At 58.9% G+C, this 115343-nt stretch carries 104 protein-coding genes and 2 pseudogenes (2 of these 106 cut by a window edge); 31 read left to right on the forward strand and 75 right to left on the reverse strand.

The window, feature by feature from the left end:
- On the reverse strand, positions 1-301 hold the 5' portion of the coding sequence (locus P5689_RS00335) for a TonB-dependent receptor (RefSeq protein WP_285531630.1). It extends 2309 nt beyond the left edge of the window; 301 of the gene's 2610 nt are visible here — the first part of the coding sequence; the start codon lies at positions 299-301; its stop codon lies beyond the left edge, outside the window.
- A gap of 306 nt (positions 302-607) precedes the next feature.
- Positions 608-3031: a TonB-dependent receptor domain-containing protein gene (locus tag P5689_RS00340; protein ID WP_285531631.1), complete on the reverse strand. Its 2424-nt coding sequence runs from the start codon at positions 3029-3031 to the stop codon at positions 608-610.
- Positions 3032-3459: 428 nt separating this feature from the next.
- Between P5689_RS00340 and P5689_RS00345 the strand changes: the two genes are divergently transcribed.
- The 6 genes from P5689_RS00345 (at position 3460) to P5689_RS00370 (ending at position 11675) form a co-directional block, all read left to right on the forward strand.
- On the forward strand, positions 3460-4896 hold the full coding sequence (locus P5689_RS00345) for a carbohydrate porin (RefSeq protein WP_285531632.1): 1437 nt from the start codon (positions 3460-3462) through the stop codon (positions 4894-4896).
- Between the two features lie 8 nt (positions 4897-4904).
- Entirely contained in the window at positions 4905-6059 is a 1155-nt protein-coding gene (locus tag P5689_RS00350; RefSeq protein WP_285531633.1) for a hypothetical protein, read from the forward strand.
- On the forward strand, positions 6056-7300 hold the full coding sequence (locus tag P5689_RS00355) for a Dyp-type peroxidase (RefSeq protein WP_285531634.1): 1245 nt from the start codon (positions 6056-6058) through the stop codon (positions 7298-7300). Before P5689_RS00350 ends, P5689_RS00355 begins: the two co-directional genes overlap by 4 nt.
- Positions 7301-7547: 247 nt before the next feature.
- Complete coding sequence (locus tag P5689_RS00360) at positions 7548-7958, forward strand: DUF2946 family protein (protein WP_285531635.1); 411 nt, start codon at positions 7548-7550, stop codon at positions 7956-7958.
- A gap of 87 nt (positions 7959-8045) precedes the next feature.
- Complete coding sequence (locus P5689_RS00365; protein WP_285531636.1) at positions 8046-10292, forward strand: TonB-dependent receptor domain-containing protein; 2247 nt, start codon at positions 8046-8048, stop codon at positions 10290-10292.
- A gap of 198 nt (positions 10293-10490) precedes the next feature.
- The gene (locus tag P5689_RS00370) at positions 10491-11675 is read left to right on the forward strand and encodes an MFS transporter (RefSeq protein WP_285531638.1); all 1185 of its coding nucleotides are present in this window, start codon (positions 10491-10493) and stop codon (positions 11673-11675) included.
- Between the two features lie 21 nt (positions 11676-11696).
- On the opposite strand, the gene P5689_RS00375 is transcribed toward P5689_RS00370, so the two are convergent.
- The 6 genes from P5689_RS00375 to P5689_RS00400 all read right to left on the reverse strand — a co-directional run bounded on the left by P5689_RS00375 (position 11697) and on the right by P5689_RS00400 (position 19039).
- Complete coding sequence (locus P5689_RS00375) at positions 11697-11867, reverse strand: hypothetical protein (RefSeq protein ID WP_285531640.1); 171 nt, start codon at positions 11865-11867, stop codon at positions 11697-11699.
- Between the two features lie 590 nt (positions 11868-12457).
- A complete protein-coding gene (gene pstS, locus P5689_RS00380) occupies positions 12458-13465 on the reverse strand; it encodes a phosphate ABC transporter substrate-binding protein PstS (protein ID WP_285531642.1) in 1008 nt (335 codons plus the stop codon).
- A gap of 519 nt (positions 13466-13984) precedes the next feature.
- Positions 13985-15562: a carbohydrate porin gene (locus tag P5689_RS00385; RefSeq protein WP_240149292.1), complete on the reverse strand. Its 1578-nt coding sequence runs from the start codon at positions 15560-15562 to the stop codon at positions 13985-13987.
- A 338-nt stretch (positions 15563-15900) separates the two neighbouring features.
- Complete coding sequence (locus P5689_RS00390; protein WP_285531645.1) at positions 15901-16680, reverse strand: copper resistance protein B; 780 nt, start codon at positions 16678-16680, stop codon at positions 15901-15903.
- On the reverse strand, positions 16677-18575 hold the full coding sequence (locus P5689_RS00395) for a copper resistance system multicopper oxidase (protein WP_285531646.1): 1899 nt from the start codon (positions 18573-18575) through the stop codon (positions 16677-16679). The genes P5689_RS00390 and P5689_RS00395 overlap by 4 nt, the downstream gene beginning before the upstream one ends.
- A gap of 71 nt (positions 18576-18646) precedes the next feature.
- Positions 18647-19039, reverse strand: a complete 393-nt coding sequence (locus P5689_RS00400; RefSeq protein ID WP_285531647.1) for a hypothetical protein — start codon at positions 19037-19039, stop codon at positions 18647-18649.
- A gap of 158 nt (positions 19040-19197) precedes the next feature.
- Between P5689_RS00400 and P5689_RS00405 the strand changes: the two genes are divergently transcribed.
- On the forward strand, positions 19198-19413 hold the full coding sequence (locus tag P5689_RS00405; RefSeq protein ID WP_023978077.1) for a heavy-metal-associated domain-containing protein: 216 nt from the start codon (positions 19198-19200) through the stop codon (positions 19411-19413).
- Between the two features lie 318 nt (positions 19414-19731).
- The gene (locus P5689_RS00410; protein ID WP_285531648.1) at positions 19732-22092 is read left to right on the forward strand and encodes a heavy metal translocating P-type ATPase; all 2361 of its coding nucleotides are present in this window, start codon (positions 19732-19734) and stop codon (positions 22090-22092) included.
- A 26-nt stretch (positions 22093-22118) separates the two neighbouring features.
- Here the strand turns inward: P5689_RS00410 and P5689_RS00415 are convergent, their stop codons facing one another.
- From P5689_RS00415 to P5689_RS00470, 12 genes are all read right to left on the reverse strand, one after another.
- Positions 22119-22547 carry a DUF2141 domain-containing protein gene (locus tag P5689_RS00415; RefSeq protein ID WP_023978075.1) on the reverse strand — a complete coding sequence of 143 codons (429 nt, stop codon included), beginning with the start codon at positions 22545-22547 and terminating at the stop codon, positions 22119-22121.
- On the reverse strand, positions 22537-23658 hold the full coding sequence (locus P5689_RS00420; RefSeq protein ID WP_081866858.1) for a glycosyltransferase family 2 protein: 1122 nt from the start codon (positions 23656-23658) through the stop codon (positions 22537-22539). The genes P5689_RS00415 and P5689_RS00420 overlap by 11 nt, the downstream gene beginning before the upstream one ends.
- Positions 23633-24265, reverse strand: coding sequence for a lysophospholipid acyltransferase family protein (locus tag P5689_RS00425; protein ID WP_023978072.1), 633 nt, complete (start codon positions 24263-24265; stop codon positions 23633-23635). The genes P5689_RS00420 and P5689_RS00425 overlap by 26 nt, the downstream gene beginning before the upstream one ends.
- A 175-nt stretch (positions 24266-24440) precedes the next feature.
- Positions 24441-26015: a phytoene desaturase family protein gene (locus P5689_RS00430; RefSeq protein WP_285531650.1), complete on the reverse strand. Its 1575-nt coding sequence runs from the start codon at positions 26013-26015 to the stop codon at positions 24441-24443.
- Between the two features lie 15 nt (positions 26016-26030).
- Positions 26031-27638, reverse strand: a complete 1608-nt coding sequence (locus P5689_RS00435; RefSeq protein WP_081866859.1) for an NAD(P)/FAD-dependent oxidoreductase — start codon at positions 27636-27638, stop codon at positions 26031-26033.
- Positions 27639-27828: 190 nt separating this feature from the next.
- Positions 27829-29226: an aldehyde dehydrogenase family protein gene (locus P5689_RS00440; RefSeq protein WP_285531652.1), complete on the reverse strand. Its 1398-nt coding sequence runs from the start codon at positions 29224-29226 to the stop codon at positions 27829-27831.
- A gap of 531 nt (positions 29227-29757) precedes the next feature.
- Positions 29758-30930 (reverse strand): iron-containing alcohol dehydrogenase, encoded by a 1173-nt coding sequence (locus tag P5689_RS00445; RefSeq protein WP_285531654.1) that lies wholly within the window; start codon positions 30928-30930, stop codon positions 29758-29760.
- Positions 30931-31404: 474 nt separating this feature from the next.
- Positions 31405-32427, reverse strand: a complete 1023-nt coding sequence (locus tag P5689_RS00450; protein ID WP_122039639.1) for an isocitrate/isopropylmalate dehydrogenase family protein — start codon at positions 32425-32427, stop codon at positions 31405-31407.
- Positions 32428-32443: 16 nt separating this feature from the next.
- Positions 32444-34213: an aminopeptidase P family protein gene (locus P5689_RS00455; RefSeq protein WP_285531655.1), complete on the reverse strand. Its 1770-nt coding sequence runs from the start codon at positions 34211-34213 to the stop codon at positions 32444-32446.
- 70 nt (positions 34214-34283) lie between these two features.
- The gene (locus P5689_RS00460; protein ID WP_285531657.1) at positions 34284-34850 is read right to left on the reverse strand and encodes an N-acetyltransferase family protein; all 567 of its coding nucleotides are present in this window, start codon (positions 34848-34850) and stop codon (positions 34284-34286) included.
- Entirely contained in the window at positions 34843-35739 is an 897-nt protein-coding gene (locus tag P5689_RS00465) for a 50S ribosomal protein L11 methyltransferase (protein WP_285531659.1), read from the reverse strand. The genes P5689_RS00460 and P5689_RS00465 overlap by 8 nt, the downstream gene beginning before the upstream one ends.
- On the reverse strand, positions 35736-37964 hold the full coding sequence (locus P5689_RS00470) for a UvrD-helicase domain-containing protein (RefSeq protein ID WP_285531660.1): 2229 nt from the start codon (positions 37962-37964) through the stop codon (positions 35736-35738). Before P5689_RS00470 ends, P5689_RS00465 begins: the two co-directional genes overlap by 4 nt.
- A gap of 27 nt (positions 37965-37991) precedes the next feature.
- On the opposite strand from P5689_RS00470, the gene P5689_RS00475 reads away from it, so the two are divergent.
- Positions 37992-38690: a JAB domain-containing protein gene (locus P5689_RS00475; protein ID WP_285531661.1), complete on the forward strand. Its 699-nt coding sequence runs from the start codon at positions 37992-37994 to the stop codon at positions 38688-38690.
- Between the two features lie 26 nt (positions 38691-38716).
- On the opposite strand, the gene P5689_RS00480 is transcribed toward P5689_RS00475, so the two are convergent.
- The gene (locus P5689_RS00480) at positions 38717-39412 is read right to left on the reverse strand and encodes an HAD hydrolase-like protein (protein WP_285531662.1); all 696 of its coding nucleotides are present in this window, start codon (positions 39410-39412) and stop codon (positions 38717-38719) included.
- Between the two features lie 140 nt (positions 39413-39552).
- Between P5689_RS00480 and radC the strand changes: the two genes are divergently transcribed.
- Complete coding sequence (gene radC, locus P5689_RS00485) at positions 39553-40194, forward strand: DNA repair protein RadC (RefSeq protein ID WP_285531810.1); 642 nt, start codon at positions 39553-39555, stop codon at positions 40192-40194.
- Here radC and P5689_RS00490 read toward each other — a convergent pair whose 3' ends face one another.
- The 6 genes from P5689_RS00490 to rpmE all read right to left on the reverse strand — a co-directional run bounded on the left by P5689_RS00490 (position 40195) and on the right by rpmE (position 43865).
- A complete protein-coding gene (locus P5689_RS00490) occupies positions 40195-41352 on the reverse strand; it encodes a 5-(carboxyamino)imidazole ribonucleotide synthase (protein WP_285531663.1) in 1158 nt (385 codons plus the stop codon).
- On the reverse strand, positions 41349-41876 hold the full coding sequence (gene purE, locus P5689_RS00495) for a 5-(carboxyamino)imidazole ribonucleotide mutase (RefSeq protein ID WP_023978057.1): 528 nt from the start codon (positions 41874-41876) through the stop codon (positions 41349-41351). The genes P5689_RS00490 and purE overlap by 4 nt, the downstream gene beginning before the upstream one ends.
- On the reverse strand, positions 41877-42077 hold the full coding sequence (locus P5689_RS00500; protein ID WP_023978056.1) for a DUF465 domain-containing protein: 201 nt from the start codon (positions 42075-42077) through the stop codon (positions 41877-41879).
- Between the two features lie 76 nt (positions 42078-42153).
- Positions 42154-42738, reverse strand: coding sequence for a DUF1013 domain-containing protein (locus P5689_RS00505; protein ID WP_122039647.1), 585 nt, complete (start codon positions 42736-42738; stop codon positions 42154-42156).
- 237 nt (positions 42739-42975) lie between these two features.
- Positions 42976-43473, reverse strand: a complete 498-nt coding sequence (locus P5689_RS00510; protein ID WP_023978054.1) for an Hsp20 family protein — start codon at positions 43471-43473, stop codon at positions 42976-42978.
- A 158-nt stretch (positions 43474-43631) separates the two neighbouring features.
- Positions 43632-43865 (reverse strand): 50S ribosomal protein L31, encoded by a 234-nt coding sequence (rpmE, locus tag P5689_RS00515; RefSeq protein ID WP_023978053.1) that lies wholly within the window; start codon positions 43863-43865, stop codon positions 43632-43634.
- A 250-nt stretch (positions 43866-44115) separates the two neighbouring features.
- Here rpmE and mscL point away from each other — a divergent pair, with 250 nt between their 5' ends.
- Positions 44116-44574, forward strand: coding sequence for a large-conductance mechanosensitive channel protein MscL (gene mscL, locus P5689_RS00520; RefSeq protein WP_023978052.1), 459 nt, complete (start codon positions 44116-44118; stop codon positions 44572-44574).
- Between the two features lie 69 nt (positions 44575-44643).
- Positions 44644-45015: a hypothetical protein gene (locus P5689_RS00525; protein WP_152530160.1), complete on the forward strand. Its 372-nt coding sequence runs from the start codon at positions 44644-44646 to the stop codon at positions 45013-45015.
- A 62-nt stretch (positions 45016-45077) separates the two neighbouring features.
- Here the strand turns inward: P5689_RS00525 and secF are convergent, their stop codons facing one another.
- A complete protein-coding gene (secF, locus tag P5689_RS00530) occupies positions 45078-46016 on the reverse strand; it encodes a protein translocase subunit SecF (protein WP_285531665.1) in 939 nt (312 codons plus the stop codon).
- Between the two features lie 4 nt (positions 46017-46020).
- Positions 46021-47571 carry a protein translocase subunit SecD gene (secD, locus tag P5689_RS00535; RefSeq protein ID WP_408868522.1) on the reverse strand — a complete coding sequence of 517 codons (1551 nt, stop codon included), beginning with the start codon at positions 47569-47571 and terminating at the stop codon, positions 46021-46023.
- 161 nt (positions 47572-47732) lie between these two features.
- On the opposite strand from secD, the gene P5689_RS00540 reads away from it, so the two are divergent.
- Positions 47733-48728 (forward strand): Gfo/Idh/MocA family oxidoreductase, encoded by a 996-nt coding sequence (locus P5689_RS00540; protein ID WP_336718441.1) that lies wholly within the window; start codon positions 47733-47735, stop codon positions 48726-48728.
- A 56-nt stretch (positions 48729-48784) separates the two neighbouring features.
- On the opposite strand, the gene P5689_RS00545 is transcribed toward P5689_RS00540, so the two are convergent.
- Together P5689_RS00545 and P5689_RS00550 are read right to left on the reverse strand one after the other, a co-directional pair.
- Positions 48785-50602 carry an ABC-F family ATP-binding cassette domain-containing protein gene (locus tag P5689_RS00545; RefSeq protein WP_285531666.1) on the reverse strand — a complete coding sequence of 606 codons (1818 nt, stop codon included), beginning with the start codon at positions 50600-50602 and terminating at the stop codon, positions 48785-48787.
- 36 nt (positions 50603-50638) lie between these two features.
- Entirely contained in the window at positions 50639-51382 is a 744-nt protein-coding gene (locus tag P5689_RS00550; protein ID WP_285531668.1) for a PhyR family response regulator anti-anti-sigma factor, read from the reverse strand.
- A 184-nt stretch (positions 51383-51566) separates the two neighbouring features.
- Between P5689_RS00550 and P5689_RS00555 the strand changes: the two genes are divergently transcribed.
- From P5689_RS00555 to arfB, 10 genes are all read left to right on the forward strand, one after another.
- Positions 51567-52040 carry a sigma-70 family RNA polymerase sigma factor gene (locus tag P5689_RS00555; protein ID WP_031240265.1) on the forward strand — a complete coding sequence of 158 codons (474 nt, stop codon included), beginning with the start codon at positions 51567-51569 and terminating at the stop codon, positions 52038-52040.
- Positions 52041-52209: 169 nt separating this feature from the next.
- Positions 52210-52788, forward strand: coding sequence for a sigma-70 family RNA polymerase sigma factor (locus P5689_RS00560; protein ID WP_023978043.1), 579 nt, complete (start codon positions 52210-52212; stop codon positions 52786-52788).
- A 202-nt stretch (positions 52789-52990) separates the two neighbouring features.
- Positions 52991-53179, forward strand: coding sequence for a NepR family anti-sigma factor (locus P5689_RS00565; protein WP_023978042.1), 189 nt, complete (start codon positions 52991-52993; stop codon positions 53177-53179).
- 51 nt (positions 53180-53230) lie between these two features.
- Positions 53231-55021, forward strand: a complete 1791-nt coding sequence (locus P5689_RS00570) for a sensor histidine kinase (RefSeq protein WP_244442071.1) — start codon at positions 53231-53233, stop codon at positions 55019-55021.
- Between the two features lie 494 nt (positions 55022-55515).
- Positions 55516-56553 (forward strand): glycosyl hydrolase family 8, encoded by a 1038-nt coding sequence (locus P5689_RS00575; protein WP_285531673.1) that lies wholly within the window; start codon positions 55516-55518, stop codon positions 56551-56553.
- A gap of 512 nt (positions 56554-57065) precedes the next feature.
- Positions 57066-57836: a cellulose synthase operon protein YhjQ/BcsQ gene (locus P5689_RS00580; protein ID WP_023978039.1), complete on the forward strand. Its 771-nt coding sequence runs from the start codon at positions 57066-57068 to the stop codon at positions 57834-57836.
- A 13-nt stretch (positions 57837-57849) separates the two neighbouring features.
- A complete protein-coding gene (bcsA, locus tag P5689_RS00585; RefSeq protein ID WP_285531674.1) occupies positions 57850-62541 on the forward strand; it encodes a UDP-forming cellulose synthase catalytic subunit in 4692 nt (1563 codons plus the stop codon).
- On the forward strand, positions 62531-66238 hold the full coding sequence (locus P5689_RS00590; protein WP_285531675.1) for a cellulose synthase subunit BcsC-related outer membrane protein: 3708 nt from the start codon (positions 62531-62533) through the stop codon (positions 66236-66238). The genes bcsA and P5689_RS00590 overlap by 11 nt, the downstream gene beginning before the upstream one ends.
- Positions 66235-66657 (forward strand): cellulose biosynthesis protein BcsD, encoded by a 423-nt coding sequence (bcsD, locus tag P5689_RS00595; RefSeq protein WP_285531676.1) that lies wholly within the window; start codon positions 66235-66237, stop codon positions 66655-66657. Before P5689_RS00590 ends, bcsD begins: the two co-directional genes overlap by 4 nt.
- 625 nt (positions 66658-67282) lie before the next feature.
- Complete coding sequence (gene arfB, locus P5689_RS00600; protein ID WP_285531678.1) at positions 67283-67705, forward strand: alternative ribosome rescue aminoacyl-tRNA hydrolase ArfB; 423 nt, start codon at positions 67283-67285, stop codon at positions 67703-67705.
- 636 nt (positions 67706-68341) lie between these two features.
- Here arfB and P5689_RS00605 read toward each other — a convergent pair.
- Positions 68342-69187 (reverse strand): NmrA/HSCARG family protein, encoded by an 846-nt coding sequence (locus P5689_RS00605; protein WP_285531679.1) that lies wholly within the window; start codon positions 69185-69187, stop codon positions 68342-68344.
- A gap of 98 nt (positions 69188-69285) precedes the next feature.
- On the opposite strand from P5689_RS00605, the gene P5689_RS00610 reads away from it, so the two are divergent.
- Entirely contained in the window at positions 69286-70164 is an 879-nt protein-coding gene (locus tag P5689_RS00610) for a LysR family transcriptional regulator (RefSeq protein ID WP_285531680.1), read from the forward strand.
- Between the two features lie 168 nt (positions 70165-70332).
- On the opposite strand, the gene P5689_RS00615 is transcribed toward P5689_RS00610, so the two are convergent.
- From P5689_RS00615 to P5689_RS00625, 3 genes are all read right to left on the reverse strand, one after another.
- Positions 70333-70686, reverse strand: coding sequence for a pentapeptide MXKDX repeat protein (locus P5689_RS00615; protein WP_285531681.1), 354 nt, complete (start codon positions 70684-70686; stop codon positions 70333-70335).
- Positions 70687-70793: 107 nt separating this feature from the next.
- On the reverse strand, positions 70794-71543 hold the full coding sequence (locus tag P5689_RS00620) for a molybdopterin-dependent oxidoreductase (RefSeq protein WP_285531682.1): 750 nt from the start codon (positions 71541-71543) through the stop codon (positions 70794-70796).
- Complete coding sequence (locus P5689_RS00625) at positions 71540-72163, reverse strand: cytochrome b/b6 domain-containing protein (RefSeq protein ID WP_285531683.1); 624 nt, start codon at positions 72161-72163, stop codon at positions 71540-71542. Before P5689_RS00625 ends, P5689_RS00620 begins: the two co-directional genes overlap by 4 nt.
- 162 nt (positions 72164-72325) lie before the next feature.
- Here P5689_RS00625 and msrB point away from each other — a divergent pair, with 162 nt between their 5' ends.
- The 4 genes from msrB to P5689_RS00645 are packed head-to-tail and all read left to right on the forward strand — an operon-like array spanning position 72326 to position 74779.
- Positions 72326-72787 carry a peptide-methionine (R)-S-oxide reductase MsrB gene (msrB, locus tag P5689_RS00630; protein WP_031240255.1) on the forward strand — a complete coding sequence of 154 codons (462 nt, stop codon included), beginning with the start codon at positions 72326-72328 and terminating at the stop codon, positions 72785-72787.
- A gap of 8 nt (positions 72788-72795) precedes the next feature.
- Positions 72796-73587 (forward strand): peptide-methionine (S)-S-oxide reductase MsrA, encoded by a 792-nt coding sequence (msrA, locus tag P5689_RS00635; RefSeq protein ID WP_285531686.1) that lies wholly within the window; start codon positions 72796-72798, stop codon positions 73585-73587.
- Between the two features lie 30 nt (positions 73588-73617).
- The gene (locus tag P5689_RS00640) at positions 73618-74148 is read left to right on the forward strand and encodes a sigma-70 family RNA polymerase sigma factor (RefSeq protein ID WP_025841758.1); all 531 of its coding nucleotides are present in this window, start codon (positions 73618-73620) and stop codon (positions 74146-74148) included.
- Complete coding sequence (locus P5689_RS00645) at positions 74138-74779, forward strand: NrsF family protein (protein ID WP_031240251.1); 642 nt, start codon at positions 74138-74140, stop codon at positions 74777-74779. The genes P5689_RS00640 and P5689_RS00645 overlap by 11 nt, the downstream gene beginning before the upstream one ends.
- Positions 74780-74827: 48 nt before the next feature.
- Here P5689_RS00645 and yghU read toward each other — a convergent pair whose 3' ends face one another.
- From yghU to P5689_RS00685, 8 genes are all read right to left on the reverse strand, one after another.
- Positions 74828-75712 (reverse strand): glutathione-dependent disulfide-bond oxidoreductase, encoded by an 885-nt coding sequence (gene yghU / locus P5689_RS00650; RefSeq protein ID WP_285531687.1) that lies wholly within the window; start codon positions 75710-75712, stop codon positions 74828-74830.
- The gene (locus P5689_RS00655; protein WP_023978022.1) at positions 75709-76425 is read right to left on the reverse strand and encodes a glutathione S-transferase family protein; all 717 of its coding nucleotides are present in this window, start codon (positions 76423-76425) and stop codon (positions 75709-75711) included. Before P5689_RS00655 ends, yghU begins: the two co-directional genes overlap by 4 nt.
- 106 nt (positions 76426-76531) lie before the next feature.
- Positions 76532-77281, reverse strand: a complete 750-nt coding sequence (locus P5689_RS00660; protein ID WP_285531689.1) for a glucose 1-dehydrogenase — start codon at positions 77279-77281, stop codon at positions 76532-76534.
- Between the two features lie 150 nt (positions 77282-77431).
- Positions 77432-77848, reverse strand: a complete 417-nt coding sequence (locus P5689_RS00665) for a carboxymuconolactone decarboxylase family protein (protein ID WP_285531690.1) — start codon at positions 77846-77848, stop codon at positions 77432-77434.
- Positions 77849-77915: 67 nt separating this feature from the next.
- Positions 77916-78590: a peroxiredoxin-like family protein gene (locus tag P5689_RS00670; RefSeq protein ID WP_062164577.1), complete on the reverse strand. Its 675-nt coding sequence runs from the start codon at positions 78588-78590 to the stop codon at positions 77916-77918.
- Positions 78591-78702: 112 nt separating this feature from the next.
- Positions 78703-79806 carry an alkene reductase gene (locus P5689_RS00675; RefSeq protein WP_285531691.1) on the reverse strand — a complete coding sequence of 368 codons (1104 nt, stop codon included), beginning with the start codon at positions 79804-79806 and terminating at the stop codon, positions 78703-78705.
- Between the two features lie 30 nt (positions 79807-79836).
- The gene (locus P5689_RS00680; RefSeq protein WP_285531692.1) at positions 79837-80472 is read right to left on the reverse strand and encodes a glutathione binding-like protein; all 636 of its coding nucleotides are present in this window, start codon (positions 80470-80472) and stop codon (positions 79837-79839) included.
- A complete protein-coding gene (locus P5689_RS00685; RefSeq protein WP_285531693.1) occupies positions 80465-80626 on the reverse strand; it encodes a hypothetical protein in 162 nt (53 codons plus the stop codon). Before P5689_RS00685 ends, P5689_RS00680 begins: the two co-directional genes overlap by 8 nt.
- Before the next feature lie 118 nt (positions 80627-80744).
- Here P5689_RS00685 and P5689_RS00690 point away from each other — a divergent pair, with 118 nt between their 5' ends.
- Complete coding sequence (locus P5689_RS00690) at positions 80745-81620, forward strand: LysR family transcriptional regulator (RefSeq protein ID WP_285531694.1); 876 nt, start codon at positions 80745-80747, stop codon at positions 81618-81620.
- A 104-nt stretch (positions 81621-81724) separates the two neighbouring features.
- Here the strand turns inward: P5689_RS00690 and P5689_RS00695 are convergent.
- The 27 genes and pseudogenes from P5689_RS00695 to P5689_RS00825 form a co-directional block, all read right to left on the reverse strand.
- Positions 81725-82478 (reverse strand): annotated as a pseudogene (locus tag P5689_RS00695) (IS5 family transposase).
- Positions 82479-82589: 111 nt separating this feature from the next.
- Positions 82590-85937, reverse strand: coding sequence for a hypothetical protein (locus P5689_RS00700; protein WP_285531695.1), 3348 nt, complete (start codon positions 85935-85937; stop codon positions 82590-82592).
- Positions 85938-86681: 744 nt separating this feature from the next.
- Positions 86682-87440 (reverse strand): annotated as a pseudogene (locus tag P5689_RS00705) (IS5 family transposase).
- A 213-nt stretch (positions 87441-87653) separates the two neighbouring features.
- Positions 87654-87920 carry a hypothetical protein gene (locus tag P5689_RS00710; RefSeq protein ID WP_285531696.1) on the reverse strand — a complete coding sequence of 89 codons (267 nt, stop codon included), beginning with the start codon at positions 87918-87920 and terminating at the stop codon, positions 87654-87656.
- Between the two features lie 53 nt (positions 87921-87973).
- A complete protein-coding gene (locus P5689_RS00715) occupies positions 87974-89593 on the reverse strand; it encodes a hypothetical protein (RefSeq protein ID WP_285531697.1) in 1620 nt (539 codons plus the stop codon).
- The gene (locus P5689_RS00720) at positions 89590-90108 is read right to left on the reverse strand and encodes a hypothetical protein (RefSeq protein ID WP_285531698.1); all 519 of its coding nucleotides are present in this window, start codon (positions 90106-90108) and stop codon (positions 89590-89592) included. The genes P5689_RS00715 and P5689_RS00720 overlap by 4 nt, the downstream gene beginning before the upstream one ends.
- 59 nt (positions 90109-90167) lie before the next feature.
- Positions 90168-90512: a hypothetical protein gene (locus P5689_RS00725; RefSeq protein ID WP_285531699.1), complete on the reverse strand. Its 345-nt coding sequence runs from the start codon at positions 90510-90512 to the stop codon at positions 90168-90170.
- 33 nt (positions 90513-90545) lie between these two features.
- Positions 90546-90890, reverse strand: coding sequence for a hypothetical protein (locus P5689_RS00730; protein WP_285531700.1), 345 nt, complete (start codon positions 90888-90890; stop codon positions 90546-90548).
- Positions 90890-91699 (reverse strand): hypothetical protein, encoded by an 810-nt coding sequence (locus P5689_RS00735; protein ID WP_285531701.1) that lies wholly within the window; start codon positions 91697-91699, stop codon positions 90890-90892. Before P5689_RS00735 ends, P5689_RS00730 begins: the two co-directional genes overlap by 1 nt.
- 3 nt (positions 91700-91702) lie before the next feature.
- Positions 91703-92653, reverse strand: a complete 951-nt coding sequence (locus P5689_RS00740; protein ID WP_285531703.1) for a hypothetical protein — start codon at positions 92651-92653, stop codon at positions 91703-91705.
- 85 nt (positions 92654-92738) lie between these two features.
- Complete coding sequence (locus P5689_RS00745) at positions 92739-93260, reverse strand: hypothetical protein (RefSeq protein WP_285531704.1); 522 nt, start codon at positions 93258-93260, stop codon at positions 92739-92741.
- A gap of 177 nt (positions 93261-93437) precedes the next feature.
- Positions 93438-93917, reverse strand: a complete 480-nt coding sequence (locus P5689_RS00750; protein WP_285531707.1) for a CreA family protein — start codon at positions 93915-93917, stop codon at positions 93438-93440.
- Positions 93918-94041: 124 nt separating this feature from the next.
- Complete coding sequence (locus P5689_RS00755; RefSeq protein WP_285531709.1) at positions 94042-95679, reverse strand: hypothetical protein; 1638 nt, start codon at positions 95677-95679, stop codon at positions 94042-94044.
- A gap of 62 nt (positions 95680-95741) precedes the next feature.
- The gene (locus P5689_RS00760) at positions 95742-96044 is read right to left on the reverse strand and encodes a hypothetical protein (RefSeq protein WP_285531710.1); all 303 of its coding nucleotides are present in this window, start codon (positions 96042-96044) and stop codon (positions 95742-95744) included.
- 1081 nt (positions 96045-97125) lie between these two features.
- Positions 97126-100482 carry a phage tail length tape measure family protein gene (locus tag P5689_RS00765; protein ID WP_285531711.1) on the reverse strand — a complete coding sequence of 1119 codons (3357 nt, stop codon included), beginning with the start codon at positions 100480-100482 and terminating at the stop codon, positions 97126-97128.
- 535 nt (positions 100483-101017) lie between these two features.
- The gene (locus P5689_RS00770; RefSeq protein ID WP_285531712.1) at positions 101018-101374 is read right to left on the reverse strand and encodes a hypothetical protein; all 357 of its coding nucleotides are present in this window, start codon (positions 101372-101374) and stop codon (positions 101018-101020) included.
- Positions 101328-101654: a hypothetical protein gene (locus tag P5689_RS00775; RefSeq protein WP_285531714.1), complete on the reverse strand. Its 327-nt coding sequence runs from the start codon at positions 101652-101654 to the stop codon at positions 101328-101330. Before P5689_RS00775 ends, P5689_RS00770 begins: the two co-directional genes overlap by 47 nt.
- Positions 101655-101657: 3 nt before the next feature.
- Complete coding sequence (locus tag P5689_RS00780) at positions 101658-101981, reverse strand: hypothetical protein (RefSeq protein WP_285531715.1); 324 nt, start codon at positions 101979-101981, stop codon at positions 101658-101660.
- Between the two features lie 53 nt (positions 101982-102034).
- Positions 102035-102472, reverse strand: coding sequence for a hypothetical protein (locus P5689_RS00785; RefSeq protein ID WP_285531716.1), 438 nt, complete (start codon positions 102470-102472; stop codon positions 102035-102037).
- 82 nt (positions 102473-102554) lie between these two features.
- Positions 102555-103754 (reverse strand): phage tail tube protein, encoded by a 1200-nt coding sequence (locus P5689_RS00790; protein WP_285531717.1) that lies wholly within the window; start codon positions 103752-103754, stop codon positions 102555-102557.
- A 1-nt stretch (position 103755) separates the two neighbouring features.
- Entirely contained in the window at positions 103756-104301 is a 546-nt protein-coding gene (locus tag P5689_RS00795) for a hypothetical protein (RefSeq protein ID WP_285531718.1), read from the reverse strand.
- Positions 104302-104452: 151 nt separating this feature from the next.
- On the reverse strand, positions 104453-104737 hold the full coding sequence (locus tag P5689_RS00800; protein WP_152530251.1) for a hypothetical protein: 285 nt from the start codon (positions 104735-104737) through the stop codon (positions 104453-104455).
- 120 nt (positions 104738-104857) lie between these two features.
- Entirely contained in the window at positions 104858-105283 is a 426-nt protein-coding gene (locus tag P5689_RS00805; protein WP_285531719.1) for a hypothetical protein, read from the reverse strand.
- An 11-nt stretch (positions 105284-105294) separates the two neighbouring features.
- The gene (locus P5689_RS00810) at positions 105295-105606 is read right to left on the reverse strand and encodes a hypothetical protein (protein ID WP_285531720.1); all 312 of its coding nucleotides are present in this window, start codon (positions 105604-105606) and stop codon (positions 105295-105297) included.
- Positions 105603-106262, reverse strand: a complete 660-nt coding sequence (locus P5689_RS00815) for a hypothetical protein (protein ID WP_285531721.1) — start codon at positions 106260-106262, stop codon at positions 105603-105605. Before P5689_RS00815 ends, P5689_RS00810 begins: the two co-directional genes overlap by 4 nt.
- A 13-nt stretch (positions 106263-106275) precedes the next feature.
- On the reverse strand, positions 106276-107235 hold the full coding sequence (locus P5689_RS00820; RefSeq protein WP_081866814.1) for a phage major capsid protein: 960 nt from the start codon (positions 107233-107235) through the stop codon (positions 106276-106278).
- A 57-nt stretch (positions 107236-107292) separates the two neighbouring features.
- Positions 107293-107481, reverse strand: coding sequence for a hypothetical protein (locus P5689_RS00825; protein WP_023979459.1), 189 nt, complete (start codon positions 107479-107481; stop codon positions 107293-107295).
- A gap of 268 nt (positions 107482-107749) precedes the next feature.
- Here P5689_RS00825 and P5689_RS00830 point away from each other — a divergent pair, with 268 nt between their 5' ends.
- The gene (locus P5689_RS00830; RefSeq protein ID WP_023979458.1) at positions 107750-108409 is read left to right on the forward strand and encodes an outer membrane protein; all 660 of its coding nucleotides are present in this window, start codon (positions 107750-107752) and stop codon (positions 108407-108409) included.
- A 38-nt stretch (positions 108410-108447) separates the two neighbouring features.
- Here P5689_RS00830 and P5689_RS00835 read toward each other — a convergent pair whose 3' ends face one another.
- From P5689_RS00835 to P5689_RS00850, 4 genes are read right to left on the reverse strand one after another with little or no spacing between them, the layout of a single operon-like run.
- The gene (locus tag P5689_RS00835; protein WP_285531723.1) at positions 108448-109056 is read right to left on the reverse strand and encodes an HK97 family phage prohead protease; all 609 of its coding nucleotides are present in this window, start codon (positions 109054-109056) and stop codon (positions 108448-108450) included.
- Positions 109049-110374 carry a phage portal protein gene (locus tag P5689_RS00840; protein WP_285531724.1) on the reverse strand — a complete coding sequence of 442 codons (1326 nt, stop codon included), beginning with the start codon at positions 110372-110374 and terminating at the stop codon, positions 109049-109051. The genes P5689_RS00835 and P5689_RS00840 overlap by 8 nt, the downstream gene beginning before the upstream one ends.
- Positions 110371-112047 carry a terminase TerL endonuclease subunit gene (locus tag P5689_RS00845; RefSeq protein ID WP_285531725.1) on the reverse strand — a complete coding sequence of 559 codons (1677 nt, stop codon included), beginning with the start codon at positions 112045-112047 and terminating at the stop codon, positions 110371-110373. The genes P5689_RS00840 and P5689_RS00845 overlap by 4 nt, the downstream gene beginning before the upstream one ends.
- Position 112048: 1 nt before the next feature.
- Positions 112049-112399 carry a hypothetical protein gene (locus tag P5689_RS00850; protein ID WP_285531727.1) on the reverse strand — a complete coding sequence of 117 codons (351 nt, stop codon included), beginning with the start codon at positions 112397-112399 and terminating at the stop codon, positions 112049-112051.
- A gap of 331 nt (positions 112400-112730) precedes the next feature.
- On the opposite strand from P5689_RS00850, the gene proP reads away from it, so the two are divergent.
- Complete coding sequence (proP, locus tag P5689_RS00855) at positions 112731-114098, forward strand: glycine betaine/L-proline transporter ProP (RefSeq protein WP_285531729.1); 1368 nt, start codon at positions 112731-112733, stop codon at positions 114096-114098.
- A 1077-nt stretch (positions 114099-115175) separates the two neighbouring features.
- Here proP and P5689_RS00860 read toward each other — a convergent pair.
- Positions 115176-115343, reverse strand: partial view of a transposase gene (locus tag P5689_RS00860; RefSeq protein ID WP_285531730.1) — the 3' portion only. Its footprint extends 153 nt past the window's final position; 168 of the gene's 321 nt are visible here — the last part of the coding sequence; its start codon lies off the right edge, out of view — the gene reads right to left on this strand; the stop codon is at positions 115176-115178.

The following is a 115343-nucleotide window of genomic DNA, read 5'->3' on the forward strand; positions in this document are numbered from 1 at the left end:
GGTTCAGCTGCCCTGAACGCGCGAGTTCGGCCCCGCTGATGACGGTGATGGGGCTCGTGCTGTCGCGAGCCTTGCGGTTGACCGCATGGGTCCCGGTCACGATGACGGATTCTTCTCCCGAGACAGGCCGGGCACGGCGTGCAGGCGCTGTGTGGGGTTTGGTATCGGTCTTGTGGGCTGCCTTTACAGCCTTGGCCCGGCTTTGCGTCGGGTGAGTGGCTTGTGAATGAGCCTGCTGGGCTGACGTGACAGCCGTAATGGCTCCCAGAGAGACGGTCAGCAGGGCGAGTCTTTTTTTCATCGAAGTCCTTCCGATCCGTAAAAGCGCTTTTTTTTGTTCCGATATCGAAATGATATGGGCGTGAGAAGTCGAGCAGGCGCGCCTGTATATCCCCGGCTTTGTCAGGTGATGTGATGGGCAAGTGGATAGGGCAGGGAATGAGCCTGGCGGGCATCCTGCCGCATATGTCGCAGCATAGAGCTTCCCGGTTCGACCCATTTCCGTTGATCCATCGAAACGATAAATGTTTTTTTAAAAGAGCGGAAGGGGTGTTTTGATGCGTTTATGCAATAAAATTCATCGGGGATACGTGGCCTGATCGCAGCTCTAGAAGCCCGATGAGAGCGCCACCACGCCAGCAAAGCCGCCGCCCACGAAATAGGTTGGCGCCTTGCCAGCTATCATGGTGCCATACACGCCGCGTGTGGCACGCCTGTTGAGCGAGACGCCATTAACCCCTGAGAGATAACCTGACCGGCCGAGATTGATGAGATTAAGCTGGATCTGGGGCGTGCGGAGGGCATTGAACTGCTTGAACCTGTAACCGAGAGACAGATTGGCAGTCGCGAAAGCCGGTATCTTCTCGTCGTTCATGAAGGTCGAATAGGTGGACCCGACATAGCTGCCGTTAAACAGGCCAAAAATCTGCCCGTCATCATAGGATAGTCCAAGCCCGCCGGAGAAAGTGGGGGTTCGCACAGGTGTCTTGCCTTTGGTGGGCAGGTAGTCATTGCCCGAGCGCAGATTATTATCGACGGTCGCGTGGATATATTGCCCCGACAGATAAGGGCTGAAATGGTGATAGGGCTTCATACCGAGTTCAAACTGCGCGCCGCGCGCGGTTTGGCCACCGGCATTGATCGATTCAGTGGTCATGACACCGTTGAGAACGGTCGTGGTTGTGACTTGCCGGTTGGTGAAGTTGTAATTGAAGAGTGCAACCGAAACATTGACCAGCCCGGTATGTCGATAGCCGATCTCCTCACCAATCGAATATTCCGGCCGGATATCCGAGGCAGCCACTCGTGTCTGCTGTCCTGAGGAGAGGCTGAAGCGATCCTGATAGCTCGAAATGCCTGAGGGTGCCCGGAACCCCGTAGTTCCATTGACATAAAGCTGGTCATGATCGCTCAGGCGCCATGAGGCTGTGATCTGGGGCAGGGGGGAAACATAGCTCGCCCCGCTACGATAGCGCGCCCCGGGCAGAAGATTGGTCACGTTGCGCGTCACCATGATCACGCGAAGGCCAGCAGAGAGCGTCAGTCTGTGATCGAGCAGCGAGAGCCTGTCAGTCAGCGAGAGCGCGTTGACCTGCTGCATCAGTCGAGCGTCGTAGGACGAGAGGGGCGAACCATCGGCGGCAAGAATAGGGTAACGGCCTGTCTGGCTCGGCACGCCACCCTGCGCATCAGGCAGGACGTAACGCGAGAGACTGGAAAAATCGTAATAGGAATACCAGTAGCCAAGGCTCACGCGGTTGGCCCCTGTGTCGATATGCAGGGCTGTATTCATTCCCGGATGGGACTGCCGGTAAGTGTCTGTCGCCACCGCGGGGATGACGGCCCCCAGTGACGGTGAGACCTGAAGCGGCCCGGCAGGCCGATTGCCCTGATAGCTGCCAAGACGGTTCAGACTAGTTCCGTAACTGTCATACCCCGAGACATAGATAAAATAAGGCGTGATATCGAGCGTGACATGGCGATCGGGGTGGAGTGACAGGGGGGCAGAAACAAAGCTCTGGGCCCGGGCATTCTCCTGAAAGCGATAATAGTTGCTGTCTCCTGCCTTGTAGCTGCCGGTGTAGTTGAAATCGGTGCCGTATTGATCCCACTGGGCGAGGGTAGGCGGCCGCAGGTAGAAACCCCTGTCGCGATTGAAGGAAAAAATCAGTGAGGCGCTGTTTCGTGCCCCCCATTCTTTCAGCAGGCGCATATCGGTGTGATAGCGGCGGCCAGCTCCCGCGCCCCGCCACTGATCGGCGCCTCTGTATGAAAACGAGGCAAAACCCTTGATGCCTGTATGGCCGATCCGGCCGCTATCCAGGCGCAGGAATTCACGGTTGAGGTTGAAAGAGCCCCAGGAGCCGCTTGCAAAGCCGCCCGCCTCCTCTGAAGGCTTGCGCATCTTCACAGCGATCTCACCCCCCACCGCGTTGTAAAGCGGCGCGTCTGTGCCAGCCGCCCCCTGGGTGAGCGTGATGGATGAGATGTTTTCGTTATCAGCAGTGGCCGAGGTGTAAGGGACCAGGAATAACGGCGGTGCGGCCGGCACATTTTCGAAAAGATAACCGATCTCGGTCTGATCGAGACCGCGCACCGATAGTCCCTGCTGCTCGTCATTCATGCCAAGAGGGTCATTGCCTGAATAAACCACACCCGGAAGGCTGGCTATCATGGCGACAGGAGACAGCGTCGCCGACTGGCGGGCGATGAAATCGCGCGTCAATCCGCTGCGTGAGTGGGGGGCTGTCTGGTTGGGCATCATGCCGCCCCCCGGTGTCGTTCCCGAGGTTCCGTCGGCGTTACTGCGCTGATGACGCACGGTAACCGTTTCATGGCGCTGACCTGCGGCGCGCGTATGGGGGCCGCTATGGCCCGTTCCCGGTTTCCCGACCGTCTCACGTTCTGCGTTCGGTCTTTCGTCCTGGCCCCGGACCGACTCATCTCTTGTCGCGTCAGCCAAAGCAGGATCGGCCAGCGAAACAATGGACCAGAGCAAGGAAGAGGCGAGGAGGCGGGATCGTTTGGACAAGCGATTGTTCCGGGTAGAGCCCTGCCAACGCAGAGGTCAGCATGGGATATCGTGAGAGGCAGATGCGATCGCTTGGTTAGGAAGTCTGACGTTTTGTGTAAAATGATATATTATAACAAATCATGGATCCGGCGTCGCACGCCCACAGTGAAGCCCGCGCAAAATCTTGCCTCGGCACTTCTGAAGGAGTGACGAAAACTGATCGATCTTTACTTGAATTCATGCCTGATAATTTGAACAGATCCATGAAATCTTTCTCGTTATAAATAGTCAATCTTCACAATTCGGTCATACATCCTTATTAACGATCCATGTCAAAACATTGCTGCTATCCATGTGCGAACGATTCTCACTATCATGAGAAGAAGGGTAGTATGCTGAAATTCAAAGCCGCTCGGGTTCGTCTGCCGAAAACGAGGCGGGGCCAGATGTTGGGGGCAAGTCTTGGCCTCGTATCCGCTTTCGCCCCGACGGCCGCCCGTGCCGTCCCGCCGCCTGTGAACCTTGGTAATGCTGCTGAGGCGGGTGATGAGGCTTCGGCTGGGGTGTTCGGTTTCCTTTCCAACTGGCGGCGAAGTTCCAATCTGCTTGGCAATATGTGGGGTCTGCGCCCTGAACTCGGCAAATACGGTGCTGTTCTCGCCATCCAGGAGACATCGGAAGTTTTCGGAAACCCTACGGGCGGCAGTCATCGTGGGGCGGGTTATAACGGGCTCACAGTGGCAGTGCTGCAGGTCGATACGCAGCGCGCCATGGGCTGGTATGGCGGCACGTTCAATGTGAGCATGGAGCAGATCCATGGCCGCAATTACAGCGCCGATAACCTTATGGCCCTGCAAACGGTTAGCGGGATCGAGGCCGACCGGGCCACGCGTCTGTGGGAGCTCTGGTATGACCAGAAGTTTCTCGACCAGCAGAAGCTCGACATCAAGATAGGCCAGCAGAGCCTCGACCAGGAATATATGGTGAGTGCCAATGCGCTTGTGTTTGCCAACACGATGTTCGGCTGGCCCATGCTCCCTTCGGCCGATCTGCCTGGTGGTGGCCCCGCCTATCCGCTTTCGGCGTTGGGTGTGCGAGGCAAATACTGGCTTGCGACACCACTTTACCTCCTTGGCGGTGTGTATAGCGGCAGCCCGACCCGCAGCCGCGATGGCGACCCTCAGATGACCAATCCTTCCGGCACAAGCTTCCCGCTGAACCGCGGTGTGATGGCAATTGCCGAACTGCAATATGTGTATCCCGCTTTGGGGGCCATGGTGTCACCCGACGAGGTTCAGCCCCTCTCTCACGTCTATCGCATAGGCGGGTGGTATGATTCCGAGCCCTTCGCCGACCAGTACTGGGACAACACCGGGATACCGCTGGCCTCACCGAACAGCAACGGTACGACGCTCACCCATCGCGGGGCATTCAGCTTCTACGCCGTGATGGATCAGATGATCTGGCGTAGCCATACCGATCCCAACAGAACCATCAGCCTTTTCGGACGTGCGATGGGGGCCCCGCAATCGGACCGTGTGCCGATCGATTTCAGCCTGAATTTCGGCCTGACATTCAATGACCCGTTTCCGTACCGTACAGACGATACCTTCGGTATCGGCATGGGCTACACCCATGTAAGCGGTGCGCTGGCCAATTATGACCGGGCGGTGAGGCGCTATTCAGGTGCCTATTCCCCCACCCAGGGCGGGGAAACCTATGTCGAGGTGACCTACCAGTACCAGTTTACCGGCTGGATGCAGTGGCAGCCCGATTTTCAATACATCTTCAATCCTGGTGGCGGCATTCCCAATCCGTCCCATCCGGATCGACGGCTTAAAGACGAACTCGTGTTCGGCTTTCGCACCAATGTTGCGCTTTGAGGAACACCATGTCGCCCCGCCTGTCCTGCACTGCTCTTGCTCTTCTGGCTCTTGCCTCGGCGCCCCACCATGCCCGCGCCGAGCAGAAGGGCTTTCTGGAAACCCTGCACCGCCATACGACGCTGGCTTCGACAAGCCCCGGGAATGGCGACCTCAACCCCTATGCCGTTGTGGTTGTGCCACAGGATATGGGCGTGTTGAAAAAGGACGAGGTGCTCGTCACCAATTTCAACAACATCAGCAATCTGCAGGGAACAGGCACCACGATCGTCGCCTACTCTCCCATCACCGGCAATGCGCGACTATTTGCCAATCTGCCCAGCAATCTCGCTGCCTGCCCCGGCGGTGTGGGCCTTACAACGGCACTGACCATTCTTAAATCGGGCTGGATTATCGTCGGCAGTGCCCCCAGCAAGGATGGCACGACCACCACCAAGGGTGATGGATGTCTGATTGTGCTCAATGCGAATGGCAAGTTCGTCACGACATGGAAAGGACCGCTGATCAACGCACCCTGGGGGGATATTGCCAGTGTCGATCATGGCGACAAGGCGACACTCTTTATTTCCATGACCGGGTTCGATCTGCCTGGCCCGAATGTCGTGGACCCTAAAACCAATTATCCACCGATCCTGCAGAAAGCGACGGTGCTGCGCCTGGAACTCAGTATCCCGGCAGGCGGGCCACCGGTACTCGACAGACAGACCGCTGTGGCCAGCGGATTTTCTGCCCGTGCCGATCGCGACAACTTCCTGTTTGGCCCGACCGGGCTCGCACTGGATGACGATGGCACACTCTACGTCACTGATGGCTACGACAACGAGGTAACGGCCATCGATAATGCCCTGACACGGGAGGAACCGGTGACACGGGTCAATGACGCAGTGGGGCGTGTCATTACCAAGGGCGGATTGCTGAACTGGCCTTTGGCCATGATCTGGGTGCCGGGCCATCATCTGCTGGTTGCCAACGGTCGAAACGGGCAGGTGGTCGAGATCGACCCCGCAGCGAAAAAGCAGATCTACGCCCAGTGGGTGGATGCTGATCAGGCCCAGCAGCCTCCAGGCAATGGTGATCTGTTCGGTCTGGCCATGACCCCCGATGGAAAGAGCTTCTATTACGTTGAGGACGACATGAACACGTTGAATGTAAGCCAGCCATGACCGACGCTAAGTTCTGGCCCGCATTGCGCCGCCGTCGTTTCCTCGCCGGGTCAGTGGCCCTGGGCGGCCTGTCTCCCGCCGTCGCAGGGGCAGAGGCAGCTCATGCAGATCAGGAGCGGGATCGATCGCCTGGTGCGATCGGCCTGTCTCACCAACCCGGCATCGTCACCCCCCAGCAGCCTCATGCCTATTTCATCACGTTCGATGTGACGACAGACAAGCGCGAAGCCCTCGTGAAGATGCTACGCGCTTGGAGTGAGGCCGCCGACAGACTGATGGCAGGCAAGGATATGCCGGGTCTTGTCGATTCAGACGAGACAGATGGCCTCGGTCAACGCGACCTGACGATCACCATCGGCTTTGGCCCAACCCTGTTTATCAAGGAGGGGAAGGATCGTTTCGGTCTGGCCTCGCATCGCCCTACGGCGCTGGCCGATCTGCCGCGCTTTACAGGCGATCAGCTGGTACCAGCCCGCACCGGTGGCGATCTGTGCGTGCAGTGCTGCGCAGATGACCCCCAGACGACGCTCCACGCCTCGCGCATCCTGACCCGTCTGGCCTATGATATTGCCACACCGCGCTGGGCGCAGGCAGGATTCCTGCCCAATTTTGGCAAGGGCAAGACACCGCGCAATCTAATGGGCTTCAAGGACGGGACCATCAATCCCGACACTCAAAACCCGAAGACTGCGGACCGGTATATATGGGCTGCTGCCAGCGATCTCCCCTGGATGCAGGGGGGGAGCTATCTCGTTGCGCGTATCATTCGTATTGCCTTGGAGCACTGGGACCGGACACCTGTCGCATTCCAGGAAGAAACGATGGGACGTCAGAAGCTCAGCGGGGCACCCATTGGCGGACACGACGAATTCGAGCCTTTGACCCTTACGCAGAAGGATCATGACGGCAACCCTGTTACTGTCCAGAACTCCCATGCCCGTCTTGCAGCGCCAGAGGAGAATGGCGGCGCGCAAATTCTTCGTCGGGCCTATTCCTATGACAACGGCTTGAGCTACACCGCCGAGCGCTGGCCGCCGTGGCGTCAGGGTATGGAGATGGATGCCGGCCTGTTGTTTCTGAGCTGGCAGCAGGATCCCCGGACAGGTTTCGTCAGGATTTTCGAGAAAATGTCCAAATTCGATATGATGAACCAGTACACGACCCATATCGGGGGCGGATTATTTGCCTGCCCCGGCATAAAGGTTGGGGAGTTTGTTGGGCAGACCTTGTTCGAGAGTTAATCAAATATAGCGTCTGGTGTTCCGGTGCATTATTTGAGCGTAACGATTGCAAGGAGCTGCTGTCTTTCGATACTCTCTATATTTTGGAGTATTCGAGTCCTGTTTTATAATGCTGGACGTTGGAAGGGCGTCGCTGTATTTCGACCGACAGGCAGCCGCTCCGGGTTACGGGGCGGGCACATACAGGGGCGGGGCCATTTCACCGGCTGGGCGACATTCACGAGGGATCAGAACAGGCGCATCGTTCATGCGCCTGTCTCTCTGCCTTGTCGTCCTCCTCGGGTTCCTTGCCTCGCTTGGCCTGCAGGGTCTGGCCGAGCCGGATGAGACCCCCAGAGCTGAAATAGAGCGACTGATCGGGGTCGATATCGCGTCCGCCATGGTTATGGCCGACCCCATGGGCATGTGTGATTCCGCGTCGATGGCGATGCCCGCATCGCATCACATGCCAAAGGCAGGGCATCATCATCACGATACAGCCTGTGCGCTTTGCCCGCTTCTTCAGTTGGCTGTGTTCATTCTTGGGGTCGCTCTGCTGGCGGCGTTCTCCCGCTCGATCCGGCTCACCCACATCGTTTCTCTGCCGCCTTGCCGCGCGCCGCCCGGATTACGGTGGGTCCTGCCGCCATCCCAGGCACCGCCAGTCGTCCTGATCTGACATCGCGTTCCGTACTCCGGTGCACGTTTCCTTTGGGAGCGAGCCGGGAGGCGGGATTTCGTATCAAGACCGATCAGGATTAATTCCATGACACTGCCCTCTTATGGCAGATCGCACCGTCGCGCCTATCTTGCGTTCGGGTGTACCTCATTGCTTGCCCTTATTGTTGCGACCAACGCCCACGCGGCGACCACGCCTCCAGCCACCACCTCGCTCCGCGGCGGGACCGAAGTCGCTGCGAGCGCACTCGAAACATCGCAACGTCAGACAAGGCCATCCTCCATCAAGCGCAAAGCGCCGGATAGGCCCGCGAACCAGTCAGATGGTGATGACACCCCGGTCGAATATCTCCGTGTGCAGGGGATACGGCGTACCGCCATTCATTCACCCGATACAGCATCACTACTCAAAGGCTCGCTGGGCTACACGCAATACGCTGCGGGCGGGGTCTCATCCTTGCCCGTCCTCAACGGTATGGCCGATGACCGCGTCGCGACCATTGTGGATGGCATGCGCATTGCCTCGGCCTGTCCCAATCACATGAACCCGGCGATGTCCTATATTGACCCCGACAGTGTTTCCTCTGCCGAGGCTATTGCCGGTGTCACCCCGGTCAGCCTCGGGGGCGACAGCACCGGCGGCACGGTAAAAATTGAGCGCAAGGACCCGCTTTTTGCTGCTCCCGGCAAGATCCTTGTGACGGGCCATGTGCGGGGTGATTATCGCAGCAATGGCGGCGGCTCGGGGGCTTCGGGCACGGTCACAGTCGCCAACGATCTTCTCAGCCTGCGTTATACCGGCTCCTATAGCCACGCGAGCAATTACCATACTGGGGGTGATGGCAAGCAGGTTCGCTCCACCAGCTATCTCTCCTTCAATCATGCCGTAACGGCTGGCCTCAAGAAGGATAATCACCTGCTCGCCCTGACTTTCGGTCAGCAGGATATCCCGTATGAAGGTTTTCCCAACCAGTATATGGACATGACCAATAACCGCTCGACATTTGTGAATGGCAAATATCGTGGCGAGTATCGATGGGCGACCCTCGACGTGCGCGGCTTCTGGCAGCGCGTCGATCACGTCATGAACATGATGAATGACAAGGGTGGTCATAGCGCCACCAGGGGTATGCCGATGAACACGGATGCCCGGACGGCGGGCTACGCAATTGATCTCACTGTGCCGCTCAGCACGCATCACAACATCAAGCTTGGCAGCAGCTATGACCATAACGGACTGAATGACTGGTGGCCGCCGCTCGTGGGCAGCATGATGATGGGCCCCGGTACGTTTCATAACATCAATAACGGCCATCGTGACCGCCTGGGCCACTACATCGAGTGGAATGCTCAATGGACACGACGCTTCTCGACCCAGCTTGGGCTGCGCAGCGACCTGATCATGATGAATACGGGCAAGGTGGCACCGTATTCCTGGACCGGCATGATGCAGATGGCCGATATCATGGCGGCGCGTAAGTTCAACGCGGCCTCGCGGGGACGGACAGACACCAATTTCGACGTGACCTCCACAGGTCGCTGGCATATTCGTGACGACCTGATGCTTGAGGGCGGTTACGCGCGCAAGACGCGGTCGCCCAACCTGTACGAGCGCTATGCCTGGGGTATGGGCACCATGGCCACACGCATGATCGGCTGGTTTGGCGATGGCAATGGCTATGTTGGCAACCTCGACCTGCGCCCCGAAATTGCGAACACGGCCAGCATGACGCTGACATGGCACGACCCGAAAGGCGATGGCTGGGAAGTTCGGCTCCAGCCATTCTATACCTACACAGAGGGCTATATTAACGTCGCCCGTCTGGCATTATTCAGCAATGGGCTGTCGAAGCTGCAATTCGTCAATCATAACGCGCAGAGTTACGGCCTCAATGGCTCAGCGCGTTATCGCCTGTGGAATGACGAGCGCTTCGGACAAGGCAGGATCGTGACAAGCTTCAACTGGGTCCGTGGGCAGGATATGGTCACCCATTCCGGCCTGTATCATCAGATGCCTGCCAACGGCACGATTGGCCTCCGCGAGACCTATCAGAACTGGACCGGACGTGTGGATGTCACACTGGTAAAGAAGAAATCGACGGTGGACTGGCTGCGTAACGAACCGCGCACACCGGGTTATGCGCTGTTGGGCCTGGGCGGCAGCTATCGCTGGCGCAAGCTTACGCTGGATGCGAGCATCGAGAATGTGCTGAACCAGAAATACTATCTTCCGCTCGGGGGGCTCTCGCTGGGTGACTATCGTCAGACGAATATCCTGTCTCCCCTCGCCGGACTTGGCCGGTCGTTCAATCTCAGCCTGACAGCCGCGTTCTGACGACGACAAGGCGACGCGTTCATTCAGGCGGCGTCGCCTCGCCCGTGCCGGGGCAGCAGGATGTTTCGACCCAATGGGCAATGACAAATAACCCACATGCTGTCTTGCCTAATCTGCCGCCCGCGCCTATCGCCTAGCCCACTGGTCAATGTTGAGGGGACCGCCCGGAGCGGATGGCGGAAAGGGGAGCGCTTTGAGATGGTTGGGGTGACGGATCAGGCCGCGGCAAAATGTGCAGCTCCGGGCAGGGTCCCCCGTCATGCCATGATCATTCTGGCTCTGGCTGCCTTTGTGACCTTGCTGACCGAGATCATGCCTGCCGGATTGCTATCGCTGCTCGCAGATGGCCTCCAGATTACCCAGGCGGCAAGCGGGCAGTTCATCACGGCTTTTGCTCTGGGTGCCCTATGCGCTGCTCTTCCTTCAACGGCGCTGACCTACAAGATGCCACGTAAGCGCCTGCTCTTGCTGGGGCTGGTCGGCTTCACCCTGATCAATGCAGCAAACGGCATCATCACCAATCTGGCGCTTGCCCTTACCATTCGTTTTTTCGCCGGATGCTGTGGCGGGCTGATCTGGGCCATGTTCGCGGGTTACGCAACGCGGCTTTCACCACCGGCACAACGGGGCAGGGCAATTGCGCTGGCGGGTTCGGGCGTCACGCTGGCACTCGTGCTTGGTGCGCCGTTGAGCGCGGCAATTGGCCAATGGCTGGGCTGGCGCGGCGCCTTTTTGTGTCTTGGCGGGTTTTCGGGCCTGCTCGTGATCTGGTCGCTCTTCTTTCTGCCAGATGCACCGGGCAGTCAGGCCGGGAGCCATTTCAGCCTCTCAGGCAGCCTGCGTCAGCCTGGTGTGCTCGCCAATCTGACACTGATTTTCAGCTTCGTCGCGGCCCATAGCCTGCTCTACGTTTTCATCGAGCCCCTGTTGGTCCCCTCCGGACTTGGAGCGCGCGTGGATCTCCTCCTGCTGGTCTTTGGCGGAGGCTCGGTTGCCGGTCTCTTTGTCACCGGCATTCTGATCGATCATCATCTCTCGCGGCTGACGATGGCCAGCATTCTCGTATTTATGGCGGCCTGTCTGCTCATGTCACTCGGTCTGACGCACAAGCTTCCGGTCTGCCTTGGTGTTGTCATGTGGGGTATTACCACTGGCGGGTTTGCAGCCCTCACGCAAAGCGCAATGACGAGCATCGCGGGACGCTTCATGGATACCGCTCAAGCCATGGCGACAACGGCCTGGAACCTCGCCGTGTCAGCCGGTGGGTTATTGGGGGGCGTGTTGCTGACCCATAGCAGCATCGTCGCGCTGCCTGTCGCCGCGATCCTGCTTTTGGTACTGGGGCTGGGGGCCTATCAACGCGGACTGCGCCCGCTCATTTGAAGGATAGGCCCTGTCAGGCCGTCAGAGCGTTTTGACGTGCGTCGTGGCAACGCGCAGACGATGTTTTCTGACCGCGCGCACGGTGAACACAGCCAATCCGACGACCACGACAGTTGCTGCGAAGCTCAGCGTGAGCGACTGCAGATCGGTCATCGCATAATGTAAATGCGTAGGGCCCCACCATCTTGTCATTTTGACTCTCCTTTATTCTGGGCCGGCGAACCAGCATTTAGCTGGCCCTTTGTGCTCTTGTCAGAAAGCTGATCCGCTCGACACGGGAAGAGTGGGCGTCTTGGAAATCATCGTCAATATTCAACTACAGTCACAATAATCACGATATTGTCTTGTTGACATAGATCAAAACCAAGAAATACAAAGACATCGAATACTAACCACAACATGTGCGTTTGCAACACAAGGATGATCCGAAGCCACCAGGGCGAGAACGGCACCGGAGAGGGCTTTCTCCTTGGGGGAATTGTCATGCGCCGGGTAGCGGTGGCCGCTTTGTGAGTCCTTTCCGAGCCCGAGCGGCCGCTTCACAGGTGAGTTGCTAACAGAAAGCTGTGACTTGCTTACATTGCGCGTGCTCAAGCAGTCAGAGACGCTCAAGATGCGGAAACTGCGGAGGGATGAGGCGTTCGGGCGCCTCAACGTCATATACGAGCGAGTCGTAAAATGGCCCCTGGAACAAAAAAGCCCGCCACGGTCACGTCAGGCGTGCCGGGCGGGCCTCGGTATAGGTCCGGCTGCAGTCAGGCGCAGCCGGAAGCAGGGCGACTTCAGTTCTTAGGCCAGCCCTGCAGGACCGCGTCCTTCACGGATTGCGGCAGCGGAACATAGTCCAGCTTCACAGCGTCAGGATTGCCGTTCTTGAGCGCATAGCTGAAAAAGTCCTTCACGGCCTTGCCCTGCGCAGCATCCTTCGGGTCAGTCGGAACCAGCACGAAGGTGGCACTCATGATGGGCCAGGCGTTTACACCAGCGGTGTCGAGCAGATCCACGGCATAACGGTCTGCATGAGCCCAGTCGGCATGAGCCGCAGCGGCAGCGAAAGCAGTGGAATCCGGCTTGATGAAAGCGCCATCATGATCACGAAGCTGCGCCATGTTCAGATGGTTGCGGCTTGCATAGGCGTATTCCACGTAGCCGATACCGCCTTCTGATTCCTTTACGCCAGCGGCAACACCGTCATTGCCGCGCGCACCTGCACCGCCTGCCCAGGCAATTGACGTACCAGCGCCGAATTTCTGCTTCCAGGCGCCGGAAACCTTGGCGAGGTAAGAGGTGAACACGAAGCTGGTGCCCGACGCATCGGCACGATGGATCGGGGCCACATCCGTGTCCGGCAGCTTGAGACCCGGGTTGAGTGCCGCAATGCGCGGGTCATTCCAGGTCGAGATCGTGCCGTCATAGAGCCCTGCAATGGCAGGGCCATCCAGCTTCAGCGCGCCGGGGGCAATACCCGGAACGTTAACGATAACAACGATCCCGCCCATGGCCGTCGGAAACTGATAGAGCTTGTTGCTATCCAGCTTCGCCGCGTCCATTGGCTTGTCAGAAGCGCCGAAATCGACCGTACGCGCAATCGCCTGGTTCTGACCGGCACCCGAACCAACGCTCTGGTAGTTTACAGAGGTGCCGATCGCCTTTTGTGCAGTCTCACCCCAAGCGCCATAGATCGGAGCCGCGAAGCTCGATCCGGCGCCGGTGATGGTGGCAGCGTGCGACACGCCGCATGACAGGGCCAGAGAGAGCGACAGGGCGCCGAAAATTCGGGAAAGCTGCATTGTTTGACCTCGATAGATCGTGATGACGGCTCGTTCTATCGGCGCCAGAAACAGGAAGATACATTTATAAAATGATAGTTTTATGAAAGCCTCCGGCGCTCCGGCATGGTGCACGGCGTGTCTTGAAACCTGTTACGCGCTGTGTCTGATGGGAGCCGTGATACTGCTCTCCGCTGGCGAAATTTGTTCGATCGAAGCGGGATCAGCCAGCTCCGACCTCTGCGGATGATCGGCCCGGCGCTCTGCTCAGTGCAAGGGAAACAGGTCGACCAATGAAGATCGTAGCAGATCGGTCGGGCAGAAGATTACGCCGCGCCCGGTACCTCGTCTCTGATCAGCGCATCGGCGGTCAAGGAGGCGGCTACAGCGTCCAGAGCGGGATGAGCGCCATCCCCTTAATGGGGAGCGGAGGATGGGCTGACCGGCCATTGTCAGGTTCAGCGTCCATCAGGCCAGCGCGCGTGCTCTGAATCCTTCGATGGCCCCATCCGTGAGAGAACGGGGCCACGGGACGCAGCGTCAGAAGCTCACGCCTGTTTCAAGGTCGATCAGCAGGGCGTTTTTATACCGGTTGGTGCCGCCTGGGTGCCAGATATACTGCAGGCCGGGGCGGATGGTGAGCCACGGAGCCGGACGCCAGCCATAGTTGATTTCGCCGGAATGTTCACCGCTCGGCTTGAGCAACCCGGTATCCTGCGTCTGTACCGCCTGAAGGGCTCCCACATAGGCGCCCAGCTTGGGGTTCACGAAGTTAAACTTGCCACCGATGCTGATCGTATCGTTTGGCCGGTTCCAGAACGTCCCCTTGCGCACGACACCCCAGGTGATGAAATACGGGGCGATTGCCGTGCGTGGGTCACCCCAGGTGAAGGACAGGAAGGCCACGGTCGAGCGCGATGAATCGCTCCTGTCGCGCTGCAGCATCTGGTCGGCCATGAACCATCCGCCGTAACGGCCGCGCACCTTGTCGATGGGCAGATTGCCGAGCACGCTTGTCGGCAGCTCAAAGCCTGCCAGCTGGGCGTAGACGTTCTTGACCTCTGACGTATCCCAGTAACCGCCAATCTTGACGTTGGTCGGCAGGCGACCCTTGGTGTCCGTGCCGCCGAAATGCCACCCAAGCTGGAAGGGCAGGTAGGCGCCGGTCGATCCGTGCAGCCACATCTTCCAGGCATAACCCGTGTTCGAAATGGTCGGATCGACGTTATAGATGCCAGCCGAAACGAGCATGCGCTGATCACCGAAGGGGAAAAGCTTCACGAACGCGCCGGGATGGGCTGTCGGATAGTAACCATAGCCAGAGTTGCTGGCGAGTGCCTGCGGCATACCGCAGATCGCGTTCGATTCGAACTGGCAATAAAGATTCATGCCCCAGTGCATAGTGGACTGACCGAAATCATTTTCGGTATTGATCCAGCCGATTTCGGTATCGGCGTAGCGGTTCCACTGCATTTCCCATGAGAGCCGCGTAAAACGAATGGTCTCGCCCGAACCGAAGATTTCCTGCGGGCTGTTCAGCGCGGGAAGCTGCTGGCCAATGCCGAGGCCGGCGCGCTCGGTGAGCAGCACATGGAACATACCGTAATTATGCCCGGTAAGCTGGGCAAAATTGACATCGGCTCCGATCGCGACTTCATGAGCATAGCGCACGGTCTGGGCGCGTCCGCCGGTGGGATTACCCGCGCTGTCCTGCAGGTAGTGGCCCTGCGGCGTGATGCCCATGTTCTGCAAGCGGGTACGCAGGCCGCCCCAGTCACCCGTCATTGTGGGCTGCTTCAGCCAGTCTGAAAAACTCGCCGGAAAAAGGGCCTCGTTACCCGGTACCGGCACGAAGGGGTGGCGCACGGTGCCCAGAGAAGGCTGTGTGCGATCATAGGGGCTGCCATAGAGATTGGGCGGGTTATCGGCGCCCTTGCCTGCATGATTCTGGGTTGCCGTCTCCTTGAGCATAGGATCGAGCGTGGCTGCGGTCTGATCACTCGGGCTTGCTTGCTGGCTCTGACTCTGGGCCGAGGCCGGTGCAACGAGAAGGCAGCTTCCAAGTATCGTCCCGGCAGCCCAAAGTGCCAGACGCCCCGCGGCATTCTTTACAGGCATGATCGCGTGATCTCTCCATTTCGACAGGTAACAACCTCACGCGACGCAAAGCTGAGATATGGCCAAGTCTGTGCGTCGTTGCGCCCTCCCTATCAATATTTCATATCATGACAAGGAGATTGACGGCCGCAATCTGTTTCCCACGTTGTGGGCTCCTGGCCTGTGTTTTTAAGGCAACACCTATATATCGGGTGCGGATTAACAAAATACTGTCACGCTCGGCATGGCGCGGCCTGCATCGACTGTAAACTCGCGTTGCGTGGTACCCCGGCGGCTCAAAGGCGACCCGCCGGGAAGATCGTTTTCCCTTGCCCCGTCGGCAGTCGGTCATCGCATGATCAAAACCAGCTGCGAATACCGACCGTCAGGCGCAGGTTGCCGCCGCTATCGTCTCGCTCCCGTGCAAAACGCCGCGCCTGCTGGAAATAACCATCATACGTCATGGCGATATAGGGCGCGAATTCCCGCCATATCTCATATCGCAGCCTCAACCCGGTATCGATATCGGAAATTCCCGCACCGTTACCCCGGGCTGGATCGGCCTTCGAATAAAGGTTCAGTTCGATCTGAGGCTGCAGGATCAGCCGGTTTGTCAGCAGAATGTCGTACGAGCCCTCGAAACGGGCGGCAAAACGACCCTGATCGCTGACATAGCCGGTGGCCTGTAACTCGAACTGATAAAGCGACAGCCCCTGTATACCGAGCGCCGCCCAGGTGCGTGTAGGACCGCTATCCAGATCGACACGAACACCGCCCTGCACGTCGAAATAGGAGGATACGGCGCGGCTATAGAGAACCTCCTGATCGCCATCTCCCATGCGGCCTTTCGACACGGTGCCCTCGGAACGCAGCCAGAGGCGATTATAGTCGCCGCCGACCCAGGCTTCGCCATCCCACCGGAAGCTCGAATTTCGTCCGGCAAGGCGCCCCTCGAACTCGTCGAGCAGGCCATGGACCCATATTCCCTGATCCATGACAGGCATGACACCGTCGATATAGCTGGGCATCGTTGCACTCGACTTTGCCTGCGCCGTAGGCGCCGCATGGCTGCCCGATGAGAGCAAAAGGGTGCCGGCAAGGCCAGCCAGAAAGTTGATGGTGTGTCTGCGCATGTTCATGACACCACCACCGTGCGGAACATGCCGAGATGCATGTGATAGATCAGGTGACAATGCAGCGCCCACATGCCCGGCGTGTCTGCCGTCACAAGATAGCTGAGCTTCGAGCCAGGCTGGGAGAGAATGGTATGCTTGTTGGGCCTGAGCGCCCCCTGACCGTTTTCCAGCTCGCTCCAGAACCCATGCAGGTGAATCGGGTGCTCCATCATCGTGTCGTTGATGAGCGTGATCCGCACACGTTCCCCCAGACCCAGCATGATTGGTGGCGCTTCAGAGAATTTCTTCGCGTCAAAACCCCAGATATAGCGCGTCATATTCCCTGTCAGGTGCAGCACGATTTCCCGGCTTGGGGGGCGTTGGTCCGGGGCAGGGCGCAGGGCACGGAGCATTGCGTAGGTGAGGACTACACGCCCGTTATCCTCCAGTCCGTCCCCCGGTTCGGATAGGCGATTGACCGGGTCCATGGCGACATTCTGGTTTTCCACATTGCGTGGCGGCGGGCCGGGGTCATCAATCTGGATGGGCTGCGCCGGGGTGAGATGCGTGCTTGACGCGGGTTTATCTTGCGGTTTCATGCCGCTCATGCCGCTCATGCCGCTCATGCCGCTCATGCCGCTCATGCCGCTCATGCCGCTCATGCCGCTCATGCCGCTCATGCCGCTCATGCCGCTCATGCCGCTCATGCCGCTCATGCCGCTCATGCCGCTCATGCCGCTCATGCCGCTCATGCCAGCCGGGCCGTTCTCCACGCGCCCCATTCCCATATCGATCATGCTGCGTACGGGCCGCGGGTCCATGGGGGGGACGGGCCCCATCATCCCCATGGCGGGAGCGAGTGTGCCGCGTGCGAAGCCGGTGCGGTCTTCCGGCTGGATGAAGATTGTCCATGCTCGGTTGTCGGTCGGGGTGACGATCAGATCATAGGTTTCAGCCGGTCCGATGCGGAATTCCTCAACACGCACGGGCTCAACATCCGATCCATCAGCAGCAATGATATCGAAATCGAGCCCCGGTATCCGTAAGTCGAAAAGGGTCATGGCCGACGCATTGACGACACGCAGCCGGATCCGCTCGCCCGGGGAAAACAGGCCGGTCCAGTTGTCATCCGGTGATTGCCCGTTGATGAGGTAACTGTAAATCACCCCGCTGACATCAGAGATATCCGTGGCGGACATCCTCATGCGCGACCACATCAGGCGGCTCGCCAGAGCGTCATGCAATCCATGCTGGCGGGCTTCATGAAACAGCGAGGCGACGCTGCGCTGGCGGAAATTGTAATAATCGTCCTGCTGCTTCAGATTACTGACGATGTCATGCGGCGCGACATCGCTCCAATCTGACAGGACGAGAACGTAATCCCGCTCATAGTGATGGAGCGGCGGCCCTGCCGGATCGATCACCAGCGCGCCAAAAAGCCCCTGCGCCTCCTCCATGCCGGAATGGCTGTGATACCAGTACGTGCCCGATTGGCGCAGCGGGAAACGGTAAGTGTAGCGACCCTTGGCAGGAATGCCGGCAAAACTCAGGCCCGGCACACCGTCCATGTTGGCTGGCAGCCTGATGCCATGCCAGTGGATCGAGGTAGGCTGATCAAGATGGTTGATGACATTCAGCACCATCTCGTCACCCTCGCGCCAGCGGAGGGTGGGGGCAGGAGCGCTTCCATTGACCGTAAAGGCGCGGCCCCTGCGCTTGCCGACCTGCCAGGGTGCCGTATCGACAGTCAGGTCATACGTGGAGGCGGGCGCAGGCGGAATGGCTGAGGGGTCAGATATGTGTGCCGCGGGCGTCATGGCGGGCATCGCGCGGGCGGACGAGGCAACGCCGAGCCCCGCCAGCCCTGTGACGAATTTCCGGCGATTGAGCGCCGGTCCCTTGCGTGTCAAGGCAATCATGAAACAGGTCCTGAATGATCGGAACGGAACGCGCGGCCTAAAAAGATCAGACCGGCATACGGATCAGCGATTCAGGAAAAGCGGGGCGGTCTGGGGTCCGGAACCCTTTGCAGGCCTGCCAGAACAAAGCCGGATGAGGCAGCATAGCGGGCTACCTGCACGGCGAGCGGACGGGCAGGTGACGTGGCAACAAGAGCGACATGGCCAGTTGTGCAGGACAGGTTCGGGGGGCAACCATGGCAGCCTTCCCCATGCAGTTTGTGCCGGGGGTGTTCCGCCTTGCCCATCATGCCGTTTGTGGCTGCGTCAGGCTGGCCCACCCCACTCATGGTGACGCTGGGATGATGCATCGCACATCCCGCATGGGTGCTTTGAACCGGCATTTCGCCGCAACCGGTCAGCTGCGCGCTAGCCGCCTGCGCCGGGAACGCCCCGCGCAGGATCAGGCAGAATGCAGCGAGCATCACGATCCATAGAGGCGTGCAGCGGTTCGGCATGTCGTCCCATAGAGGTTACAGGGAAATAATCGGATCAGGTGCGACACTCTCTCAGAGGCATACGTTGATTGCAACCGTATTGATCACCATCTCGGTCTGGTCATATTGGCAAGGAGCATGAAACAATGAGCGAGACCCTTGATGTCAAAGTTGAAGGCATGTCCTGCGGGGGCTGCTCGAGCCGCCTCGAAAAGGCACTGCTCGAAATCCCCGGCGTGACGGATGTCAAAGCCAGCCACGAGACGGGCGATGTGCGCGTCACCACGGACGGTGCGGCTGTGCCGCGCGCCGCGCTGGAAACGGTCATCGAGGAAACGGGCTTCGACATCGCACGAGGCTGAGATGCTCGTCTTTCGCCGCCCGGAGATCATCGTGGCCCATTTCGTCGGTTACAACACGGCGGGATGGGCTCAGCGGTCGTCGCCTTGAACGCGCCCGTCGTTTGACGAGCCAGCGGTAAAATCTGATCGACACGGGTCAAACGTTGGCATCTCGCACACTTCGTGCTGATGGCTGCGGTAAGATGGTACTTCCGACGGTCCCTGCGGGTTAGGCGGTAGCGCCTTCTATCCGATGGCGGGGCCCGATAAGAGATGCCTGATCGGCAGAGGCAAGCGTTTGAAACGAGCCTTTCTTCCAGTCGAATGAGAAAGTATTCCATGAGCGCCAGCAGTCTTGATCTGGAAGTAACGGGTATGAGTTGCGCTGCCTGCGCGGCACGGCTGGAGAAAGTGCTCAACCGGCAGGATGGGCTGACAGCATCGGTCAATTTCGCATCCTCGCGCGCGATCATCTCCCGAGCGGATGAGGGGCCAGATCTCGGCGCCATTGAAAAGATCGTTGAGAAGACAGGATTCGGTCTTGGGCATCAGGAAGCACGATTTGCCATTGAGGGAATGAGCTGCGCCGCTTGCTCTGCGCGCCTGGAAAAGGTGCTCAACCGCCTGCCGGGCGTCAGGGCAGCCGTCAATCTCGCCACCGAGACCTTGCAGATCGATTACGTCGCGGGGGCGGTCACGGAGAATCGCCTCGTCGAGGCCGTTCGCAAGGCGGGCTTTACGGCAACCTCCACAGCGGACCAACAGGGGCACGAAGCGCCTTCGAGAGAACCTGTAACGGCGCAGCGGCATCTGGCGATTATCGCCCTGTTCTGTATCCCGTTTGCCGTCGAAATGCTGGGTATGGCGGTTGGCGCCCATCACCTCGTGCCGCTCTGGCTTCAGGCGCTTTGTGCGAGTGTCGTACAGATCTATGGTGCCCGTCATTTCTATCGCAGTGCCTATCATGCCCTGCGGAGTGGCTCGGCCAATATGAACGTGCTGGTCTGCCTCGGGACAAGCATCGCTTACGGCTTCAGCATGGCCGTCACGCTCTGCGGGCTCGATCTGCCGGTCTATTTCGAGGCAAGCGCCTTCGTGATCCTCCTGATTTCGGTTGGCAGGCTTCTCGAGGCGCGGGCGCGTCAGAAAGCGGCTTCCGGTCTGGAAGCTCTGCTCAATCTGAGGCCGCAAACTGCCAATCGCGTAACGCCGAACGGCGTGGAAATCTGCGCTGTCGCTTCATTGCAACGCGGTGATGTGTTCGTGGTCCGCCCTGGTGAAGCTATTCCAGTTGATGGAGAGGTTATCGAAGGCGCAACCGAGATCAATGAGTCGATGCTCACAGGTGAGGCTGTGCCCGTTCTGCGTCAGGTTGGCGATACGATTTTCGCCGGAACGCTCAACACGACGGGTGTCGTACGCGCCCGTGCAACCTCGCTTGGGAGCGAGACCGCACTGGCCCGCATCGTGGCGATGGTCTCGCGTGCGCAGGGATCGAAAGCCCCGATCCAGCGCCTGGCGGATCGTGTCTCGGCCATCTTCGTGCCCACCATCATCATCATCGCCCTGTTGACGTTCGTCATCGGCTTTCTGGCAACGCACGATGCGCAATGGAGCCTTGTCTCGGCCATATCGGTGCTCGTCATTGCCTGCCCCTGTTCCCTGGGCCTTGCGACACCAACCGCGCTGATGGTCGGGACAGGCAAGGCGGCCTCTGCCGGTATCCTGTTCCGCAATGCTGAAGCGCTCGAGCGCGTTCATCGTCTCAAGGTGCTGGCCTTCGACAAGACAGGCACGCTCACCAAGGGGCAGCCTGAAGTCGGAGCGATTTATCCTGTAGAAGGGGTGACCGAGGCGGAACTTCTGGGGGTGGCGGCATCGCTTGAGGCCAACTCCGAGCATCCATTGGCGAAGGCCATCATATCGCGGGCAAGCGAAGCTGGGATCGCCTCCGCGTACAGTCTGGACCATTTCCGCGCCGTGCCGGGCAAGGGGATCGAAGCGGCAGCAAAGGAAGAGACCTTTCTGCTGGGGACACCCGAATTCCTGCAGGAACAGGGCATCGCCGTGTCGGCCCTACCATTGGATGCCGAAACGCAGAGCATTGCCTGTATCGCACGCGGTGGCGTCTATCTTGGCACCATAACCCTGTCTGACGCTCTGCGCCCGGAAGCCGCGGCCATTGTTTCCTGGCTTCGCAAGCAGTCGATCGAAACGATCATGCTTACAGGCGATCGCGAGGCGGTTGCTGCGCGGGTCGCCCGGGAAGCAGGTATTGACGAGATCAGAGCTTCACTTCGACCCGAAGGCAAGGTTTCTGCGGTGCAGGCGTTGCGCGGTGAGGGTCGTCTGGTTGGTATGGCTGGGGATGGCATCAACGATGCGCCTGCTTTAGCCGCTGCGGATATCAGTATCGCAATCGGTTCGGGCTCGGCCGCGGCGCTTGAGACGGCAGATCTCGTTCTGATGAGTGCGGATCTGCGTGCGATCCCGGATGCCCTGTCTATCTCCAAGGCGACCGTCAGCAAAATAAGGCAGAATCTCGTTTTCGCCTTTGGCTATAACGTCGCGGCCATACCTCTTGCAGCCTGCGGACTGCTGGACCCGGTGATCGCCGGCGGGGCCATGGCGCTCAGCTCTGTCTCGGTGGTCACCAACTCCCTGCTTCTCAATCGCTGGCGCTCACAACGATCCCTCTGATCGCTGCAGCGCCGAGCGGGGAAGCTTCAGTGTGTGATCAGGCTGACCTTGAGCGCACCGCCCTTGGGTGTCAGTCTGACAGCACAATCGTCAAAGCTTGGTGGCCCGAAACGGACGCTCGGATCCCGTGAAAACCCTATGGGCTCCTTGGGTATGCCGATAAACGAACGGTCGAGCCGGGCATTGCCGTTGCGGTCCTGATAGGCCTGCACGGCATATACGCCTGCCGGTATGTCGGCAAAATTCACGGTAACGTCTGGCTTAGATGATTTCACCTCGGCATGGAACCTGCAGCTGGGCTTGAGGAACTCATCCTCCGTGCAGATCGCAACCTTGATGGTACCAACGTCATCGGGGACGTTTCCAATAACCGCCTGAACGGGGCCTGCCACGGCCGTGAGAGGGGCGAGCGGCAGGGCCATAAGGGTGGCGAGCAGACCAAGTTCAGGTTTCATAATATCGTCCTTTCCAAGTGACAGGGCGTCCAAGCACATGCCGCATGCGGGCGTGAAACTGGATGAAAAGCAGCATGAACACCCCGACCGGACTGGCGAGAACGGTGCGTAACCCCTGCTGACACCGCAGCGCCACCAGTAGACGCAGTGCAAGGCTCGCCAATCGCGCAAACTGCATCGTCGGGGTGCCACGAAGCAGGAAGGGCAGGATATGTCCTCCGCCCAGCAGGAGCGTCCATATGGGCAGGGCGACAGGGCCGGCCAAGCCTTCCACGGCGTTCTTCATCAATCCTGCATAGACCTCGCGCCCATTGCGGTACATCCGGCATGTGGCGAGATCGGTGGCATCGATCAGCCGTGTGCGAAAACCTGCCCGACGCATTTCGCGTGCCAGAGCAAGGCCGTCGTGAAGCTTGTCCCGTATCTGCCCATGGCCACCACTCTGACGATAGGCCTCTGCCTTGACCATGACCAATTGCCCGCAGGCCGCGGCGAGGGCGGGTGTACGACCCTTGTCGAAAACAAGTGGCAGATAACCGAAGAGCAGGACATCAATGAAGGGCAGGAGAAGCCATTCAAAGCCCGAGCGCATTTCCTGACGTGGCACACCGCTGATCAGTGACGGGGCGTGTACGCCCTCGGTAAGTGCCAGCAGCCGTGGAATTGCGCGTTCCTCCAGCCGGACATCGGCATCGATGAACAGGAGCCATTCCTGTGTGGCGGCGGCAACAAGCTGGGCGCAGGCATGGTTCTTGCCACACCAGCCTTCAGGGAGAGGTCGTCCGTGCAGCAGTCGTACACGTTTGTCGGCAATGGCTTCGACACGTGCCGCGGTATCGTCCTGAGAGCCATCATCGAGCACCAGAACCTCGCGCACCGCAGCTCCGTTTGCGAGAACGGCCATGATGGCCGCCTCGATCTGTGCCCCTTCGTTGCGTGCGGGAATAAGCACAGAGATACCGGCGCTGCGGGCATTTGAACGTGAGGGCGCGCGGCTCAGGGCACGCAGGTTGAGCAATCCGACCAACAACGGAAAGGCTGCAAGGGCTGCGATGGTCAGTTCAGCCCGCGTCGGGGCTGACCGTTCAGCGCCCTGCGTGGCGTGGGTCATGTTTTTCCCTCCTCATCAGGCTGCTGAGTTTCTGAAGCTGGGCATACAATCCGCCCATGCCGGATCGCCCTTCGAGGAGAAGTCGGAAACGTGCATGGTCGCGTGTGATGACATCTGCCGCCAGCGCATCCTGTGTCGCCTCAAGAGCGTCCTCCAGAAACGCGTGATTGGCCTTGAGGCTACCGGGCAGGCTGGAATGAGGCACGGGCTGGCCGAAACGTATGAATGCTTCTGCCCGACTTTCGGAGCCGTAGGCATATTCGATTGCAACCGGGCTGATCACGCAGTCTGTCGCCTGACTGGCAATATGAGCCAGGCCCGGCTTGAGCCTGACGGGTCGCAGGCGGACATCCGTAAATTGCCCTTGTGCAGTGAGCCAGAAAACGCCGCCGCTTTTCAGGATGGCTACGGAGTGGTGCAGGAACTGCCGTAGCGAACCATGCGATGACGGATCAAGCGGCAGAAACCCGGCACGATTGAGAGTGGGGTAACGTTTAAGCGTCCGGGCATCTATCGGGCCGAAGCCTGGTCGGCCCGGCATGAAATGCGACTGAAGCAACGCAAACAGGGCAGGGTCCCACCAGCCGGGATGGTTGCTGTAGAACAAAGTACCGGATGCTAGGGACGCGTCTGGCTTATGTCCCGACCACTGCACGGAGGCAAAATGACGGGTCAGGCGTTGCCTGAGGGCCCGCGTGATCCAATAAGTAAGAAATGGAGATCGGCCATAGGCCGTCTCCAGTCCCGGTCGCCACGCGTTACCACGGTTGCCGCGTGACAACTCAGCCAGCCGCGCTGCGTGATGCTGCACCCGATGGGGCGACGGGCGCGGGACTATCCGTATCCAGGCAATACGCAGCGATCCAGCCCGACATGAGCGCCATAGGCATGCCGGGGCCCGGATGAGCGCTGCCACCCGCCATATACAGCCCTGCAATGTCGTCCGACCGATTTGCAGGCTTGAAGCCGCCGCTCAGCTTCCCATGGCTGGCAAGGCCATAAATGGCACCCGCCTGAGGTGAGTATCTCGTATGGATATCCATTGGGGTCAGGTGGTGTTCGGCCACGATACGCTCTTCGATATCAGGCATACCGCCCGCTTTCTTCAGCTTGTCGAGGATAACCTGACGATAACCCGGGAACATCTCGGTCCAGTTCTGGCCGGGGCGCAGATACGGCGTGTGGACCAGCACATAAAGGGCCTCTCCACCTTCCGGCGCGGTTTGCGGCTCGGTCCTGGCGGGCGCAGCGAGATAGCAGGTTGGGTCCGGGGCAGGGCGGCCCTGATGATAGATCGCGTCGAATTCCTCTTCCGCATCGCGTGAGAAGACGAAATTGTGGTGGGCAAGGTGCTCATAGGCCTTGTTCAGGCCCAGATAGAGCACAACGCCCGAGCACGCGGGCTCGCGAGACTTCCACTGGCGACGAAACTGGCGGAAGGCCTTCGGTGCGGCCTTGCGATCGATCAGTTCATACATGGTACGCACGCTGTCCATGTTCGACACGACCGCCGATGCGGCGATGGTTTCGCCGGATTGGGTCTCGACACCATGGACCCGTTTTGCGTCGTGCAGGATACGCTTGATACGACAATTGGTGCGAAACACGACGCCATTCTCTTCGGCGATCTTGCGTAAGGCAACGGGTACCGCGCGTGTTCCGCCTATCGGATACCAGATGCCTTCATCAACCTGCATATGGGCGATACCGGTCAGTACCGCCGGCGCTTGGAGGGGGTTAGAGCCCACATATTGCGTGAAATGATCGAAAACCTGCACAGCCTGCGGGTTGGTGATACGCTTTCTGATCTCATGCCCGAGCGTAGAATGCATACGCAATGCGAGGACGTCTCGCAGCGTCTTGGGCGCAAAAGTCTCACCAATGTTCATGGTGTCGCGCAGTCCGCCGACGGATTTCCAGAATACGAAACGTCGCGAGATATCATGAAGCCGCTCGCTGACCCTGAGCAGATCCTCATAACCAGCTCCATCGCCGGGCTTACGTTTTTCCAGCTCCTCTGACATGAGGGCAATGTCCTCAACCAGATCGAGAGACTGGCCTTCGTCAAAGAAGCAACGCCATTGCGGATCCAGACGACGCAGGTCGAGACGATCCTCCATACGCAGGCCGCTTTCGGCGATGATGCGGCGCAGCACGGAGGGAAGCGTGAGAATGGTCGGTCCCATATCGAAACGGAACCCATCCTGATTATGCTCGGCCGCCTTGCCGCCCGTCCAGTCATTGGCCTCGCATACGATCACCTCGTGACCGCGGGCGCTCAGCGTGCAAGCGGCGGCCAATCCCCCGAGCCCCGCCCCGATGATGACTATGGGTGCTCGCTTCGTCGTATTCAGCATGGAATTCTCTTCCGCTCAGGCGTGGCCACCGGTACATTCTGGCATCAGGTGCAGACCCGGAGGTGGGGTCTCGATAATCGTCGCTGGCGCCTTGGCCAGATCTTCGATGAGGAGCGTCGCACTGATGCGTGCTCCCTCGAAAATAACAGGCAGGCCACTGCCAGGATGGGTGCCGCCGCCCGCAAGATAAACGCCTTTCACGTCTTCGAAACGGTTATGGGGGCGTCGGTGCAGCATTTGTCCAAGCGAGTGGGCCATGTTGAACACCGCCCCACGATGGACATCGTGTTCCTCCTGCCATTGCAGCGGGGTGATGGTTTTCTCGACCAGGATACGCTCTTCTATATCGCCAAACCCCGCATCACGAAGACGTTGGAAGACGATCGCGCGCGCCTGCGCTGTGTTGGCCTCATCCCACTCGAAGCCATCTTGGCGAAGATTGCCGACCGGCATGAGGACGTAGAGGGCTGAACATCCTTCAGGCGCCTGACCGGGATCTGTCACACACGCGTTCTGGATGTAGAGGGACGCCTTGGACGAGATCTGTTTACCTGCCTCGATCTCGGCAAAATTGTTTTCATAATCGCTGGAAAGAAAAATGGTGTGATGAGCGTGATCGGGCAGGCTGCCCTTGAGGCCCAGATACATCATGAACGTCGAGCAGGAGAATTTCTTGCTGGCGATGTTCTCATCGCTCCATTTCTTGCGTGAATTGCCTGGCAAAAGGGCGGAGATGGTGCGGGCAAAATCGCCGTTGACAACAACCGCATCGACCGGAACGGCACTTCCGTTCGCCACAATCCCGGTCGTCTTGCCCTTGCTGGTCTCGATTGTCTCAACGGCACTATTGAGCTCGATACGGACCCCCATGGTCGTTGCTGCCTGCGCCATGGCGGCCATGACGGCCTCGGTTCCACCTTTGGGGTGATAGATACCGAACTCGTGTTCCATGAAGCTCAGGATGGTAAAGAGCGAGGGACACCGGTAGGGCGACATACCCAGATATTTGCTCTGAAACGAAAAGGCGAGACGCGTGCGCGGGTCGCTGAAGTAGCGTGACAGGTCCTTGTCGATGGAAGAGAACGGCGAGAGAACCGGAAGCGCCTTGAGCATGTCAGGCTTGAACAGGTCAAAGACCGAGTTGAAAGGCCTCTGGAGGGGCGCGATGAAACGCTCGAATTTATTCCTGTTATCGGCGAGGAAGCGTCTCACCTGTCTCGCGTCCTGCGGCGAGATCTTGGCTATTTCCTCTTCAAGACGCTGTGGATCGGTCGTCAGCGAGAGGTTAGGACCATCTTCAAAGCGCAGATCGTAGAGGTGATGGAGCCTCTCGAGCTCGACCATCTCGTCGAACTTGAACCCACATTGCGCGAAAATCTCACGGATAATCTCGGGGTACAGAAAGAAGGTCGGGCCGGTGTCGAAACGGAAGCCCTCGAGCTCGATACATGACGAGCGACCACCGATCCTGCCACCTTTTTCGTAAATCGTGACATTGGCGCCGGCATGGGCGAGCAGCATGGCTGAGGCGAGGCCTCCCGGCCCGGCGCCAATCACCGCGACATTGCGCGAATGAAGCCGGTGGCGAGAATGCTGGGTGCCCGGGGAAGCGGTAGAGACCATGAGGCGCAGGGTCCTGACAGGATAACGGAATGGCAACATTCCGAGGCGTTAACGAAAGATGATGATCCCGAGGCCGCACACCCCGTTATTTCGCTTGGAAGTTGTCCGCCTGCGGCGCGTCGCCCGAGCAGATGCTTCAGGCCTCTTCATCAACGGGCCGTGATCGATCAGGTTTCGTCGTCAACGATCTTTATCTGCCATGCCATTGGCGAAGCCGCGGCAACAGGTGAAAGGCACCCCGTTTGCGTGTCGAAATGCTGACTGGTCGGGTGAGCGCCAGCAAGCCCTCGCGCCCGCGGGTGACACCAAAACCGCTCCTGTGTGCCCCGCCAAACGGCAGCCGGGGATCTGCACTGGGAACGATGATGTCATTGATGGTGATCGTTCCAGCCGGAATGCGCTTCGCGATTGCCAGAGCCTCGCGTTCATTACCGAAAATGCTGGCGCCGAGGGCGTGTGTAGCCGCACCTTCAAGGCAGATCGCTTCCTCAACTGAGTGCGTCGTGATCACTGCAAACCAGGGTGCGAACAGATCGATATCAGCAAGTCTTGCCTGATGGGCGTTCAGGAATATGACCTGTGTCTTGCCACAGACAACAACCTCTCCCCCGGCGGCTTTTGCCGAGCAGATAAGCTGCGCAAGTTTTGATGAAGGATCTGGTGCGGGGCTATCCCCTTCACCGCCGAACACGCGGTACAGTTCACGCTGTAAGGGGCGCTTCTGCACCTCGTTGATGAATATCCTGCGGGGTGCGATGCACGTATGCCCGCCCTTGAGTGTCTGTCCGAAATGCAGCGCTCGTGCCACGAGGGCAAGATCTGCATCGGGCAGGACGAAGACAGGGTCTGCCCCGGATAGCTCCATGATGGTGGGCGTCAGGGTCTCCGCCGCTGCAAGCGCAACCTTGCGGCCTGTTTCAGCTGAGCCAGTGAGGATGATCAGGTCGTAGCCACTCGAGACTGCCTGTTGCCCGCTATCCTCACCGACCAGCTGCACGACCCCTTTCGGCAAACCTGCCTGCTCGAGGAGCGCGACGAACCGGCGCAGGACTGCGGTCCGGCCGGGCGCCGGTTTCAGCGCGACGCTGTTGCCTGCCACCAACGCCTGTAACGTCTGTATGCTTGCGAGCATGAGTGGGTAGTTGCCGGGAGCCAGGATAAGGACCGCCCCCAGTGGCTTGCGCACGACAGACGCCATCACGCCTTGCAGCCAGAGCGGGCGACCCAACCAGCCAAGCCGCGTCTCCTTGAGCATAGATGACGCCTCACGGCAGAGGAAACGCGACGCGGCCATGAGCGGAAGGATCTCGGCTGTCATGACATCGAGCGAGGCATGATCGGCAATCAAACGGATTAGGCTAGGCGCGTTCAGAAGCATCAACCTGTTGAAACGACGTAACACCCTCAATCGCGCGCGCAGGGGTACCGCTGCCCATCGGGGCTGCATCGCCTTGAGGTCCCGGCAAACCTCCTGCGACGACGTTGAGCTCGATTTGTCCTCGCATTCATCGTGCAAGGAGGCGGAGGCCTCGAGACTCTCAGCCGGGCCGTGAGAATTGCGCGTAAAGGAGGTCGTGATGTCGCTCATGAAGGGTTCCGCTCATATCTCGAGTGCTAACCCCTCTTGATCGCCGCAGTTTCCCTGACCCAGCCTGTGTATCTTCACATCGGGGCCTGAGACACATCCCACCACCCTCAACAGGAAAACCATTGAGCGGAGGCAGATTGAAGCATCAGTGATGCTGGCAACCGGAGGCGTCACTCTGATCCTGAGCTGACAGCTGTCATGCGCTCGCATTGCTCGGATCCCGCGTTTGAGGAGAAGTGCCCGCTTGGTGCGCAGCATGGCGGCTGACGCCTTGCCCGGGAGATACATGCTATGCGGAGCATCATGATGCTGGCTAAAAGGCGCATTCAATGCGCGCTGGTAGGAACGGAGATAAGCGCGCCTGCTGGCTCGTCCCGTTGGGAGGGCAAACCCGAGGCCGGCCCCTTGGCCTCTCCGTCCAGGAACCGGAGGCAAAGGGCGACCTGTTCTCATGCCGCGTCAGACTCTCCGGCTCTCTACCTGAACAACCGGAAGATGCCGCCTAGACCAGCATCTTCCGTTTAGGAACTTTCACATCGCGGCTTCAAACACGCCAATGATCTGGGCAAGGGTCGCCTTGCGCGGATTGGTAAGCATGCAGGCATCTTTCTGCGCGTTTTCAGCCATCGTCTTGTGATCTTCCGCCTTGACGCCGAGCGCGGAGAGACCCGACGGGATACCGACCGAGCGGGCCATCTGGGTGATGGCGTCGATTGCAGCCTCAGCCGCCTCATCGCGGCTCATCAGATCGGTCGCTACCCCAAGCAGGCGGGCAACGCGGGCATACCGATCGGCGGCAGCGATGAGGTTGAAGCGACAGACATGAGGCAACAGCACAGCGTTACAGACACCATGCGGCAGGTTGTAAAAACCGCCCAGTTGATGCGCCATGGCATGCACATAACCCAGCGAGGCATTGTTGAATGCCATGCCGGCCAGATACTGCGCGTAACACATGGCAACGCGCGCTTCCATGTTCTCACCATTGCCCACTGCCTTGGGCAGGAATTCGCCAATCAGGCTGATGGCCTTTTCAGCGCAAGCATCGGTGATCGGCGTTGCTGCGGTTGAAACATAGGCCTCGATAGCATGGGTGAGCGCATCCATACCTGTGGCGGCTGTCAGGGCAGGCGGCATGGCTACCATCAGGTTCGGATCGTCAATTGCGATCAGCGGTGTGCAACGCCAATCGACGATCGCCATTTTCACATGGGTCTGGGAATTGGTGATGATGCAGAACCGCGTCATCTCAGACGCTGTGCCGGCCGTGGTGTTGATCGCGATAAGCGGCGTCATCGGGACTCTGGATTTGTCCACGCCTTCGTAGTCGCGAATATTGCCACCGCCCGCTGTGACCAGGCCAATGCCCTTGGCGCAATCATGGGCCGAACCGCCGCCGAGTGAAACGATGAAGTCGCAGCCATTATCCTGATAGATCTTGACGCCGTCATGCACGTTTTTGTCTGTCGGATTGGGCTCTGCACCGTCAAAAATGACAGTCTGCAAACCATCCTCGAGCAGGTAGCCCGAAATGATGTCTGCCACGCCCATTTTCTTCAAGCCAGCATCGGTGACAATCAGGGCCTTTCTGGCACCAAGCGCTTTCGCCCGGTCCCCGGCCTGCTTGGCGCAGCCGGGACCAATGAGGGTCACGCAGGGAATGAAGAAGCTGTCGGTATGATCGGCAAGGGCAATATGCGCCATGTTTCTGATCCTTATGCCAGAGACGTTCGTATTGACTGGATTTCATCCCGCGCAAGCGGTTTTATCCGGCTCTCCTTACGAAACGTTCCAATAGATTTATGGCTTCATCAATATAGAATCAATAAAACTCGATTATGAAGTCAATAAATTACAAATAGTACTAAGCTGGTATAGAATTATCTGTCTGTTATGTTCTGGCCATACCATTGCGTGGTGGCAGACAGGCTGAAGGTCGAACCACAAGGTACGTGAAGCACGGTTAGTTCGGGCAGGGGCGGAAGGCCCTGCGAACAGAGTGGATACGCCTGTAAGCATGAGCAGCCAGCTTGGGCTGGTGCGCCTAGCGCAATCTCAATCAGCTAAGGAGATGCGCTTTTGATTCCACCTATGCGCAGAGGCAGGATGAGGGCATTAGGTGTAGGCACGGCTCAACGCCACGCCCACCCTGATCTGCAAAACAGCAGAAATGACAGCTCAGAGAGCCGCCAGAAGTGCCTTTGTCAGTTCGGCCGTGCCTGTCTCGCCACCCAGATCACGCGTGCGCACGCCATCAATGCGAATAACACGGTCGATAGCCTGATCCACGCGTGTGGAAAGGTCCTGACGACCGACATGAGCAAGCATCATGCTGGCAGCCATAAGCATTGCTAGCGGGTTGGCAACGCCCTTGCCGGCGATATCGGGGGCGGAGCCATGCACCGCCTCGAAGATCGCCGCATCGGGGCCAATATTGGCACCGGGTGCCATGCCCAGACCGCCGACAAGACCAGCAGTGAGATCAGAAAGAATATCGCCAAACAAATTCGTCGTGACGATCACGTCGTACTGCCAAGGATCGGTGACGAGCTGCATGGCGCAGGCATCAACGATGCGCTCCTCAACAGCAACACGACCTTCATATTCCTTGGCGACCTTCCGACCTTCCTCAAGGAAAATCCCACTGAAGATCTTGAGGATATTGGCCTTGTGGACCAGCGTGACCTTTTTGCGGCCATTGGCAACCGCGTAGTCGAAGGCGAAGCGCACAATGCGCGCACATTCTGCGCGCGAGTTGAAACCGGCGCCATAGGCCAGACCCTTCGGGTCGTCACCGACGGGCAGATAATGCTCCATCGCAGCATAGAGCCCCTCAATGTTCTCGCGCACAACCACGAGATCCACCTTGTCGAAGCGTCCGCCCGGAACAACCGTACGTGTCGGGCGCAGGTTGGCATAGAGGCCAAATTCCTGACGCATCGTTACATTGACGGATTTGAAACCCGCACCAACCGGCGTGGTGAGCGGCCCCTTGAGGGCGAGGCCGGTCTTGCGAATGCTGTCGAGGGTTGGCTGTGGCAGCGGGGCGCCGAACTTCTCAATGGCGCCAAGACCGCCGGATTGATGGTCCCATTCGAACGGGGCACCGACCTTGGACAGGATCTCGACAACAGAGGCGGTGATTTCCGGCCCGATACCATCACCTTCGATAAGGGTCGCGGGGATCATGTGATCAGCCATTCTATCTTTCCTTTGTTCAGTTCGTGATTGGCGCGCAGGCGTCAACAAGCCAGCTCCGGTCGTCCTCGTCCAGAAGCGGGCCGATATGGGCGAGCGTATCCTGATGATAGGTATTCAGCCAGCGCAGCTCTTCCGGTTCCAGTAACGATGCCATGATCAGACGCCGATCGAACGGCGCAAAGCCAAGTACCTCGAACTCGAGGAAGGGGGCCTGGCTTGTGACTGATGCAGGCTTGACCAGAAGCAGGTTTTCCAGCCGGATGCCGTAGGAACCGGGCAGGTAATAGCCCGGCTCGTCAGAGACGATCATGCCTTCTTCCAGCGCCACAGGACGGGCAACAGAGCTGATGTTCTGAGGCCCCTCATGCACGGAAAGGTAGCTGCCGATGCCATGCCCTGTACCGTGGTCATAATCGAGCCCGGCCTGCCAGAGCGCATAGCGTGCCAGAGAGTCGAGCCGATGCCCCGTCGTGCCCTGAGGGAAGCGGGCGCGGGCGAGAAGGATGTTACCCTTGAGCACGCGGGTAAAGGCTTCGCACAACGCTGCGGGGGGCGCATCGGGACCATTCCAGATCGTGCGTGTCACGTCTGTGGTGCCGGCATCATACTGGCCCCCGCTATCAATCAGATAGACCTGATTGGGCTGCAGGATCAGATCCTGACCGGGCAGGGCGCGATAATGCGGCAGGGCAGCATTGGGGCCGACAGCCGAAATCGCCGGGAAGCTTTCCCCATGATAGCTCTCTGAAGCACCGCGAAACCCGTTGAGGATTTCGGCGAGCATGGTTTCGCGCAGCCCCGTGCCTTCGCGGGAGACGAAGTGGAGAAAGCGGCAAAGCGCGGCTGAATCGGGCAGATGCACCTTGCGCGCGCCTTCCTGCTCGGTAGCGTTCTTGCAGGCACGGGGCAGGGCACAGAGATCGTTGCCACGCGCCAGCGTTGCTCCTGCGTCAGCCAGTGTCTGGATGAACCAGAGCGATGTCTGGGCCGGGTCAAAGCGGACGACCTGACCGGAGAGCGCCTTCAGACGATCCTGAAGCTCCTCGGGGGGCAGGACAGATACATTGCGGAACGAGATGGCCGCATCCGGGCTGACGCGGCTGATATCGACGAACACTTCCAAGGAGGCATCCTGATGCAGGATACCGAAGGCGAGGATGACCGGCGTATTGGGAACGTCATCTCCGCGGATATTCAACAGCCAGGCGAGCGATGTCGGATCACAGACCAGCATGGCTTCCTGGCCTGCCTTGCGCAGCGCGCCGCCAATCTTGCGGCGTTTGGACAGGCTGCCTTCGCCACTGAAGGCCTCCGGGTGATACTGCACGGCGCTCTCGGGCGCCGCCGGTTGGTCGGCCCAGACAGCATCAACCGGATTACGGTCGAGTGGGACAAAGCTGTAATCGGCTGAGGCCAGGGCATTGAGTTGTGCTTCACCCACCAACCTGGGGTCATACCCGATTTTGAGACCCCGCGCATTGTGGGCGAGCCACTCCGCCGCTGGCTGTTTTGTCAGATGCAGCCGCTCCCATTGCGTCCCATCGACCTGGTCCTGCAACTGGCTGGTATAGCGGCCGTCGGAAAACACTGCTGCGGTCTCGCGCAGGATGATGGCAAGTCCTGCACTGCCGGTAAATCCCGTCAGCCAGGCCAGCCGCTCGGCGCAAGGGGCCACATATTCACCCAGAAATTCGTCCCCACGCGGCAGCAGAAAGCCATCCACCCCGTTTGCATCGAGTTCATGTCGGACAAGTGCCTGACGTTTGTCGAGAGGGATGAGGCTCATGGCGTTTTCTTTCATCTCGGGCCCTGTGAGCAGGGCATTGCGGGACGTTTGTAACGGGGTTCCGGCGTGCTTAGACCGGGTGAGGCGGGACCGTGTCGCTGCCGGGCGACGGCGTGTCCTGCATCGATCCTGAATGCCCATCTTCCTCAAAAAGACGATACATAAAGACCAGATCCAGCCAGCGACCAAACTTGAAACCCATCTGGGGAAGAGGCGTGCTCTCGCTGAACCCTGCTGCGCGATGAAGCGCGATCGAGGCGGTATTGCTGGCAGTAATGGCCCCGATCAGCACATGCATCCCGGCGTGTTCGGCATGGGTGATTATGGCCTCAAGCAGCATGCGACCAATACCCTTGCGCTGCGCTGCACGTGCCACATAGATGGAATGTTCCACCGTGCGGGCATAGCCTTCATAGACGCGAAACGGCCCGTAGGAAGCGAAGCCGAGGATGGTCCCGGCTTCCACAGCCACGATAACCGGAAAGCCGGCAGCCTTGCGATCGGCCATCCAGCCGCGTCGCTCTTCCAGGCTGCGCGGTGACGTTGCCCATATCGCCTCGGAGGTCGCAATCGCATCATTGGTGATGGCGAGAATGGCGGGCAGGTCGCTTTCGGTCGCGTCGCGGAGTTCAGTCACGGCGGCGCAGAACCAGCGTGGACCACTCGCCTTCGTAGTATTGCTTCTCGAGCACAAGTCCCTGGCGCCTGTGCGCGGCCAGCACCATACGGGCCTGGGTTGTCAGCAGGCCAGCAAGAATGACCGTGCCGCCCGGGGCAAGGTGGCTGCCCAGATCACGCGCCATCTTGCAGAGCGGGCGTGCCAGGATATTGGCAAAAACCAGATCGTAAGGGGCCTTGGCACGAACCGCCGGTGTCAGCCAGCCATTGCCCAGGCGGGCATCAATCAGCGGGCCAATGCCATTGAGCTTCGCATTGCTTGCGGCCACCCGGACCGACCAGGGCTCGATATCCACGGCAAGGATACGCTTGTTGAAAAGGCGGGCCGCCGCCATGGCCAGAATGCCCGACCCGCAGCCCATATCGAGGATACGGGCCGGTTTGCGCCAGGCCATGTCCTCCAGCGCCCTCAGGCAGCCACGGGTGGAACCGTGCTCGCCCGAGCCGAAGGCAATCCCGGCATCCAGCGTGATGGTCAGACGGTCACGCTTGTGGCTGGGGGTGAGGTGGGTACCCCGAATGGCGAAGCGCCGTCCGACATCCTGCTGCGGGAAGGCTTCATAGGTGCGGGCAAGCCAGCCCTCTGCCTCAGTGCGTTCGCGCACAAGCTCGGCATCCACGCCGGTTATGAGGCGCGCCAGCGTTAGGGCGCGGGCAAGTTCCTCCTCGGCATGACCTACATCCTTCACGCCCTCGACGCGCCAGATGTTCTGGTCCTCATTGGCCTCGAAAATGCCAACCGTGGTGCAAACGGTCAGAAAAGCCTGCTCGAAAAGCGGCACGGCCTCATCAGCGACGGTGACGGAGATGGTTTCAAGCGCCGAAGCGTGTCGTCTGGATGCGCTCACGAGACCTGTTCCACAAAATGGGCCATGATGCGTTTTTCGCCTGCCTTCTCGAAGTTGATATGCAATCGGTCGGATTCGACACCGAGCACGGTGCCATAGCCGAATTTCTGATGGAACACGCGTGCGCCCGAGGCAATTCCGTGTGAGGCATCGGGGCGCACATCTGTCACGCGGGGGGCAGGTGTGCGGAAACGCCCCTGCGCGCTGCTCAACGGGCCCGTTGCAAAGATGGATGTCTGCGCGGCAGCCTGACGGCGCTCCTGCATGGCCTGTCCACTATGCTCGACCGTTTCCGCAGGGATCTCGTCGATAAAGCGGCTGGGCATGGAATCCTGCCAGTTGGCATAGATGCGTCGACGGGCGGCATGAATAATGATCGCTCGTTTCCTGGCGCGGGTGATCCCGACATAAGCCAGCCTGCGTTCTTCCTCGAGGCTCTTGAGACCGCCTTCATCAAGGCTACGCTGTGAGGGAAACACCCCTTCCTCCCAGCCGGGAAGGAACACTGTGTCGAACTCCAGCCCCTTGGCCCCATGCAGGGTCATGAGGCTGACCGTGTCAGCGCTTGCCTTGTCCTCGGTCTCGGTGACTAGAGCCACATGCTCGAGAAAGCCTTCGAGCGTGCCGAAATCACCAATGGCCCTAAGCAATTCCTTGATATTGTCGAGCCGCCCTGGGGCCTCAGGCGATTTATCGTCGCGCCACATCGGCAGGTAGCCGCTTTCCTCCAGCAACTGCTCCATGGCAACCACATGGCCCTCGCTCTCACGGGTTTCGCGGGCGCGGGCGAAAGCCTCCATGAGGCCTGACAGCGCTTCGCGGCCCTTGCCCTTTACCAGGCCGGTGTCGAGGGCGTGAGCGACGCCAACACTCAGCGGCGCATTCAGGCTGCGCGCCTCATGATGAAGCTTCTGCAACCCGGCGGCACCCACGCCGCGCTTTGGCACATTGATGATCCGCTCAAAGGCGAGATCATCGGCGGGTTGGGCCAGAACACGCATATACGCCATGGCATCGCGTATCTCGGCGCGCTCATAGAAGCGCAATCCACCGACCACGCGATAAGGCAGGCCAAGTGTCAGGAAACGTTCTTCAAAGGGACGCGTCTGGAAGCCCGCTCGCATCAGAATGGCAATCTGGGAAAGGGGGTGCCCCTCACTGCGCAGCCGCTCGATGGCCCCGGCAGCGATGCGGGCTTCCTCGTCGGAATCCCATGCGCTGATGATCTGCAGCTTTTCGCCCTGTGCGTCCTCGCGACCGGGCCGAAGCGTCTTGCCCAGACGGCCTGAATTATGAGCAATCAGCCCTGAAGCCGCGGCAAGGATCTGCGCTGTCGAACGGTAGTTACGCTCGAGGCGAACGATCTTCGCGCCGGGAAAATCCTTCTCGAAGCGCAGGATGTTTTCCACCTCGGCACCACGCCACGAGTAGATCGACTGATCGTCGTCGCCCACGCAGGCGATATTGGCCGGTCCGTGCTCGCGCTTGGCCAGCAGACGCAGCCAGAGATACTGGATCGTATTGGTGTCCTGATACTCATCGACCAGAATATATCGGAACAGCCGGTGATACTGGGCCAGAACGTCTGGCTGTGTGCGCAGGATCTCGAGCGTATGCAGCATGAGATCGCCAAAGTCACAGGCATTCACTGCCTTGAGCCGGTCTTGATAGGCGGCGTAAAGCTTGCGCGCCTGTCCTCCTGCGAAATCCGTGTCTTCGGCGGCCGTCACCTGCTCGGGCGTCAAACCGCGATCTTTCCAGCGCTGGAAAATGCCCAGCAGGGCCTGAGGTGGCCAGCGTTTCGTATCGAGGCGGAACGGCTCCATGATCTGACGCACGAGCCGAAGCTGGTCGTCGGTATCGAGGATTGTGAAGCCAGTGGTCAGCCCGACATATTCTGCGTGACGGCGCAGCATCCGTGCGCACAGGGCATGGAATGTGCCCAGCCACAGCCCTTCCACAGTCTCGCCCAGAAGGGCACCCACACGCTCGCGCATTTCACGCGCAGCCTTGTTGGTAAAGGTGACCGCCAGAATCTGGTAGGGGCGCGCGCGACCATCGAGCAGGATATGCGCAAAGCGTGTCGTCAGAACGCGTGTCTTGCCCGTGCCCGCCCCGGCGAGGATCAAAAGCGGTCCCTCGGTCGTCTCAATAGCCTCCCGTTGCTCGGGATTGAGGCGTTCAAGGTATTCGGGCGAGGGGGATGGAATGAGGGATTGCGTCACCCGACCGATATAGAATGTAATGCCCTTATGGCCAAACGCTCATTTTCGCCTGAAAGCAAGAACCTGCTACGCGGGGTGGGGCCGCAAGGGCATCGCGAGCGCATGCGACACCGCGTGCTGAGCGCAGGGGCTGACACATTGGCCGATTATGAGATTCTGGAGATGCTGCTTTTCAGCAGCATACCGCGACGCGATACCAAACCCTTTGCCAAGGCGCTCCTGCAGCGATTTGGAAGCCTTTCTGCCGTCTTCGCGGCCCCGGCGCAGGATTTGCGGTCGCTGGGTGTGGGTGAGAAGGCATTACTACTTTTGCGTTTTCCTCCGGTTCTCGCCGATCGGCTGGCTCTGGCAGAAGATCGCCTGCGTCCCCGTCTCGGGAACTGGGACCAGCTTTGTACCTATCTTTCCGGGGTGATGGGGAGCGCTGTGCCCGAGCAGTTCCGGCTGCTTTATCTGGATAATCGCAACCGATTGCTGGCCGACGAACCGGTTGATGATTTTTCCACCACTGCGCCCATTTTCCGCAGGGCCCTGGCGCTTCAGGCTGTTTCCTTCATCGGTGTTCAGAAAACACTGACCACGTTTCATGCTGCAACGTCGCCCCTGCGTCACTTTGCCGAGCGCCTTAGTCTGGAGGCTGGCGCGCTTGCTATGATCGTTCATGATGTTGTGGTCGTATCGGAAAGGCGCCCTCCTTTGAGTCTCAGACAAAAAGGATTCTTCTAGGCTATCCTGCGTGCCTCTCCGTATCATCAGAGGCGGGCAAGTGCCGTGAACTGGCTGTGCAGGGCAGGTGCGAGATCTCCGGGGGAAGCGACAAGAAGATCAGCCCCGGCTACCGTCAATTCGGCCTCTCCGCCATAGCCCCAGAGCACGCCGAGAGCGCGCAGGCGATTGGCATGGGCGCCGGAAATATCGAATCTCCGGTCACCAATCATGAGCGTCCGTGTAGCCGACAGCCCCTCCTGCTCCATGATGCGGGCGATCATCTCGGGCTTTTCACCGCCGCTGTCATCATCGGCGGCACCGTGGACATGGTCAAAGCATTCGTCGAGACCATGCTGACGCAATATCTCGCGGGCAAGAGAGGCTGGTTTGGAGGTTGCCGTGAAGATTCTGACCTGCGAGCGCGCAAGTGTGCGCAGCAAATGCGCCATATGCGGGAAGACAGGCGTCTGGAACCTACCCGACTTGTCATAGAGGGCGCGGTACAGCGCCACCGCCTTTTCTACCCTGTTGTCACCATAAACGCGGATGACCTCCTCCATCAGCTCGGCCAGAGGGGGGCCTACAACCCAGGTGAGATCAATCGACAGATCAGGCTCATGGCCGAGCGCCCGCACGACTCCATGAAGCGTGTCGATGATCCCGATGCGAGAGTCTATGATTGTGCCGTCAAGATCAAATAAAACAGAATGATCACTCGTATATTGATCGAACTCTGACATACATCACTCGATTGATCTTGGCGGAGATGCCGTTGAAAGAAGTAATTTGCAAGCATAGCGGCATAGAGGCGAGACCGGATCTGCAGCCATCCGACGCCGCGCAGGCTGTGTTCGGCTTGATGGAACTACCTCACATGGCCATGGCTAGCGGGCAAGGGCCCGTACTATCGGATGAGGCCCTGCTGCGCCTTTTTTGTGAAGGCTCGGGTATTCCCGCCGGTGAACGTACTTCTTTCTGCGAGAACATGTTAATGCGATTTGGTTCACTCGCGGCCATGTTTTCATCGGAGCAGCGCACTCTTTCGGGCATTGTCTCGCTGGATCGCCCACTTATCTGCACGATCGCTCTACTTCATGAGGCTGCCATACGGGTCAGCCGGGCACGTATGGGTGAGGGCGATATCCTTGCCAATCCGAGGTCAATGCTTGACTACCTGAAATCCCGCCTCACCCGCGAGCCGATCGAGCAATTCCGTATCCTGTTCCTTGACGAGCGAAACCGCCTTCTGGCGGATGAGGCGCAGACACGAGGCACCGTAAACCACACACCTGTCTATCCGCGCGAGGTGGCGCGGCGTGCCATGGAAATCGGCGCCAGAAGCATTGTGCTCGTACACAATCATCCGAGTGGTGACCCGACGCCTTCCGATGCCGATATCGTCATGACGCGGGATACACAGAAGGCGGCTGCCCTGATTGATGTGCGCATTGCCGATCACATCATCATCGGCAATGGCAGCTATTCGAGCTTCAGGGAGCTTGGCTTGATGAAGGACCGCTGATCAGATTTCCTGCTCAGACACGGTCTTGATGCCGAGCGCCGCGTCAAGGCGCGCCGCAACACCGAACGGCCCCGGTAGCGCCCCGAGCGGGAAGAGGGCATTCACGTGGCCCATCTTGCGCCCTTCGCGGCACGCGCTCTTACCGTAAAGATGCATGGCCAACCCAGCGTCGGCAAGAACCGCGTCACAAACTGCCATACCTTCCGGACCGATCAGGTTCTTCATGACCGCATCACTATGGCGATAAGGGTTGGGGAGGGGCAGGCCAGCGACTGCGCGGATGTGCATCTCGAACTGATCGATCAGACAGGCATCCATCGTCCAATGGCCCGAATTATGCGGCCGGGGCGCAATTTCGTTGACCAGAAGCTCGCCCTTGGCCGAGACAAACATCTCAACGCCAAGGATACCAACCAGATCGAGCGTCACTGCGATGCGGCGTGCCAGCGCCTCGGCCTGTTCGGCCAGAGCCATGGGAATACGTGCCGGTGCCAGACTGATATCGAGAATACCGTCCTTGTGCTGGTTCTCTGTCACGGCAAAGCACGTGCTGGCACCGCTTGCGTTGCGGGCGACCATCACGCTCAGCTCGCGCTCGAAATCCACAAACCCCTCGGCAATGAGCGGGAAGGGCAGATCGCGATCAAGCGCATCGAGCCCGGCCTGATCAGCGATCCGGAACTGACCCTTGCCATCATAGCCAAACCGCGTGGTCTTAAGCAGGAAAGGGAATCCCAGCGCGGTAACCGCACGCTCAAGTGAGGTCGCGTTCGGGACTGAAATCCAGGGCGCTACCGGGATATCATTGTCGCTCAGGAAGGTCTTCTCGAGAATACGATCCTGGCTGATAGCGAGAACGGATCCTGCCGGATGCACCGGGCAGAGCGAGGAGAGCAGGTCCAGACCAGTTGCAGAGATGTTTTCGAATTCGAAGGTGATGACATCAACGCTCTGAGCAAAGTCCCTTAGAACAGCTTCATCGTCGTAAGCCCCGACGGTCACGCGCTGTGCCGTTTCCTGCGCTGGCGGATCAGCCTCGGCGCTCAGGATATGCACGTGATAGCCCAGACGGGAGGCTGCAACCGCAGACATCCGTCCAAGCTGACCGCCACCGATGATGCCGATTGTCGATCCCGGAGGGAGCGCTGTAACCGTCATGCTTCAGGGGTATCGGCTACAGAGGCTGTCTGCATGGCGCGCCATGTGTCCAGACGTGCCCTGACGCCTTCATCCTGCAGGGACAGGATAGACGCAGCAAGCAACGCTGCATTGATGGCGCCAGCCTTGCCAATGGCGAGCGTACCAACCGGCACGCCGCCCGGCATCTGGACGATCGACAGGAGGGAGTCCATGCCCTTCAGGGCGTGGGATTCGACAGGCACGCCCAGAACCGGAAGTGTGGTCCAGGCCGAAACCATGCCAGGCAGATGGGCTGCACCGCCAGCGCCGGCGATAATGACCTGAAGCCCCCGACCCCGGGCACTTCGGGCATATTCAGCCAGCCTGTCAGGGGTGCGGTGGGCGGAAACAATGCGCGTTTCGAAGCTGATATCGAGCTCTGTCAGCTTCTCGGCGGCAAAATTCATGGTCGACCAGTCCGACTGGCTTCCCATGATGATACCAACGCGAGGCGTCTGGGCCAGATCGGTTGTCTGGCTGTATAGATCGAGGTCTTCGCTCATTCAGGCAATATCATCCGGTATAAGGCGGTTCTCGATAAAGTTGATTTCGTCCTTCAGAAGCAGCTTGCGCTTTTTGAGGCGCTGAAGCTGCAACTGATTGAGCGGATGCTGGACGAGACGATCGATCACCGTATCGAGGTCGCGATGCTCGCTGCGCAGTTCATGCAGACGGCGGAGCATGACTTCATGATCAACGAGCATCAGGTTCTTTCCGCTTTCATTTCAGCCACCACCCGCGAAATCCTACAACAGGGTTAATGGCCGGCGCTATCCCTACTTAGTTCTCTGTGTCGTCAAACTCTGACATTTCTGCGACGACGGGCACAGAATGGCCTTCACGGGCGAGGCGCTCATTGGCGGCCTGCACCGCAGCGTTAAGGTCCGTCTGGCTGCACAGGCCCAGGATCACCGGATCGCGCGGCTTGATATTGGCGCTGTTCCAATGCTGGCGGTCACGCACCTTGGCGATGGTATCCTTGGTCGTGCCCAGCAGCTTGATGATCTGGAGTTCCGAAAGCTGGGGGAACTGGCGCAGCACGAACGCGATGGCATCCGGGCGGTCATTGCGGCGCGCGATCGGGGTGTAGCGTGCGCCCTTGGCGCGACGGGCAACAGGGTTGGCCTTGGCGGAAAGCTTGAGGCGCAGATCCGGGTTGCCTTCGCAACGGGTGATCTGTTCCTGCGTCAGCTGGTTGTTCTTGACTGGGTCATAGCCATTGATGCCCGCAGCAACCTCGCCATCAGCAATGGCCTGCACCTCGAGCGGATGCATACCGCAGAATTCGGCAATCTGCGTGAAGGTGAGGGCGGTTTTGTCGATCAGCCATACTGCGGTGGCTTTCGGCATAAGCGGCAAAGTCATCTCGGTCCATCCTGCGTGAGGAGCATCGCTCCAGCAGGCACCGATTTGAATGTCCTTACCCGGCGTACCGGGGAGATCTGCGCGGCACCTGCTGGATGCATAGCAAAGTCTGCGCTGATATGGTCTGCGAGAGCGGCAGGGGTCAAGCCCCTGCGCGCATTATTGGCAAAAAACCCGGATGCCGCACGACCTTGCCGCTACGTCATCCCTTGAGCAGGGCGACGGGCTGGGCTGGCATCAGGCCGCGTGGCTGACCGGAAGGGGGCCGGAGGCTGCTGTCATTCCGGAGGCTTTGGCGCTGTTTGAGGCTGGCATACCCTGCAAGATCGGAATACGGCGCGGCTTGAGCGCTTCGGGGGTGACTTGACACACGGAAACGGTCAGCAATCCATTCACCAGCTCTGCGCCACTGACCTCGATATGATCGGCGAGCGCAAAGCGCCGTTCGAACGCCCGGGTCGCAATACCACGGTGGAGCAACTCGCCAGCTGTTGTCTTGCGGGGGACATGGCCCTTGATGATCAGCTGGTTCTCGGCGAGGTAAATCTCGACATCTTCAGGACCAAACCCGGCCAGCGCCATGGTGACCTGATAAACATCCTCGGCCGATTTTTCTATGTTGTACGGGGGATAGCTGGCATGGGCCGGCGCATTGGACACGGCATCATCAACCAGACGGGCGAGACGGTCAAAACCGATCGCCGAGCGGAAAAGTGGTGCGAAATCGTAAGACATGAAGAACCTCCTTCAAGGCAGATCCGATACTGCGCCTCCGCATGGGCCGGCACAGAAACATGAAGCATTGTCGCAACCCCGGATGGGCATTGTGACAGGCTTGATGTGGGATCGTTTCCGGGCGGGACAAGGCCCCGCCCGGGAAGGAGCGCCTGATATTACTTCTTGGCGGCGCGAGCGCCGATGCCGGCAAAACGCTTGTTGAACTTGGCCACCTGGCCTCCCGTGTCGAGCATACGCTGCACGCCGGTCCAGGCCGGGTGGGACTTCGGGTCAACGTCGAGACGCAGCGTGTCGCCAGCCTTGCCATAGCAGGACTGTGTCTTGAACTCGCTGCCATCAGTCATGATGATGGTGATCTCGTGATAATCGGGGTGAATGCCGGTCTTCATCTGTGCTGTCCTTGTTGCAATGCTCCGATGCCGACCGGAGCGGATGGCGGGGCTATAACGGAAAGAAACGGTCAGGGAAACGACAAAAACGCAGAAACTTCTGCGCCGCTATTGTTTTTTCTATCCGGCCTCAGGGTTTTATCCCACAATCTGGGGTGCTTGAGCGTTTCAGACGCGGCAGATGCCTGCGTCACGAACCGAGCCTGAACACGCTTCCTACTGTCCCTTACCTGAAGGAAAAAAAGTCACGATGTCTGATCTACGTTCAAAGCTGCACACCCCCGGCTGGATTGCCGAGTTCCAGAAGTTCATCATGCGTGGCAATGTCATCGACATGGCTGTCGGTATCATCGTCGGTGCAGCTTTCACGTCGATTGTCACCAGTCTCGTCAAGGATATTCTTACTCCCGGCATCGGACTGCTCACAGGTGGGATCGATTTCTCGAATATCTTCATCACGCTCAAGGGGCCGGTACTTCCCACCCTCGCCGAGGCCCAAAAGGCCGGGGCTGTCACGGTCAATGTGGGCGTATTCCTCAACGCCGTAATTCAGTTTCTGATCGTGGCCTTCGCCGTATTCTGGCTCATCAAGATTGTCTCCCGTTTCCAGCACAAGCAGGAAGCCGCGCCGGCGGCCCCGCCTGCGCCGACCAAGAGCGAGGTCCTGTTGACAGAAATCCGCGATCTGATCGCGAAGGATCCCAGATAAGCCAGTCTTTATCACCCTGTCTTGACGCGCCCGCTTGGCGGGCGCTGTTTCGTGGCGCATGATCTGTTCATGCGCCATTTTCTTTCATCCGCTATTCTGGTTTCAGCCCTGTCTCTCACCGCTTGTGCCGGGGGCGCAGGCGACCAACTGATGCAGAGCCGCTCACCGAGCGTTCTGCTCACAAGCTATGCTATCGCGAATGGCATGGCGGAGCACGGCATGATCGTGCGCATCATGCAGCACAAGGCGACGAAGACCGATATCGCACGCCTGATCGCGATCGATCACAACACGTGGCAATTGATACGGCAGGCTGCGTTCTCGCCCACGGACGCCAATTTCAGACTCGCTGACGGTGGAATTATGCAGATTCTGGATTATGCCACCCCGGTGCCCCAGCCAGCCGCTGATGGTACAAAACCAGGGCTGGCGGCACCCTGACCTGATTCAGGCATCGGTCACGGGGCTAGGGGAGGCAAGCAAACCTCCCCGGAATTTTGGCCTCAGGAAGCCTTGCTGCGACGCAGGCGCTTCTCGCCCATAAGCAGAAGCAGCGGTGCCGCAATGAAGATCGACGACGATGTGCCGACCACGATGCCGAAGAGCATGACGGTGGCAAAGCCTGAGAGGCTATGGCCCCCGAAGATAGCCAGCGGCAACGCTGCGAGGAACACCGTCATGGACGTGCCGAGCGTCCGGTTGAGCGTCTCGTTGATGGAGAGATCGAGCAACTCACGCAAAGGCATAGTGCGATACTTGCGCAGGTTCTCACGCACGCGGTCATAGACCACCACCTTGTCATTGGTGGAATAGCCCAAAATCGTCAGGATGGCGGCCACCATCACCAGATCGAACTGGAAGCGTGTGATAGCAAGGAACCCGACCGTCTTGGTGAGGTCGAGCACCAGCGTGATCACGGCGCTGATTGCGAACTCCCATTCGAACCGGATCCAGATATAGACCAGGATCATGGCAAGGCTGAGCCCAAGGGCAAGAAGCCCGTTGCGAAACAGCTCGCTAGAGACCGAGGCGCCAACGGCGTCAGCACGCAGGACCTGCGTACCGGGCTGAGCCTCGACAACCGCGTGGCGCACGGTATCGACCAGCTTTTGCGTATCGGCTTCCTGCGTCGGGCCTGCAGGCGGTGTGTCGAGCTGGATCAGCACATCGTTTTCAGCTCCGAAGCGCTGTAGCCCTGCCGCGGAAATATTATGGACGGCAAGCGCATGACGGAGCTTGTCGAAATCTGCCGGTCCCTGGGTCTGGGCCTCCACAACGATACCGCCATGGAAATCGAGACCGAGCTTGAGGCCAGGCACGAAGAACAGAACAACCGAGAGAGCCGACAGGATGGCCGAGGTGGCGAGGCCCGCAAAGCGGCCCCGCATGAACGGAATATGCTTGTCTTCACGGACGAAGCGGAAAAGAGGACGTGAGAGCATCGCTTCAGACCGGCAGTTCTGTGGGGCGTGTGAGGGCGTACCAGCGAACCATCAGCAAACGTGACAGCAGCATGGTGGTGAAGAGGGTGGTGACGATACCGACCGTAATCGTCAGGGCGAAGCCGCGCACGGGCCCTGTGCCGAATACGAACAGCATGACATGCGCAAGAAAGGCCGTCGCGTTGCTGTCGATGATGGTGGAGGAGGCACGTTCGAAACCTGTCTGCATGGCAGCAAGTGCCGTGCGTCCGCGCCCGACTTCCTCGCGGATACGCTCATTGATCAGGATGTTGGCATCGACTGCCATGCCAAGCGTGAGCAACATACCCGCCATACCTGGCAGGGTCAGTGTGGCCTCGAACAGCGAAAGGATAGCCGTCATCAGCACCAGATTGGCCAGTAGCGCGATGTTCGCATAGAGGCCGAAACGCCCGTAGAAAAGCGCCATGAAGACGATCACGAAGACGAAGCCAATAGCCAGACTGATGGCACCGGCCCGGATCGAATCAGCACCGAGCGACGGACCAATCGAGCGCTGCTCGATAACCGCGAGCGGCGCGGGCAGGGCGCCTGCGCGCAGCATCACAGCAAGATCGGTCGCTGTCTGAGCGGTGAAATTACCCGTGATCTGGCCGTTACCCTGCGTAATGGGGGTCCTGATGACCGGGGCCTCGATCACCTTGTTGTCGAGCACGATCGCAAAGCGTCGACCGACATTCTCGGTGGTGGTCTGTGCAAAAGCGCGGGCGCCCGCTCGATTGAACGAGAAGGTAACAGCCCATTCGCCAGATTGCTGGTCGATCGATGCACCGGCATTATCCAACGCAGCGCCATCAACAGCGACATGGTCCAGCACCGGCAACATTGCACCCGTGCTGATATCCTGCATAAGGGTGGATCCCGGCGGTGCGACGGCGCCCCCGCCGGCCGAGTTGGCCAGCAGGCGGAATGTCATCTTGGCGGTGGTGCCCAGCAGACGCTTGATATGCTCAGGATCACTGATGCCGGGTAGTTCGACCACGATGCGGTCGTCTCCCTGTCGCGTAATCTCGGGGTCAACTGCACCCGTGCTGTCGATACGGCGGCGAACGATCTCGATGGACTGCCCGACGGCCTCGCGCGCACGCTCACGCAACGCGGCCTCATTCAGGGTCATCACGATGCGGTCGTGATCGAGCGCCGCGGCTACATCGCTGCCAGCGCCAGTGAGCGAGGAGAGAGCCTCAAGGCTGGATTGCTGCTCGCTTGCATCACGCGGGAGGAAGCTGAGCGTTCGTCCAGCGGCATCCTTGCGAAAATCGCGGTAGCCAAGGTTCTTTTCAATCAGGACCTGCTTGGCCTGATCCTCAAGACCCTGGAGGCGGTCATCAACGAGGCTCTGCTGATCGAGTCGAAGCAGAAGATAGGAACCGCCACGCAAATCAAGACCCAGATGGATCTGATGCCAGGGCAGCTTGGCCGCAGGCGCACGCATGAAATTGGGCAGGCAAAGCAGGAGGCCGAGGAAACAGACCCCGAGAACTCCCAGCATGGTAGGCCGACTATAGTACATCATCGAACGGAGCGGCGTCCTTCTTGTAACGACCGGAGATTTGAGGCTACCGCGAGGCGGTCAGGCTGCGGGAAGATGCAGGCAGGCGCTCTGCGTTGCAACCTCCCTGTGCCCCCTGCTACACCAAAAACATGATTTCAGACGTGCACGGACCGGGAAAAAATATGCTGAAGGTCGGAATTGTGGGGGCTGGTCATTTTGGCCGCTTTCACGCGCTTAAGGCAAAGGACTGTCCGCGCGAGCAGCTTGTCGCCCTTTATGACCCGGATCAGGCGCGGGCCCAGCTCGTGGCCAAAGAGGCCGGCTGCGAGGTCGCGGAAAGCCTTGCGGCCCTGATTGCCCAGTCTGACGCGGTGATCGTCGCAGCTCCGGCAGAACAGCATTTTCCGGTCGCGTCGGCCTGCCTCACTGCAGGGCGTCACGTGCTTGTGGAAAAACCCATCGCTGCGACCCTCGAAGAAGCCAGAACCCTTGCGGCACTGGCGAAGGCTAAGGGCGTGGTGCTTCAGGTGGGCCACCTCCTGCGGTACTCCTCAGAGCACAAGGCGATTTCAGAGCGTATCGGCAAGCCTCTGTATATCGAAGCGACGCGGATTGCCCCCTTCAAGCCACGCGGCACTGATGTGTCGGTAATCCTCGATCTGATGATCCACGATCTCGATCTGGTTCTTTCACTGGTCGACTCTCCTATCGAGTCCATAGACGCGGTAGGCGTTGCGGTATCGAGCGCGCATGAGGATATCTCCAATGCACGGGTGAGGTTCGCCAATGGATGTGTCGCCTCCATCTCGGCCAGCCGTATCTCGCTCAAGACCGAACGCCGTATGCGTGTCTTTTCGGAAGAGGGTTATCTCTCGGCCGACTTCGTTCAGCAGGAGCTGACCATGATTGGCCGCAAGCGTGGCTTGCCTCTACCGGGCACTGGGGGCTTCCGGCGCGAGGCGCTGCGTTGGAAGGACAATGATTGCCTTGCTGCCGAGCACGATGCTTTCGCAGCGGCATGCCTGGATGGCGCACCGAATCTTGTCGATGCGGAGGCGGGTATACGGGCGCTCGATGCGGCCATTCGCGTCAAGGCCAGCATGGATGACACGAGGGCGCGCATGGAGGTGTCAGGGCTTATCGCATCAGGCGACAGCCTGTCCCCAACTGAGGCCTGAGCTGGAAGAGGGGCATTTTCCAGCTCGGTACCCCTCGAAGATTTCTGGTCCGGCGTTCAAGCGCCGGACTCGATTTCCTCTTTTTTCATCTCGAGAAGAAGCCATTCCTCCTCGGCAGAGGTAAGCGCTGCCTCAGCAGAAGTTAGCTCATCACTTGCCCGGGCAAACTTCTTTGCGTCCTTGCTGTAGAGCGACGGGTCTGAGAGTGTCTCACGAAGTGTGACGATCAGCTTCTCGAGGCGATCGATTTCTGCAGGAAGTTTCTCGAGCGCCAGCTTGTCCTTATAGCTGAGCTTCTTGCTGTTGCGCTCTGATCTTGCGGTATTCTTTTCACGTGGTTCGGCTGTCTTGCTGTCTGGATTTGCATTGCGCTCAGCCGGGGCTTCGCCGCCTGTCTGGGCCAGCATATCACTGTACCCACCTGCATACTCGATCCACTGGCCGTCGCCCTGCGCCACAAGAACCGAGGTGGCCACGCGGTCCAGAAAGTCGCGATCATGGCTCACCAGCATGACCGTACCCGGATAATCGTCCAGCATTTCCTGCAACAGATCGAGCGTCTCAAGGTCAAGATCATTCGTCGGCTCGTCGAGTACGAGCAGGTTTGATGGCTGGGCCAGTGCACAGGCAAGGGCAAGTCGGCCACGTTCACCGCCGGAGAGAACACCGACCGGCGTGCGCGCCTGTTCGGGGCGGAACAGGAAGTCCTTCATATACCCGATGACATGGCGCTTCTCATCGCCCACCTGCACCATGTCCCCGCTTCCCCCGGTCATGGTATCCGCAAGCGTCATAGACGGGTCGAGGCTCGCACGTCGCTGGTCCAGCGTGACGAGCGAGGTGGAGGGACCTACCTGTACGCGTCCCGTATCAGGTTGATCCTCGCCGGTAAGGAGACGAAGAAGCGTCGTCTTGCCCATACCGTTGGCACCGACAATCCCCAGGCGATCGCCCTTGAGCACGCGCAGATCGAGATTCCTGACCACAACCCGCTCGCCGAATGCCTTGGTCACATCCTCCGCTACGGTTGTCAGCTTTCCGGTCGTCTGGGCTTCTGACACGGTCAGTTTGAGCGACCCACGGAACTGGCTCGCAATTTCCTTGCGGCGCGAACGCAGTGAGGCCAGCTCCGCCACGCGGCGGACATTGCGCTTGCGACGGGCCGTCACGCCATAGCGCATCCAGTCCTCTTCACGGGCAATTTCGCGATCAAGCTTGTGAGCCGCAAGTTCCTCCAGCGCGAGAACTTCCTCGCGCCAGTCCTCGAAGCGGGCAAAACCCTGATCGAGGCGACGGGTGATGCCTTGCTCGAGCCAGACGACGGCCCGCGAGAGAGTTTCGAGAAGGCGGCGATCATGGCTAATCACGATCATGGCTGAGCGCATGGAGGCAAGCTCGCGCTCGAGCCATGTGATGGTCGGCAAATCGAGATGGTTGGTCGGCTCGTCGAGAAGCAGGAGATCCGGCCGTGCGGCAAGTGCACGGGCGAGGGCGCAGCGACGGGCCTCACCACCCGAGAGTGTTGCGGTAGTTTCGTCACCTGTCAGACCAAGTTCCGAAAGCATGCTGCGGGCAAGATAATCTTCTTCGGGCTGCAGATCCTGAGCAACGTAGTCGTAGCTCGTCCTGAAGGCCGAAAGGTCTGGTTCCTGCGGGAGATAAACGATCTTGATCCCGGGCTGGACGAAGCATTGGCCAGAGTCAGGCAGGATCTCGCCAGCGGCAATGCGCAGGAGCGTCGATTTGCCTGAGCCATTGCGGCCCACCAGGCAGAGCTTTTCGCCCGGGGCGACCCCGATTTCGGCACCGCCCAGCAGTGGACGACCCCCGAGAGTATAGGAGATATCGCGTAGATGAAGGATCGGTGCAGCCATGCGCCCTATGTGTCGCACCGGCTGCGTCGATGCAAGTCAGATCGCTTTGAGACCGCCCGTAACCGCCTGATAGGTCGTTATGGCCAGCGTGGTAGGCTCGAAGGGCTTGGTGATAATGAAAGATGGCTCTTCCTGCTCGCCTGTAAGCAGCCGCTCGGGATAGGCGGTCACGAAGATCACCGGTGCCTGATGGTCCTTCATAATGCGACCAACAGCGTGCATGCCGTCGCCGCCGCCACCGAGATTGATGTCGGCCAGGATAAGTCCGGGGCGTGTTTCCTTGGCCAGCCGCACGGCATCGGCCTCGGTGTAGGCGACACCCGCAATGCGATGGCCGCATTGCTGTACCACGTCCTGGATGTCCATCGCGATGATGGGCTCGTCCTCGATGATCAGCACACTTGTCTCGGCAACTGAACGCAGACCCTCATTCGCCTTGGCAATGTCTCCGAGGATATCGGCTTCGGTTCGCCCAAGGATCATGGCAACGGCGCTGAGTGGAACCTCCTCGAGCGAGGTGAGAAGCAGGACAAAGCGCTGCGTCAGCGTAAGGGATGACGGAGGATGAGTACTGTCATTGGCTGCCTGAAAACAGTCGATGATCGACTTGTAAAGACGGAAGCGAACACTGATCTCATGTCCACCCTTGCGCGTAGCCATGTAGCGTATGGCATGGGCCACAAGCTGATCACCCTGCTTCTGTGTGCCTTCAAGAGCTCTTGCAAAACGTCGCGCAAAGGGCAAGGCTTGCATGAGGTCTTGGCGCTCTGCATCGACCATTGAGAAACGAAGCTCCAGAAATTTTCCGCCAACACAACGCGGTTCGTCGCGTTACGATGGCACTTTTTCGGCGCTGAGCAAAGAGGAATGCAGTCATGCGCTACCGGGAGATCACAGGCTGAGCACCGACAAGACAGACAATCCGCGAGAGGCGGGAGCGAAGGCTGACCCCGTCCGGCGGGGAATTGCCACGCACCTCATCGATCTGCGCGGTTTTGCACGCTACCTCACCAGAGACGCCTCCGCAGCCGATGACCTCGTGCAGGACACGGTTTTGCGTGCGCTGGCCGCGCGTGACAGCTTCGTTCCAGGGACCAATCTCAAGGCCTGGCTATTCACCATCCTGAGGAATGTTTTTTTCGAGCAGCGCCGTCGCAAGGTGAAAGAAACAGAGATTCTCGGCGAGATATCACGAGGTAGTGAGGAGGGGTTCGATGAGCGTGATCGATACAAGGATGGCGTCATGGATCTATCGCAGCTTTTATGGCGTCTGCCTGAGCTTTTACGTGAGGCGTTGATTCTCGTTGGCGCTCAGGAGATGAGTTACGAGGAGGCCGCTGCGATCTGCGATTGTCCAGTCGGTACGATGAAAGCGCGTGTGTCGAGAGCACGAGCCCAGCTTGCCGAGATCGCCTCACCATCTGCGGATCCCGCATAGATAGACTATGGGGAGCAGTAAGCGCTCTGCCTGACCGCCACAAACTGTTCTTGCGACGAGGCATCTCAGGCGTCTAACAAAAATTTTCAGTTTTTTTCATTGCATGCAACCTCCTCCTTCGCCCGTTCATTGGTCCGTTGAAAAGCACCGAGCGAAGAAGGATTTTCGCATGACCAGCTTCCATGACCAGGTTATCCAGATTCTCCCCAAACTGCGCGTTCAGGCTCTGTCCCTGACACGCAACCGTTCCGCAGCCGAGGATCTGGTTCAGGACGCGGTATGCAATGCCCTTGCGGCTCAGGATAGCTTCATCCCCGGCACTAACTTCTCGGCCTGGATGCATCGTATTCTGCGCAACCGCTTCATTTCCGATCTGCGCAAGCGCCGTGAGACGACGGATATCGAGGATGTGCCTGCATCGTCCTTTGCGAGCAACGCGACGCACGAAGACAGTCTGGCGCTTAAAGATCTCTCGATGGCGCTGTCTCGTCTGCCTGCCGATCAGCGCGAGGCGCTCGTGATGGTCGTTGTGCAGGGCATGAGCTACGAAGCCCTCGCAGAAGCTACGGGCTGTGCTGTCGGAACGGCCAAGAGCCGTGTATTCCGTGCCCGTCGTCAGCTCGAGGCCTGGATGACCGGCGACCTGCCCGCGAACGACAAGTTGCGCGTTAAGGTTGCTGCTCTCCGCGCCACGCTGGATGATCGTCGCCGCAAGGGACTCAAATCTGACGATCTGTTCACATTCTGATTGCCGCTAGCGTAACTAGACTGGCCTGATGCTGCGACATATTTGCAGAGTTATGGAGGGGAGTGAGGTAACTCATTCCCCTTTGGCGCGATTGGGTCTTTCCTTTTCTTCAAAATGCGATGATTAAATTTCGTTAGTGCAACTCGTCCGGCGACGCATTGTTAAGATCGCATGGGTTGAATTTTTTTGTTGAGGTGAGGACATGACTGGGGGAAAGGACGGCACGCCGGAGAAGCCCCGCCAGGCAGGCCCCAGCAATGAAACAGAAAATCCTTTCGACCTATGGTTGAAGCGAGGGCTTCATCAGCTCTTCGATGACGTCGCAAACGAGCCAATTCCTGAGGAATTACTGCGCCTGATCGAAGAAGATCGTGACGACCGCCAGTCCTGAACGGCAACTTGCCGACAGCGCCCGGCGCCGGATAATAAAAAGGCGCTAGGCTTGAGGCTTCTTCCACTGCACCCATTAAAAGCCGTCGGCCTGAAAACCCGTCTTTTTGATACGGTTGGTTCGCGCGTCATGGCGCTTATCGTCTGCACTTCTGTGCCGCTTGCGACCGTCGCGGGGGTTCTCGCGTGGCACACCTATCTTGCGACCTCAGACAACAGCTTTGAGCGCACCAAGGCCGATGCGGTAAGTGCGAGACATGAAATCGCCGCGGATCTGGGCCGGGCACAGGGGGCGTTGGAGACCCTGGCACAGATTACCCTACACGAGGAGATTGCGCCCCGGGCTTTCCAGCTCGTTCAGTCTGTCAGTCAACAACACTATTGCTCGCTCGAGCTGGTCGACAGCGCCGGAAAAATCGTTGCCAGCAGTCGGGGAAACGAAAAGGACGGCAACCCCTGCCAAAGCAATCTTCTTGCTCTTGCCAGTGCCTCACGAGATGCGGTCTCTGAAAAAGAGAGTTTTGCCGAGGGTGACGGGGCTACAGAAGTCGTGATCGCAGGGTCTGCCCTTCTTGTCCGTTCTTCGATACGGCTTGACTATGTTGACCGGACCGGCTCCTCGGTCCCTGGACGGCTGATCGCCTTCCGACCGCTCGTCAATCAGGAATTGGTCTCGACGGCGCAGTATGCGCATGTTTCGAACGAGCCCGATGTCGGTTCGACCGATCTATGGCTCTTTACGGAGCAGACCCCTCCGGTTGCCCTGACTGCAAGACAGAACGTCACCTCGCCTTGGTCGCGAGAGGTAACAGACCGCTTGCGCGCCGACCTCAAGGTGGGAAGACGGGCCGATCATTTCGAGGCCAATAACGTCTACTACACCCTTATACCGGGTTATGGTCCCACCAGTATCGTTGCTGTCTCGGTTCGAAGCGCAGCTGAGACGCGCGCCTTGCAGCTGTTTCTTGCGCGCGTGATGCTCATCGTCCTTATCCTTGTCGTGGAGTTGCTTCTGGTAGCTCTTGCTGCGCAACGTTATCTGGTCGAACCGCTTGAGAAGCTTGCCTCTAGCGTCTCGGAATGGAGACGACACGGTTCATTTCAACCCGATTTGCCCTTGTCGCTCCCACTTGAAATCCGCCAGATGGAGCGCGCTTTCAGCAGGGCCACGAAACGCCTGGACAGGCATGAGGCAAGGCTCCAGCGCGCAACCAAACAGCAGGATCTCCTTATCAGAGAAATCCACCATCGCGTCAAAAATAATCTCCAGATCGTGGCCTCGCTACTCAATCTGCAGGCGAACCGTATCAAGCTGCCGGAAGCGCGAGAAGAATTCCACCTCGTCCGGGACCGGGTGCGTTCGCTGGCAACGCTCCATCGTTACCTCTACCCTGAAGGTGGACTCTCATCGCTCGATATCAGGGCCTTCATGGAAGAGCTTGCGAGCCAGATTTTCACGGCGAACAACCATTCCAATAGAGGGCGTATAAGTCTTTCACTGGACATCCACGATGTGCCGATCACGCCCGATCAGGCCGTGCCGCTCTCCCTCATCGTAACAGAGATCGTCACGAACGCACTGCGGTACGCGTTTCCTGAAGGAAGAGCCGGATCTGTCCGCATACAGCTCCATCGTGTCGATGAGACTGCCCTGCTGCTGATCGAAGATGACGGGGTGGGTTTGGCTTTCCCATCGGAGGGCGAAAAGCGTGAAGGGATAGGCTTGCAGCTGGTGCGCGGATTTGCCCGTCAACTCGGTGCGACGCTGGACATCATTTCAGAGCAGGGGACCGTCTATCGGCTTGTATTCCCTGTCCACGTTCCGCGTCGCAACCTGGCCTAGACCAGCCTCGATATCCTGGCGAAGTATCGTGCGACAGGCTCAGAGTTGCCGAGGCGCGAGCGCCACAGGGCGAGTGAAATCATGAAAATATATGGACGACCATGCGCTTTGGCGCATTGAGTGTTAGACCGCTCATCTAATTATTCACCCGACGAGCGGTCCTGGACAGGTCTGCGGGCAGACAATCGGATTACTCGTCTCAGAAAAACGTGCTTAGCGAACCGTTGCTAGCAATTTCGAAATAAATCCTCCTGTATCATGTCCTGATTCTCAATCTTCCTTCTCCATTGAGAATTTATGAGGCGAAGTTTTCCAGCAAAATTAACGATATTTTTTCAACCCGTACATTGTCCGCTTGGGTGATCCTTAAACTTTAACGAAAAACACCTTGATTTCATCAACCTATTGACGAAATCAAAAAAAAAATAGCAAAGTCTTGTTGCGCATCGTTAGTGCGTTGCTCAAATCCTGAGAGATCATTAATGCTCCGTTCCATGGTCAGGCGCCAATTTTGCCGTGACTCACTTCTCGCTGCAGCGTCCTTCGGCATCGCCGGGGAGTCTTTTGCGCAGACGCAAGGACTGGGCGACCCTGACTGGGAGCTTTACAAGAAAAAATACCTGCGCCCCGAGGGACGCATCGTGGATACGGGGAACCAGGACGTATCGCATTCGGAAGGGCAGGGATACGGGCTGCTTTTTGCCTCGACGTTCAACGATCAGGCTGCGTTCGACCAGATATGGGCGTGGACGAGAGATAATCTCAAGCATAAGGACGGCAGCCTCCATAGCTGGAGATGGACGCCAACAGCGCCTCATGTGAGTGATACGAACAATGCGACGGATGGTGATCTTATGATCGCCTGGGCATTGCGCAGGGCCGCGATCCTGTGGCGGTCGGAAGCCTATCTCGACCAGGCGAAGGCCATATTGCACGACCTGGCCGAAAAATGCGTACGCAAGGTTGGCAGTCGCCTTGTTTTATTGCCCGGTATGAAAGGGTTTGACCGACCGAAATCGGTCATCATCAATCTTTCGTACTATCTGCTGCCAGCACTCGACCGCGCCGTACTGCTCGACCCGTCTGGGCCCTGGAAAAGCGTCAGCGAGCATGGACAACAACTACTCCAGAGCTGCCGTTTCGGCTTGTGGGGCTTGCCGCCTGATTGGCTTGCGATTGATCGAAAGTCAGAAAGGCTGGTTCCCGCTCCCGGCTATCCGCCCCGGTTTTCGTACGATGCGATACGGATCCCGCTCTATTTCAGATGGGGCAAGCGTCTCCCGGCCACGCTTACGCAGTCGCTTTACGCTGTGAGCCAGAACTACTCGATGACAGCGCTCCCTGCATGGGTCGATCTCATGACGGGTGAGCGCTCGCCCTATAACGCACCTCCTGGTTTCAGGGCAGTTTATCTGTTCGCACTTAACGGTTCAGATGCTCTGTCGGATCTGCCGAACATCAAGGAGAGTAGTGATTACTACTCATCCTCCCTGACACTTCTCGCAAGAATAGCCTCCATGGAGATGGTTTGATGCCCGATACATTCAAAATACTTCATGAGTCATTTTCTGAGCCCTTGCCAGTGACGGAGGACGAAGGCTTCCATGACTTTAACGCCCTGTCGCGCATTGCTGCTGCGGGTGAGCCCATAAGCGAGCCTGTTCCGGTGCCCGAGCCCCCGCGTGTGACGCCAGCCGAACCTCCGTCGTCATACCGGCACACCTCCCCACAGGTGGCGCAACCCCAGCCGGAAGCGCCGGCGAAGCCAGTTTGGGGAAAAACACAGATAGAGCCGCCCCCAGCGACACCAGCTCCGCAAGCGCAACCTGTACAAAGGGAGGTTGTGCCACCCACGGAAGCGGTTGCGTCAGCGGGGTCAGGCACGCAGGCAAATGATGCTTGGCGTGATCTGCCGCTTCAGAATCTGTTGGCACGACTGCGCACCAGTGTTCCCGTCGTGAACGACACACCCAAACGACTGCATGGAATGTTTCGCCGCTGAAATAGTTCATTTTCCAAAACAAGCGGAAGCAAGAATAAAAGTATGACTCTGATCTGCGTAGCCTCTCCAAAGGGCGGTGTTGGTAAAACCATGTTGGCGGCGCACCTGGCCGATGAGATACGTCGTGCGGGTGTTCCACATGTAGTCGCCATCGATCTCGATCCACAAAACGCGCTTAGGCTGCATTTTGGTGTTCCCATGGCGCACCGATACGGTCTGTCGAGCTGCATTGCCGCTGGCCGTTCGTGGGAAGGCGCACTGATGTCGACCTCTAATGACATCCAGCTTTATCCGTTTGGATCTCAGCCTTTGCACGCTCAGGCGGAGTTCGAAGAGGCCATCAGAAATCGTCCCGATCTCATCGCGTCCGAGGTCGCACGCCTGAGCGAACGCAGTGATACTGTTGTGATTGTCGATACCTCGCCGGGTTATTCGGTCGCCTTTTCAACTATTTTGCCGATCGCCAACGTCGTTGTTACGGTCATGACGGCAGAAGCCTCCTGTATCTCCCTCCTGCCCGATATCCATGCTGCCAGCTGTTATGGCATTCCGGCGGCCGAGGCCGCTCACTTCACACACCGTGTCATTGTCAACCGGTTTGACCCGCTGAACCGCGTAGGTGCCATGGCGCTGCCGCAGATCGTGCGTCGTATCGGTCCGATGCATCTCGGGACGATCTGCCGGGATGAGCATGTAGGGGAGGCTTTCGCGAGCCAGCGCCTGGTTCAGCATTATGCGCCCTATTCGAGGGCTGCGGCTGATCTGGAGCTTGTGGGTACGCGGTTGATCCAGACCATCACCAATCTGCATTGAGGCGAGGTCGTAGATGAAGCACGTACGCCATAGCATCGCCTTCCTGGAATCATGGATCGATGATGCGCATCATTCGCCCGCGCGCACAGCCATAAAGACAGGGCTGATTGCCTTCGCCATTCTCTGCATGGTGATTGCGGCGTTCGTGCACCTCAATCTCGCCGGACAGACAATCGTCTGTATCTTCGGCATCGTTCTCTTCATGCTCGTCAACAGGCATCCGGGGCCTCGTGCCACGCTTGTTCTGAAGGGGCTGTCGATCATTGTATCGCTGCGCTATCTCAGCTGGAGATTGACCGAGACGCTCAATTTCAGCTCATGGACGCAGTCGATACTGGGCAGCGTGCTCGTCCTTGCTGAGATCTACGCCTTCGTCATGTTGATCCTCCGCTACTTCCAGACGCTTCATCCGCTGGGGCGTGAAGTCACCCCCATGCCCAAGGACATCACGACTTGGCCAAGCGTTGATATCTATATCCCCACCTACAATGAAGAGCTGCGCATCGTTCGCCAGACGGTACTAGCCGCCCTGGGCATCGACTGGCCCAGAGACAGAATTAACGTCTATCTGCTCGATGATGGTCACCGCGAAGAGTTCCGTGAATTCGCCGAAGCCTGTGGCGCAGGGTATATTGCCCGTTCCGAGCATAATCATGCCAAGGCAGGCAATCTCAACCATGCCATGCAGCTGACGAAGGGTGAGCTGATCGCAATTTTCGATTGCGATCATATCGCTAGCAGAACATTCCTGCAGGAGACGGTTGGTCCGTTCCTGCTGAAGCCTTACCTAGCGCTCATCCAGACCCCGCATCACTTCTATTCGCCTGATCCGTTTCAGCGCAACTTCTCTCACGGTGCCGTTGTGCCACCTGAGGGAAATCTGTTTTACGGGCTCATCCAGGATGGCAATGATTTCTGGAACGCAACCTTCTTCTGTGGCTCATGCGCCGTCATCCGGCGCACTGCGCTCGAGGAGATTGGTGGGGTGGCGGTCGAGACCGTAACCGAAGACATGCACACAGCGCTCAAGCTGCAGCGTCGCGGCTGGTCAACTGCCTATCTTGCCAAACCGTTGGCGGCCGGACTTTCCACCGAGCGTCTTATCCTGCACGTCGGTCAGCGCATGAGGTGGGCGCGTGGCATGTTGCAGATCATGCGCCTGGACAACCCCCTGACCGGGCCGGGGCTCAATTTCGCGCAAAGGCTCTGCTATTTTGCGGCCATCGCCAGCTTTCTGTTCGCCATTCCGCGCCTAATCTTTCTGACATCGCCCATGGCGTATCTTCTTTTCAATCAGACCCTTATTGATGCCTCGCCGTTCGCGATCGCGATCTATGCCATACCGCATCTCATACACAGCGTTCTCACGTCGGCCCGTACAAACAGGAACTGGCGTTATTCACTGTGGAGTGAAGTGTATGAGACGACACTGGCGCCATTCCTTGCGCGTGTGAGCGTCATGACGCTTATCTTTCCCCGTCGCGGAAAATTCAACGTCACCGAGAAGGGCGGATTGCTGGACCGTTCCTATCTCGATTGGAGCGCTGTCTATCCGAACGTCTATCTCGCCGCAGCGCTCCTTGCGACGCTTGGAGTGGGCCTGTTTCGCCTCGCACATACCCATCACGACACGATCGTCTCGAACGCGTTGCTTATGAACATCGTGTGGATCACGGTCAGTATCGTGATCGTGCTAGCAGCCATCTCGATCGGCCGTGAGTCGATGCAGATCCGTCGCAGCCATCGCGTCGAAATGGTTGTGCCTGTTACCGTTTGTACGGCTGATGGCCGGATGTTCCAGTACACCAGTGAGAACATGTCCTATGGTGGCGGGATGTTGCATGGGCACGCCCCGGTTGAGGCACTACCCGACGAGAGCCTGATCACCGTGCTCGTACCAGACCGCAACGAGACCTATGCGCTGCCTGCAAAGGTCATAAGCGCCACATCGCAAGGCACGCTGGCGCTCAGCTGGGCCACAACAACAATCATACAGGAGGCCCAGATCGTGCGAGTCATATTCGGTCGTCGGGACGCATGGGCCAGCTGGGCCGATTACAAGCCGGATAGCCTGCCGCGTTCGATCCTTCTCCTCCTGCGCAGCATTGTCGACCTCTTCAAGCCAGCGACTTTCCGCAAGAAAAAGCGCAGCGTAGCGCTGAAACCTCGTATCGCACAGGCGGTTCCACAGAAGACTGCCGTCGTGGTGCGCCCCAAAGCCGGGCTACTACAGGCCCTTCTACTTTCGCTTGGGCTGGGTACGACATTTACGGCTTCGATGGCGCATGCTCAGCAAAACCCGGCTGAGCTTCCCATGCCGGCCGGGGTACCTGCCGCCGCTGGTGCTTCGATTTCGACGCCTTCTGTCGGACGTCAGGCTCCAAATGCCGCCCCCTCCAACGTCTCTCCAGCACCGACTGCTGGCACCGCGCCAGCGGGGCCAACGGCTCCGGCCCCGGCAAACCCCGAACCGCAGCCTGCCGCCGAACCAGTTGCAAACCCGGAACTATCTCCTGCTGCTGATCTGCCTGGTCCCGCACGGGAAGAACTGGAGAATGCCCGGACGACGTCATGGAGCTTCACTCAGCTTGGGAGTGCCGACACTCTGATCATGACGCCATGGATTCCGATCCAGGGCCTCAATTTTGGTATCCCATCCTCGGAAGTCGTCACGGCAGCGACACTGACCCTGCACGGCTCAATGTCACCCGATATGCTGCCCGCGGGCAGTGGTGTGACGATTTTTCTCAACGATCAGTTCATCGGCGTTATCCATCCAGACAAGGCCAAACCGCAATTCGACGGCCTGACTTTCACGGTTAATCCGCTATTTTTCAAAGAGCACAATGTACTGACGTTCCATTTCGCAGGTCAGTACACCCTGAGTTGTGGCGATCAGACCAGTGCCCTTCTTTGGGCAAAGGTGCTGGGGCAATCGAGCCTGTCTATCACGTCGGCTCCCCTGCCGCCCTCGCGCGACCTTGCGACATTGCCCGCACCGTTCTTCAACGACGCAGTCCTGACGCCAGCCCGTGTTCCTTTCGTCATTGCGCGCCAGAGTTCGCCTCAAACGCTTGAGGCGTCAGCCATCCTCGCATCCTGGTTCGGCGCTCTCAGTGATTATCGCGGAGCCTCTTTTCCAGTTCTTTCGCAATTGCCCCCTTCGGGCGGTGCCGTCGTTGTCGGGCCAGCCTCTGCCCTGGGCACGCTTCTGTCCGGCCAGGCGCCTGTTTCAGGACCTACCATTATTGAAACAGTGAACGCGAATGACGCGTTTGGCGCCGTCCTGATTGTCACAGGACGTACGGATGACGAGGTCGTCGCTGCAGCCAAGTCAGTCGCCTTCGCAAGCAAGGGTTTTCCGCACGAGTCTCGTATCAACGCCCCGGTAGTCAGTATCGAACCGCGCAAGCCCTACGACGCGCCTGGTTTCGTATCACGGACACAACCTATACGGATCGGGGACCTCGTGTCGCTCTCGAGCCTTCAAGGCTATGGCTATGTGCCCGGGACCATATCCGTGCCTTTCCGCACGACCCCGGACATCTATACCTGGCGTGCCCATCCACTTAGCATGCATTTCACTGTGCGTGGACCACTGGGTACCGAAATCGATCGTCAGCGCTCCCATGTGGATGTCAGCGTCAACGGCATCTATCTGAAAAGCGTCTCTCTCGCTCCCCCTTCGGATCTACCCCAGTGGCTTCGTCGTCTGTGGCCCGATTCATCACGAGCCCAATCGGCGCATGTCTCGATTCCTCCCTGGGCGATCTATGGCGCCAATACGCTCGGCTTCTATCTTGAGAGCCGTCCGATCGGGCGTCGTGACTGCAGCGGTATGACGCAGGACCTGCGTATGAGCATCGATCCTGACTCGACCATCGATCTGACGCGCGCCTATCACTACACGCAGTTGCCCAACCTTGCTTATTTCGCAAACTCGGGCTTCCCATTTACGCGTATGGCTGATCTGTCGGATACGGCAATCGTTCTGCCCGCCAACCACACCGAGGGCGTTGAATCTGCATTCCTCGACATGGTCGGCATGATCGGTGCGTCCACCCATTTCCCCGTCTCCGGTCTTGGGGTCATCCATGCTGATGCCGTGTCGGAAAACGAGACGCGCAATCTGATCGTCATGGACACGCGAGTTTCGTCACCCGCAATCGAGCGCTTCCTGCGTGGTACACCCTACAGCTTCACAGGTTCGACGTTGAACTACACCCGCTCCGGGTTGCTGGAGCCCTTCCGCCTGCTTGCACGCTCCATGAACGGAAACGACGATGGCGGCCAGGCAAGCACGCTTCAGGCGCTCAGCGCCACCACATCACTGGGAGACGGTGGAGCCCTCATCGAACGTCGTTCGCCATTCTCGTCGGATGCCACCATGTTGCTGATGCTCAGCGAGAATCCCCAAGGGCTCGAGCGTCTCATCCAGGCCATGAGGAACCCCAAGACCCAGCCAATGATTCAGGGTGATCTCGCGCTGATCAATGGTTCCCATATCATCGCGACCCGCAATCTGCCGACCTATGCAATTGGCTCTCTGCCATTCTGGTTCTGGCCCGATCTGTATCTTGGTGATCATCCCTTTCGGGTCATTCTCCTGGCGGTGGTCGGGGTCGGTCTGGGCGTGTTAATCCTGTTCCGAGTTCTCACCAATCATGCCCGACGTCGCGCCAAGGAATTGCATCGTGACCGCTGATCGCCCCGGACTCCGCAGGAGCGCGCTGCGGGCAGCGCTTCTGGCAAGCTTTGCATCAGGCCAGGCCCTGGCAGACGGCGTGCCAACGACATCGCCCCAGAATACGCTGTCGGCCGATACCGGGAAGATCCTCCCGGCGGTGGTAAAGCGAGCGCGTTACTGGTTCGAGCATGGGCGCATGGATGATGCGCGCATTGCACTCAACCAGGCACGGCAATTGGCGCCATCCGACCCCGATGTTCTCGTGCTTGAAGGGCAGATGGACCTGCAGCAAGGTGATATCGCCGAGGCACACCGAATCCTGAAACAGATACGCGAGCACAGTAATGACCCGGATGCCGGTCGATTGCTCGATATGGATCTGCAGGCGCGTTCGGCTCCGGGGACTGATATCCAGAATGCAAGAGCCCTCGCGCAACGTGGGGCGACCGCTCAGGCGGCGGCGGCCTATCTCAAGGCATTTCCTGACCGACCGCCATCGCTCTACGCGCTCGAATACTATCGCACGCTTGCTGGCGTGCCGGCCCAGCGCGAGAAAGCACAGATGGGCCTTGCCAAACTCGTCTCAGGTGCGCCGAACAACGTTGAGTATCAGATTGCCTATGCGCAGTCTCTCGTCTGGGACGAAAAAAATCGCGTGACCGGTATTCAGCGTCTTGAAGCTCTGGCGAAGATGCCCGGCCTCACGGAGGCACAGAGACAGCAGATCAACTCAACAACACGGCAATCCGTCCTCTGGCTTCCCGCCACGGCATCATCAGATTCTGTCATCAGCACTTATCTTGCGGCTCACCCGGAAGATAAGGACATTCAGGCTCTTCGTGGGCGCGCGCTTGGTAATAGGCTGAAGCCTTTTGAGGTAGAGCGGCAAAAAGGCTGGGATGCTCTCAGGGCCAATAATCTTCAGGCAGCCATTGTCTCGTTCCGTCAGGCCCTGACAACAGCGCCCAATGACGCAGATACGTTGGGCGGGCTCGGAGTCACGCTTCTTCGTCAACATCGCGACGCCGAGGCAAAGACCTATCTCGACCGGGCAATGGAAGTGGACCCTTCATCAGCGGCTCGCTGGCGTACTGCCGAGAGCGGCGCGGTTCTCAATGACACCTATGCGAGAGCAAATTACCTTTTTGGCCGTGAACGCTATGCTGAGACATTAGCGCTGATCAACCCGCTGATCAAACAATCGCCCGGGCAATCATGGCTTAAAGCCATGCGTGCTGACATCCTCGAGCGAACTGGTCGACGGGATGATGCCATTGCAGCTTACGAATCCCTCATCGCAGCTGAACCACGCAATGCCTCCTACCGCGAACGCCTTGTCAGGGCGCTTATCGAGGATCGTCAGTATGACGAGGCCAGTTCCGTCCTTGCTCAGAGCCCGATCGATAACCCTCAACTTAAAGCCTTGATCTATGATAGTCAGGCTGAACGCGCCTCAACCCAGACAGAGCGGCTCGCAATTTTCCAGCGTGCGGATCAGGAAAATGCGCTCTCTCCCTGGTCAAGATTGCACTATACTCAGGCATTGCTTGCCGAGAACCGTCGTGCCGACGCGGAACAGGTGATGGCTCCCCTTACCGAGACCGAGGGGACGAAAGATCCTGCTGCTCTTCAGGCTGCACTGTTCTACGCAGCGCAGACAGGTGATGAACGAACCGTCGCCCGATTACGCGCGCAGGTTCCAGAGCGCTCCATGACACCTGAGTTGCGCAGGATACTCCGGCAGGCCGATTTGCGGGCTCAAGTGGCCAACGCACCGACTGATCCTGACTCTGCACGCTTCTATTTCGCGCATTTGCTCGATCAGGGCGACCCGGATGGCAGCCTTGCACAGGTGATTGCCACGACACTGTATGATCGTGGTGACCGTGCCGGCGCATCGCAGATACTGGATTTGCAGATTGCCCGCGCTGGCGGCCATCTCAACGCTGCGCAGCGACTGGCCTATGCGGGGGCCTTCCTGCATATGCGCGATCTCGAGCGCGCCAGGCGCCTGTCAACATCGCTCAAGGGCGCAGCGCTGGACGCAACCCAGTCAACGCAGCTCGCGCAAATCGACACGGGCCTTGCTGTCGCGACCTCTGATCACCTAAATGATCAGGGTAACCGTGCCCGTGCCTATGAAGCGCTTGCCCCCGCTCTGGACCGACCGAACCCGCCAGTCTCAGCCAATCTCGCCCTCGCGCGGCTTTATAGTTCGGGGGGGCAGTACGCGCAGGCATACCAGATCACCCTGCAAGCGGTGCAGCATGACCCGAGCGATCTGGATGCGCGGCTGGCGTTGATCCAGACATGTATCTCGATGCATCGCTACGCCGAGGCGAGCGGCTACGTCCAGCAGATGAACGCCATAGCCCCCACGGATCCCAGGAGCTGGTATGCTGCAGCGCAGCTGGATCGGGCGAGGGGCAACATTCGGGCGGCCGTACGTGAACTCGCTCAGGCACGCCTTCTGCGCGTCGAGCAGATTGCGCCTAGCCGCGAGTCCTATGTGCGGCAGTCTAACCCCTTTGCCAGCGAGGATGTGACGCTCCAAAGCAATCAGACTGACCCGCTGATTCGGCAGATGGACAGCGAGCTGACACAAATCAGCGATAGTATGGCGGCCTCTGTCACCATAACCCCCGGTATCGATAGCCGCTCGGGTTCGGGCCTGAATGGTCTCAGCAATGTCACAACGGATGTTGCAGGATCGTTGCCTGTGGGAGGCGGACATATCCGGCTGGCCGCAACACCAACGTTCCTGAGCAGCCGTTCGTACCGCAGCGGGGACGTGAACGGACCACGCGATATCGGGTACAACCCGCTCAATAGCGTTATAGGGGGCGCTCTTAACCAGAGCAGTTCGATGAATGCGACGGGTGTTGCGCTCTCGGGCCGTTATGACTGGCGTTGGCTCACCCTTGATGCTGGCACGTCACCTCTTGGCTTCGCGGTGACGAATGTTCTGGGCGGCGTAAGCGTGGCGCCCAAGCTGGCACGAAACACGATCCTGACAGTTGGAGCCGAACGCCGTTCGGTGCAGGACTCACTGATTTCCTATTCTGGCCTTCGTGACGCATCGGGCGCCACATGGGGTGGTGTTGTTCGCAACCGGGTTTATGCGCAGCTGGCCTATGGTGATGAAAATGCCTCGCTCTATGCACGCGGAGGTGGATCTTATCTGACGGGGCGCAATACACGCAGCAACACCGGGTACGAAGCGGGTGCAGGAGGACAGATCAGGATATGGGGGCAGGAACGGCCTGATCTGCGCCACAATCTGCATCTCGGGATGGATTTGACGTGGTTCGGCTATGATCGTAACGAATATCAGTTCACGTTTGGTAATGGTGGCTATTTCTCACCTCAGAACTTCGTCGCATTCACCTTTCCGGTCACCTATGCTGGGACGTACAAACAAATCGACTGGCGCGTTATTGGTCGTGTAGGATATCAGGCCTACCACTCGTCGCGTTCACAAACCTTTCCTGCCAATTCGGATACGCAGGCGTTGCTAGCCAACGTGGCCCCGCTCTATGCGTATCAGGATGGGAATTCCGCCAATGGTCTGACGGGCGGAATTTACGGTGCCATCGATTATCACATGACACCTAACCTTAAGCTCAGCCTCAATGCCGATTACCAGAAGGCCGGGCCTTGGAATGAGGTCAGAGCTTTTGTTGCAGCCAAATACAGTTTTCTGGGGACGAAATGATCTCGCCTGATTTTTCCCTCTTTATCCATTCTTTCGCCACTGAGCTTGAATTGCAGGCAGGCGCCGAGGAGAGTGATGCGCTCCTCTACAGCGTGGGGCGCCGCATGGCTGATCGCCTGCCGCTTCCTGCTTGCGAGACGACCGCGGCGTTCGAACTGGAATGCAACGCCAATCTCGCCCTCATCGGTTGGGGGCAGTTTTCTCTTGGCTTCGATGCGCAGAAAAACGCTCTGCATCTGTCTCTGCACGATTTCCCGCGCACGGGTGCCCTAGGCAAACCGGCGGGCACGTGGCTCGCGGGCTTCTACAATGGCCTTATCACAGGCTGGTTCGCCCAGATGGGCGAAACGGTGAAGCTCCGGCGCATCGCGACATCCGAGAGCCTTACAATCACTTTCCTTGTTGATGCGGGCACCTGAGGGCTTATCTGGACCGTCTCGGAAGTGTAACTCAAGCTCTGGACGTTGAGACCGAAGCGGAGGGTCCGAATGGCCGGGATTGCCTGAAATGCTAGTTGCCATCCATCCGACCTGACGAAGGGGGTGTGGGAGCGGATCGCGCCTCTGATGCCCGAACCGGGGTGTTTGGGCAATCCGTAGGCGGTCGAGTGTTGCGAGGTGATCGACGCGATACGCTATCTGCTTCGCTCGTAGGCTACGTTTACTTCTTGTATGCGGCGCAGTAGGAAGAGCTTACAGACAATACCTTGGATTGGCTTCCTCATCATCAGGAGCTCTCTAAGGCGCTTGTAGTACAGAATGCCAAAGAAGCAGTCTGCGGATTAAGTAAACATCCGAGCGCGGCATGTACGTATCTTATAACGCTCCGTAGCGGTTCATAGAAACGCCTCTCTCTACAATCCCAATAATGGTGCTGGTTTGTAATGGGCGAACTATCGGCCGATGACGTGCGTTCGGGGAAGATACCCTGCGGCACGCGCATAGGGCACGTTGCGGGGTAATCGACCTCTTTATGGAGGTGCCCGAACGCTTCATGCACAGCGCATGCGGGTATTTCACGGTGTAACATGCTATGGAGCGTGGCATGGCAATTCCCATTCTCCCCGGCTTGTCTCTTGCCGATAATGAAATTGAGATCAGCTATATCCTGGCGTCCGGGCCCGGCGGTCAGAACGTCAACAAGGTTGCAACCGCAGCACAGCTACGTTTCGATACCGCGCGCTCCGCATCCCTGCCTGAACGGGTGCGCGTGCGACTGCTGGAAATCGCTGGAAGCCGGGCGACGCGAGATGGAGTGGTCGTCATCACGGCCAGGCGCTTTCGCACGCAGATCCGCAATCGCGAGGACGCAATCGAACGTCTGACCACAATGATCCGCGAAGCTGCCCACCGTCAGGCGTTCAGGATCCCTACGCGCCCGGGGAGAGCGGCGCGCGCGCGCCGGATGGACGGCAAATCCCATCGTGCGGGGATCAAGCGCGGACGTGCTGCGCCCCGCGAAGACTGAAACTGGAGAATGAACTCGCTAGAGTACCTTCATTATAAATATACGGGCTGCAAAGAAATCAGGAGACTGTCCACTCACTTCCGCCGTTACGTTCCATAAAAGCAGCACGGTCGTCGCAATCTGGCTCATAGGAGAAGCGTAGATCATCATCGTCATAGTACTACTCACACAAATCGTTCTCTCTATTCTGCCCTTAAAGAGAGGTCGGTCATATGTACTACTATGCTTCCTTTTCATAGATGCAGACGATTATCTCTCGAACGTGTGGTGTCGAATTTTATGCTCCGGTTTTGAATGCGACTGCGCCCATCATTTCGGGACAAACGTCCACTGTGCTATGAACAAATCTTTGCGGCACTCGATCTGAACCCTAGGCCGACCATTCCAAAAAAACCGATAGCCAAAACTGTCTGGTTCCGCTGAGGAGATCGCGCGCTTAAAATTCCTCCGGGCCTGACTGAGTGATAAGCTCGGTCTTCGATATTTTGCGCCCACTGGCCGCACTACCGGTAATAGAGGCAACCGGGAGTCAAAAACCAAAAGAAGCTTGTCAATTTTCAAATATCGGCTTCCTTGTCGCGCTATGCGGCATCGACCGATCCGATCAGCAGACTACGACAGGCGTTCGCGGCTATCCTACGCGCGTTGCAGCGCCCAGTCCTCGAGTGTAAGCAATACTGGGTACTCGTGCCGCAGAGCAGGGATATCAGCCTTGAAGCCGTCTCGGGCGATCCACTCGAACATCAGACGAAAGTCCTCGGGCAGGCGCTTTCGCATGACAGAGGGGATCGTAAAGCTGCGGCAAGGCCGTATCCTGGCATCCTTCAGAATTGATGCAGCGGAGCGGCCCGTCACGCTGTCGCCTGCAAGCTCAATGGCCCGACCAAGGTACTGATCAGGTTTCTCGAACGCCTCTGCAGCGAACCAGGCGACGTCCTGCACCGAGACAAGCTGCATGGCCTGATTCCGCCTCAGATAGGTCTTCATCATGGAGAGCATGGTGATCCGAAAGATCATGCTCGAAAAGTTTTCCATGAATGCCGCCGGACGCAAAATTGTAGAGGGTAAGTCCAGGGACGCTATGTGCTGCTCGATTGCCCATTTGCTCTCGAAATGGGGCACGCCGCTCCGTCGCTCTACCCCGCCTGCGGAGCATTGGACGAAGTGCCGCACGCCACTCTTCTTGGCGAGGCTGGCAAGCCTCTTCCCCTGTCGCTCCTCACCAGCTGGACCGATCTTCATGGGCGATTGGACAGATAAAACGCCTTCTGCCCCCTCCAGCGCCACCCGCAGGGAGTATTCGTCGTCCAGATTACCATGAGCGAGCTCAACTCCATGCTTCGCCAGAGCGACTGCTTTTGGCGACCGCGGATCCCGGACAAGCGCACGAACGTGCCAATGCCCTCGACGTCGCATCTCGCGGATCGTGGCGCCGCCTTGTTGTCCGGTTGCGCCCGTAATCAGAATAACTGGTTTTGACATCTCGGCCCCCTTACTGGAGAGGCACAATAAGCCGTTCCCGTTGGACAAGGCAGATGCGGCATCGTAGACGCATTGTTCCATATCTGGAACACGACCCCATGAACTCAGATGATCTCGGCAGCTTTCTGCGCATCGCGGAGACCATGAGCCTCAGCGCAGCCTCGCGCGTCACGGGAACACCTAAATCATCGCTCAGCCGGGCATTGTCCCGTCTGGAGATAGAAATAGGGGCGAAGCTGTTCGAACGCGGCGCGCATGCCCTCAGACTGACAGAGGCCGGGCGCATACTCTCGATCCATGCTAGACGCGTCATGGACGATCTGAATGAGGCTACCGCGGCCCTCGATGGGGTGACGGGGCAACCTCGAGGCGTTCTAAAAATCAGCGCAGCAACGACATTCGCAATCGGACTGATGGCGCCAATGCTGCCGCATTTTCTGCGAGACTACCCTGATCTGCGCGTCCATCTTGAAGCTGAGAACCGGATCGTCGATCTGGCGAGGGAGGATGTCGACGTGGCAATCCGGATAGGGGCAATGGCTGACTCTGACCTGCTCGCCAGCAAGCTGGGGAGGATCGAATTATGGCCCTGCGCGAGCCCGGCCTACCTCTTGGAAAGAGGTAGGCCCCAAACGCCACACGACTTGGCCGATCACGAGTTGCTTGGGTGGACCGATCAACCGTCGATCTGGCGTTTTAGGGATCGCTCTGATCGCGAGCATCGCGTACCTGTCGCTGTTCGATCCGTCATACCGGAGCCTGCCGTCCTGCAGGTCGTCCTCGAAAACGGGGGAGGGGTCGGACGTCTACCTGCCTTCTTGGCAAGCCCCTTAATCGAGCAAGGGCGACTTGCGAGACTGCTCCCAGACTATGACGCGGAGACGGTGGAGGTACATGCCGTCTATGCGGCACATCGCAGCCTATCCTCCAAGGTTCGTGTTTTTATCGATGCCTTGCGTGGACATCTGACACGATAGCTACTCGTATTATCCTATGGGATACAGCTCATCGGCAGCGAAGGCGAAAGCTTTCTGATGTCACCTTTTTCTAACGTGCCCCGGCGCTGTTTGGCATTTCGCTAGGACCAGAACTCGATTACGCCCCCAAGGGACGACCTGTGGCTTTTGGCCACAGGCGTCTGGCCCTTAGTTCGGCTTTGCCATGTCGCCTTTAGAGTCATCGCTCATCGCGTCATGTTCCATCGGGTCGTGCTTCATCGCACTGCTCATCTTGTTCTTCTTTTCCATACCCTCTGACTTCATCATGCTGCCATGCTTGCCCATGGACCGCTTCGACATCCCGTGGGGCGCCATTTCGTCATTCGTCATGGCATGCTGCTTCATGCTGTCTGAGGACATGTCGCCGTGGGACATGTTGTCATGTGCCATTGAGCCCTGCGACATCGTCCCTTGTGGCATGGTGTCCTGAGCGAAGGCAGGGGCTCCCAGCAGCATTGCCGAAGAAAAGGCACAGGCAAGTGCGAGTGTTCGGAAAGACATGAATACATTCCTGGATCGGTTTAAAGGATCGGAAAATGGCCGCGCCAGCTTCCGATAACTCTCCTTTCGCCTCAGCCTTGCCGCAGGTTACATGCCTGTGTGCTTTTTTATGAACCGCCGAACCAGTCATACCCCTGGTCTTCCCAATATCCGCCCGGAAAATGATTTGTGACCTCGATGGAGGCGAGATATTTCGGGTTTTTATAGCCGAGTTTTGTAGGGATACGGATCTTCATCGGGGCGCCATAGGTAGGAGGGAGAGGAGTCCCGCCGAAATCCAGCGCCATGATTGTCTGCGAATGAAGTGCCGTCGCCATATCGATACTCGTGCTGTAATCATCAAAACAGTGGAAATTCACATATTTTGCCCGTAGATCGGCCCCGACATGCTGCAGGAATACAGAGAGCGGAACCCCCGACCAATCTCCGATAGCGCTCCACCCCTCCACGCAGATATGTCGCGTGATCTGCCTTTTCTGCGGCAGGGGGCGAAACCGGGCGACCGACCAGGGGCTCTTGTCTGAAACAAGCCCGCTCACCTCCAGCCGCCAGGATGAAGTCTCGACGAGCCTTACGTCGCTCTCGTCATAATAGGCATTGAATGGAAAGGGATGTGTGATGCGTGACGGGTCGAATTCCCTTGCGAGGCGCTGACGGCTGAAAAGAAGCGCCTGCATCCGGTCGGTGAAACGTGACATCAGGCTGAGGGCGTGTTCCACCGACGCATTATCGTCCAGTGCGCAGCCTGACAGCAGGGAAAGCCCACCAAGCGAAAGACTGTTCCGCAGGAAGAGCCTGCGTTCGAGCTTGCGCAACTCAGGCGCGACACCGGCGCGGTCGATTTTCGGCGGGCTCATGATGCGCTCTCCTTGTCGCTATCTGGCATGCGTCGCCCGAACACCATGCCCCACAAGGTGGCAGGCACCATCAGGGCAAGCGCGACATGAAGTAGAAGAAAGCCCACAATCAGGCTCATCATGGCAAAATGGATGCACCGGGCAATGTCGTAGCCTCCGAACAACCAGGTCAGCCATCCAAGTTGCACGGGTTTCCAGATCGAGAGGCCCGTCGTGACCGTCAGCACAGCCACCATAAGCACGCCCGTGTAGAGCGCACGTTGCACGGCGTTGTAGTGACCGGCCTTGTGGGAGAGATTCAGGTGCAGGGCCTGCCCAATATCCCTCACCACAGGTCGCGGTCCTGCGGGGCGCAGGTCGTTGCGAAAATGCCCGCTTGCGGCGCCATACACAACGTAAACCAGCCCCGCCCCCATCAGCACCCACATTGCAGCAAAATGCCAGGCAATGCCGCCGCCAAGCCAGCCTCCAAGGGTGATGGCAGCGGGGAATTCGAAATTCAGGATGGGGGAGGCGTTGTAGATCTGCCAGCCACTGCTGATCATGACGAGCATCGCAAGCGCACCTGCCCAATGGGTGAGGCGTATGATCGGTGCGGGCGCGCGTCGCGATCGTGACATGGCAGTTCGTTCCCTGAGTCTTCTGGAGGCTGGCAGAGCTTCCTTCGTGCGCAGGCCCCTAAAAGTTACGGCACGGAACGAACAAAAACATTGTGGCTGCCCGTAACCTCTGCACGGTGCGGCACGAAGGATGGAGTGAAATTCAGCAAAAGGGTGAAGTTCATGACATCGCGTCGACAATTCTGCTTTGCTTCGGTCTGTCTGGCTCTGTCGGGCCGCGCCTGGGGCGCAGAACCTTATCGCGTGAAGCATAGTGCTGCTGAATGGCGGCGCCTGCTCACACCGGAGCAATTCGAGATTCTGCGCGAGGCTGGCACCGAGGCACCCTGGTCCAGCCCGCTCCTGAACGAACACCGACAGGGGCGGTTTGCCTGCGCAGGCTGCGTAACGCCGGCATTTGACTCACGCAGCAAGTTCGAAAGCGGGACGGGCTGGCCAAGTTTCACGGCAGCGCTGCCCCATGCTGTTCAGGAGCGTGGGGATGACAGTCTTGGCATGGAGCGCACGGAGGTACGGTGCGCGACATGTGCTGGTCATCTTGGCCATGTCTTTGATGACGGTCCCCAACCGACCGGATTGCGCTACTGCATGAACGGTGCAGCCCTTACCTTCAGGCCAGTCTGAAAGTTCGCATGATGATCAGAAAAAACGTGCTTGGCGTCGCGCTCGCCACATTCAGCCTTTATGGAATTCTGGACGAGGTCACTTCAAGGGCGTCTGCCTATCCGACCTTGCCTGAGCCCGTTATCGTGGCAGAGACCGGTAACGACAAACCCATCGGGCAGATGACGGCACCCCCCGATGATTCCCGTCCGGGGATGACCCCATCCAGCGTCGTTTTTGCGGGAGGGTGTTTCTGGGGGGTGCAGAACATATTCCAGCATGTGCGAGGCGTCACAGCCACCCGAGCCGGATATGACGGCGGTGCGCGTGACACGGCCCAGTATGAACGCGTCAGCGAAGGCGATACCGGTCATGCGGAATCGGTTGAGGTTGAGTATGATCCGACACTCGTCAGCTTTGGCACGCTGATGCGGATATTCTTCACCGTGGCACTGGACCCGACGCAGATCGACCAGCAATTCCCCGATACGGGGCCACAATACCGTTCCGTCATTTTTACGCGCACAGCGCAACAGGCGCGCGAGGCAGAGGCCTATATCGCGCAACTCGATGCCGCCCACATCTTTGCCCAGCCCATCGCAACGCATGTTCAGCCTGACAAGGCGTTTACCGGGGCGGAAAGAGAGCATCAGAATTTTGCGGCGCGTTATCCGCATAATATCTACATCGAGACCTATGATGCCCCGCGGCTGGACGCACTGCGTGCCAGCTTCCCGGCAAGCTGGCGGACAGAGCCAGTCCTCGCACTTTCTACGGCACCCGGGTCTTTACGTATGTCAAATGATAGCGGTAGGAAATGATCTCCGGTCACGCATGAAGGCAGCAGATTTTTGACAGAAGCGGATTGGAGCCGTTGGATGGAGGCCGCGCAGGCAGGAGATGCACAGGCTTATCGCCTGGTGCTGGGCGAGGCACAGGCATGGTTGCGCCGTTTTTTCCTCAAACGCCTGCCGCTTTCAATGGTCGATGATGCCGTGCAGGACACCCTTATGGCGGTGCACGAGAAGCGTCACACCTTCGATCCTTCTCAGAAATTTGGTCCGTGGATTGCGGCGATTGCCCGTTACAAATGGATTGATCGCCTCCGGGCCGCCAGGCGTACACAAACGACCCTGCTTGATGAGACGGTGGCTGTGGGCGATCACGAGGAACAGGTGACCACGGCTCATGCACTGGAAAAGCTTCTGGCGCAGTTGAAGCCGGGGCCAGCAGAAGCGATCAGGTTGGTGAAGTTGCAGGGATTGAGCATAGAGGAGGCAGCACGTCGCACAGGGCAATCCGCGACGCTGGTGAAGGTCAATATCCATCGCGGGTTGAGTCGTATGAGCACGCTGGTGATGGGAGGCAACGATGGTGAATGATCCCCTGATCGAGCAATTTGTAACCGATCTTCGCCCCGTCCGGAGGCGCTCGCTCTGGCGCGATGCCTTGACCCTCGCGGTTCTCGCCGGGGTCGAGATCGGTGCAGTGCTCGGGTTTGGCCTGATGCGCCCTGACATGCCCCATGCCATGCACATGATGAGCTTCTGGTGGAAGGCAATCGGACTGCTGCTGATCGTCGGGCTGGGCGTTGCTTCGGCGCTGGTCTCGCTCGACCCGACGCGTTCGCCCCGGCAGGGGCTGCGTCGGCTGGGCGTGACCGCTCTTGTACTTTTTGCTCTTGGCTGGCTTGTGGATGCGCTTCAGGCTGAGCCAGAGGCCTTATGGCTCAGGCTTGATCCGGTGCACGGCATGGTCTGTGCACGCAAGATCGTAGAGCTTGCTCTGCCCGCTGTCCTCGCGCTGGGTGTTATCGTGCGCCGCGGCGCACCGGTTGATGTGCGCGGAACGGCGTGGGTCACTGGCATTGCCGGCGCGGCTTTTGGTGCGCTCGTCTTTGCTCTTGCCTGCCCCTTCGATGACCCGCTTTATCTCGTCGTCTGGTATTCATTGGCCTGTGCGCTGATGGCCTGCGGCACGCGTCTGGTATTGCCGTGGCTGATACGCTGGTAGTTCCGGGCGATGCGGGGTGCATCGCCCGATGCGGCGGGGTGGAACCGATCAGATCGCGCTGTCTTTCGGCAATTTGTCCTGCGTTCTGAGCTCGAAATCCGAGCTGTCATGGCGTTCGCGAAGCTGGGAAGAGAGCGGGCCTGAGAGCCTGTTCACCATCCGGCCCCGCTGGACAGCAGGGCGTTCGAGTAACCGGGCTGACCACGCCTGCACATGGGAATACTCCTGAACGCTAAGAAACTGTGCAGCATCATTATAGAGCCAGCCTTCAACAAGGCCGCCATACCAGGGAAAGATTGCCATATCGGCGATTGTATAGGTGTCGCCTGCTATATATTCATACCTGGCAAGCTGCCGGTCGAGAACGTCCAGCTGGCGTTTGGTCTCCATGGCAAACCGGTTGATTGCATATTCGATCTTCTCAGGGGCGTAGGCATAGAAATGGCCAAAGCCGCCGCCGAGATAGGGTGCGCTGCCGACCTGCCAGAAAAGCCAGTTCAGACAGGCCGTACGCGATGGAACATCCCGAGGCAGAAAAGCCGCGAATTTCTCGGCAAGATAAAGCAGGATCGATCCTGATTCGAAAACGGGCAGGGGGGTGCCCCCGCTTTGGTCGACCAGCGCCGGGATCTTGGAATTCGGGTTGATGGCTGTAAAGCCCGATCCGAACTGATCGCCATCCCCTATATGGATCAGCCAGGCATCATATTCCGCCCCCTCATGTCCCAGGGCCAGGAGTTCCTCCAGCATGATCGTCACCTTTACCCCATTGGGCGTACCCAGTGAGTACAGCTGGAGCGGGTGATGCCCTACGGGGAGGTTCTTTTCATGCGTCGGCCCGGCGACAGGGCGATTGGTGCTGGCAAATTTGCCGCCATTCTGTTTGTCCCATGTCCAGACGCTGGGCGGTGTATAGTTTTTCGACGCGGTCATGAGCGCTGCTCCCGATTGTGGATAGGGAAATTGGATGGGAAGAGGGCCCGTTGTGCCTGATCGTCCATATCTGTCTTGAATGCGTGCCTCTTCATGAGCGCCTGCACGCGCGACACGGCCGGACGGGCGTTGATGTCGTGCATGAAGCGAGCAAGTGCAGGCCAGCGCTCGAGCGGATAATCTTCCTTGAGCACACGGGGCGCACGCTCCAGCCAGCCCCAGGCAGACATATCGGCAATCGTGAAAGTATCGCCCACGATGTAACGGCGGTCCGTGAGGTGCTGGTCGAGAACTGTGTAATGTCGTTCGACCTCGCGCCTGTATCGATTGACGGCGTAGTCCAGCCCGGCGGGCGCTGCATGCTGAAAATGCACGGCCTGACCGGAAAAAGGCCCAAGCCCGGATGCGATAAACATCAACCATGACAGCAATTCAGGTCGGTCCGCGGGGGTCCCGAGATATTGCCCGGTTTTTTCAGCAAGATAGATCAATATTGCATTGGAATCGAACACGCGTGTTGCCGGGCCCGCAGGACCTTCGGTGTCGATAATGGCAGGCACCTTGCCATTGGGGTTGATCGCGAGAAACGCCGGGTCATGCTGATCACCCTTGCGGGTATCGACCGGTATGGCCTCATAGGGCAAACCGATTTCCTCGAGCATGAGGGCGATTTTCGCCGGGTTGGGCGTGGGATGGAAATAAAAACGGATCATGATAGCTCACCCTTGCGAAACCATGTCAGTCTGATTGGCAGTATGGGCGTGTCCTGCTGACGCTCCACCGTACTGGTGATCGCAATCCTGTGGTTATCGCGGAGCCCTAGACCGCGGCCGCACCACCGTCGACAATGAGGTCAATGCCTGCAACATAACTGCTTTCATCAGAAGCCAGAAAGAGCGCGGCCGCAGCAAGTTCCTCTGGCTGCCCCAATCGCTTCATGGGCACGGCTGCAGCCCATTGACGCTTGACGGCTTCGGCACCTTCCGGCGTATCGGCCTGACTGTCCATGATTGGTGTGTCGAACGGTCCGGGGCTGAGGGTATTGATCCGTATGCCGCGTTCGACCAGTTCGGCCGTCCAGGTTCTGGACAGGCTGCGTATTGCAGCCTTGCTCGCGCTGTATGTGCCATAGCCAGGCACACCCTTATTGGCAGCGATGGATGAGACAAGGATGACTGAGCTGCCAGACCGCAACAGGCCAAGTGCCTTGCTGATCGTGAAATACAGGCCTTCCACGTTGATATCGAACGTCCGATCGTAATTGGTTTGTGTTGCCTGTTCGAGTGTTTGAGGCAGAACGATACCGGCATTGGCGACCAGGATATCGATAGGCCCACGTTCACGCCGTATCGTTTCCACCATGCGTTCGATATCGCCGGGCAGACTGACATCTGCCTGTATAGAGGCGGCCTGACTACCCAATGCCGCTACAGCCCGGTCAAGCTCGGCCTGTCGCCGACCGGTGATATAGACAAATGCGCCTTCAGCGATGAAACGCGTTGCGATGGCAAGTCCGAGCCCGCTGCTCCCTCCGGTCACAAGAGCCGTTTTTCGATGCAGTTTCGTCATAACTGTTCCTTTTCGAAGGCAGATTGCCGTGAAGTACTCACGAAGCGCGAGAGGGGCGCAGAGAGGTTCGTGAACGCCGCAGGCTGGATGTCATCGGGAGCGCGAGACGAGGCCCGTTCTACCGGCAGGGTACAGTACTTGGGTGAGGGCTCAGAGCAGACCGCGATGGCCTTCATACTCTTCGCTTTTGTCGAGTCCACGCTCAGCAATGATCTTCGCAGCGACAGGCATGACACCCGAAATGGCGGGGAAGCCCACATAAGGGAGCATCTGTATCAGAGCCTCCTCTATTTCCTTCAGCTTCATACCGTGATCGAGCGCAAAACCCATATGGAGGCCGAATTCATGGGGCTGGCGCAGCGCAACCATGACGGTCATGGTGATGAGACTTCGACGCGCCTGATCGAGCCCTTCACGTGTCCAGATGTCCTCGAAAACATGATCAACTGCATACCCGGCTATGGCTGCGCCAAAAGTGCCTGACTGTGATGCCGCGATGAGCTTGGCGGATTGTTCGTCACCCATCAAATGGCGAGTGAAGCGATTGCTCATGTCATTGGAGCGCATATCTCTCTCCGTATCCTCAGTGAAAAACTCCGCCCCTGCGCGAGCCGGGGCGGTATGGATGGAGCGATCAGTCGGCCGACTGGGTAGCGTGGCGCAGGGCAGGAAGCATGTCGGCAGGTTCCGGGCGACGCGTATAATCCGGGTTGACCTCGGCATAGAGAATGACGCCGTCCTGACCAATGACGAAGCGGCCAGGCATAGGCAGCGTCCAGCTGTCGTCACCATTGAAACCGGGCAGATCGTTCTTGAGATTCTTGTAAAGCTCAATCAGATAATCAGGCAGGGTGAAGCGAAGGCCAAACTGCGCGGCGACGTCATTATGCGTGTCAGACAGGATCGGAAATTGCAGTTCATTCTGGCGGACTGATTTTCGGCTGTTCACCGCAGTTTGCGGGGAGATTGCGATCAGATGGGCGCCAAGCTCACGAAATGAGGGAAGTGCCGCTTCGAGAGCCTGCAATTCCATGTTGCAGTAAGGGCACCACACACCGCGATAAAAGCTGATGACCAAGGGCCCCTTGGCCAGAAGATCAGCAGAAGAGACAGGGTTACCCTCGGGGTCGTTCAGCGTAAAAACGGGTGCCTTGTCTCCGGCTTTGAGGGCTTTTTCCGCAGCGCCGGACGCAACCAGCTCGGCGGTGGCACGGTGCATGGTTTCGATGACGCTATGCGGAACGTTATAGGGGGGCTTTCCGGCTTCGAAATCGGTCTTGAAGGCGTCGAGCTTTGCCTGAAGTGTCATGGGTTCGTTTCCTCGAAATCTGGTGACGGATCTGACGATAGGAGGTCGCCGTACCGGAGGGATGATGGCAGGGACGACTAATGGTCATTCCCTGGTGGAATAACCGCGGTGGTTATTGCTCTGCTGTCGAGGCGTCGAAGAAGGGATAATCGGTGTAGCCACGAGCATCGCCGCCGTAGAAGGTCGAGCGGTCGTAATTTGTCAGAGCAAGGTCCTCGCGCAGGCGCTCAGGAAGATCGGGATTGCTGATGAAATGCCGGCCGAAGGCGACGGCATCGGCATCACCGGATGCGAGCACGGCTGCGGCACTGTTTTTGTCGAACCCACCTGCCGCGATCAGCGTGCCCCGAAATCTCTCGCGCAGATCACGCGCGGCCACGGGCTCGCTTTCGGCGATGAGTTCCGTGCCCTTGATGCGGGGCTCAACCACGTGCAAATAGGCGATGCCGAGCCTGTCCAGCTGCTCCGCCACGTAACCGAAGGTTTCTTTGGGGTTGCTGTCTGACATCGAGCCGTAGGTGCCACTTGGGCTCAGGCGAACACCCACGCGGTCTGCCCCCCAGACGGATATGACTGCCTGGGTCACTCCCAACAGAAAGCGGGCGCGGTTCTCGATCGGGCCACCATACTCATCGGTGCGGTGGTTGGTACCGTCCTGCAGGAACTGGTCGGGCAGATAGCCATTGGCGCCATGAATTTCCACGCCATCAAAACCTGCCTGCTTTGCCCTTGCGGCACCTTCCCTGAACCGCTCGATCACCGCGGGAATTTCCTCCAGCGAAAGGGCACGCGGCATGGAAAACGGGGCAGGGCCACTGGGCGTATAGGCGTCACCTTCTGCCTTGATTGCAGAGGGCGCGACCGGGGCTGCACCACCTGGCTGCAGATCAGGATGCGACTGTCGCCCTACGTGCCACAACTGCATGACAATCTTGCCACCGCGTGCATGAACGGCTTCGGTCACCTTGCGCCACCCGTCTATCTGGGAGTCGTCATAGATGCCCGGCGCGCCGGCATAGCCGTATCCTTCGAGCGCAACGGGTGTTGCCTCTGAAATGATAAGACCGCCGGGTGAGCTGCGCTGGCTGTAATACAGCGCCATGAGGGCATTGGCCTTGCCAGTATGGTCCGACCGCATGCGCGTAAGGGGTGCCATGACGATTCTGTGGCCGAGCGACAGCGCCCCGGCATTGAAGGGCGTAAAAAGTTTGTTCATGGGAAGAACCTCGGAGCGATCAGAAAAGGATCAGTTTGGGGCGGCGAGCGTCTCAACCCGGGCGATACCGCGCTGAACGCCAGGCCTGGCCGCAATCCGCTCGTACCAGCGGGCGATATGAGGGGTGTCATCGAGGGTGAGGCCGGGAAAACTGCGCCGCCAGAGCCAACCGAAATGGGCAATATCGGCGATAGTAAAATGATCGCCTGCCACGAAATCCCGGTGCACCAGCAAGGTGTCGAGCACATGCAGGACGCGTTTTGCCTCTTTGTCGAAGCGCTCGATCGCGAGAGGCAGTTTCTCGCTGGCGAAACGCTGGAAGAAACCCGATTGGCCGAAGGCGGGGCTTAGGGCAGAGGCGTGAAAGAAAAGCTGTTCGAAAACGCGCGCCCGTTCGGCCCCGGGTGCAGGGAGGAGGCGGCCGTTTCTTTCAGCCAGGTACACGAGTATGGCTGCTGACTCGGTGAGGACGAGCTTCTCATCCTTCGCGTCGTGATCAACCAGTACGGGAACCTTCTGGTTGGGATTGAGCGTCGTAAAGGCCGTGGTACCCTGTTCGCCTTGCCGGATATTGATGCCGTGTAGCGCATAGGCGAGATCGAGCTCTTCCAGCGCGATGGTCACCTTGACGCTGTTGGGCGTCGCGAAAGCATAGACCTCAATCATGAGCGGTTCCTCCATCAGGTTTTGCAAGGAGAGCGGAGAGCGCCGGAAGAAGGGCAGCGACCATGGCTTGTGGCAGGTCACCCGTGAGCTGATAGGCCGAGATGAAATGCGACATCGGTCGTGTTGATACGGCGTTGGTGAAATGAACGATCATCCTGAAGCCTGCTCCATCCTTCCCCGATGCTGACCGGGTTGCAGGCCTGGTTTGCCTCTGTTTCACTGGGCATGGCAGATAGCTCGATGCGATAAGCATCATTCCCGGGAGGAATAGGATGGACCGACATCAGGCGATGACCACGTTCGTGCGTGTAGTCGAAACGGGTTCATTCTCAGCAGCGGCACGGCAGCTTCATGTTGGTCAGCCCGCTGTGTCGAAAATCGTGGCACAGCTGGAGGCGAGGCTGCAGGTCAGCCTGCTCATACGCTCCACTCATGGCCTTACACCCACCGAAGCAGGGCAGGCATATTATGAACGCGCACGCAATGCGCTCCAGGAAGCCGACGAAGCGGAGCTGGCCGCGCGTGGTGCGGGGAGCGGTCTGTCCGGGCGTTTGCGTGTATCGGCGGCGAAAACATTTGCACGATTGCACATCATACCGCGGCTACCAGCGTTTCTCGATGCGCATCCGCAGCTCGATGTGGATATTCTGCTTGATGACCGGATGATCGATCTCGTGGCCGAGGGGGTCGATATCTCGTTGCGTATGGGGGCTTTGGCCGACTCCTCAGCGGTCGCGCGCAAGCTGGCGACGGGAAAACGTTCGGTGCTGGCCACACCAGCCTATCTGGCGCGTGCGGGCATGCCGTTCGTCCCTGCCGATCTGGCTGATCACAACGCGATCGTTTACAGTCAGCTCCCTAATGTCTGGTCATTTCACAGGGACGGCTCGGCCGTCTCGGTGTCCGTTGCGGGGCGTCTCAGGGTCAGCGCTGCCGAAGGCCTGCGGGCAGCCATACTCTCTGATATGGGCCTGACCATCACCTCGGACTGGATGTTTGCCCCTGAACTGGAGAACGGCGCCGTAACGCGCCTGCTTCCGGCATGGTCTTTGCCTGATATCGACCTTTGGGCTGTCTTTCCCACGGGGAGAATGACGACCGCAAAGGCAAGGCAATTTGCAGATTTTGTTCAGGGCTTGATGGCATGAAGGCTGGGTGCCGCCACTTGGTGCGCATACTGTCTATTGCGATATTCAGAAAGACATAGGCTGGAGTCGCCATTGCCTTGGATCAACTATGCTAGGCTCAGGACTCATAGCCAGAATATGACGGTTGCGGCGAGACAGATGGCCGAGAAGAAGACGGTCGGGCATCTGTCATAGCGTGTTGCGACCCGTCTCCAGTCCTTGAGCCTTCCGAACATGATCTCGATACGGTTGCGGCCATTGTATTTCCGCTTGTCGTATTTTACCGGTTTCCCGCGGGATTTCCGTCCCGGAATGCAGGGTTTGATCCCTTTTTCCTCCAGGCCATCCCTGAACCAGTCAGCGTCATAGCCCCGGTCTGCCAACATCCATTGGGCTGCCGGAAGACTGTCCAGAAGGGCAGCAGCACCGGTGTAATCACTGATCTGGCCCGCTGTCATGAAGAAGTCGAGCGGACGTCCGTTCCGGTCAGCGACCGCATGCAACTTCGTATTCATGCCCCCTTTGGTGCGCCCGATCAGGCGGCTTGACCCCCCCTTTTTACCCGCAGGCTCGACGCCGTGCGATGTGCCTTGAGATAGGTCGCATCAATCATGATGGAGGCTCTGCCTTTCCGGCGGCCAGTCCCTCCATCATGCGGATGAAGATCCCCACAGCACTCCAGCGCTTCCAGCGGTTGTAGAGTGTCTTGTGTGGACCGTATTCCCGCGGCGCATCACGCCAGCGCAGGCCATTGCGGTTTACGAAAATGATCCCGCTCAACACACGGCGGTCATCAACCCGAGGTTTTCCATGGCTATTCGGAAAAAAGGGCCGCAGACGCTCCATCCGCCCGTCCGTCAGCCAATACAGGTCTCTCATCTTCAGTCTCCTTGAGGGAGCCTGAATCACATCATGCCGCTTAAATCAATGGGTCCTGAGCCTAGACAAGAAGGAAATGTGACACTGCGTCGAATATGATCGTGCTTGGTGTTATGTCCAGATTTGCTGCGAACTTTTTAGAACGGGTGTCCGAGTTATCTCGCGCCATTTATCAATGATGGGATGTAATTCTTGACGAGATGGGTAATTTTCTCGGCTAATTTGAAGTAAAGCGCTCAGCTCTATCCTGGCGTCTTGCCTATCTCCTTCGATTGCATCATTTAGTATCAGACTAAACGCCAAGAGGAACCAAGTTCGGGTCTCTTCACCGTATAAGGCGGCAAGCGCTCTGATATCTTGTATCGATATAAGGGAATGATTCTCAACGCTGAAGGCATTGAGGACCTTAGCTGCTGCTCTCACCGCGAACGAATGCTGCATGTTATTTGCTATATCGTGGAGTGACGTACTATCCGAACAGAACTCCCGCGCTCGCGAGAGAACCCGACTAACCTGACTCATGTGGAAATTTTGGGGATCAGGGGCATGGCGGCGATCATTATGCGGACCACTTGCGGCTTGAATGATCATTATTACAACGTAAGGAAGTAGCTGCGCCTCATCGGGGAGGTGGATCGCGAACGGTGTGAGATCTCCACGGAATTGAGAATAATATGTCATCCCCTCAGTTGCAAATTCTAAAAATATTTTCCTAAGTTCGACCTCATAAGATGGCATAAATTGTATGAGACGTCCCCAGATAGAACAGCATCGAAGCGTACTTTGTCGACTTGTCCTCAAAAGTTCCAAAAGCGCAAGGGCGCTTTTTTGATCTGACAGCAAGTACGGTTCACTCTCTGTATTGATACTAAGGTCAAAGTTTTTAATAATATCGATAGCGATATCGGGAACCTTTTGTATAACTTCGAAGAACCGTTGTTTAAAGTCGGTATTGTACATAAAAGATATAGATCGCAGCCGACCTTTATTTTCATGCTCGATGAATTTCTGACTCAGCGAAATATCACCATTTGAGTGAAGCAAGTCGATCTGCGCCTCCGGAGATACGTAGGTCAGCATTCTTCTCGGCAGAAGATAAATATACTTTAGGTCAGTAGGATGGTTTTCGTTCAACCATGCTGATCCGACATCAGGCATTGCCGCTGCTTTCGCTAAAAGCGCACCAACTCTCACGAATGATCCGGTTGTATATAACTCCTGGAACGTTTCCTCGCTCCATTCCTTCGCATTGAGTTCCTTAGGAGCACGGTCCAACGCGACATTGAGTGAGTTGTACTTGAGTTCTCTTCGATTTTCATGGTCGAAAGCGTTGAGCCTTGTGTCAAGCATAGCTTTAATAACGCTCGTCGCTTCGTGTGAAAGCTTAAGCGCTCTTATTGCATCGTAGCCGGCTTCTCCCTCGAGTAGCTGGTAGGCATCCCGCACGCCAATTCTGCCGAGTTCGGTCCATTTGGGATCGAGCAGAGTACGCAGAATGACATCCGCCCCCCAATTTGTGAGCTCCCGCTCCCTTCGGCCGCTAAAAGGCCTTTTTTGGGAATTTAACATGGAAAAAATACAGGCGCGGTAAGGCATACTAGAACTCAAAAAGGCAACACGAAGTTCACGAGCTTGTTTCGTGTCTACGTCGATGAGATAACAAGCTGCTGCAGCGGCACCTATATTCTCGGCCTCGACCTGGTCTAGCATAATTTCGCTTATGATTTCCAACACCCATCGTCGGCTGTGCGCTCTATTGACTGCGAGTACCGATTGCCAGCAATCTGTTGTAGCAAATAGCGGAAGAATGCACGCCTTGAATGCTTGCCTTGTTCTTTGATCCTCCTCCAGAACTCCCTCCTGCAAGAGTCGGGCCACAGTTTGGGCTCCAATAGCTAATCGTCTCGCGAATGGCCGCGTCTCCTTTGATACAGGGTCGTCTACCTCTGCGAGAACTTGGATTACCTGCGCCAGTTCAGAACGCCGCTCGTTTTCTATCAGAGCACTAAGTAAAAAATGTAAGACTTCTCGCCAATGAGAGTCGGATGCGATCACCCTCACACGGTCTGACAAAGTAGAATGTGACGCACTCTCATAAATATACTCTGCTGCAAAAAATTCTTGTAATGGTCTTATGTCGAAACGAACAGACTGACTATTTTCAGGTGTATTAACGAGTACAAGTCGATCCGTAGTCGCCTCCACGAGATTTCTTACAGTACTTTCAATATCTTCCCGTTGATATATCTTCACAGTTTCTTCAATAATTCTGACTAGGTTTTTTCGATCTATTGAAGCCTGCGCGCCTTCGCTCGCCTCTGCTTTAGAGTGTAGCTCGAAACCTAGTCTGTTATGAAGCGCTTTAATTAGTTTGCCGTTTCCGCGCAGAAGCAAAGTAAGTTTTTTATCAGCCGATTTATCAGCTTCGCGCTTATTTATTACCTTATAAAAATTAGAAAATAGCTCCCATTTTTTCTCCGGGGGTCTTCCCCCATCGCGAACAACGACTGCCATGATATGTGCCTGGAGTGGAGTTGTCATGATTTCCCTAATTGCGGGGGAACCTAAGGCCTCAGACAGGATGGAGCAAAGTCGGTTACTCTCACTCGATGAACGATCTATCTCTAATATAGGTGTGGCGCATTCGAGCGCTTGAGTCGGGTTGAGATTCGTCAGTTTTATATCTGCAGCACTTAGGTCGTCGAATTGCCCTGAGTACCCTTGGGGTCTCGATGTGCACACAATTTGAGCGTCTGCATCGCAGTCTACGAGAAGGTCATCAACAAAATGATTTATTTCTTTTGCAATCCTATCTTTCACATCGCCAGGTACTTCATCCATGCCGTCAAACACGAATAACCATCTTGATGCGGAAAACGCACGTTTGATTGTACCAGCTAGCGCCTTCTGCCCAGAGGCTTCCTCAATGCGTCCCGAGAGATAAGAGAGTAGCGAAGAGGAACTTTGATTTTCTCGAGCTATCCATTTAGCGTACTCCTTTAGCTCAAATAACACTGGAATGCGGGGGGATTTCGGCCATAGTCCACTTTTCTCAGAGATTGCTTTTACTTCATTGATTGCTGGCTTGAATTTGGTCGCGATCTTTGTGCTGCTATCGTTCAGTATTAGCGCAGCTCTCTGTATTTGACAAATATACTGGGTAATTGTGGACTTTCCTTGCCCCGGCCCCCCTTTTATGAACCAAACGCGTGCCCTGTTCGGGCGTCGCTGCCAATCCTGCCAGGTCTGCAAGTCGGCGTTGGCTTCTATGCGGTGATTTCGCGCGAGTGTTTTGGCGAGCACATTGGCAGTCATATACTCAGTTCGCAGCCCAGACGAAACAAATGGAATATCTCTAAAAAGTTTCTGAATTCCAGGCCGGTTATCTGCGCTAGATCCAGCTTGTTCGAGTTTTGTGAATTGTTGATCTATGAATTGTGATACTATCAGATATCTCAATATGTCTTTGATACTTGATTTACTGTCGGCGAGATCACTGTGAAGCCTGGCAAGGACGTTCCCTGGCGTTATAAAGGAGCCATAATGCTCGGCGACTTCGGGGTGGATCGAAAGAAGCGCTTTGATCTTATCACCACCCCATATGCTGAAACGATCGACAAGATTAGGATTTGCTTTTTTTATAAGTGCTTTAATTGAATCAAATACACCAGTTTTCGGAGTTGCGGAATAATCTATATTAGTAACAATAATCCAATTGTCTGGCCAAGAACGAGATTTTTTTTGAAGAAGAAAATTCTTTTATTTCATCTTTTACCTGATTTATTAGCCATCTATTGTGATTTGTAGATAAATTTGGTCGATGATATTTGGACTGAATATACCACTCGCCGCTCCATCTATCGACGTCGCTGGGATACGGGGCCTCCCCGTGAAACCAACCGTCACGGCCTCCGTCGGAACCTGGGCCAAACGTGGTTAAGCCGGAACCCAGCACTTTTATGGCAAGAGCATTGGCCATATGCTCGAACGTATTTGGATCCATTTCGTTGAGGCTATATGCAACTTTACTCAAATCCGCAGTTCCTCACGTAAGATATTACATATCCGTATCTTTAGCAAAGCCGGAGTGAGTTTGGAAACCCGCATATGATTGTGTCGTGCATATTTATCGGCAACGACAATTACACCAATCGTTATGCTGCTGCGGCTCCGCTGTGAGTCACGCTGGGCTAGGCTCAGGACTCATAGCCAGAATATGACGGTTGCGGCGAGATAGATGGCCGAGAAGAAGACGGTCGGGCATCTGTCATAGCGTGTCGCGACCCGTCTCCAGTCCTTGAGCCTTCCGAACATGATCTCGATACGATTGCGGCCTTTGTATTTCCGCTTGTCGTATTTTACCGGCTTCCCGCGGGATTTCCGTCCCGGAATGCAGGGTTTGATCCCTTTTTCCTCCAGGGCATCCCTGAACCAGTCAGCATCATAGCCCCGGTCTGCCAACATCCATTGGGCTGCCGGAAGACTGTCCAGAAGGGCAGCAGCACCGGTGTAATCACTGATCTGGCCCGCTGTCATGAAGAAGTCGAGCGGACGTCCGTTCCGGTCGGCGACAGCATGCAACTTCGTATTCATGCCCCCCCTTGGTGCGCCCGATCAGGCGGCCTGACCCCCCCTTTTTACCCGCAGGCTCGACGCCATGCGATGTGCCTTGAGATAGGTCGCATCAATCATGATGGTCTGAGGCTCTGCCTTTCCGGCGGCCAGTCCTTCCATCATGCGGATGAAGATCCCCATTGCACTCCAGCGCTTCCAGCGGTTGCAGAGTGTCTTGTGTGGACCGTATTCCCGGGGCGCATCACGCCAGCGCAGGCCATTGCGGTTCACGAAAATGATCCCACTCAGCACACGGCGGTCATCGACGCGAGGTTTACCGTGGCTCCTGGAAAAGAACGGCCGCAGACGCTCCATCCGCCCGTCCGTCAGCCAATACAGGTCTCTCATCTTCAGTCTCCTTGAGGGAGCCTGAATCACATCATGCCGCTTAAATCAATGGGTCCTGAGCCTAGAGAGGATGGCGCGCGAACCTCTGATTCTCCCCTCGATTTTTATAATTTCCACTCTCTAAAAAGCGGTTCTCATACGCAAGTAGATTAACGGCGGGAGACATCTGTCGGGCAGGCCAAAGCACTCTGAACGCCACCCCTTGAGTTTTTTCTATTCAGTCAGCCTCGTTGCCCGGACATCAAGCGCTTCTCGCAATAGAACATTCTGCGCTCGCAGTTCGTTAATCAACTCGAGATTGACCTTTTCCCGTGCCTCCAGCTTGTCTACCCGCGCATTGAGCCGGGCTATCTCCTCCTGCTGCGACGCGATCGTGACTTTCGCGCTCGATGCCCCAAAGCCGATCAGCCATCGGATGGTAAAGAGCAGGCCACCGAGAACCGCAACCCACCAGGGCTGCGGGGTGAGGTTTTCAGGCATGATCGGCCCCGGTTCAGTTGTGGTGCAGGTGCCCGGCCTCTGGCGGGCGGGCATTACTGGCCGCGCTCGACGGTCACAAGATTGGCCGTCTTGGCCTCGATCACGACAGAGGCATACTGGCCCGGCAGGGTGTAAGGGCCGGTTTGTGCCTGGGTGCCATAACTGCCGAGTGTCAGCCCCGCACCTGGGGCAAGCGTAACGGCCCCGGTCCCGGTCTGGGTAACGGTGATGCGACAGCCGATGATCGTCCAGTTCGACACGGTGATCGTCACCGCCGAGGACGCATTGACCACAATCGTTCGCCCGCACTGCGCGGTATTGCTCAGGGCCGTATTCGCCGTAACCGTGTCCACGGGGTGGGCATATTGCTGGCTCTGCCAGCTGCCATCCATGCGGAACTCGAAGATATTGGCGTTGGCGTTGGCATCCTGCACAGCAATACGCTGCGGGTCTTTCTCCCAGTTCAGGTTGAACTGGTTCGTGTTCACCGCGTAGCCGTGCAGGATGTTCTTCTGCCCTGCCACGCCTGGCGTCACCTGGGCGTTCAGCGCGCCATTGCCGGAATAGGCGTTGAGACTGGTCGCACCCGAGATGTTGGACAGGATCGCACCGGACACATCGAGCGGCGTCGCCGGCAGCGGGTTGCCCACGCCAAGGCGACCATTCACCCGGTCAATCGAGAAATAGGGGGCGTTCGTGAAATTGCCCCACTTCGCATCGCTGAACCGGAAATAGTCGATGTTCCCCATCGGGGTCATCACCACGAAATCATGCTGCGATCCCTCGGCGGTGCTGAACCGGAAATAGGTTCCCGCCGTGGCGCTTGCCGATGAGGCAAGGGCGGCCTTGCTCAGTGTCATGGTCTTGGTGCCTGCTCCGGAGACGATGGTGGTCCCTGCCGGGAACAGGCCATATTCTGCGGGCGTGTCCAGGATCTGCCCCGTATCGCCGGGGAAGGTGCACCCGCCAACGCATGTGATCGTGGCACTGCCCTTGGTCACGACACCATAAGCCGTGGTCATGCCCCAGGGGATAAGCTGGGTGCCCGTGCTCTGCCACATGAACGGCACCGGCTGACGGCTGAACGTGCCATCATAGGTGAACCGGCTGATCTCGAAATAATCGTATCCCACATCGGGGCCGTATTTCAGCTTTGGCCCCCAGCCGACCGCCCCGTGCTCGAAATTGTCGTTGTAGCTCATGTCGGGGCCGACAAAGGCCAGGGCGGCAAAGCCGTTTTCGTTGGTGGTCTTGATGGCGAGGGCGTTGTTGATGCCCGTATTGTTCTCAATCGACAATTCGCCCGTATTGGCATGATAGGCAATGCGCGAACTCACATCCGCATGGAGCGGGTCGGTTACCACAAACCCTTTTTGCGGGTCGCCCGATGCGGTGAGGCTGCCTGTGAGAGTGCCCCCCTTCACGGGTAGATATCCGGCCACTGCGGCTGTCAGATCGTCTTTCGTGGCGCCGGTCTTGCCCAGGGTCTGAATGTCGCGGGAATTGCGCTCGATGCCGTCCTGCATGGTGGCCAGGGTCGCGCCTTGCGTGCCGACCCGCGTACCCGATGACAGACCGCCCGGCGGCGCAAACTGGGGCTCGGCATGGGCTACCGCGCCGATCAGGGCAAACCCGGTTAGTAGGGCAGGGGACAGAGGGATGAAACGCTTCATGTCAGATCTCCGAGGCGGGTCGGGATACCCGCATTATTGTACCAGCCGGACCCGTTCTCGGGCGGCGCGGTCGGCAAGGCGCGCAGCCAGCTATCCATCGCCTCGCTGGAGAGTTTGCCGCCCGATTGCGTGGGCGCGTCGGGGCTGTCGGGCAGGTCAAGCGGAAACAGGGCCTCACGCGGGCTGACGGTGATATTCACCTCGACCTGCTTGCTGTTGCCCTCGCTTGTCAGCGCACAGACGGTCACGCTCTGCGTGCCGGGGGCCTTCCATCGCATCCAGGCGGTGACGATATTGCCGAAAAGATTGGTCCAGGCCAGATCGGCACCGCCTGCCTCGAAACGAAAGGACGTGATGAACTCGCCCGGTGACAGCAGCTTGTCGAAATCGACGCTGTAATCGCCGCCCCCCTTGAGCGAGGAAGAGGGCCAGACAAGTGCGTTCTGCGCACAGGCAAAGGCCCCGCCCCCGATGGCCTCGGGGCGCAGGATGTTGACGACGGGTCGCCATGTCATGATGTGATCTCCGGTAATCCCATAGCGGGAAACCTGCCCGGATTGGGGCAGGAAATGGCTCAGCTGGTGAGCCAGGTCAGCGCCCCGTCCTGCAGCGCCATGCTGAACAAGGTTGAGCCGCTGGAACTGCCGAGCGCCTGCACGCTGGCCACAAGGCGCAGCGTCGTGCCTGCAGAGGCATGGGCCAGTATCGTGGCCCCTGCGCCGAGGAAAAAGAAACGGTCGAGCCGCACATTACTGCCAGAGGCCGCAATGGGCTGGGCAGACGCATTGCCCTGGGCGTCGATTGTGTGAACGGCCACGATGACCCGTGCCACCTGCCACGTTGTGTCATTGGCCCCGTTATCGTTGATCCGTAGCGTGGCGCTGAATTCGGCACGCAGGGCAGAGCCGGTCAGGGTCACATCCACGCTGCTCAGCGTGAAGCTCTGCGCCTTCTACGAACGGTCGGCCACCACGCTCGCCCCCTGCACAACGGGCGCGGGCATGGCCTCGGCAGGCAGGGCGGAATAGACAAGCGTGGTGCCGGTAAAATTGAGCCTCACCGCCCGGTCCTGGGTGGTGCCAATCACCGTGTCACGCGAGATGCTGGCCGGGATGCCGTGGGTCAGTCGCCCGATGCCCCATTCGGCCTGGGTGCCGTCATCGGCGAAGTAATAGACCTCGCCATCCGGAAACGCGCCGGACCAGCCCCGCCGCCCGGCAGGCGCACCGCTCAGGATGAAATCGCCTGTTCCCGGATTGTTCGCGGTTTCTAGCACAAAATTGCCAAGCATCGCCATTATAATCGCTCCCTTATCGTGAGAGTGAGGGCGCGGCGATTGGCCGCCCCCGCCGATGAGGTGATCTCGCCCGCCTCGATGCGCCCGAACACCGCATCGCCGCTGCGCGTGCCCGCCCCCGGATCGGGCAGGAACAGGATGTTTGCGCCTGTGCGCCCGAGGGCGAGCATGGCGCGTATCTGCGGCAGTTCCTCGATGCCGAGAGACTGGTGCTCGATGCGCAAGACGCGGCGCTGCCAGCGCAAGGTGACGTATTCGACGCCGGACAGGCTGGTAATCGTATCGGCCCCGCTCTCGGCGCTTTCGCCGCTGCTCCAGGCCATATTGCGCTGCGGCTGCCAGAGTGGCCCGGCATAGGCCAGTGGGATGGACAGGAAGCCGTCAGGGTTCTGCGCATCGGCTATCAGGATCGTCACCCGGTCGCCCGGTGTTGCAGCGTCCAGCATCATGATCGCTTGCCCGTCGCGCACGTCAGCAGCCAGCAGTCTCGAATCATGCACCAATGTCGCCCCGCGCCAGATCTTCACGGACCATTGCGCGGTGGCGGTCAGGTTGGTGCGGTGCAGCGAGAAACACCGCCAGTCCACCATGCCGCCCGGCTCGATTGTGACCGAGGCTACACGCCCCGGCGCACGCCAGGCCGTCGCGGGCGCACCCTGCGGGGTGGCGAGGTTGCTCACCGGCAGATCGGGCATGAAGGCCGAAGCCGTCAGCCGGGCCGAGAGAAAGGCATTGTCGCACCCGAAAGCGCACAGCCTGCCAGTGCTGTCGGTGATCGGGCATTGCCCCGAATCGAGTATGGCTTCCATGGATCAGCCTCCCGCCTGTTCCGGGGTGAACAAAGGCAGGCGCAGCGACTGGCCGTTGACGTTGATATGAAGCCACTGCACAGGCTGATCGTTTTGCGAGAGGCGGGCCCCTTGCCCTGTGACCGGGCTTGCAATCTGCAGTTCGCCGCCCGGTGCCGGATAGAGGCCGAGATTGGCCGAGCCTCCCTGACCTTCCTGCACATAAAGCCCTGCCGCCGCCTGTCCGCTACCCGCCTGAATGTTGAGCGTGTTCGTCGGCGAGGCATTGGGTGAAATGGAGAAGATTAGCTGTCCCGCCATATTGGTGATCAGCATCCCGTCATCGGAGAATTGCAGGCGCTGGCCTTTTTTCGTCTGGCTCACGGTCGAGAACAGCATGGCCCCTAAATCGAGGCCCTGCACGTTCTCGCGTGTCTCGCCCGTGCGCCACTCGATGCCCTGGCGCGTGCCCATCGCTATGGCTGTGCCGTAACAGTCCGTCCCGTCCGTGCCGGTCAAGCTGTCATTGGCGAAGATGATGCCGCTCTTGTGCCGGGACGGATTGCGCACGAACACGATACCGGCCTCGGCATCGCTGGAGCCTTGCGTCTGCCCGCCACCCGATCCGATCTGGATAGCATAGGTGCCGCCGCCGCAATTCGGATGATAGGGCGTGGACATGCCCGCCGCCACCCCGCCCATATTCACGGTTTCCAGTTCCATGACGAAACTGGGCTGGTAATTGACGCCCGCCATGCGCCAGCCCTCGCCATAATAGGCATAGGCCGTGGCGGTGGTCGGGCTTTGCGTCTCGTCTGCCACACTCCAGGCGGCCACCCCGCTTGCCGCCTTTTCGGGCACGACGGCCGCGATATCGCCAAGCGGCATCGAGCGCGTGCAGCCCTGCTGCTCGATCACAATCACTCCCGACCCGTCGAGCGTCGCAATGCGCGGATAGGCGCCTAGTCTAGCCATGATGATCTGTCCTGTTGAACGGGGAGGCGGGCAAAGAAAAAGCCGCCCGGTTGGGCGGCTTGAGCGGGAAGCAAGCGAGATGACCTCAATTGGTTTGGAAGAGGCCTTCCCTGTGCTGCAAATGCCATTTTATGAGGCCGCACATTGCACTTGCACGGCGTGGTAAGGTCAGATCTGAGAAAATCCGGTCTGTTTCCTCATAAAGATGAGTCTCATTGGAAATCCCTACCCGATGGGCTGGGGTGCCGACTGTCTCCCAGATAATCTCATTCCGTCGTGTTCGTGATCGGTAGGCGACCCAGTCCGGTTTGTCGTCACCCTGAGACAGGACCATGACCGGCAACGATCTGGAATGACCGTCATCACCACCTGGAAGCGCTGCGCCCTCCATTACAGGATGGATCAGGTCACTAAGAGCCACCATATGAGCATGATCGAGGGTAATCCGACAGGCTTGTGCGGTGATCTGGCGGTAAGTTGGTGTATGTTCGGGCACATAGCCACGCTGCATAAGATAGAGCGCAGGCGTTGCTGCAGCATTTGCTAGCGTAGCCTGCGGAATTATGGACAAGAGAAGCGCCGTGAGAACGAGTAAGACCTTTTGCACCGGGCGGTTCCTTTCCATCGTAGTGGCAGACGGCGCGTGTCTGCAGGTCAGGCCGGCAGGAGCGCCTCATACTATCCCCCACCAGCACCTGCCGGGCGATCGTTGGTTCATCGGGGTGTAACTGCTTGCTCGCCATCGAGCCGGGTTGGCTTGCCTCGCGTCGGGATTAACCGGTTTTTACCAGGATACGGCCGAGATCGCGTTTGCAGGCGAGCCGTCGATGAGGCCCTGACTGGTCACGAGATAGACGACGGCACTGTGTTCCTGATCGATCATCCGGGTGATGACGAGGTTTGTAAACAGGAAAGAGTTACGCAGCTTCGTGATGTTCTGCTGTTTGGGCAGTTTGGTGATATCGGTCGGCACCCCACCGCTTTTCACGCAGGATAGGGAAAAGCGCGTCGGATTTTTGACAATCCCAACTGCACCCTTGATCCCACCGGTCTGGGCCCGTGAGAGATAGCACGTCACAGGAAGATCCGGATCAGTAAAGGATGACACCTGCACGTCATGCGATCCGAACAGATGGAACGATGTATTCACCCCACCCAGTGTCGTTACGCTCTGAGCGCAGGCCGCCGATACGCTTGTGACTGCACCCGCCATGACAAAACTGAGAAGTGAACGGCGCAAGGCTGAGAGAGATGGAATGGTCATGGCTTTCCTGTTCAAAAAGCTGGATTGTGCGACAACATGAAACGCAACGAGCCTTAGACTGGCAAGAGACCGAACAACCTGTGTCATATTGCGTCACTTCGGAACAGCATCTAGCCCAATCAGCCTATCGCTGATCCCCCACGAGAACTTGCAGGGTGATTGTTGCCTCTCCGGGGCGCAGCTGCTCGCCCACCACCAGGCCGGAAAGCGTGCGGTCTGGATGCTCTGGCAGGGTCAGGGTGACGTGATCGCCCAGATCGACGGCGTAACCCAGATCGACCGGCACGGTGAGCGCACGCAGTCGGCGCGTGCTGGCCCAGAGGACGGCGTGCAGGGTCGCCACCTTCACCGCGTCCTGCTCGTCGGTCAGGGCCGTGATCAGGGCGGGCGGGTCGTTGGGCAAGCGGTAGCGCCTGCGCAGATCCGGTGAGGCCCAGCTTGCCAGCCGGTCGGCCTGTCCGATGAACGCCTGACGTTCGGGTGTCACAAGCGGGCTCAGCCCCGAACCTGCGGCCTGCACGGTCTGGGCATGGGCATAACCCACCCGCCAGCGTGCTGGCGGCGGGTCCAGCATGTCATCGAGCGCCACAGGGGCCACGGTGATCAGGTTATGCGGCCCGAAATGCGCCACGGCATTGCCTTCGGGGGCACGCACCGCCACGGGGCGCAGCGTGCCTGAACGTGAGGCCACAAGCCGCACCCCCAGCCCTGAAAGCAGGGTGTCGGCCACATCGCGCCCGGTCACGCGGGCGCTGCCATCCCAGTACCACCCGCCCGGCCAGGTCATGGCCTGTTCGGCATTGAGCCAGGCAGGATCGAACAGACCCGGTGCAAGCTGGCAATCCTGAAGCAGCACGCCACGCAAAAGCGCGAGAAGCCCGCCCGGTGTCGTGCCATCCGGCAGGGCACCGGTGGCATCGAGCGTGATGGCCCAGACAGGCCGTGTGCCGAGGCGAAACCACAGGCCCGACGCATCGGATTGCACCACATAATGACCGGGGGGCGGATCGGTCGCGAATACATCCGCCACCTGTCCGGCAAAGACGATGCCGCCTGACGCGCCGCCTTCATAAAGCGCCTCGATGGTGCCCGGTGCATCGCTCACCTGATAAACCAGCTCGATGGTATCGACGGCAACCGGTGTGAGGTTGAAAGCCCGACCGCGCAATTTGGGGGGATAATGCCCCGCTAGATCGGCCCCGCCGTGACGACCGCCCCGCCCGTCATAAGGCAGGCCCTGCGCCGGGGCATCGAGCCAGGCCGTGGCATCGGTGAGCGCAATTTCCACACTCTGCCGGTCGGGTTGCCATGAGCGGCCCAGCCCGGCAAAGGCGGGTTGTAACGCCGCCTCGGGCGGGTCGATTGCACAACCCCGGATTGCATCGCGCCCCCGCCAGCCATGGCGCACGCGTATGGGCATGTGATCGACCACGCGGGTTGCGATGATCCGATCCATGATCCCGTTCGGGTTCGAGAGAATAAGCGAGCCCCAGCTTTCGCCGCCTGCCTGCGCATCCGGGCGCAGATCGAGCCGACGATCCAGGCTGTAGGCCTGTTGCACCAGAGGGGGCCACGCCCCGTGACTGTCGCTGACATAGCCCACATCGGAAAAGCGCAGGATTTCGGTGGTTTCCAGCAATTCCGGGCGCTGGGTCAGTGCTCCCCAAGGCGCAGTGCCCCAGCCACGGGCGGGCACGGGAATGGGTGACTCGTCCGGCACGGTGACTGTGATCTCAACCGCATGGAAAAGCTGGCCCGTCATGACGCCTCCTGTTCGATGATCGGTCATATGACCCATGAGGCCGGGCCATATGACCGCATGGCCTAGCTTGCCTTGCGCAAGGCCGCCTGCCGCTGCTCGGCCACGCTCTGCTTTGCGGCGTTGGCGGTATCGCGCAGGGTGATGCCGTTGGCCTCGGTCGCGGCAATCAGCTGATGCAAAAGATCGACCAGACTGGCGGTGTTGTCGCGTGTCTGGTTCAGTGCCGCCTGCGTCAGTGCCTCGGGCGAGCGCGTGCCGATCTCGCGCATGGCCGCCATGACCTGCTCGTAAACACGGGCATATTCCGTGCCCGACCCATAAACGGCCTGACCCGAGGAAAGCAGGGTTTGCGCATCGCCCTGCACATGGGAAAGCGCGTTGAAATCACCCGCACGCGCCGCCGCAAGCGTGCTCTGGAAATTGTCGTTTGCGGCCCTGTATTGCGCTTCCGCCGAAAGCGGAGAGGCGCTTGACGTGCTCAGACCACGCGTGAAATCGACAAGCGAGCTGATGACCGAGGCGGCGGAACTGGCCGCCTGGTCGTGGGCTTGTTTCGCGGCTTCGGCGTCCTGTTTGGCCTGGGCTGCGGCAGCGTCGGCTGCCTATTTGGCGGCGTCCGCTGCCTTGTCCGCATATTGCTTCTGAATGGCCAGACGCTCGGCCCCCAGCGTCTTTTCCAGATCCGATGCCTGTTGCAGATAGGTCTGGTTCGAACTGTAGGCGTCCCCCAGGAAATCGCGCCAGCTATCGGCAAGCTGGCGTTTCTGTTGGGTTGCCGACAGATTGAAACTCATGAGTGCCGCGCCCTGATCATCGCCGGTCGCGGTGAGATACCGCACCCGGAAACCTTCGGCGCTTTCGGCCAGGCTTTGCATGTTCTTCGCATAGCCTTGTTTATAGAGCGTGCCGAATTTGTCATTCAGCGCGTTACCGTCGAGCCCGTAGCTGTTCGCCTGCGTTGCGGCAGCCTCATAGGTTTTCTTCAGCGCCTCCATCTGCTCGATCCAGCTTTGCTGCCCGTTCACCGTGGCTTTCATGAGATTGGGCATGGTGTTGGACACAAACTCGGTAATCGTCGCCACCTGCGATTGCAGATCGCTTGTCGCGAGTGTCTTGCCGTTGAGCATGGTATCCAGCGCCGTGCGCAGATCGCCCGTGGCCTCGGTAAAGCCCGAGACGGTCACGGTGCCGTCACTGTTGAATTTCGACACTACCACGCCGAGCGCATCCACCGTGTCGGCCATGCTTTTCAGCTGCGTTACCGCGCTTTGGAATGAGGCCACGCTGTCGAAACTCGCGGGCATCCCCTGCGACAGCGCCTGGCTGAATGTGGCGCTGTCATCGCTGCGCAGCTGCAGCTTGCCCAGCAAATCGGTCAGGCTGACAGAACGTTGCGACGGATCCTTGTTGTTCGGGTCATCGCGTACCGTGCCGAGACAGAGATTTTCAGCCTTCAGTCCGAGGCTTTTCATGGTGGCGTTGACGCTGGCCATATCGGCTTTGAGTTGCGCCGTGATGGTGTCGGTCTGCTTCTGGTTCCAGCTTTGCCCCATGCTCAGCTGATCGCCCTCCATTACCACCTGGTCGATCGTGTAGGGATTTTTTTTTCTTGTGCCCAAACAGACCGCCCAGGAGGCCGCCAAGGCCACCGCCGGCAATGCCGCCGATCAGCGTACCCACGCCGGGGATGATCGACCCAAGGCCTGCACCCAAAGCCGCGCCCACGCCCGAACCGATTGTGCCATACGTCCCGCCGCCGACATTGCCGAGCGCCGAGCCAATTCCAAACCCGCCCCCGATACCGGCCAGGGTGTTGCCGATCGTGGCCGTGGCGAACAGCTTTGTACCCATCGCGCCCGAAAGCCAGCTGCTCGAACTCGATACGCTGGATGAGGGCGTACCGGCCCCGCTAATCGAGACACTGGCCGCCTTGTTGCCGACCGATCCACCCGAGGCCAGCGCATCAGAAAGGCTTGTAAACGTGTTGCGTGAGCCGCCATCCAGCGCGTTCAGGGCCGGGTTGATCAGCGCCATCTTGGCCACCAGCCCGACGATCTGCGTTTGCAGGCCGGACAGGACCGAGCCGAAATCGACCGCACCCTTGCCGCTCTGCACGAAAGCCTGCGTGACGCTGTTCGTCAGCGTGTCGAACATGCTGCTCAGGCTCCCTGTCAGATCATCGAGCGCCGATTTCTGATGCTGATAGGCATTGGTTGCCATCTGGATGGCTGCCACATTGTCGAGATAGGCTTGGCTTGTTTTCGAGTTGATATCGCCGCCCGCTTCAAGAATGCGGTTGCGCTCTTTCATCACCGCAATCTGCACCGAGACCGCATCGCTGTTCTGCCCGATCGCCGCGGTCTGCGTCTTGATGACTTCCAGATCCAGCGACTGCCCATAGAGCTTGCCCGCATTGGCCATATCGACCTGCGAGGCCGCGGCCGATTTCATAGCACCGGTCAGGACATTAAGCTGGCGCGCCTGTTCGGCCGTGCCGTCGATCGAGGTGGCCCGCACTTTCTCGGCGGCCTCCATCGCCTGCTGGTACTGCGTGAGCGAGCCTTTCGAGGCGTCATAGCCCGCCAGCATATCCTGCTCGGCCTGGGTGTGCTCATTGATGGCCGCAACGGACTGATTGAACTGCCCCGTCAGGATTTCCTGTTGCCTGGCCTCGGCTTCCGCCAGCTGGGTGGCGGTCGCGTGCGCCTGGCCCATACGCCGCGCTGCTTCCTCGACCTGCTGATGTACCTGCACCATTGCGGCCTCGGCGGCCGAGTAGGTCTCGGCGCTTTGCGCTGCCAGCTTTTGCTGATGCGCGATGGTCTCGATCGGATCGCGCAATTCGTTGAGCGCACCGCGTTGCACGTTGATCTTGTCCGTCAGCACGCCTGTTTGCGCGGCGTAATCGGCATCCGACACCTTGCCTGCGGTATGCAGGTCATTCAGAGCCTTCTGCGCCGCGGTCAGGGCCGTGATGGCCTGCTCATGCTCGCGGATCTGCGCCGCCGTGCTGCCATCACTGCCGCGCAGCTGATCGTCGACCCGGCCCTGACGTGATGCGATTGCCTGGGCACCATACACCTCACCGCCCGTGGCCTTCTGGACATAGACCGCGACACTGGCAGGCGGGCTGGCGATCTTGCCTGAAAGGTACCGATCGACGTTTCCTTCACCCCAGTTATAGGCCATAGCGACAAGCGCCTGATTGCCGTCATACTTGGTGTAGAGCCGCATGAGCAGCTGTACGCCTGCCGTGACGTTGCCCGTGGTCGTGTGCAGATCATTGCCATTGGCGCTGCCCGGCATGATCTGCATCGCGCCCAGCGCACCGGCAGAGGATTGCACGACTTTTCCGCTGGCATCGTACTGGCCCGTTGCGCTTTCGATCGGCTGGATGCGATGGGCAAGTGCGAGCACGTCCGAGCTTGCGCCGAGACTGGCCCCCACCTTGTCGATGGTCTTGCCCACCCCTGCGACATCGGAGGCCGCGACCTCGCGTTGCTGCAGGTAGTTGTGAACGGCCGGGATCTTGTCCAGCTGCGCCCACTCCCAGTCACGCACCTCCCTGGTCTTGTCGAGCAGATACTGGATGCCCTGCACGCCCTTGAGAGCACCGGCCATGATGCCATTGCCGATCCCGTCCACGAACTGCCCGAGCGGGGCGAGCCCCTCATGCAGAGATGTGCTCATGTCGTGCAGGGCGCGATGCAGCGGCGTTACGCCCTGATCGGCCGCGTTGGCCGTGGCCTTGCCGATCTGCCCCATGAGCAGGGACCAGGCCCCCATACGATCGCCGCTGTTCTGCAAATCGCGTATGTGCTGCACCAGGCCTTCATGGACACCGAGCAGGCCTTTCTGTGCGAAATCCTCGGCGGCTTTTGCCGGGTCATCGAAGGCAGCGGCCATGTCTTTCGCCGCCTCCGGCACGTCCTTGCCGAGCACGGTGGCGAGGTTACGCGCTGTCATGGCCAGCGCATCGAGGCTGCTGCCACTGGTCGAGGGCATGGCGGCAAAGGTGGTGGTGACGGCGCGGCTATCGGTCAGTGACAAGCCGCTCTTGCCAGCGATGCGCCGTGCCGCGTCCTCGGCAGCCCCGGCCATAGCCGCGTAATCGCTGCGCGTGGCGCGAAGGGTCTGACCGAGGGCCGCAAGGTGCGATTCCTCGGTGTTGGCGGCGCTGCCCATCTTGTAGATGGCCGCACCGGCAGCGACGGCTGCGAGCGCCAGACCGGCAGGGCCCATGAGCAGGCCGGTCACGATCTGCGTGGCCTTGCCGAAACCGCCCATGACCGTGACCATGTTCGGCACCTGGTAGAACGCGGCCTTCATGGCCCCGCCACCGGCCAGCACCTGGTCAGCGAATTTATGCGCCTCACCGGCCAGGATGCCGATCTGGTAGCTCGACAGTTTGGCGGCTTCTGCGCCCTCGGCCAGGGCGACAGTGTGTTGCTTGCTGGCTCCCGTCGCCGCGTCGAATTTCTCTTTCTGTGCTGCGGCTGATTTGGCGATACCAGCCAGCGACCCTGCATATTGCTCCTGTGTGATCTCGCCGGCAGCGAGCGACTTCTGCAGCGCCTCGATATTGGCCGTGCGCTGTCGGATTTCGCTGCTCAGCTTGGCCTCGGCCCGCGTCGTTTCATCGAACTGCCGCGCGACCGAGGCCCCGGAACGGCCCAGCCTGGTCACCTTCGTATCGGCCACCTCTGCCGCATCGCCAAGCCTGGTCAGGGATTGCGCATCTTCCTGCGCCTTGGCCAGATTGCTCGCAAAAGCAATGTAAAGCTCGGAGATCGTGGTGGGCATCGTAAGGCTCCAGAAATGCAAAAGCATATCGTTGGATCGAAACCGAAACGTTGATAAACAAATATGTTATGTATTATGTAAGATGATATATTGCATTGATGACAGGAATGATAGTATGAATTTTTGCTATAGTATTCTGCTATGTATATCGTCTGTAGTATGCTTTATATCAATATTTTATGATATTGGATCTAGCCTTGAAAAAAATTCAAAAATCTTTTCTGGAAACAAGGTAAAAAAATTATATATCTAAGCCTTGTCTATACTCTGTTTGTCCTGGCATCATTCGATCCTATCCATGATACGATATACTTCCGAAACATAAGTTATTTAATATTCTTAGCTATGTGCTCTGTTTATTTTGGTGTATTCTATGTTATTCTAATGTTCTCGGCGAATCGATATAGATTTTTTGATAGAACTCCTCCGCTCTGGGCCAAAAACTTGCTAGTAAAGATAGAATTTGGAAGGGTGTGTTATTCTTTGCGACTGCCAAAGAATTTTCTTCGACAATCGGTCACGCAATGGAACTTGGTCATAGCTTCTTAATTTCGATAGCCGGATAGGTCATGATCGTGCCAGCCCGTGTCCTGCGCTCGCCCGAGGCGCCGCGCAGGATGTAGGGGGCAGAGGGTGCGATGCCGCTGCCCAGGCGCACGAAAATCTTGCCGAAAATGAGTGTTGGAAAGCGCCGCATGAGGGTTTGCCGCACGCGCTCGATCTGATTGCATCGTATGCGCGGCTCAAGCGCCCCGGTCTCGATCTTGCGGGCATAAGGCAGCGGATTGACGATCAGGATCGTGCTGTCAGCGGGCAGATCCTTGAGCGGCTGTTTCCAGGGCTTGTCATCGCAGATCAGCACCCAGGCATCGCGAAAGCGTCCGCTGCGCACGGGGCGATGTTGACCGGCACAGGGCAAGCGCTGCCTCTGCCGCCTCGCCCGTGAGATTGAAGCGATAGAGAATGGCCCCATCCAGCCGCACGCTTGTTTCTGGCGCGTCGGCTTTGCCGTCCACATAGCGCCGCCAGCTGGGCGGAGCCTCGCCGCGTGCGATCAGCTCGTCACGCGCTGCAATGGCTCGTCTTGCCATTTCGGCCCGCAGGGCATCGGGGGAAAGATTGCGATCAACAAAAAGGCTTAGCGACCGGCTGAAGGTTGCGGCTCTCGCCATAGTTCATCCCTTCATGAACTGTTCGATATCCTCGGTGATCCTGCGGTTTCGATACGCCATGAAAACGCTATCCATGGCGCGGATCTGGTCCTCGATCCATGGCCGGTCGTCTTCCGAAACCGCATTGGCCTCACACCACCGTGCCAGCGCCTGCCAGGAGATACCGCCTGGGCGCGATACGCCCCGGATCTTGCCTATGGCAGCCCCGACCAGATCGGTGAGCCAGGCGCGATCGTGTTGCAAATCATGCCAGCCACGCCATGGGCGTTCGAGTGAGGGTGGGAGGGCAGGTTTGCTGGCGAGTATGGCCTCGCGGATCGCTGGCAACTCTTCAGGCCCCGTGAATGGGCCGTATTCGAGTTCCCAGGCCAGCGCCGCTGTCAGTTTCCCACCGCGTCCCGATGATCTTCAGCGCGCTGTTCGCCCACCTTGGCTGCAGCCGATATGGCAAGGGCGATCAGCATCGGATGCTCACCGCTTGCAAGCAGCTGGCGAAAGACATCGATCCCGATTTCGGAGCCGTCGTCATTCTGCAGGCCATCCACATCAAGCACGCAATGTTCGGCAATGGCCTGACCCTGTGCCCTGTCATCTTCGGTCGGCGGCAGGCTCTCGGCAGTGTAGCGCGTGGCACCCGGCTGCAATGCGCGGTTGAGACGGCTCGCCACCGTATTCTTGAGGATATAGAGCGCGTCGCGATAACGCGGCGTGAAGCCGCGTGTGGTGATGAGGAATGTGTTGCCGGGCGGCCTGACCTCGATCGTTTCGCCCTCCTGCACACGGCCAGCATCGCGGGAAAAGGCAGAGAGTTTTGCCATTGCGTTGTTCTTCCTGTTTTTTGAGATAGGTCGTTTCAGAGCGGGGGCACCGCCTGTGATGTTGCGAGCGAAGACCAGGCGATCAGGCCGGGAAAATGCTCAGGGCGAAGGTGCCGCCCCCCGGTCGCGGGTTGCCCTCGATATCGAAGGTCGCAACGATCGTGCTGTTCTTCGATCCTGCATTGATCTGCGGGTTCTGCAGCGAGGCGTTATAGAAAGTCAGGCCGTAGCCATTACCCTTTCTGTCCTTGAGCAGAACCTGAACCGCTCCCTGCCAGTCGTCCTGGAATTTCTGGTATTCGGCGCTGTCACGGAAAAAGAGCTGGATCTGGCCCGACACCATGAAACTGCCGGGCCGCTGCCCGACAGCTGCCACGCTGCCCATGGCGAAATCCTGCCCTGCGCCGTCGCGCGTGATTGTCAGCTGAAACTGACGGATCGGCGCCGTGACCCGTTTGCGGTCCAGCCAGAGCGATCCCCATCCCTTGACCGGGTCGAGGACGAAACTGTCGGTCGGCGGCAGAAGGTCATTCGCAGGCGATGACGTCACGCGCTGCTCGTCGCGAAAATCGAGATCGGCAGAGAACGTCGCAAACTGGCCCTGGGCAATCGAGATCTGGATCTGCTTTACAAATCCGCCCGTTCGCACCAGCGTCTCATCGCCCAGCTGCTCGATAAAGGTGAGGCTGTTGAACGTGGCACCGTTGACGATGCGTGGACATTGTACAGAGGCCCCGGCATCGAGCAGACCTTTGCCTGTGGTAAAAACCCCATCGGCAGGATCGAGGAAATCGCCGTGCGACTCATACGGGAAAATGGCATCGATCTTATCGACAGGCGAGCGCAGACGTACGAAACCGACCGACGGCAGCACGTTCCAGATCTGCTGCCCTGTGGTTGCGAGGACCACCCTGCCGCCCGTCCAGGAAAAGGCACTGAGATCCATCTTCACGCCCTCGGGGATGGAAACGGATTGATCGTTTTGCGTGCCCGAACATGCGCAGGCCAAAAGCACGTCATAAGAGCCGAATGACAGGGCTCCGGACAATGTGCCGCCGACGGCCTGCTGTGTCGTGACGGCCTGGGAGGCCTCCCAGTTGGGATTGATTTCCTCAGGGCGCTGCCTCGTATTCTGTCTGCGGAAACTCTCACCGGTCAGGCGCAGGCGCTGATAGGGGCCACTCGGCGCTACTCCATATGTGACCTCGCGTGCGTAGGCGAGAATGGTGTCATTGGCCTGTACCCCGGCCTGAAATCCTGCTGTTGCACCTGAAAAGGCCATGTCACGCTCCCTTCACGGCAGGCGTGGCAGAGGAACCGCCGGAGTTGACGGCACTGCCCGCGTTGGCCGATGCCCCTGAATTCGAACTGGAGCCCGCCGAGGTAACGGAGCTGGGGCCGGTCGATCCCGAAGCATTGTTGGTCGATGACGTCTTTTCGAGAGGTGTCGTCGCGCCGGAACCATCTTCAGGCTGATGACGCATGAGCGCGACGCGGCGGCCATAGCAAAGCTGCAGGGTGAGTGCGAGCGGGGCGGCATCGCTGCTTTGACTTGTCAGATACTGCCCGTCAGACGCGAATATGCCGGGCTCGTCCTCCTGTTCGACCAGAAGCTCATAGCTTGCCCCCTCTTCAGCACGCGAGGGCGTGATGGGGGATGGAATGCCGCCCATGGCCCGATAGGGCGACACGGCCACACGCAGACCGGTGGTGGCATTGGCCGCCACCTTGTCGAGGGCGATCGACGCGCCGGATGCGTCAAAGACAGCACCGGTCAGCACGAAAAGACCGCTGTTGTCAGCGGTCTCCACGAGGGAATAGAATTTCATCGCGAACCTTTCGGATGGGAAGAAGGCGGGTTTCGGCGATCTGCTTAAGTGCGCGGGTCGCCGTCGCTGTGCTGCGCGCATTAAAAAAGCCGCCCAAGTAAGGCGGCTTTTCTTCGTCGGCCGACGAAATTATTATAGCTAGGCGAGTTCGTCAGCAGGTCAAAATCTTATGCGTAATGCAGTAAAATACCGATCCTCTCTCACCCAAAGATGCCAAAGCATCGCTGCAATAGCTGCAACTCTGCACAGGAGCCGGCCTTTCATAGGCGACAGCCTCAAGCTTAGCGCCATCGATTCTGTCGGGAACTATATTTCCGGATAAATTAGAAGACTGTGAATTAACCGAAACAAACTCGGTTGTTGCAGGGCTGACCAAATGACTTTGAGGATGGATTGAAGCAGCATAGGCGACAGCTGCAAGCACTGCGATATTCATCGTTGAGTCCTCTTTCAATTAGGCCGAGTTTGGGTAACGCATACCCGAGAACTATCATATCGTTATTATAACGATAATGCTACGAAAGATTGCTGGTTTAATTTTTTTTGTGAATCCACCTCAGAGCAAGTAAACCTGATAGCGATATCGGATCATCAGACTCATGCTGATGCAGTTTCCCGTTGCATCGGGATCGGACGGATGGAGACTTTGGCCGTCGTAAAATAGCCCGTCAGGCCAAGGGGCATCCTCGCGCATTTGCGCGCGAAACATGGTGCTCATCGTCTTGCACAGGGTCAGCGCGTCAGGCGTCGAGATCCTGCTCACACGCATGGTCAGATGCAGCGCAATCTCGTCTTCTTCTTCCATGGCACTCTCGCCCAGACCGAGCCTGTCGGATCGACTGGTCTGTGTTTCCATGAGCCAGTGGATATCGGGCCGCTCCTCCGCGGGCTGCATCAGTACGTCGACCAGCGGCAGAGACTTCTGGTCCGCCACCCGTGAGGCCCCGGCAAAGACATCGTTCCAGACGGTATCGGACAGCATCACGAACCTCCCTAGGCGATCAGGGTCCAGCCGCACAGCGTGCCCCGATCGTAAACCGGGCTGGCGTCTGTCAGGGTGTAGGTTTTTGGCCCATCGCGCAGGGTGTCTCGCAGGCGGGGCCTATAACCGCTGCGCGAGGTTGCATCGGCGGTGATCTGGGCGATGAACGGTGCTTTGCCAGCCCCTTCGTCGAGCTGGGCGGCCTGAGGTGGCGGGGCGTAACCCAGAACAGTCAGGCTTTCACTCAGATCGGCCCGGCTCAGCACCATGCAACGCCCGGCACGCAGGATTTGCCGCCTGCGTCGGCTGGCGCCCACGCTCATGACAGACCCGCCTGCGCATAGCGGGCGAGGATGGATGCCGCATCGGGGGGCAGACCGCCGAGGCTTGCATCGGGCGTGGCCCAGCTGCAATCCCCCACGCCTTGCTCGCTCTCGGAACGCAAGAGTGGGTCGCCGCGCTGAGCGGTGAAGAACAGGGCCCGGGCGGTCGAGAGTGTGGCGGCGCGGATATCGGCTGGCACGGTCGGGGCTAGAGGCTCGCCCTGGTCGTCTTTCATGCCCGGCACAATCCAGCCGCCCCGATAGGTCACGCGGTAGCACCCTGGCCACCACCATGCACCCTGCAGGTGAGAGGGATAAAGCAGGCCAGACCAGGCCGCGCACTTCCAGCCCTCGGGGCCGGGGTCGAGGGTGGAACCATCCTGCGTGACGGTGACGATCTCGACCACAGGCGAGGCCGTGAGAGCGAGCGAGAGCCTGCGCTCGCCATCCCCGACGCGCAGGGTCTGGCGATACAGACCCGCCAGAACCGGACGGCCCAGCGCGGCCTGCACGAGCGCCGTGGCTTGGGCCAGATACTCGCTCAGGGCCGGGTCATTGTTCTGCCCGGCTGGCTCGCCCGCCAGCTGATCGCGCAGGGCGTCGAGCGAGACCAGGGTAAGGTTTTTGTCTGGCGCTTCGAGAATGGTGAGCGTCATGAGCTGCTCCCGATCAGGATTTCTTTTCAGCTGTCGCATCGGGCGGCAGGGTGCCGGTGATGAAGGATTGTTGACGATAAACGACGAGGCCGGTGCGCTCCTCAATGCGAACGGTAACCATGTTTTTCTCGAAATCGTCGCCCACAGTGGCCACCTCGACTGCGACGGACTGCCGGTCGAAAATCTGCGCACCGGTGGCAAAGGCACCCACCAGAAAATCGCCCTGTCGGATCGTGTTGCTGACGACAACCGGCAGACCCCACAGGGAGCGAGTCGCGACGGATTGCGGGTCACCGAGGACATAGCGGCCAATGCCGTCCTTGACGGAGGTAATACGAAACCAGTCGATCTCGTGCAGGACGATGCCAGTTGCCGGGTAGAGCGAGAGCGATGCCTGCAGCATGGCCATTCGGATCGTATCGAGAGCGGCATCCGAGACCGTAAGGCCGGCTGGTGCTGCAAAAGCGGTCGCCTGCTTCATGAGACCGAGGATATTCGCTCCCGTCCCGTCACCGTACATGAACTGGTATTCCTCGACCTGTTCGAGCCCTGCGACGCCCTGCGCATTGATGATCGAGACGAGCTCGGGGGCATCGTCGAGAGCCTGCTTCGAGGCCTTGAACAGATGGGCGATGACCGCGACATTCGCCCGGCTGAGCTCGAAACTCATATCCGAATACGGCTTGGCCGCACCTTCAGCGACCGGTGCGGCCTTGTTGGTAAAGCTCTTCTGCCGGACGAACTCGATGATGGGTGACGAGGTCGCGCCGGAGGGAATGAGACTGCGCAAGGTGGGTTGCGGCAGGCGGATCATATCGATACCCGGCAGGCGCATTGCGGGGATGAGAGATGTTCCGGCAGACGTCGTGGCGCCCATGGTGGCGGGCCCTGTCGTCAGCGCCTTTCGTTCCATCTCGGTCCTGACCCGCCCCTGGAATGAGGATTTGAGGTCGCGTGCCGCATCGCTGGCCATGAACTCTTCGCCAAGCGACCGGGTAGCGTCCCTGGACGGTTCGTGGTGACGGGCGGCTTACTGTTCCAGATCGGTCAGGCGAGACGAAAGCCCGTTCATCTCAGCCAGGGCCTTGTCGGCGCTGGCTCTGGTTTCTTCCGTGACCTTGCCGAGATTGCGTAGCTCGGTTGTCGAGGTCTCGGCAAAACGCCTTACCTCGTCGGTCGCAGCCTTGAGATCTCGGGCGGCCTGCTCGTAATCGGACATGGGGGTAATCCTCACAAAAAAAGGCGCCTGAGGCGCCTTGCGTTGTCATTGTCAGTCAGGAATTCATGGCGATATCGGGCTTGAGGCCCGACGCGGGTAAATAAAAAGTTCACTACACTAAACTAAAAGTATAATGTGGATGTAAATAAGCCATTTAAGGTAGATAAACGCACACGACAATTTCATTTGTGAATCGAGATTTAATGTATATTTATAAAACCTTATGTAAAAATCATAAAGGTCAGACATGTTCCGATATATACCTGTTATGGCATTGGCTTCTGTATTTCTTACTGGTACAGCATGTGCTGCCAGCGAGAATTCCGTTTACGTCTCGGCGCGTCTACTCGGCTCATTCGAGCATATCTCAGCGATGGATACGAGTTTGCGCCCCGGCGTGGGGCGCTACGTGAGCGGGCGAGAGACTGCCTCATATCCCGGCGGATCGTTTGCTGTAGGTGACAGGATCGGACAATCCTGGCGCGTAGAGGCCGAATACGTTCTGCCCAGGAGCACGGAATACACCAGTGGCTCCTCGATTTTTCCGACAAGTCTGAATCATTTCAAAAACAAGAAGCAGCGTGTCACGATCAATCTGTACCGGGATATCGCGGTGACGAAATCAACCTCGATTTACGTGATGGCCGGCGTTGGCGCAGCGATTTTGCGCACATCCGGATGGCAAGGTAACCCGACGCGGACGTTTGCGCCCAATAACAGCACAAGTGTCATGTATAATGTGGGAGCAGGCGTCACCCGTCATTTCGGAGAACATCACGCAATCGACCTAGGCTACAGATTTGTCGATCTCGGCAACGTCCATAGTGGGTTGAACGTATTTTCCAATGTGAGACAACTCCAGGACGAACAGCTCAAGGGGCACCTGTATCTGCACGAGATCATGCTCGGGTACCGGTTCACCCTTTGAAGCAGCCTGGGTTCTGACCCGAATACGCTATCGTGGTTTCAGCCCGTGTCCGGATGACGATACGGGCTGAGCGCCTCAAGCAGAGCGCGGCCTGCGTTACGCAATTCGGCTCCCGGTCCCGGATCGGGACGTCCCACCGGGTAAAACCGCCTGCGCATTTCAGTCACGCGGGCGAGGGCGTTGGACGGGTCATCAACAAGGCTGACTTCGTGCAGATCCACGGCCTTGATGTGGCGGCGCGGCCCGCCCGGCTCGGTGCCCTGGGCTGCGCCGTTCTTGCGCACGGAAAAGCCGATGGAGAGCCCGCCGAGTGCGCCATCCTTGACGAGACCGTAAAGCCTGCGCCCGTAATCGGTATCCATGCCAGACAGACGCCCGCGCAGATGCAGACCGTGGCTGTCCTCGCTGGCATCGTCCCACACGCCGACCGGCAGGCCGTCACCGCCAAGGATGCCGTGCATGACGTGCATCGGAATGTTGCGCCCCTGCGCCTTGCGCTCGGCCAGGGTCTCGGCAAAGGCACCGGGCAGGACGATATCCCCGTGCGCGTCCTGGTGGCCGAACACGCTGCCATAGCCCTCGAAGCTGCCCTCTTTCGCGTCGGGTGCAAACTTCCACTCGAAGGCAGCGGACAGATAGTCATTCATTGTCATCTCCCGTGATGCCGGATTGCGTGCCGGGCGGTCGGTTACTGGCAGGCGGATCCTGCCCACCTGTGCCGGTCAGGTTGCGGGGCTTGCCGATATCGGTGAGCGGGATCATCTGCGCCTGCACCATGAGCACATCGCCGCCCGGCATGGGGGCAAGGTTGTCATTTGCGCGGGCCTCGTTGACGGTCATCCAGCCCGAGCGCAGCGCGGTTTGCATGTAGCTGGCGCGCGCCGTGCTATCGCCGCGCAACAGCGCATCGACATTGAAGCGGGCGAAATACCGGTCACGCTCGACAGGCGAGAGCAGACAGCGTGAAACAGCCTGCTCGATGCGTTGCAGCCAGGGCATGAGGCCATATTGCAGGAACCAGAGATTCATCTGTTCCAGCCCTGTGCCCCAGGCCGTGGATTTCTCCATCGACCCGATCATGACAGGCTGCACGCCGAACCACCGGCAAAGCGTGGCGACGCCCAGCTGACGGGTTTGCAGGAGTTGCAGATCCTCGGCCCTGAGCCCGATGCTCTCGACCTTCCACCCGCCCTCGAGCAGGGGCGTCTTGCCCGCGTTCATCGCGCCCGAGTAATCGGCCATGATGACTTTGGCCTGTTCGCGTTGATCACTCGTGAGCAGGGTCGGGGCAGAGATATAGGTCTGCGAGAGCAGGCCGTTGCGGAACATGCGCCCGGCCGTTTCCTCGGCGGCAAGCGCGGCCCCGATGGATTGCCGTCCCGCCGTGATCGGCGAAATGCCCATGAGCCCGTCAAAACAGAAGCCCTTGATGTGGAAGATGTCGCCCTCATCGAGCGCGAGTGTCTTGCCCTGATAGCTGTAGCGATAGACCACCGCCCCGGTGCTGGGATCGCGCTGCACGGTCATGCGGTCGGGGCGCAGCGGATTGAGTGCCACGATCTGACCGTCACCGCGCCGCATGATCTGGGCGAAGCCATTGCCCCAGGCGAGGCAGCACGCGGCCATGCACGACCAGAACTCGATCGGTGTCATATCGGCATTGGGCGCGCGGGCCAGCACCCGGTACAGCGGGTGATCGCGTGCCAGGGACGATTGCCCGTCGCCTTGCTGTTCATGCAGTTTGAGCGGCATGGAGCCGATGGTTTCGGACAGGAGCCGGATGCAGGCCCAGACCGTATCGAGTTGCAGCGCGGTATCGACCGAGACGCGCTGGCCGGAAATGCTCGGCCCGCCCGCCAGGAAGGCCCCAAGGCGCAGATCGGTGAGGGATACGCCCGTAATGGACTGAAACGCCGCGCTTGCCGCCTTGTGGGCCATGCCGCGCAGTCTTGTGGCGATGCTCATACGGCAATGATCCCGGTTGAGAGAAAGTCATCCATCCGGCCGCCACCGGGCGGCTCGGGGTTGCGGCTCATCAGCGTCACCGCATTGAGCAGCGCCATCAGCGGGTCGATCTTGAGATAGCCCGCCGCCTGTTTGGTGATGATGATGGCATTGCCCCTGGGCTCGACCTTCGCGTTCGAGACGGCCCAGCCCATGATGGGCCGCGCACCATGGCAGAGCGTGCCATCTGCCAGCTTGCGTTCGGCCGTCTTGATGGCACCCGAGAGCGTCCAGCCCTGGGAGATGCCCACCACACGCTCATGCGCGATGCCGATCTGGGCCAGCGCATCGACAATGGCGCCCACGCCCATCGGGTCGAGCCCCACGATCGCGAGCTTGTTGCTCCGGTCGATTGTGCCGAGGACCGCCACCAGCTGCTCGATATCGGTGCCTGGCTCAGCGGTAATGACCAGATCGCCCTGCGTCTCGAAGTCGCGCAGCTGGCTGGCCTCGCGCTTGCGAAGCGCCAGCACGCCCTCGAACACCCAGCTTTTCTGCCAGTGCAGCCACTGGCCCGTGACGGTGTCGCGCCCGAGAACTGCCAGCGACAGCAGGTCGTCGAGGCCGCCGCCGTCGATGCCTGCCACGATCACCTCGCAGCGTTCGATCAGGGCTTCGAGGGTCAGCGTGTCATCGCCTGCGCCTTGCCAGTAATCGGCACCCACCCAGCGATCGGAACGCAGGGCAAGGCCGATCTCGACATTGAGATGCTGCGAGGCCCAGCTGGCCAGTTCGCCCACGCCTTTCTCGCGGGCGTCGTCATATTCGCGCTTCAGGCGGTCCAGCGTGATCGACCGGCCCAGATTGGGCAGGACCATCGGCCAGTAGGCGGGATCCTCCCAGGGCGCGGCCTCGCCGGGTAGTTTCGAGGGCTGCTGGATATCGGGCGGCAATTCGTACAGCACCGGCAGAACGGGCTGGAAGCGTTTGCCGTCGCGTATCTCGCGGGCGCGGATCAGATCCTGCGCGAACACGCCCCGAGGCGGACCGTCGCTCTGAGTGGTGATGATGGCCAGGAACGCCTCGGGCTGCGAGATCATGCCGCCGCGTATCTGGCGCATGGCGATGACGTGCTGCTCATCCACCAGTACGCCTGCGGGCTTTACGCCGGTCATGACGTCAGGGCTGAAGGCCTTGACCTGCAGGGTTGCGCCTGTCGCGTGAAATCTGAGGCGCTTGAGATGCTGCTGCACCTGAAAGCACCGCATCAGCGTGCGATCGTTCTGCACCATGCCGAGCGCCTGGCTGAAGGCGAGATCGGCGATTTCCTTGGTGGGTGCGACGATCAGGAATTCGGCGTTGGGCCGTTCACTGACGATCACAGCCGTCAGCATCAGGCCCGCGCCGTTCGTGGTCTTGCTGTTCTTTTTCGGCATTAGGAGGAAAAGCTCCTGGATGGCGCGCACACCCGTTTCGGGATCGAGCGCGCCGAACAGGGCCGAGACGATCTCGCGGAACCAGTCGCCGCAGGCTTGCGCCATGGCAGGCGTGCCGGGCACGTCAGGAATACGCAGCCGGTCGAAGCAGCGCACGGCCCGCGCCGCGAGATCGGGATTAACGGGGTCCAGATCCGGCAGAAGGGACCGGCCGGCACGCAAACGCGCCTCCCAGTCCTTCCGGCTCAGATCCAGCATGTCAGTTCCTTCTGTTCATCGGGGGCAGGTCGTCGCCCCAGCCGCTATCGAGGCCGGGCAGGGCGGGTTGATCCTCGCGCGGGGCTGCGAGGCGGGCATGAGCGTAGGGGAGCGCGGCCTTGGCGGCGTCGGCGCGGATGGCGGCGGCCAGGCCGCGATTGCGGTAGATATGCGTGAGGAAGGCCAGCGGCGAACAGGATGCCAGATCCTGCGGGTTCATGCCGCTCAGGGCATCGAGGCCGGGCGCAAGTGCGGAGGGATCGACCACGAGCGGGCCGTTCCAGTCCACCTGCTTCTTGTTACGGCTGCCCTTCTTGCGTCCGGCGCCAGGACGTGCGCCACCGTGAGCCATTCCTGCTCCCTTTCCTTGATAACTTGATTTCCTTGATAGACCGGAAAATCTGCCGCTGAGCCTTGCGCGGTTGCGAGGGTAGGCTCCGGCCATACTTTCGACCCGCCCCCTCGGGGTCAGCGGGACGGGGTTTCGCGGGTCCGGATGGCCCGGACGCGGGCCGTCTTGGAGCCGCCGAAAGTGTCTGCCCACCAGTTGGGACAGATTACATTTTCGACATCTTAAGGGGTTCCTGATATTATAACTGCATGATTTCCTTGATGTCAGTGAATGCGGGGTTCGTACCCTGCAGCAAAAACCGCTCCCTCAAACCAGGGAGGGAGCCTGCTCAATGACGAAAGATCCAAGTTCTCATCCACATCTCGGATGGTTCAAACACAGGCGCCAGCTCAACCATCAGGATATCACCGTAGTCGACTCTGACATGCTCAGGCGTGCCGTCGGTGCCGCGGCATTGGGTAATGCCATGGAGTGGTTCGATTTCGGGGTCTACGGCTATATCGCCGTGACATTGGGCAAGGTCTTTTTCCCAGACACCGACGCCTCGATAAGCCTGATTGCCACGCTCGCCACGTTCTCGATCGCCTTCCTCATACGGCCTATCGGTGGAGTCATTTTCGGTCCGCTCGGTGATAAATACGGTCGGCAGCGAGTACTGGCCGCCACGATGATTGCCATGGCGCTTGGGACTTTTGCGATCGGTTTGATTCCCTCCTACGCCACTATCGGTATTTGGGCCCCGATAGCCCTGCTTGCAGCGCGCCTCGTTCAGGGCTTTTCGACCGGTGGAGAATACGGAGGCGCCGCAACGTTCATCGCCGAATACTCGACCGATCGTCGTAGAGGCTTGATGGGAAGCTGGCTCGAGTTCGGTACGCTTGCGGGATATGTCGCCGGCGCTGCTCTCGTGACGCTGTTGCAGGTGAGTCTGAGCGAAGAGACGATGCTCGCGTGGGGATGGCGTATTCCTTTTCTTCTCGCGGCACCTCTGGGGCTTTTGGGCCTGTACGCCCGCACAAGACTGGAAGAGACACCCTCATTCAAAGCGTATGCGCTCGAAGCTGAAAAGCGCGAGAATGCCCGTCCGGGCTGGCGCCACCTGTTTGCCGTGCACTGGCGGCAACTGGCGAAGTGCGTGGGCCTCGTACTCGTTTTTAATGTCACTGATTATATGCTGCTCGCCTACATCCCGAGCTATATGACCGTTTCTCTTGGCTACGCAGAGAGCAAGGGCCTGATCCTCATCATCGTCGTGATGATCCTCATGATGCCGATCAATATTATTGGCGGTTTCCTGAGCGATCGCATCGGGCGCCGCCCAATGATCCTGGGCGCTTCAGCTGCCTTACTACTTCTTGCAATCCCGTGTTTCCATCTGATCCAGAGTCATTCCGATAGCTTGATCTTTATGGGATTGATGCTGCTCGGCATTGCCCTGGCCGGGTTCACGAGCTCCATGCCATCTACACTGCCAGCATTGTTCTACACCCCGATTCGCTATACGGCCCTCTCGGTAGCATTCAACTTGTCCGTTTCTCTCTTCGGCGGGACGACACCGCTCCTGATGGCCTGGCTGGTAAAGAAGACAACATATCTGGACATGCCCGCCTGGTACCTGATGGGCGCAGCATTCATCGGCATCGTTACAATGCTGACCGGTTCCGGGACAGAAGAACGTGGCCACGGGCGGTGGGTTTAATGCAAGGGGGCGGCTTTTTTGGGGGGGCAGAATGTCTAGTTTCGGGTGGGAGCCTGGAAAGCCGAACAATTGGTTGGTAATTCTTTTTATAATTCCCACTCGATTGTACGCTAGAAATAATTTCTCCTTGAATTCATAATATTGATTAAATAAGAATTCTAAATTCCATGAATGCGGACGAATCCGCAGGGGGTAGCCGATCTCATGACAGGCGGTGGTCCGGCGATGCGCAGGGCGGCGCTCGCCACGGTTGGCACCCACCCTGAACTTATCCCGCAGTTCTTGCAGAACTTACGTACGGGCGATCCCACTTTACTTGAAGCAGTCGCCAAGGCGATCGTTTCGTCGGGGGCAGGGCTGGGAACCGCAATTGCTTGGGCGGACTTGGTTCGACGGGTGGCAAATGAACAGTCTGCGGAACTAGGTCCATTCTCATCCGTGGTGATCTGTGCCCTCGCGCTAAGGCTAGGAGGGCCAGACGGGCTTAATCTCGCGCTGCCTGTGTTCGAGGCGACCCTCATGTCCACCAAGCGGTTTTCGCTTGACCGGGACTACGGTCACTGGCTGGAGCGGGAGCTTCCAGCAAGCGCGAAAGGATGGTCATTGCAGATGCGACTGCGTTCGGCGGCCGTCGAAGCGTGGCCGCCGGGGTGCACAGGAGCCGGGGTTCTGCTTCTGTGTAGCCAGCTGGAGAACTCAGCTCGTTTGGTCGACGACGTGTTGGTGCGTCACGGTCAATCTGCGCTCGAGGCGGCGCTCCTCGATTTACGGCTTACGCGAACGACGCGGCGCTATATCAGGAAGAGGCTCTCCCCACCTAAACGCCGCACTAGGATGTTCGGCTTCTAAATGGGCGACGGCTCACCTCTGACCGTTGGGGAACGTCCCTCGAGCAATAAGGATTTGCGTTGAAACGTTGTGTTCCGAAGTATAAGGTCGGACACGTTGTTTCATTGGCACCTCGCCAATGTGCCTAACCAGCTCTATTGCGAATGTCGGCTTTTAGGCGACCGCTATCACCACTTCAATGCCTGGAGATGGGGCGAAACCAGTAAGTCCGCTTAGGGTCAGGACTCGCTACGGCGTCCAGTAGATGACTGTTGTAGCGAGGCAGATTGCCGAGAAGAAGGTGTGGGCGCAGCGGTCGTAGCGCGTGGCAATGCGGCGCCAGTCCTTGAGGCGACCGAACATGTTCTCGACCTTGTGCCGCCGGCGATATCGGGACTTGTCGTGCGGGACCGGCAC

The organism is Asaia sp. HumB, assembly GCF_030263835.1.
Lineage (GTDB): Bacteria > Pseudomonadota > Alphaproteobacteria > Acetobacterales > Acetobacteraceae > Asaia > Asaia bogorensis.

Excerpts from the sequence above, each read along its gene's own strand:
- P5689_RS00345 (WP_285531632.1), top strand. The coding sequence starts at position 3,460 with ATGTTGGGGGCAAGTCTTGGCCTCGTATCCGCTTTCGCCCCGACGGCC.
- P5689_RS00350 (WP_285531633.1), top strand. The coding sequence starts at position 4,905 with ATGTCGCCCCGCCTGTCCTGCACTGCTCTTGCTCTTCTGGCTCTTGCC.
- P5689_RS00355 (WP_285531634.1), top strand. The coding sequence starts at position 6,056 with ATGACCGACGCTAAGTTCTGGCCCGCATTGCGCCGCCGTCGTTTCCTC.
- P5689_RS00360 (WP_285531635.1), top strand. The coding sequence starts at position 7,548 with ATGCGCCTGTCTCTCTGCCTTGTCGTCCTCCTCGGGTTCCTTGCCTCG.
- P5689_RS00365 (WP_285531636.1), top strand. The coding sequence starts at position 8,046 with ATGACACTGCCCTCTTATGGCAGATCGCACCGTCGCGCCTATCTTGCG.
- P5689_RS00370 (WP_285531638.1), top strand. The coding sequence starts at position 10,491 with ATGGTTGGGGTGACGGATCAGGCCGCGGCAAAATGTGCAGCTCCGGGC.
- P5689_RS00375 (WP_285531640.1), bottom strand. The coding sequence starts at position 11,867 with ATGACAAGATGGTGGGGCCCTACGCATTTACATTATGCGATGACCGAT.
- pstS (WP_285531642.1), bottom strand. The coding sequence starts at position 13,465 with ATGCAGCTTTCCCGAATTTTCGGCGCCCTGTCGCTCTCTCTGGCCCTG.
- P5689_RS00385 (WP_240149292.1), bottom strand. The coding sequence starts at position 15,562 with ATGCCTGTAAAGAATGCCGCGGGGCGTCTGGCACTTTGGGCTGCCGGG.
- P5689_RS00390 (WP_285531645.1), bottom strand. The coding sequence starts at position 16,680 with ATGAACATGCGCAGACACACCATCAACTTTCTGGCTGGCCTTGCCGGC.
- P5689_RS00395 (WP_285531646.1), bottom strand. The coding sequence starts at position 18,575 with ATGATTGCCTTGACACGCAAGGGACCGGCGCTCAATCGCCGGAAATTC.
- P5689_RS00400 (WP_285531647.1), bottom strand. The coding sequence starts at position 19,039 with ATGCTCGCTGCATTCTGCCTGATCCTGCGCGGGGCGTTCCCGGCGCAG.
- P5689_RS00405 (WP_023978077.1), top strand. The coding sequence starts at position 19,198 with ATGAGCGAGACCCTTGATGTCAAAGTTGAAGGCATGTCCTGCGGGGGC.
- P5689_RS00410 (WP_285531648.1), top strand. The coding sequence starts at position 19,732 with ATGAGCGCCAGCAGTCTTGATCTGGAAGTAACGGGTATGAGTTGCGCT.
- P5689_RS00415 (WP_023978075.1), bottom strand. The coding sequence starts at position 22,547 with ATGAAACCTGAACTTGGTCTGCTCGCCACCCTTATGGCCCTGCCGCTC.
- P5689_RS00420 (WP_081866858.1), bottom strand. The coding sequence starts at position 23,658 with ATGACCCACGCCACGCAGGGCGCTGAACGGTCAGCCCCGACGCGGGCT.
- P5689_RS00430 (WP_285531650.1), bottom strand. The coding sequence starts at position 26,015 with ATGCTGAATACGACGAAGCGAGCACCCATAGTCATCATCGGGGCGGGG.
- P5689_RS00435 (WP_081866859.1), bottom strand. The coding sequence starts at position 27,638 with ATGGTCTCTACCGCTTCCCCGGGCACCCAGCATTCTCGCCACCGGCTT.
- P5689_RS00440 (WP_285531652.1), bottom strand. The coding sequence starts at position 29,226 with ATGAGCGACATCACGACCTCCTTTACGCGCAATTCTCACGGCCCGGCT.
- P5689_RS00445 (WP_285531654.1), bottom strand. The coding sequence starts at position 30,930 with ATGGCGCATATTGCCCTTGCCGATCATACCGACAGCTTCTTCATTCCC.
- P5689_RS00450 (WP_122039639.1), bottom strand. The coding sequence starts at position 32,427 with ATGGCTGATCACATGATCCCCGCGACCCTTATCGAAGGTGATGGTATC.
- P5689_RS00455 (WP_285531655.1), bottom strand. The coding sequence starts at position 34,213 with ATGAGCCTCATCCCTCTCGACAAACGTCAGGCACTTGTCCGACATGAA.
- P5689_RS00475 (WP_285531661.1), top strand. The coding sequence starts at position 37,992 with ATGGCCAAACGCTCATTTTCGCCTGAAAGCAAGAACCTGCTACGCGGG.
- P5689_RS00480 (WP_285531662.1), bottom strand. The coding sequence starts at position 39,412 with ATGTCAGAGTTCGATCAATATACGAGTGATCATTCTGTTTTATTTGAT.
- radC (WP_285531810.1), top strand. The coding sequence starts at position 39,553 with ATGGCTAGCGGGCAAGGGCCCGTACTATCGGATGAGGCCCTGCTGCGC.
- P5689_RS00490 (WP_285531663.1), bottom strand. The coding sequence starts at position 41,352 with ATGACGGTTACAGCGCTCCCTCCGGGATCGACAATCGGCATCATCGGT.
- purE (WP_023978057.1), bottom strand. The coding sequence starts at position 41,876 with ATGAGCGAAGACCTCGATCTATACAGCCAGACAACCGATCTGGCCCAG.
- P5689_RS00500 (WP_023978056.1), bottom strand. The coding sequence starts at position 42,077 with ATGCTCGTTGATCATGAAGTCATGCTCCGCCGTCTGCATGAACTGCGC.
- P5689_RS00505 (WP_122039647.1), bottom strand. The coding sequence starts at position 42,738 with ATGACTTTGCCGCTTATGCCGAAAGCCACCGCAGTATGGCTGATCGAC.
- P5689_RS00510 (WP_023978054.1), bottom strand. The coding sequence starts at position 43,473 with ATGTCTTACGATTTCGCACCACTTTTCCGCTCGGCGATCGGTTTTGAC.
- rpmE (WP_023978053.1), bottom strand. The coding sequence starts at position 43,865 with ATGAAGACCGGCATTCACCCCGATTATCACGAGATCACCATCATCATG.
- mscL (WP_023978052.1), top strand. The coding sequence starts at position 44,116 with ATGTCTGATCTACGTTCAAAGCTGCACACCCCCGGCTGGATTGCCGAG.
- P5689_RS00525 (WP_152530160.1), top strand. The coding sequence starts at position 44,644 with ATGCGCCATTTTCTTTCATCCGCTATTCTGGTTTCAGCCCTGTCTCTC.
- secF (WP_285531665.1), bottom strand. The coding sequence starts at position 46,016 with ATGCTCTCACGTCCTCTTTTCCGCTTCGTCCGTGAAGACAAGCATATT.
- secD (WP_408868522.1), bottom strand. The coding sequence starts at position 47,571 with ATGATGTACTATAGTCGGCCTACCATGCTGGGAGTTCTCGGGGTCTGT.
- P5689_RS00540 (WP_336718441.1), top strand. The coding sequence starts at position 47,733 with ATGCTGAAGGTCGGAATTGTGGGGGCTGGTCATTTTGGCCGCTTTCAC.
- P5689_RS00545 (WP_285531666.1), bottom strand. The coding sequence starts at position 50,602 with ATGGCTGCACCGATCCTTCATCTACGCGATATCTCCTATACTCTCGGG.
- P5689_RS00550 (WP_285531668.1), bottom strand. The coding sequence starts at position 51,382 with ATGGTCGATGCAGAGCGCCAAGACCTCATGCAAGCCTTGCCCTTTGCG.
- P5689_RS00560 (WP_023978043.1), top strand. The coding sequence starts at position 52,210 with ATGACCAGCTTCCATGACCAGGTTATCCAGATTCTCCCCAAACTGCGC.
- P5689_RS00565 (WP_023978042.1), top strand. The coding sequence starts at position 52,991 with ATGACTGGGGGAAAGGACGGCACGCCGGAGAAGCCCCGCCAGGCAGGC.
- P5689_RS00575 (WP_285531673.1), top strand. The coding sequence starts at position 55,516 with ATGGTCAGGCGCCAATTTTGCCGTGACTCACTTCTCGCTGCAGCGTCC.
- P5689_RS00580 (WP_023978039.1), top strand. The coding sequence starts at position 57,066 with ATGACTCTGATCTGCGTAGCCTCTCCAAAGGGCGGTGTTGGTAAAACC.
- bcsA (WP_285531674.1), top strand. The coding sequence starts at position 57,850 with ATGAAGCACGTACGCCATAGCATCGCCTTCCTGGAATCATGGATCGAT.
- bcsD (WP_285531676.1), top strand. The coding sequence starts at position 66,235 with ATGATCTCGCCTGATTTTTCCCTCTTTATCCATTCTTTCGCCACTGAG.
- arfB (WP_285531678.1), top strand. The coding sequence starts at position 67,283 with ATGGCAATTCCCATTCTCCCCGGCTTGTCTCTTGCCGATAATGAAATT.
- P5689_RS00605 (WP_285531679.1), bottom strand. The coding sequence starts at position 69,187 with ATGTCAAAACCAGTTATTCTGATTACGGGCGCAACCGGACAACAAGGC.
- P5689_RS00610 (WP_285531680.1), top strand. The coding sequence starts at position 69,286 with ATGAACTCAGATGATCTCGGCAGCTTTCTGCGCATCGCGGAGACCATG.
- P5689_RS00615 (WP_285531681.1), bottom strand. The coding sequence starts at position 70,686 with ATGTCTTTCCGAACACTCGCACTTGCCTGTGCCTTTTCTTCGGCAATG.
- P5689_RS00620 (WP_285531682.1), bottom strand. The coding sequence starts at position 71,543 with ATGAGCCCGCCGAAAATCGACCGCGCCGGTGTCGCGCCTGAGTTGCGC.
- P5689_RS00625 (WP_285531683.1), bottom strand. The coding sequence starts at position 72,163 with ATGTCACGATCGCGACGCGCGCCCGCACCGATCATACGCCTCACCCAT.
- msrB (WP_031240255.1), top strand. The coding sequence starts at position 72,326 with ATGACATCGCGTCGACAATTCTGCTTTGCTTCGGTCTGTCTGGCTCTG.
- msrA (WP_285531686.1), top strand. The coding sequence starts at position 72,796 with ATGATGATCAGAAAAAACGTGCTTGGCGTCGCGCTCGCCACATTCAGC.
- P5689_RS00645 (WP_031240251.1), top strand. The coding sequence starts at position 74,138 with ATGGTGAATGATCCCCTGATCGAGCAATTTGTAACCGATCTTCGCCCC.
- yghU (WP_285531687.1), bottom strand. The coding sequence starts at position 75,712 with ATGACCGCGTCGAAAAACTATACACCGCCCAGCGTCTGGACATGGGAC.
- P5689_RS00655 (WP_023978022.1), bottom strand. The coding sequence starts at position 76,425 with ATGATCCGTTTTTATTTCCATCCCACGCCCAACCCGGCGAAAATCGCC.
- P5689_RS00660 (WP_285531689.1), bottom strand. The coding sequence starts at position 77,281 with ATGACGAAACTGCATCGAAAAACGGCTCTTGTGACCGGAGGGAGCAGC.
- P5689_RS00665 (WP_285531690.1), bottom strand. The coding sequence starts at position 77,848 with ATGCGCTCCAATGACATGAGCAATCGCTTCACTCGCCATTTGATGGGT.
- P5689_RS00670 (WP_062164577.1), bottom strand. The coding sequence starts at position 78,590 with ATGACACTTCAGGCAAAGCTCGACGCCTTCAAGACCGATTTCGAAGCC.
- P5689_RS00675 (WP_285531691.1), bottom strand. The coding sequence starts at position 79,806 with ATGAACAAACTTTTTACGCCCTTCAATGCCGGGGCGCTGTCGCTCGGC.
- P5689_RS00680 (WP_285531692.1), bottom strand. The coding sequence starts at position 80,472 with ATGATTGAGGTCTATGCTTTCGCGACGCCCAACAGCGTCAAGGTGACC.
- P5689_RS00685 (WP_285531693.1), bottom strand. The coding sequence starts at position 80,626 with ATGATCGTTCATTTCACCAACGCCGTATCAACACGACCGATGTCGCAT.
- P5689_RS00690 (WP_285531694.1), top strand. The coding sequence starts at position 80,745 with ATGGACCGACATCAGGCGATGACCACGTTCGTGCGTGTAGTCGAAACG.
- P5689_RS00710 (WP_285531696.1), bottom strand. The coding sequence starts at position 87,920 with ATGCCTGAAAACCTCACCCCGCAGCCCTGGTGGGTTGCGGTTCTCGGT.
- P5689_RS00715 (WP_285531697.1), bottom strand. The coding sequence starts at position 89,593 with ATGAAGCGTTTCATCCCTCTGTCCCCTGCCCTACTAACCGGGTTTGCC.
- P5689_RS00720 (WP_285531698.1), bottom strand. The coding sequence starts at position 90,108 with ATGACATGGCGACCCGTCGTCAACATCCTGCGCCCCGAGGCCATCGGG.
- P5689_RS00730 (WP_285531700.1), bottom strand. The coding sequence starts at position 90,890 with ATGGCGATGCTTGGCAATTTTGTGCTAGAAACCGCGAACAATCCGGGA.
- P5689_RS00735 (WP_285531701.1), bottom strand. The coding sequence starts at position 91,699 with ATGGAAGCCATACTCGATTCGGGGCAATGCCCGATCACCGACAGCACT.
- P5689_RS00740 (WP_285531703.1), bottom strand. The coding sequence starts at position 92,653 with ATGGCTAGACTAGGCGCCTATCCGCGCATTGCGACGCTCGACGGGTCG.
- P5689_RS00750 (WP_285531707.1), bottom strand. The coding sequence starts at position 93,917 with ATGACCATTCCATCTCTCTCAGCCTTGCGCCGTTCACTTCTCAGTTTT.
- P5689_RS00755 (WP_285531709.1), bottom strand. The coding sequence starts at position 95,679 with ATGACGGGCCAGCTTTTCCATGCGGTTGAGATCACAGTCACCGTGCCG.
- P5689_RS00765 (WP_285531711.1), bottom strand. The coding sequence starts at position 100,482 with ATGCCCACCACGATCTCCGAGCTTTACATTGCTTTTGCGAGCAATCTG.
- P5689_RS00775 (WP_285531714.1), bottom strand. The coding sequence starts at position 101,654 with ATGGCGAGAGCCGCAACCTTCAGCCGGTCGCTAAGCCTTTTTGTTGAT.
- P5689_RS00785 (WP_285531716.1), bottom strand. The coding sequence starts at position 102,472 with ATGGCAAAACTCTCTGCCTTTTCCCGCGATGCTGGCCGTGTGCAGGAG.
- P5689_RS00790 (WP_285531717.1), bottom strand. The coding sequence starts at position 103,754 with ATGGCCTTTTCAGGTGCAACAGCAGGATTTCAGGCCGGGGTACAGGCC.
- P5689_RS00795 (WP_285531718.1), bottom strand. The coding sequence starts at position 104,301 with ATGAAATTCTATTCCCTCGTGGAGACCGCTGACAACAGCGGTCTTTTC.
- P5689_RS00800 (WP_152530251.1), bottom strand. The coding sequence starts at position 104,737 with ATGAATATCGCAGTGCTTGCAGCTGTCGCCTATGCTGCTTCAATCCAT.
- P5689_RS00805 (WP_285531719.1), bottom strand. The coding sequence starts at position 105,283 with ATGCTGTCCGATACCGTCTGGAACGATGTCTTTGCCGGGGCCTCACGG.
- P5689_RS00810 (WP_285531720.1), bottom strand. The coding sequence starts at position 105,606 with ATGAGCGTGGGCGCCAGCCGACGCAGGCGGCAAATCCTGCGTGCCGGG.
- P5689_RS00815 (WP_285531721.1), bottom strand. The coding sequence starts at position 106,262 with ATGACGCTCACCATTCTCGAAGCGCCAGACAAAAACCTTACCCTGGTC.
- P5689_RS00820 (WP_081866814.1), bottom strand. The coding sequence starts at position 107,235 with ATGGCCAGCGATGCGGCACGCGACCTCAAATCCTCATTCCAGGGGCGG.
- P5689_RS00825 (WP_023979459.1), bottom strand. The coding sequence starts at position 107,481 with ATGTCCGATTACGAGCAGGCCGCCCGAGATCTCAAGGCTGCGACCGAC.
- P5689_RS00830 (WP_023979458.1), top strand. The coding sequence starts at position 107,750 with ATGGCATTGGCTTCTGTATTTCTTACTGGTACAGCATGTGCTGCCAGC.
- P5689_RS00835 (WP_285531723.1), bottom strand. The coding sequence starts at position 109,056 with ATGAATGACTATCTGTCCGCTGCCTTCGAGTGGAAGTTTGCACCCGAC.
- P5689_RS00840 (WP_285531724.1), bottom strand. The coding sequence starts at position 110,374 with ATGAGCATCGCCACAAGACTGCGCGGCATGGCCCACAAGGCGGCAAGC.
- P5689_RS00845 (WP_285531725.1), bottom strand. The coding sequence starts at position 112,047 with ATGCTGGATCTGAGCCGGAAGGACTGGGAGGCGCGTTTGCGTGCCGGC.
- P5689_RS00850 (WP_285531727.1), bottom strand. The coding sequence starts at position 112,399 with ATGGCTCACGGTGGCGCACGTCCTGGCGCCGGACGCAAGAAGGGCAGC.
- proP (WP_285531729.1), top strand. The coding sequence starts at position 112,731 with ATGACGAAAGATCCAAGTTCTCATCCACATCTCGGATGGTTCAAACAC.